Source organism: Flavobacterium sp. GL_143 (genome assembly GCF_057834355.1).
In genome coordinates this window covers 2537550-2652892 of record NZ_CM174401.1, presented here as the reverse complement: position 1 = coordinate 2652892, position 115343 = coordinate 2537550, and the positions used below count along the sequence as shown (strand labels likewise).

Genomic DNA, 115343 nt, shown 5'->3' with positions numbered 1-115343 from the left:
ATACCCCAAATCTTTTATCTGGCTGGAACCTGTAACGGCGATAAGTGCAGTTGCTCCTCCTGGTGGATGTAATGTTTTGGTTACTTGCATACAAACAATAGAAAGTGATACTGCCAATGGTGCTGTAATCCAGATAATATCTGGCGCTAGTTGTTGTACTGTTACTCCTATAATTGCCGAAATAACATGTCCTCCTACAAGGTTACGAGGTTGTGAAAACGGACTTCTGACTTCTCCATAAACCAAAACACTCGAAGCTCCAAACGAACCAATTAAGTACACTAAATCTGATCCTGTAAAATGTTGGGTTTGGGTATAAGCAATCAATCCGATACCTACAAATGAGCCTAAGAATGACCAGAATATCTCTTTAGAATTAACTAAAGTTTCTTTGTAAAGTATATATCTTGTTTTTCGGTAGCTTCTTTTTATTTTGGTAACACCCCCCATAAATTATTTTATTTTGATATGCTTGGTAAAAATGTATAAACTGTATGCGGATAAATCATTTTTGCTGTGTACTTAGAAATCAAGCAAACAACTAAGATTGGCAAAAATAAAGTGTAATCATTCGTTAGTCCGCAAACTAAGAATATTGCTGTAAATGGCGCATGAATACTAGCGCTTAAAACAGCTGCCATACCAATTACCATAAAGTTTAACGGAATTACTTGTGCATTAAAAAACGTATTTAAAACTGATGCCAAAAGCAATCCCAAAAATGCCCCGATAAAAAGACTTGGTGCAAAAACACCTCCGTCGCCACCAGAAGCCAATGTTATAGAAGTTACAATAGGTTTTAAAAGTAAAATTCCGATAAAGGTAAAAGTTAATGTAAGCGTTAACGGAATTGCCGAATTTGTAAAAATCCCATTTATTGCATGATATCCTTCTCCATAAAGTTGTGGAAATATAAATAAGGAAACACTAAGAACAATTGAACCTAAAATGATTTTATAATAATGTGTTTCTATCTTAGAGAACTGACCTTTAAAAAACAAAACACAACGAGTTAAATAAACCGAATTTATTCCTGCTAGAATACCTAAAAGGATAAAATACGGAATCGCCTTTAAGTGCCAAGTTGTAATATTTACAGCAAATAATGGTCCTTCGTTTAAAATTGTAATTAACCCGAAAGCTATAGAAACTGCAATTAAATTAGAGATTATAAAAGCTCGTGTTACTTTTCTTGAAATTACTTCGATTGCAAATAAAATCCCCGCAATCGGGCTGCTAAATAATGCTGTAACTCCTGCCGCAACTCCCGCACAAATTAATTCGGTTTTATATTGGCGAAAGATATTTTCTTTTTGTTGTGCTACCGAGCCAATCGTTGCTGTTGCTACAACGGTAGAAACTTCGATTCCTGTAGAACCTCCAAAAATAACCGTCAATAATCCATTAATAAAATGTGATGGAATTTTATAATTAGGTAAATTTTTAGACTTTGATTGGGTACTTTCAAAAACTTCTTTGATCCCTTTATTTTCTTTTTTCTTGAATAAATACTGACGCAAGAAATAAATTACCGAAAGTCCGAAAACAGGGAAAATCACATAAAAAATCGGATTTACCGTAGCTTGATGAAAAAATATTTCTTCGTAATACTCCGTTATTTTCTTGAGAGAAATTCCTAAAAATGCCGAGAGAAAACCAATTAAAACAGAAACAATAACTAATTTTCGAAATTTAATAAATTGATGATTCTTTTTGATTTGCGCCGTTTTGTTCATCAGAAGTTTGAAGTTTAAACTCACTTTTTATAAGTGGTTTGCAAATTTAGAGAAACAGAACCATATTCGATTTAAAACATACGAATATTGCATTTTTTTAACAGTAAAGTAAGAAAATTACCTTTCATAAAATTCTAACGGTAAATCATCTGGATCGGCGATAAAAGTAAATCTTTTTTGGGTAGTTTCGTCAATTCGTATTGCTTCATAAGCGACATTCTTTGATGCTAAAAACGCAATTGTTTCGTCTAGATCAGACACCTCAAAGGCCAAATGACGTAAGCCTGCTCCTTCTGGTCGGGAAGTCCTTGCTGGCGGATTTGGGAACGAAAATAACTCGACAATATACTCTCCATTTAATGCCAAATCAAGTTTATACGACTGGCGTTCTTCGCGGTAAATTTCTCTGATTATAGTTAAACCCATAATCTCGGTATAAAACAATTTGGACTTATTATAATCGCTACAAATAATAGCGATATGGTGTACTTTATTTAATGAAAGCATTATTTATTATTTTCTGATTCTTGATTTAATTTTCGGATAACTTTTGCCGGATTCCCTACTGCAAGCGAATTATCAGGAATATCTTTTGTTACAACCGATCCCGCTCCTATTACGCAACCTTTCCCGATGGTTACTCCCGGACATATTACTGAGTTTCCTCCAATCCAACAATCATCTCCTATAGAAATTGGCAACGCATTTTCGAGTGTTTTTCTTAATTCTGCGTCAAGCGGATGTGTAGCTGTATAAATTTGAACATTGGGTGCAAAAAATACATTCGACCCAATATTAACTGGGGCGCAATCCAAAACAACACAATTTACATTAAAGTAAACATTATCGCCACAAGTAATATTGTATCCATAATCGCAATGAAACGGTGGTTCTATATAAAAACTCTTGCCTGTATTTGGGATTAATTCTTCTAAAATTAGTTTGGCTTTTTTAGTCAAACGGTATTCTGTTACATTTAAACGATGCAGCAAATTTTTAGCTCTTCTACGATCTTTTACTAAAATTGAATCACCAGCTAAGTAGTAATCTCCTGCAATCATTTTTTCTTTTTCAGTTTTCATAAATAGTATTACATTTTTTTCTTGGCGATTTTTTCATGAATTTTTAATGTTTCCTGCAAAGCTGCAGTTGCGTACCAAGGTATTAATTCGGCTTCAAGCAAATTTGCATTTATTGCGGGATCTGTTGCTACAAGTGCTTTTGCCTCTTCAATAGTTGCTACATTAAAAATATAAATCCCTCTATAATTTTTATCGTTCTTCATAAAAGGTCCAGCTACAACTAATTTTCCTTCTTTGGCTAATTTGCCAATATTAGCCATATGTCCTTCAAATAATTTCTTGGTTTCTTCTTTTGAAGCTGTTGTATTTGTTCCAGATTTTAAAAGACAGAAAACGTATTTCTTCATTCCGTAATCGTCCGCATTTAGAGATTTTGCTAAATTCTCATCAAACTTAACTTCTGTTTCCTGCGAAAATACGATAACATTCATAAATAAAAACACGAGTAATACTATTGCTTTTTTCATAAAGTGGATTATAACGTTTTGAGCATTTTTTTAAGAATAACAATTTGACCTAAATGATAAACATCATGCTGAATGATTCCATGAATATGCTCATAATAGGTATGATTATTATTGACATATATTTTATCTAAATCGGCATCATCAAAATCATCTAAAAATGAATTCCATAATTCTTGTGATTTTGCCAGACTTTGAAGTGATTGCTCCCAAGCTGCTTCAGATGAATCTAAAACAGGTACAAAATAATTATGATCAGGAGTAGTAACAGTTTCTCCCTGAACACGTCTTAAAATGTTTCTTCTCCATTGTATAAGATGATTGACAATTTCCCAAATCGTATTTAAATTAGGATTTATTTTCCTGTATGCCTGATCTGCACTTACATCTTTTAATGTATTTGCTAAATTAACTTCTAGCCAAGGATTTCCATTATAAATAGACTGATATAGATTTGAAATTCTTTTATTTTCTGACATAATAAATCGTTTTTTGAAATACAGAAGCTAAGATACAAATAAGTATTTTACAACTCATCCTCAAAATTCTACAATTGGGTTACTTAATATTTTAATGTTAAAATTAACAAAATATATTTGTCTCATCAAAATCAAAAAACATGAAAACCAAGTGTCTAGAATTAAATAAAAACGGAATAGGATTAAAAATCAAATCCCTTTTTACAATCTTATTTTTAGTAATAAGTTCAGTTATTTTTGCCCAAAATACACTTTCGGGAAAAGTAGTTGACGGAAAAGGAAAGCCAATCGCTGGGGCAAACATATATATAGATGGTACTTACGATGGTGCTACAAGTGCCGAAAACGGAGAGTTTTCATTTACAACCGAAACTTCAGGAAATCAAATATTAATAGTAAGTTTTTTAATTTATGAAACGTCAACTACATCAATAGATCCTGCCAATTTTAAAAATCAAATTATAAAGCTAAAGGAAAACGTAAATTCATTAGATGCCGTTGTTATTACTGCCGGAACTATGGAGTCTGGCGATAAAGCCAGGGTTTCGGTTTTAAAACCTCTGGACATTGTTACCACTGCTGGTTCTGCAGGAAATATTATTGCTGCACTGCAAACCTTACCAGGAACTCAAAGTGTGGGCGAAGACGGACGTTTATTCGTTCGTGGTGGAGAAGCCAACGAAACACAAACATTTGTTGATGGTATTAGAGTTTCTCAGCCTTATGGCGCAACGGTTCAGAACTTACCTACTCGTGGTCGTTTTTCTCCTTTCTTATTTAGCGGAATTGCTTTTTCTACAGGAGGTTATTCGGCAGAATATGGCGAAGCTTTATCTAGTGTATTATTATTAAATACTCAGGATGAACCTGATCAAAATAAAACAGACATCGCTATGATGACTGTAGGATTGGGTGTTGGACACACAAAAAAATGGGATAAAAGCTCTTTAAGCGTAAATGTGAGCTATATTAACCTGGCTCCTTATCAGGCGGTTATAAAACAAGATGTTGATTGGAACCAACCCTATCAATCTATATCTGGAGAAAGTGTATATCGTTATCATTTTGCCAACGGAACCCTGAAATTATATGCCGCTTTTGATACTGAAAAAATCGACCTTAACCAGAAAAACATCAATTTTGAAGATAAAATAAGAGTCAATTTAGTAAACAACAACTTTTACTTAAACACGGTATATAATGGAACATTTGGTAGTAATTGGCAAATTACTTCGGGATTGAGTTATGGATATAGTAACAATAAAAAAGATATTGATATTGATCATTTAAACGATGATGAAAATGCTGCTCATCTTAAATTAAAATTAAAAAAGAGCCTTTCCAACAGAGTGAAACTATCATTTGGTGCCGATTATTTTATTACTAAATACAGTGAAGATTTTCAGGATAATGTAACGCCTACAATTACTAATGGTTACGACTCTAACATTGCTGCTATTTATGCCGAAACTGAAATTTCGTTCTCTAGTAAACTAGCTGCAAAAGTTGGACTTAGAGCTTCTAACAATAGTTTACTTGATGAAACTGCATTAGCTCCAAGAATTTCATTAGGATACAAAGTGGCAAAAAATAGTCAGTTTTCACTTGCTTATGGAGACTTTACACAAACTCCAGTTGTTGATTATATCAAATATTCAAAATACCATCAGTTTGAAAGCGAAAAAGCAGCACATTATATTTTAAACTTTCAATACAATAAAACGGGACGCACTTTTAGAGCCGAAGCCTATTACAAAGATTACAGCAATTTGGTAAAATACGACACGCAAAACATTCAATACAATTCGGTTTTTAATAACAATGGTTCTGGTTATGCTAAAGGAATCGATATATTCTGGAGAGATAGTAAATTATACAAAAATCTGGAATACTGGATTTCCTACTCCTACATTGACACCAAAAGAGATTATAAAAATTTCCCAACAAGTGTAACTCCCGATTTTGTTGCCGACCAAAACTTATCGGTTGTAACTAAATATTTTATTACCGATTGGAAATCGCAAGTTGGCTTAACAAACAGTTTTAGCACAGGAAGACCTTACAACAATCCAAATGAAACAAAATTCATGAACGGAAAAACAAAATCATATAATAGTTTAAGTCTTAGCTGGGCGTATTTATTAACGACTCAAAAGATTTTATACTTCTCGGTTTCGAATGTTCTAGGAACTCAAAATGTATTTGGATACGATTATGCAAAAAACCCCGATGCAACCGGAGTTTATAACCGACAAGCCGTTACGCCTACAGCAGACCGTTTTTTCTTTATTGGTTTCTTCTGGACTATTAGTGATAATAAAAATGAGAATCAGTTGAAGAATCTTTAGAGGAAAGGTTCAAAGGTTCTGAGTGACTAAGGTTCAAAGGTTTTACCAATATCGTGTAGAAGAGGTTCTGAGAAACTAAGTGACTAAGTTTCTCAGAAGCTAAAAAACTTAGTCCCTCAGAACCTTAGCCACTTAGAACCTTAAAGAAAACCTTTGTCCCTTTGAACCTCTTTTAAAAAACCTTTGAACCTTCCTCAAACAACTCATCCCTAAAAATCAACAACTCAGTAACATAAAATTTAAAGAGAATAAAATCTATAATACTTTTGAAGTATAAATTAACAAACGTTTCAATCATCAGAAAAGAAGGTGCTGAGGCTCTGAGAGGCTAAGCGCCTAAGTTCAGAATCTATAAAAGAAATAAAAAAACTTAGTACCTCAGAACCTTAGCATCTTAGAACCTTTAAAAAACCAACTCAGTAACATAAAATTTAAAGAGAATAAAATCTATAATACTTTTGAAGTATAAATTAACAAACGTTTCAATCATCAAAAAATAACTAAACCTTAAAACAAGAAATCATGACAAAATTTATTACCGCGATTACATTATTTATTTGCAGTTTTTTATCTGCTCAAACTCAATTTGAACAAGGAATGGGAAAAGCTTTTGGGCTTTGGAAAGAAGGAAAAAATACGGAAGCATCAGATTTGTTTGAAAGAATCGCTGCTGCCGAAAAAACAAGCTGGTTGCCTAATTATTATGTTGCATTAGTAAATACAACATCGGCTTTTAAAACTCAAGATAAAACACAAATAGATTTGTTACTTACAAAAGCGCAAAATGCATTGAATATCGAAATGATAAAAGATCAAAACAATGCGGAACTTTACGTTTTACAAGCTTTAATTTACACCGCTTGGGTTGTAGCTGATCCTATGACTAACGGAATGAAATATTCGGCTAAAACGATGGAAACATATAACAAAGCTGAAGCATTGGCTCCAGATAATCCTAGAGTTGTTTTTGGCAAAGCCGATTTTCAATTGGGTGGTGCAAAATGGACAGGAGTTGACACGAAACCTTTGTGTGCTCAGGTTGAAAAAGCTATCGGACTTTTTGCTACTTTTAAACCTGAAACTCCTTTTTCTCCAAAATGGGGTTTAGACAGAGCTCTTGAAGTTCAAAAAACTTGTAAATAAAATTTTAGCATAAAATATTGGGAAGGAAGTTAATCTGTTAGTTATTCTTCCTTCCAAATTTATTAAAAAAACAAAATGAATAAAATATATAAAGACTTCCCCAGAGTACTGTACTTATCAATTGCAATTTTTGTAGTTGTTCAATTTATAGGTTTCCTATCTGGTCAAACTATTCATTTTGATTTACAATTGTTCATTTACTTTCTGTTTACATTTCTTTATACGCTCTCATTATATATTGCAAACACAACCTTATTCAGTTATTTAGATGTAGTATTTGAAAAAAACAGATTCTCAGCAAAAAGGATAATAATTGGTTTTATTGGCTCTTTTCTAGTCACTTTATTTGTAATTTTTTTACTTCGAATTCTAGAAGAGGTTATTATCAATAAAAAGTCTTTTGAAGTTTTCTTAACAAATGAAAACCTCTCCAATTATATCGGTTCTATTATTATTACTTTTTTTATAACCTTATCATTATACGCCTTTTATTTTTACAAATTATATAATGAAAATAGAGTTAAGGAACAGAAAATTATTGCGGGAACAGCTTCTGCAAAATTCGAAAGCTTAAAGAATCAAATCGATCCACATTTTCTTTTTAATAGTTTAAATGTACTAAGTTCTCTAATAGAAGAAAACCCAGATAATGCACAACGTTTTACGACCTCATTGTCTAAAATTTATCGTTACGTTTTAGAACAAAAAGACAAAGAACTGGTATCGGTAGAAGATGAATTGGCTTTTGCCAAAACGTATATGAATTTGTTAAAAATGCGTTTTGAGAACAGTTTGTTTTATGAACTACCAACTAAAGATATTAATCCAGAAGCAAAAGTAGTTCCGCTATCCTTACAACTTTTACTAGAAAACACAGTAAAACATAATGTGGTAAGTGAACAGAGACCGTTACATATTCGGATATTCATTGAGAAAGATTATTTAGTCGTTCAAAATGATTTTCAAAAGAAAGAAGTATTACAAGACCGCCAAGGTGTAGGATTGCAAAATATTGTAAACCGTTACGGCATTATTACCAATCGAAAAGTATTGATTGAGCAAAATGCAGCAACATTTACCGTTAGAATACCAATTTTAACAAAACAAATTACTGTTATGGAAACAACATCCGATTATAGCGAAAATAGTGCTTATTACAGAGCCAAAAAAAGAGTGGAACAACTTAAAGGTTTTTATGGAAACTTGATTTCCTATTGTTGTGTAATTCCGTTTCTAATTTTTGTAAACTTACAATTTTCACCAGGATTTCAATGGTTTTGGTTCTCTGCTTTAGGCTGGGGATTTGGATTACTTATGCATGCTTTTAAAGTATTTGGATATAGTACTAATTGGGAAGAAAGAAAAATTCAGGAGATTCTAAGAAAACAAGAGAACAAACAAAACTGGAAATAATGGAAGATAATAATCAACATGACGACCGTTATCTAAAAGCTAAAAAAAGAGTTGAAGACATTAAAGGATTCTATAGTAATCTGGCTTCATTTATAATAGTCAACCTTATTTTACTTTTTATTAATTTAAACTACAGCCCTAATCATTTATGGTTTTATTGGCCATTACTATGGTGGGGATTAGGAGTATTATTTCACGGATTAAAAGTTTTTAATTGTTTTCCTGTTTTTGGTAAAGAATGGGAAAAACAAAAAATAAAAGAATTAATGGATAAAGAAAAATCCAAAAATGAAAAATGGCAATAACATTAAATTAGATCAAGATGGGACGATTTAGAAAACGCATGTTTGAAGATTACGATGATTATGACGGAAACATAACAAATGACGAACGTTATAATTTAGCATACAAAAGAATGAAAAGGATAAAGGGTTTTTACTCTCACTTAATGATATATGTTCTGGTAAATATATTCATTCTTATCGCTAGTGCAAATCGAGGTATTATAGGTAATGAAGAGTTCTGGAGATGGGAAACATTCTCTACAGCAATATTTTGGGGTATCGGTCTGGTAATTCATGCTTTTACAGTATTTGGAAGAAACATATTCTTTAGCATAGACTGGGAAGAACGAAAAATAAAAGAATTTATGAAAAAAGAAGCCAACCAAAAATGGGAATAATTCTCATTTAAATAAAAAGATAAAAATATTTTCTGATTAAATTTTAACTACTACTTTTAACCAACCAAAACTTTTGCCAAACCAAAAAATGAGAACAATAATTATAGAAGACGAAAAGCCAGCCGCGCGGTTATTACAACGTAAGCTTGATAAAATAAATGTTCCCGTAGCTGTAATGCTTCACTCAGTTGTAGAAGCAATTGATTGGTTTTCTCAAAACGAACATCCAGATTTAATATTTCTTGATATTCAGTTATCCGATGGATTATCGTTTGAAATTTTTGAAAAGATTGATATCAAAAGTGCCGTGATTTTTACAACTGCTTATGATGAATATGCCTTAAAAGCTTTTAAACTCAATAGTATTGATTATCTCTTGAAACCAATAGACGAAGATGATTTAGAGGTGGCAGTTTCTAAATTTAAATCTCGGTTGCCAAAAGTAGAAAACACTACTCAAAACCTTGAAATAGATTTTGAACAGATTAAAAAAATGCTTTCGAATCCATTCGAGAAAATCTATAAAAAAAGATTCACCGTTAAAATTGGACAGCATTTAAAAGTAATAGGAACTGATGAAGTAGAATGTTTTTTTAGCGAGAACAAAGGCACTTATTTACATACTACAGATAATAGAAATTACTTAATCGATTCTACTCTAGAAATTCTGGAACAAGAACTTGATCCAAAAGATTTTTATCGCGTAAGCCGTAAGTTTATTATTCCGCTTCCGGCAATCAAAGAAATTGTATTGTACAGTAATTCACGTCTTAAAATAATTTTGCCTACTTATAAAGACGATGAGGTAATTGTAAGCCGCGAGAAAGTTTCTGATTTTAAAAACTGGATTGGGTAGTTTTTTCTTGCTACAGATTTAAAAGGTACAGAGGTTCATAGCTACAAAGGTTCAAAGGATAAAACTTTGCTCCCGACGCTTCGGGATTGCGTATCCCTTTGCGCTCTTTGCGGTTAAATATTACTACGTCACTGGATAAAAATATTTTCTTATTCCTATCATTACAAAAATCAGGATAGAATATACGATGAAAAAAGGTGCGATATATTCGATACCATCCATTGCTAGCATAAGTGCGATAAGTAATAACTGAAAACCTAAACCGTATAAAGAAACAAAGGTCATAAACCAGTTCGGAAATGTTTTAACCTTATAAGCATCACTATCAAGTGCATGAATTATTTTATCAAAAAGGCCATATACAATAATATAAACCTGATGCAAAAAAACGACCGATTTTTGACTTTCTCCTGGTAATGCTTTAGGGATTTTATCTTCGAAAATCTTACTAGTTCTATCTCCTCCTACCGATTTATTTCGCAGAATCACATAGTAATAATTATATAAAGTACCTTGTAATTGTATGCATAAAAAAGCAAGGATTGTAATAGGAAGAGTCGTTTTAGAAACGTAACATATACTTATTAAGAACAAAAAATTCAAAATAATATCAAATATACTATCGAGATATCTTCCTGTATAAGATGGTGTGTTTTTTATACGGGCTAATTCTCCGTCGGCAGCATCAATAATAGATTTTAATATTATAAAAAATCCTGCCCAATAAAAGTGTTTTTCCAGAATACAATAAATCGCAACCAACCCCGAAATTCCAAAAAGCAAGGTTACATCTATAGGTGTAAATCGTGTATTTTGTAACTTTTTCGCAAAAAACCTTCCAAAAGGTCTTCCATAATCTGATAAATCATAAAATTTATCTTGTGCAGCAAGTTTAGACATCTATGTTATTATAAACAAAAGAGTTGCGACAATATAGTCAGTGTAATTTACGAAAAAAAATATTATTTATTAATCTATTGATTACAAATTAATAACATTTAAAATCTTTCTAATCTGTGGTAAAAATTTAACCGCAAAGAGCACAAAGGGATACGCAAAGTCCGCAAAGTTTTTATTCTTTGAACCTTTGTAGCTATGAACCTCTGTTCCTGCTTTGAATTAACCGCAAAGGCCGCAAGAGTTTACGCAAAGACCACAAAGCTTTCAGTCTTAGCGACTCAGAAGCTTAGCAACTTAGCACCTTTAAAAAAAACCTTTGTAGCTATGAACCTCTGTAACTTTATTCAGCTGGAGTAATCTCTATTGCTCCAAATTTCCAATCAGGATTTAATTTCTGAGAATCTGCGGGTTTTATAAAAACTATCGATTCTATTTTTTCTATTTTATTATTGACTGTATTTGTATCAATATACCTCAACAATTCATCATAAGTCTGATTCTTACTCTTTGGTTTATCTGATACAACTCCTATTTTTGATAGATATTCAGCTGATGGAATTTCTAATTTCAGTGGAGAATTTTCGATATTGTTTTTATAAAAAGTATCCAGAATAAATTTCTTGGTGGTGATTATAATTACTCCAGAATCTGATCCATATTTCTTTGAATTAGCATCTTTATATACTGTCATTGTCGAAATATCATTTGGATTTATTGGTTCCAAAATATTTTGTACCTCATTCATATAGCCTATTTTTTTTGCATCCAAAATAACTAAAGGCTGAGGTTTCTTTTGACCATATGCAAAACATACAAAAACAAGAGAAAGGAATAGATATACTTTTTTCATGAGATCGAATATTGGGCTATTACTTACTTAATCTGTGTAAAGTATAAGTCATCGCGCTTAAAAGGAAAAATGCCATTATTTGGTGAATCAAACCTAATGCAAGTGGCACATGATATAAAAGTGTAAAAACACCTAAAATGAACTGTAAAAACACAAAGACAACCAAAGTTTTAATTCCATTTGATTGTGTTTTGCTAAGAGCAAATTGTGTGCTTTTAAAGTATAAGAAAAGAATAATAGCAACAACTACATAAGCAAATGTTCTGTGTACAAACTGTACACCACTTTTACCTTCTATTAAATTTTTTACAAGTGTAGATTGCTCAATAAAAACCGAATCATGAATAAATTGTCCGTCGCTCATTAATGGCCAATGATTGTGAATTAACCCAGCGTTTAAACCTGCTACAAATCCTCCATAAATAATTTGTATTAAAAGGAGAACCAAGGCAATCCTGGCAATATTACGAAGGGTAACATTAATGGTGATTTTATTTCTTTCAGGATAAATTAAATCTAATGCAACCCATAATGTATAAGCAAAGGTTACAAAAGCAAAAGTTAAATGCAGCGAAAGTCTAAAATGGCTTACATCTGGATTATCAATTAATCCGCTTCGTACCATAAACCATCCCAAGAAACCCTGAAAAGCTCCCATTGCCAGAAGAACAATACACTTTTTTATTGTCGAACTGTCTAATCTCTTCTTTATTAAAAAATAAACAAAAGGAATAAAGAAAACCAAACCAATGATACGACCGATAAAACGGTGAAACCATTCCCAGAAATAAATCATTTTATAATCTGAAAGTTGGAAATCATTATGAATATTAATTTTTTGATATTCTGGAAACTTCTTGTATTGCTCAAAAGCTTCGTTCCATTTTGCCTCACTCATAGGCGGAAAAGTATCTGTTACCAAATGCCAATCGGTCATTGATAATCCAGAGTTTGTTAGTCGGGTAATCCCTCCTACTACAACCATTAAAAACAATAAAAAACATCCTGACAAAAGCCAAATGATTACTGATTTATTTTCTCTTTTCATTTTTTTTACTTGAGGTGCAAAATTGCAGAACCTCTATTTTTAGTTAATAAATGAACTTAAAAAAGCTCGTTACTATGTTTATTTAAAAAAGGTGCTGAGGCACTGAGAATCTATCCCGTCCCGACGGTTCGGGATCGGGACTAAGTTTCTAAAAACCTATGCATTCCTTAATTTTCTTAACAAAGACGCACTGCGGTGCGTCTCTACGAAAAACCTTTGTGCCTTTGAACCTTAATTACTTTGAAGCTTTTGTTAATCCAAGCTTTTCTCCTCTTTTGAGCATAAAATCATAAGCCGCTTGATATTCATTTGGAATTTCACCTTCTAGAATAGCTTCTTTAATGGCTTCTTTTAAAACTCCTATTTCTCTGGAAGGTTTTAGATTATAAATTTCCATAATCTCTTCTCCCGAAATTGGTGGCTGAAAATTACGAACGTGATCACGCTCTTCTACCTCAACGATTTTCTTCCGTACAACCTCAAAATTCTTATGGTATTTCTTGAATTTACTTGGGTTTTTGGTGGTGATATCGGCTTCACATAAAATCATTAAATTTTCTACATCTTCTCCCGCATCAAAAACCAAACGACGAACGGCGCTATCTGTCACAATATCTTGCGATAAAACAATTGGTCGCGAACTCATGATTACCATCTTTTGCACAAATTTCATTTTGTGATTTAATGGCATATGCAAACGTTCGAATATCTTCTTGGCCATTTTACCGCCTAAAAACTCATGTCCGTGAAACGTCCATCCCTGTTTTTTACTGAAACGTTTTGTGGGTGCTTTCCCAATATCATGCAATAAAGCAGACCAACGCAACCAAACATCATCAGTATTCGGACAAATATTATCGACAACCTCTAAGGTGTGGTAAAAATTATTCTTGTGTGTATGTCCTTCTATTTCTTCTACTTGATTTAATGCCGTTAATTCGGGCAAAATAATATCAAGAAGTCCTGTTTGAAATAACAATAAAAATCCAACTGAAGGTTTATCTGTAGAAAGGATTTTGTTTAACTCATCGACAATTCGCTCACCCGAAATAATATTAATTCGCTCTGCGTTTTTAGTAATTGCCTGCAATGATTTTTCTTCAATTTCAAATCCTAATTGGTTTGCAAAACGAATAGCACGCAACATACGTAATGGATCATCAGAATAAGTAATATCTGGATCTAAAGGAGTTTTGATAATTTTATTTTCTAAATCACTCAATCCATCAAAGGGATCTGACAAATCTCCGAAAGTAGCAGGATTTAAAGATAATGCCAATGCATTTATAGTAAAGTCACGACGATTCTGGTCATCTTCTAGCGTTCCGTTTTCTACAACAGGATTACGGCTATCAAAATGATAGGATTCTTTTCTTGCACCTACGAATTCAATGTCTGTATCTTCAAAACGCAACATTGCGGTTCCGTAAGTTTTAAAAACTTGTACTTTGGGTTGTTTTGGAAGTAATTCTGAAACTTTTAATGCCAATTCGATTCCGCTTCCTACGGCAACGACATCAATATCTTTTTTAAAATCTCGTTTTAAAAGTAAGTCTCTTACGAAACCTCCAATTACGTAACTATCTACATTAAGTTCTTGAGAGGCTTGCGAAATAATTTCGAAGATTTTATTTTGCAAAGCACCTTTATAATTTGTTTTTTTAGCCACGAATTCTCTAATTTTTATAAAATAACAGTAAAATAATATATTGATAATTTTACCGTGCGCAAATTTACAACATACTGTACGCCTTTTACAATCTAGAGCGTATTTTTTTTAGTATTTAGCATTTTCAACTTCATAATTTCGTCAAAAACTATCCGTTATCGATAGCAAACTACTTTTCAGATATAAATTCCCACCAATTAATCTATCCACGAGGCAAAAAAACAGCTATTAATATGATGTCTTTATGATAGTATCAAACAAATCAATCTGTATCTGTTATTCTTTTGATTTCAATTTGTACTTTTGAATCTGTACAAAAAAGTAGAAAATGAAAATTGTTATATCGCCTGCAAAATCTTTAAATTTCGAAAAAGAATTACCAACTTCTCAATATACCGAAGCTAGCTTACTAAAAGAAGCCAGACAAGTTCATAAAGTTTTAAAACACAAAAACCCTGCTGAATTATCTGAATTAATGGATATTTCGGATAAATTAGCTCAGTTAAACTGGCAACGTAATCAGGATTGGAAAACTCCTTTTACGCCAGAAAATGCACGTCCTGCAGTATTTACTTTTGATGGTGATGTATATACTGGTTTAGATGCTTATACAATTCCGGTAGAGAAACTAGATGTCTTACAAGATAAATTACGCATACTATCTGGTTTATATGGAATTTTAAAACCATTGGATTTAATTCAGGCTTACCGATTAGAAATGGGAACTAAATTACCTATTGGTGAAGCAAAAAACCTATATGAATTCTGGAAAGAAACGGTTACTAAAACATTAAACAAGGAACTTAAAAAAGGTGAATTGTTTGTAAATCTTGCCAGTAATGAATATTTCTCGGCTGTAGATGTTAAGGCTTTAAAAGTGCCTGTAATTACTCCTGACTTTAAAGATTATAAAAACGGAAAACTAAAAATAATTAGTTTCTTCGCCAAGAAAGCAAGAGGAATGATGGTGCGTTATATTATAGATACTAATGCCGAAACTATTGACGATTTAAAAGGTTTTAATTACGAAGGATATCAATTTGATGCTAATCTTTCTAAAGGAAATCATTTGGTTTTTACCCGATAAAAAAGAAAACTTATTATAAAAACAAAACCGTCTCATTCTATAAAAGAAAGAGACGGTTTTTTATTTTCTAGATTTAAAATTATTATTTAGCTGACCAAGTATTATTTTTTGGTGTTGCATCTACAAAAATTCCACCATCTATAGTTACAGATTTTACTTCTTTGGTTGTATTAAAATTGACAGAAGTCTTCTTTTGGTTGCTCTTCCATGTTGCAGGAGTTTCATGTAATGTTTCTTTTGTACCATCTGCATACACAACATTTACATCAAAAGGGATTGCAAATCCTCCTTTATTTTTAATATAAACCACTGTGTTTTTAGCTTTTACATCAACTTTATCAATTGAGATATCAATATAATTATTTGTAAAGAACCAATTATCAAAAAACCAATTCAGATTTTTACCCGAAGCTGTATTAAATGAATTAAAATAATCCCACGGAATAGGATGTTTACCATTCCAATTATCCATATAAGCATGTAGTGATTTCTTAAAAAGATCATCTCCTAGCAAATCTTTTAAGGCGATATAAGATAATGATGCTTTACCATAAGAATTGTTTCCATATCCTGCACCCGAAACTTGTGTAGACATGGAAATTATCGGCTGATCTTCTTCTGTAGATGGATCATTTATATAATTATTTACTCTAAATTTTTTATAAAATTCATCGGCTGCTTCTTTACCGTGTTGCGAAATACCTATTAAATATTCGAATGTGGTTGCCCAACCTTCATCCATAAATGCATAACGTGTTTCATTTATTCCCATATAAAAAGGGAAATAAGTATGTGCCACTTCATGATCCTGAACCAATTGTGCAAAAACAGGATCTCCCATTTGAGAATCATTACACATCATTGGGTATTCCATATCGGCAAAACCTTGAAACGCTGTCATTTTAGAAAATGGATATGGAACTCCTGGCCAATTGTTAGAAAACCAATCCAGCGCATATCTGTTATTTTTTACAGAAACTACAAAATCAGTTCCTTTTATATCGTAAGCCGCCTGAACGCTTGCACGACGATTTGTTTTTTTATCTACAACAACGCTACTTGCATCCCATAAATAATGATCACTTAAACCGAAACATACATCTGAAATATTTTTGGCTTCAAATTTCCAGATATTCCAATCATTTTGTTTAGTAACAGAACCACTTTTCATCTCTTGTTCATTTGCTATATGCAAAATCTCATCTGTAGTATATGATTTTTTTAATCGTGCCGAAAATTCTGGTTGCAAAACCTCATCAGGATTTAATAAATCTCCTGTTCCATAAACCACATAGTTTTTGGGTGCTTTTACTGAATATACATAATCATTAAAATCATTATAAAATTCCTGACGATCAGTATGAGGCAATCTATCCCAATTGTTGTAATCATCAAAAACTGTGACACGAGGATAACTATATGCAACAAAAAATGTTGTATTATCTATTTGTCCTTCCCTGCCGCTTTCTTTAGATAAAGGATAATTCCAATCGATATTAATTGTGATTTTAGAATGAGGAAGCATTGGCTTATTCATTTTTACATTCCCTACTGTTCCCCAACTTCTTCCATCTTCTTTATAAGTTTCTCCTTCTATTTTTAAAGATGTAATTGTTAATCCATCACTCAAGAAATCATTACTAACGTCTCCACTTCTTGGCGAAGATGGTTTATGAAGATTATTTACAAACCTAATTGGTAAATTCTGCAATGTATCATTACTATTGTTTTCGTAAATAATAGTTTCTGTACCGCTTACAATTTTAGTATCAGCATTTACTGTTATATCAATTGTATATTTTCCATGATTCTGCCAATAGTTTTTCCCAGGTTTCCCATCCATAGAACGAGTTCCTTTTGCGTAAGCTTCTTTTATATTTCTTGGCATATATAGTTCTTGTGCAAAACTATATTGTGCCATACCTATAAATGCAAATAGCAGTAATTGAGATATTTTTCTTTTCATAGTTGGTTATTTTTTGATGATTATCAATAGTATTCTTGATTAGTTATGAATAGCATAAAGTTGTTACAATTATTCTTCAAATTTATTCTATTATCTTATACTTTAACCAAATAATTATCTTAAATCACTCAAATAAACCAACTTACAGTTCTTTCTTTAACAGAATAAAAAAACCGCCTTATTCCAAATGGATTAAGACGGTTTAAAATACTATCGTTTATTTTGTATCCTGATTGATTCGTTCATAATATATTTCTTCATTATCTAAATCAATTTTAGCTTTACCCGAATCTGTTATTTTTCCAGTATTAATAGCTCGGAGATTTTTTGAATATTCATCTATATAATAACTCCATAATCGCTTATCCGAAGTTAACATTTCTGTTATGTGATTGTTTTTTTCAAAAGAATCATAAAAAATAATCTCTTCTGTTTTAATCAATTTCATTTCATTCGTACTCTTATTCTGCAAATAATACGAAATTTTATCGGCATCAATAATCATCAACTCATTTTCAATCTTATCACTTTTTAAATTCTTATGTGACCAACTCGGAATATTTCCGTTCATTTTCCATGTTCCAGCCAATTTATCGATTAGTTTTTTTCTGATAACTGGTTTTAACGAATCAAATTTATTTTTAGAAATTTTCCCTAATTCAGAATCTGGTTTTATTTTATAAGCAAATAAAAAAAAGTCTGCCGCTGCAGCAAATTCATTTTTATCAAAATAAGAAATAGCCGAATCATATTTATTCTTTTGGAGCCACATTTTTTGATCTGACTGTGACCAAGACTGAAATGAAAATAAAAAGAGAAAAAGGAACATACAATTTTTCATGGTATTTTTGTAATTCTAAATAATAATTTGAAGCAAAAATACTACAATTAAAACTAAGTCTCCTTATATAAAATAAAAAAAACCGCCTTACTCCAAATGGATTAAGACGGCTTTAAACATTAAAAAATAGCTACTACAAGATATAATCGGTATTTATAAAATTCGATTCTTTACTATTTAATAATTCTTGCAAAATGGCATTATTGTAATCATTATCTTTTGATGCTACGAATGTTCTAATAGAAAACGAACGCAATGCATCGTGAATACTTAAGGTTCCTACAGCCGAATCTTTACGACCCGTAAATGGGAAAACGTCTGGTCCTCTCTGGCAAGAACTATTCAGGTTTACCCTGCACACTAAATTTACCAAAGTATCTATAAGTGGTGCAATCGTTTTGATGTCTTTACCAAACAAACTTACTTGTTGTCCGTAATTAGACTCAGCCATATCATTTAACGGTTCTTGAATATCCTTAAAGGTCAAGATAGGTACAACTGGTCCAAATTGTTCTTCGTGATATACACGCATTTTTTTATTTATTGGGAATAAAACCGCTGGAAATATGTAATTATCCGTGCGTAATCCTCCTTTTTCATTAATTACTTTAGCTCCTTTATGAGTAGCGTCATGTATTAATTCTTGAATATAATGTGGTTTTTCTGGCTCTGGAAGTGGCGTAAGCGAAACTGACTTATCCCATGGATTCCCAAAAATCAACGAATCTACTTTTGCTGCAAAGCGTTTATTAAATTCTTCGGCTATAGATTCGTGTACATATAAAATCTTTAGGGCAGTACAACGTTGTCCGTTAAAAGATAATGTTCCAACGATACATTCCTGAATAGCCAAATCTAAATCGGCATCTGGTAAAATTATCGCAGGATTTTTTGCTTCTAATCCTAATACCAAACGCAATCTGTTTTTATTCGGGTGTTGATCTTGCAACGCAATAGCCGATTTACTATTTCCGATTAAAGCCAGAATATCAACTTTTCCAGATTTCATTATTGGCGATGCTACTTCTCTACCTCTACCATATACAATATTAATTGCTCCGCTCGGGAAACTACTTCTAAAAGCTTCTAATAAAGGTGATAATAACAAAACACCGTGTTTAGCCGGTTTAAAAATTACAGGATTCCCCATAATCAATGCCGGAATAAGTAATGAAAATGTTTCGTTTAATGGATAATTGTATGGTCCAAGACATAATACAACTCCTAGAGGTCCTCTTCGTACCATAGCGTTTATACCTTGTACTTTGGTAAAACTTGCTCCACTAGTATTTAACTCTTTATAGCTTTCGATAGTATCGTAAATATACTCTACAGTTCTGTCAAATTCTTTCTCTGAATCTCCTAATGATTTCCCGATTTCCCACATCAATAATTTTACAACTTCGGTACGGGTCGTTTTCATCTGGGAAACAAAATTCTCCATACATTTTATACGATCCACAACTTTCATTGTAGGCCATAAACCTTGTCCTTTATTATAAGCAGCAGTTGCAGACTCTACAACTTCCATAGCTTCGGCCTCTCCCATAAAAGGAATAGATCCTAATAAAGTAGGCGTATATTTTTCGGTAGATGATATGGTAGAAAAAACAGGTGTGGTTTGCCCTGTCCATTTTTTTAACTCTCCGTTTACAAGATAGGTATCCTGTACCAATGGAGTATTTATTTGGTATTCCTCTGGTATAAAACTCATTATTTGGTTGTTTTGTTTTTTGGTTATTTAGTTTTTAGAAAATAAAAAAGAGGCACGCGCCTCTTCTTATTTTTATGGTGTTACTGTTTCTCCATCCCAGTCCAGTATACCTCCTAATAAATTATAGGCGTTATTAAACCCCATCTCATTCATTATTTGGCACGCTTTTGCACTTCTCGCTCCAGAACGACAGTACACATAATAATTTTTATTTTTATCTAACTCCTCTAGCTCATAAATAAAAGCCTGTCCTTTATTGATATCAATATTAAGAGCATTTTCTATATAGCCATCATTGTATTCGTCTTCAGTTCTTACATCAAGTATAACTGCATTTTCGTCAGCTTCAAATTGAGCTACCCAATCTTCTTGTGATAAATTCATGATATCGTATTTTTAGGTAAAATTACAACGTTTTTGGCAAACTATAAACCTCCTATTTATGATTTATATTATAATTCGTAGAAAACGTTTTAGCAAAGATATAATAATCAATGAATTCTGTTTTCTACAAATAATTTTCAAAAATACAGTCTACAAAACCCATAGAAAATAGGATATTATTATTTGAGTAAATTGGCATTTAAACATAAACTCTATATAATTAATACCACAATAATCGGTTATCTTTGTAATTAAGTTACCAAAATTTAAATTTTATTACAAAAATTTTTCTACTCATAATTAGCACATTAAAATGAAATTAATAATAACAATACTTCTATTTTGCGGTTTATCTGTTACAGCACAGAACGAAAAAAATAATCTGAGAACCGAAGAAATTAAAATTGAAAGTGGAGAAATTATTAAAAAATATAATAATGACAAACTCGAAAGTTTTGCGGTACAAATTTATGCCAATAGCTACTATAACTCCTTTTTCTTTACCAAAGAGAATGATACAATTGTGGTTAAAAATTTAAACGAGCAAGATGCTATTATCAAAATATATGTAAAAGATAAAAAGAAGGTTAGCGAATTTATTTATAAGGGCAAACAAATTTTCTACCTCGAAGTAATAGATTTCAACATCAACAACTTACCCAAAAAAAGTAAAATTTCGAATAGAATATATGATAATGAAAAAACCAGCTATCTCTATAAAAACAATATGGCTGATGCCCATGGAGATGATTTCGAAAAAAGCTATAAGTTATTTCTCTTCTTAAAAACATCAGAAAACAATGTAACTGTTGACTCCATTTTTAATCAAATTGCCGATTTTTTCTCTAAAGAAGATGCTATTTACAGAATTTATATGAGTAAATATCGAGACAAAATAAATGCTGAATCAGCAACAAATACAACTGCTTATCTAATTACAGATGAATCAGGAAAAATAAAAAACGGAATTTTATGGACTGAAAAACCATCTAATAACGGAGAATATCATATTTATAAAAACGGAAAAATAATCAAATCCGAAAATATAAAATTAGAATCTTTTCAAAAAATAATCAATACCTATTATATCGAAAGCGCTGATTTTAATGAATAAAACCATTACTAATTAGTACAAAAAACAACATCAATGCAAACTCCTTTAAAAAATATCTTTCCAAACTTTTCCAACGAATTAATTTCAGCTATCGAAAGCAATGCCAGTATGCAGGATTTTGAAACTGGAACTATTTTAATGCGAACTGGACAATACATAAAAAACACTGTTTTAATAACCAAAGGTAAAATCAAGATTTACCGTGAAGGTGAAGATGGCGGCGAATTTTTTATGTATTATTTACAACCAGGTCAAGCATGTGCCATATCGATGATTTGCGCAACCAAGAGCGAGAAAAGTCAGATAATGGCAAAAGTAGTCGAAGATGTTTCGGTAGTCATGATTCCGTTAAACTTAATGGATAAATGGATGATGGAACACCGTACTTGGTACGAATTTGTGATTGAAACCTATAGAAGTCGTTTTGAAGAAGTCTTAGAAGTTGTCGATAGTATTGCTTTCCGTTCTATGGATGAACGATTAGAATTTTACCTAAAACGTCATAAAGACGCTTGTGGTTGCACCGAATTAAAAGTATCACATCAGGAAATTGCTACAGAACTTAATACCTCACGAGAAGTAATATCGCGCTTATTAAAAAAAATGGAACAACGTGGTTTGGTAAAACTAAACCGAAACCAAATTGAGCTTTTAAAATAGAATGTTTGAAACTTTTTTACCATTAAGAGATTAAGAAAAATTAAGGTTTGAATTTAATGGAACTTAATTTCTTAATGGTAATATTTTTTAACGTTGAAACGAATAGCAAATCTTGTGTGATAAATGTATTGCGCTTATTTAAAAAAAACATTTAAAACATTTTTTTTCACCATTAAGAGATTAAGAAAAATTAAGGTTTGAAGTTAATGGAACTTAATTTCTTAATGGTAAATATTTTTTAACGTTGAAACGAAATTTGTATTTAATAAACCCAATGTGATAAATGTTACTGTGCCTTACGTTTTAAGGAACAACCTTTGTATCAAAAAAAACATCAATGGAATATTTAGGTTATTTTGCTTCAATTATTATAGGACTTTCGTTAGGCTTAATTGGCGGAGGAGGCTCAATCCTTACTATTCCTATTTTAGTTTATTTATTTAAGATAAATCCAGAGCAAGCAACAACTTATTCATTGTTTATAGTCGGAATCACTGCTTTATTTGGCAGTTATAGCCATTACAAAATGGGGAATCTTAAACTGAAATCGGCATTGTATTTTGCTATTCCATCAGTAGTTTCTATTTTAATTATACGAGAAGTAATTTTCCCTCAAATCGCATCAACATTATTTTCTGTTGCTTCTTATACCGTTTCCAAAGACTTTTTAATCATGCTTATTTTTTCTGTATTAATGATAGCAGCTGCAATCTCTATGATTAGAAAAAACAAAGCCGAACTAAAACCTACAACAACAAACTACACCCAACTAAGTATAATCGGGTTTATTGTGGGTATTGTAACAGGATTTCTGGGTGCTGGCGGTGGATTTTTAATTATTCCAGCGCTGATATTTTTTGCCAATTTACCTATGAAGCAAGCCGTAGGAACATCATTGCTTATTATATTCATTAATTCATCTATAGGTTTTGGAGGAGATCTATATATTGGAACTCCAGTAAATTATATCTTCTTATTAGAAATTTCTGGAATCGCACTTTTAGGAATGCTCATAGGAACACAGCTCTCTAAAAAAATTGACGGAACTAAACTAAAACCAATGTTTGGTTGGTTTGTACTAATAATGGGATTTTATATTATTACAAAGGAAGTTTTCTTTTAAGATTTTAAGTTTAAGCCAATCTTTGTCAAAGTTTTTTTTTACTTTGACAAAAATTAAAACCCATAATTCACTAAGCAAAAGTAGAATTGAGGATTTTATTTTAGTACGTTTAGAATAATGATATTCATTACGAATCACCCTTATGGCAAAAACAATCAAACACTTCGAAGAAAGTTTATTTACAGAAGATGACGGAAGCAAATTTTCAAAAATAAAAGACAAACTAATAAAAAGTTTCTCCACTACAGACAGAGAAAAAGTTATCGAAATTTTAATCCAATATTCAAAAGATGGCAAAATGCTGCATTGGAGAAATTTCTTGTTGACTGATATTATTGACCTTGTACAAGAAGATGAAACAAATTATAGTGACTTCTTCGAGTGGACAATTACAAAACCAGAACTTACCTATTGGGGAATCGACGGACTTATAAAAACAAAAGGAATAAAAGCATATAAAACTCTCATTGAGTTAGCTCAAAACGAAAGCTTACCGACAGAAGTTCGTGCAAAAGCAATCAAAAGTATTGCAATACACAGCAAGCAACCTTTTGACCGTGATTTACCAAAAGATCCTGGCTATTGGAAAATTGAAAACTTTAGGATTGACGAATTATTAGATTGGCAAAGCAAAGCGTACAAACAAGGCTCAGGCCATAAAAAACCTCAAATTCATCCCACACTAAAAAATCCAAAAACAGAACTAGAGAAAGCAGTTTCTAAACTAAACGATAAACTAGAAATAGAAAGAAACAAACAACAAGATTTATCAAACCCTACTGATTGGCTGGCAATAGCAGACGAAAACAAAATTGCTGTAATAGAGAAAAAGTGGAAACTACCTGAGAATTATTTACTGTTTCTTAAAAACTATTCTCCTATCAATGTTTTTATCGACGATGAAAAATTCTTTCAGGGATTAAATTTATATGGAGCCGATGATTTAATCAAATCTCAAAATGGTTATTCTTTCAACTCAATAACAAACGAAATTCTCGAAGATTGGCCATCAAATTATATTGTAATAGCCGACGCTGGTGCTGACCCTTATTGTATTGATATTGCAAACATCACAAGCAATGATGCACCAATCTATACAAGTATGCACGGAAATGGAAAATGGGAATTCGAAAAATACTCAGATTCATTCGTTGATTTCATAAAAGACATCGTAGAATAATCTTTGTCAAAGTTCTTTTTACTTTGACAAAGATTAAAACCACAGAAACTCATGTTACCAACTTATATTTTGGGCGTTCCCTCCGGTCGGGCTATCTGCTATATCTTTTTATTAGAAAAAAAATAAAAAGGATAACGCTCCTATCCCTAACGCAATCTAACATATTCAGTAAAATTCTAAAGCCATCTTTGTCAAAGTAAAAACTTTGACAAAGATTAAAAGAAACACAACGGGAGATTGCTTAACTATTTAATACCAATAGAAATTATTAGCACCGAAAGGATTTAAATTAAAATTTCTATTTTCAACTTTAACTAAAACTAAAAGTTTTTCTGAAAATATTAAATGCCTTTGAGCACTTGACACAAATACATCGATTAAAGTATGAGCATCTTTTATATTCATACTATTAAAATTATCGAATATGACTACAAGACCATTCTCCTGAATTTCTATTTCATTTAAGCATTCTTGCAATGCATCCCAATTATGCCCATAATAGTTCGGAAAAGCAAATTCATTATGCAACGAACCATGCATTACTTTTTTATCAGCCCATTCTTCACAATCAAACGTAATAATTTTATATCCTTCTGAAACAAGCCATTCCGTATTATCTTTTAAAACTTGATAATCATTATAGGGCTTTAAAAACCCCCTGGATATAATTTCATAATCTAGTCTCTTCCATGTTTCAGGTTCATTTTTAAATTTAATCATAATTGAATAAAATTATTTTTACCATAAATATTCAATGGCTTTGATCAAAACACTCTAATGTTCTCCATATCCAATATCATCCATTTTACCACTAAAAACCCGGTATTGAATAATAAAATATACAATAACAAGAGCCAAGGCGATAAAAAACCAACTCATTCCAGCCTCTAATCCGTATTCATGAGCAGCCGTATTATAAATCGTTAATGAAGGATTTACATTGTTAGTAGATGGTAAAACATTCGGGAAAATTGAAACTGCTGTAGAAGCAAAACCTCCCACAAGAAACAATGTTGAAAACACAAACCCCATTCCGTCTTTTTTATACGTGCGCACCTTGAACAATCCCACAATCCCAATAAAGGTAATTAATGGGAATATCCAAAGTATTGGAGTTTTAATAAAATTATGAAAAGGTTTTGGCTCAATAAAATGCCAGATTTGCAAGGAAATAAATACCAAAATCAGTAATACTATATTGAGTCTAAAAACTACCTTTTTAAGCTTTTCATTTAATGAAGAATTGGTTTTAAAAATAATCCAGTTTGCGCCATGAATCGTAAGTGCTACAACACTTACAATCCCCAAAAACAACGTAAACCAATCGATAATTCCTAATTCATGGGCTTGCGGGCTAAAAGTCGGATTCCATAAAGGCAAAAAGAAAAAATGAGCTTCCTGAGTAGAAACACCATTTACAACCATACCTAGATTCACACCACGAACAATATTCCCTAAAGCAATCCCAAAGAATAAAGCCAATAGTAGACTCGCAATTCCAAATGCTTTATCCCAAATTACTTCCCACATCGGGTGATGAATCTGTCCACGCATTTCTAGTCCGATTGCTCTAAAAATAAGCAACCATAAAATCATAATCAATGGCAAATAAAATCCACTGAATGATGATGCATATAAAATCGGGAAAGCAAAAAATAATACACCTCCCGCGGCAATAATCCATACCTCATTGGCATCCCAAAAAGGACCAATCGCACTGGTTATCGCTTTTTTATCTTTTTCTGTTTTGGCAAAAAATAAATGAATAATTCCTGCACCAAAATCATAACCATCTAACACAATGTAAACAGCTAGAATTCCCATTAAAACTACGTACCAAAAAAACTCCATAATTATATTTTTTCTGTGTGAGGTCCTTTATTGATGATTTTTCCAACCATAAGCAAAAACAACATGCCCAATAAAAGATACAATCCTATAAATCCTAATAATGTAAATAATGTATTCCCTGAGGAAACCGTTGGCGAAGCCCCCTCGGCAGTGCGTAATAAATTATAAACCAACCACGGCTGACGTCCTAATTCGGCAGTGTACCATCCTGTAGTATTGGCGATATAAGGAAACGGAAGCATAAAAAGTAGCGACCATAAAATCCATTTGGTTTCGAATAGTTTTTTTCGGCAAAGTTGTAAAACCGCCATAGCCATCAATCCTATAAAAATTGTCCCTAGTCCTACCATAATATGATAAGCATAATACAATCCAGATATATTAGTAGGATGAACACTTTCGTCAAACTGATCCAATCCTTTTATTTCTTCATGCCAGCTTCCGTAAGTTAAGAAACTCAATATATTAGGAACGGCTATTTTATTATCTAGTTTTTTATCTTTTACATCGGGCTGACCGATAAGAACAATTTCAGAACCTTTTTTCTCAGTATGAAAAATTCCTTCCATAGCTGCAAAAGTTACAGGCTGGTATTTTACCACGTTTTTAGCCAGTAAATCACCTGTAGGAACTGCAACAATTACACACGAAATCAATCCGAAGATAACACCCGTTTTCACGAATAATTTCCCGTAAGTCAAATTCTTTTTACTCAAAATATAAAAAGCACCAATTCCTGCAACAACAAATGAACTTGTTACCATCGAAGCTGCCTGATTGTGTAAATATGAAGGCCACAACCAAGGATTAAGGAACAAGGCTTGAAAATTAGTTAGTACAAATCTTCCGTTTTCAAGGATTTCATATCCCACAGGATTTTGCATCCACGAATGTGTGGCAATGATTAAAAATCCACTAGCCCACGAACCTATACATATCAGTAATCCGGTTACAAAATGCCATTTATGTCCGAGTAGTTTTTCTCCAAATAGGAATATTCCAAGAAATGATGACTCTAAGAAAAAAGAAAACATCCCTTCCATGGCAAGAGTTTGCCCAATAATTCCACCTGTTAATTCCGAAAACTTAGCCCAATTGGTTCCAAACTGAAACTCCATCGGAATTCCCGTAACAACACCCATTGCAAAATTCAACGCGAAGATTCTCATCCAAAAATGAGTGGCATGATTGTATTGTTCGTTTTGAGTTTTTAAATATTTCCATTTAAAATATACAATGATTAAGGAAAGTCCCATTGTAAGTTGCGGAAAGAGGTAGTGAAAAGTTATTGTAAATGCGAATTGCATTCGGTCATAAAAAAGCATTTCTTCCATACTAGCGTATTTTATTTTATTATGAGGTTTCGCAAATTTACCTATTAAATGTAACATTTAATGACATAAAAAAAACTTTATCACCTTGCCTTTATAAAAATTTTTAGTTAGTTCAAAAACAGCTAAAACACTAATTACATAAAAACCACACAACTAAAAACAAGCATTACTTACTTAAACACTATACCATTATCTTTTTAAACCATTTAAGTCATTTAAGCCCATTTAAGTTTCACTCAAATAGCTTAACTTACATTTACTTATATCACTTATATGGTGAATTACTTACTTAACTACCCTACCATTATTTTTTTTTAGATTATAAGTGATCTAAGTTAATTTAACTTTTATATAAATAGGCTGACTATTATTTACTTATATCACTCATACAGTTCAATTTTTCTTTTTTTTAGCTCAAAAAAAATTCTGTAACATTAGTCACTTATTTTCCAAAAAAACAAAGTTACCTTTGTAAAACATTATTTAAGATTACACAACAATGAAAATTGAACAAATTTATACCGGATGTTTAGCACAGGGCGCCTATTACATTACTTCAAATGGCGAAGCTGCGATTATAGATCCGCTTAGAGAAATACAACCCTACTTAGACCGTTTAAATCGTGACCAAGTAAAATTAAAATACATCTTCGAAACTCATTTCCATGCCGATTTCGTTTCAGGACACGTTGATTTAAGTAAAGAAACTGGTGCACCGATTATTTATGGTCCAAATGCCGAATGTGGATTCGATTGTGTTTCTGCAACCGACGGACAAGAGTTTAAATTAGGAAACATCACAATAAAAGCGTTGCATACTCCTGGGCATACCATGGAAAGCACTACTTATTTATTAATTGATGAAAACGGAAAAGATTATGCGATTTTTTCTGGAGATACTTTATTTATTGGAGATGTTGGTCGTCCCGATTTAGCTCAAAAAGCCACTTCGATGACACAAGAACAATTAGCAGCCATATTATTTAATTCGTTACGAACTAAAATAATGACTTTGGCAGATGATGTTATTGTATATCCAGCTCACGGTGCAGGAAGTGCTTGTGGTAAAAACATGAGTAAAGAAACGGTATCGACAATTGGTAACCAAAAAGCAACCAATTATGCCTTGCGTGCTAATATGACCGAAGCTGAATTTATTACCGAAGTAACCGATGGTTTACTACCTCCTCCTGCTTATTTTAGCATGAATGTGGCTATGAACAAAAGTGGTTATGAAAGTTTTGAATCTGTTTTAGATAACGGAATGAAAACTATAAAAGTTGACGAATTTGAAGCAGTAGTAGAAGAAACTGGTGCTTTGATTTTGGATACTAGAAATAATGGCGATTTTAGCAAAGGATTTATTCCGCAATCGGTAAATATCGGAATCAACGGTGATTTTGCTCCTTGGGTAGGAACTTTAATTGCCGATGTAAAACAACCTATAGTATTAGTAACCGAAAAAGGACTGGAAGAAGAAGCTGTAACCCGATTAAGTCGTGTAGGTTTTGATTCGATTATCGGACATCTTGAAGGTGGTTTTGATGCTTGGAAAAATGCTGGTTACGAAACTGATACGGTAAACAGAATTACACCTGACCAATTTGCAAATGAATTTAAGGTTGAAGAAAACAAAGTAATCGACATTCGTAAAGAAACTGAATATAGTGCCGAACATATAGAAGATGCTTACAACAAACCATTAGCTTATATTAATGACTGGGTAAAAGATATCGACCCAAAAGAGCATTTTTATTTGCATTGCGCTGGTGGATACAGAAGTATGATTGCTGCATCGATATTACAAGCACGCGGATTTAGAAACTTCACCGAAGTTGAAGGTGGTTTTAATGCTATTGCAAAAACTACAATTCCAAAATCAGATTTCGTTTGTCAAAGCAAAGTTTTAAAGTAAATAAGTAACAAAGGTACTTAGGTTCAAAGCTACAAAGGTTTTAGTCCTAGAGCGTAAGAAACTTTAGTTTTACATATAACCCCAAGCTTGTCATTTCGACGAAGGAGAAATCTCCGCAAGAAACTAACTCACCGTTTTTTTCTTAAATTGTCGAGCTACTCGTGGAGATTTCTCCTTCGTCGAAATGACAAAAATGCGCAGACTAAGTTTAAACTTGAGTTTTTCTCAAAGTTCCTTATGCTCTTGGGTTTTATCCTCTGAACCTTTGCCTCTCAAAACCTAAAAAAAAGAAAAATGAATTTAATTGAAATTATAAAAGAACCTTGGCCTTGGTACGTTTCAGGTCCGTTAATTGGATTGACTGTACCGATATTATTAATTTTTGGTAACAAAGCATTTGGTATTAGTTCATCATTACGCCATATATGTGCTATGTGCATTCCTGCAAATATTTCATTCTTTAAATATGATTGGAAAAAAGAAAGTTGGAATTTATTCTTTGTCTTCGGAATATTCTTAGGCGGAATAATAGCAACTGTTTTCTTATCGAATCCAAATGCTATCGAAATAAACTCAAAACTTACAACTGAGTTAGCGACTTATGGTATTACCGATAATTCGGGATTAATGCCAGTTCAGCTTTTTTCATGGGAAAGTTTATTAACCCTACGTGGTTTTATAATGATTGTAGTAGGTGGTTTTCTTGTAGGTTTCGGAACGCGTTATGCGGGAGGATGCACAAGTGGACACGCAATCATGGGAATTTCTAATTTGCAATGGCCTTCGCTGGTAGCAACTATTTGCTTTATGATTGGCGGATTTGTTATGGCAAACCTGATTCTTCCTTATATACTTTCACTTTAAAACTTTAAAAATGAAAATTTCAAACTTAAAATATATGCTTGTCGGAATTGTATTCGGCATAGTATTCGTAAAAGCCGAAATCATCAGCTGGTATCGTATTCAGGAAATGTTCCGTTTACAATCTTTCTTTATGTACGGTGTAATCGGAAGCGCAGTTGCAGTAGGAATGCTATCTGTTTTTTTGATAAAAAAATTCAAGGTAAAAACTATTCAGGGAGAAGAAATCAAGATTGAGCCTAAAACATTTAGTAAAGGTCAGATTTATGGCGGATTGTTATTTGGATTTGGTTGGGCAATTACCGGAGCTTGCCCTGGTCCCCTATTTGCACAAATAGGAACTGGAGTTACAGTAATTGCAGTAACATTGGTAAGCGCAATATTAGGAACTTGGGTTTATGGTTATTTTAAAGATAATTTACCTCATTAATATTATTAATCCGTTGAATGCAATTCATTAAAAAACTTAATTAAACACATAGGAACATAGATTTTATGTGTGAAAAAGAATGCAAAGAGAAACACATTTCTTTCACATATCTAGTCCCGAAGCTTCGGGATGTATTTAAAATAAGTGAAACGCCTTTTTTTAGCTAAAAAATTCTATGTTTCTATGTGTTAAAAAATTGCATCTAACAGGTTTTCATTACACTTTAATTATCAAATATCATTGCAAACCAATTTTATAGAAGCATCGCTAAATGACCAAAATATATTCTCAGATTTTACTTTGCTTATTATTGATAAGCTGTTCAGGCAATAAGAAAACGAATAGTCAAGTATCAAATACTACTTATGACGTTAAGTTGGACAACATAGAAATATTTGATAATTCAAGAGATAGAAAAATTCCTGTTGCCATATATCATCCAAATACAGATAAGAAAATAAATAACCAACAGGTAATAATTTTCAGTCATGGATATGGAGAAAACAAAGGTGGAGATAATATGATTTATTCCCATTTAACTGAAAATTTAGCGTCAAAAGGATATTTTGTTGTCAGTATTCAACACGAATTACCAACTGATGACCTTCTTGCAATGGAAGGAGATTTAAAAATTACCAGAAGACCAAATTGGGATCGAGGTGTTGAAAACATTCGATATGTATTGAATGAATTTAAAAAAACAAATCCTGAGTTAGATTTTAAACATCTAACCTTAATTGGACATTCGAATGGCGGAGATATGACAGCTCTATTTGCTCATAAATATCCTGAATTGGTTTATAGAATTATAACAATGGATAACCGAAGAATGCCTCTTCCCAGAGTTTATAAACCTAAAGTATATACGTTGCGTTCTAAAAACTATAGCGCAGACGAAGGGGTATTACCTACGGAACAAGAACAAAAAAAATATGGAATCAAAGTTCTATTCACAACTATTAATCATAATGATATGGACAATGACGCAACAATCGAAGAACAAAAAATAATAAATACCTTTATAGAAGAATCCTTAAGCGAAAAATAACTTATATTATATTTCACTTATTTAAGACAGTAAACCCGACAGATTTTAAAAATCTGTCGGGTTTCTTTTTTGCACTTCAATCAGAGATCTTTGCCAAAATTCAAGTCCTCCGTAAAGACTCACGCCACTTTAAGAAAGAATTAAACTTCAATTAATCAACACCTTAAATTCAAATTATAAATTATATTTTCCTAATTTTAAACTCGATTTCCAACCACGAAAAAATCCCTTCAATAATATTAACGTAAATTTAACAACACATTTGTATATACAACAATAAAAACATACTACATTTGTATATACAAATTATACACTGACGACTATGACAATTGAAGATGTAATAAAAAGTACCGTTAAGATGGATAATCCAAAAAGAGTTATTCTGAATATCATGTATACACAAAATGTACTTCAGGATAAATTTAATGAGGTTTTAAAACCTTATGATTTATCAGGAGAACAATATAATGTGTTGCGTATATTAAGAGGGCAAAAAGGAAATCCAGCTAACATGTGTGTTATACAGGACCGAATGCTGGCAAAAACAAGCAATACAACCCGATTAGTCGATAAATTATTACTTAAGGATTTTGTCACCAGAAATGTATGCCCAAATAATAGAAGAAAAATAGAAGTATCGATTACAGAAAAAGGATTGGGTGTTTTAAAAGAACTAGATCCAAAAGTAATTGAACACGAAACTGTTTTTTCTGAAAACCTGACAACAGAAGAATTAGAATTATTAAATGAATTATTAGAGAAATTTAGAAATCAAAAAAATTAATACAAATAAATAACATGAATACTTTCCTAGAAAATCAAAATTGGAGATACGCAACCAAAAAGTTTGATGCGACCAAAAAAATCTCAACAGAAGATTTAAATATACTTAAAGAAGCGATACGTTTAAGCTCGTCTTCATACGGATTACAACCATATAAAGTAATTTTTGTTGAGTCACCAGAATTAAGAGCAAAATTACAACCAGTAGCTTGGGGACAATCTCAAATTGTTGAAGCATCTCATTTGGTTGTTTTTGCAAATGATACTAATATTGGTGATGCAGAAATTGATGGTTTTATCAAAAATATTAGCGAAACAAGAGGAATCCCAGCTGAATCATTATCTGGATATAGCGATTTTATGAAATCTAAAATCTCTACACTTCCAGCAGATGTAAAAAATACCTGGGCATCTAAACAAACTTATTTAGCTTTAGGTAATTTATTGAATGCTGCTGCAGAATTAAAAATTGACGTTACGCCAATGGAAGGTTTTGACCCAGCTGCATTTAATGAAATCTTAGGCTTAGATGCTTTAAATTTAAACGCTTCTGTTATCGCAACTGTAGGATACAGACACGAAGAAGATGCAACACAGCATCATAAAAAAGTAAGAAAATCTCAAGAAGAATTATTTATCAAACTATAATTATTAATCCAAATTTATTAAAATCAAACAAAATGAAAAATTTAAAATCAATCGCTTTAGCTCTAGTAGTAGCTTTATCATCAGTTTCAATTAACGCACAAACTAAAAAAGTTGACGTTAAAACAAGTACTGTTAAATGGGTAGGAAAAAAAGTAACTGGAGAACACTCTGGGACTGTAAACCTAAAAGATGGTGCTTTAGTATTTAAAGGAAAAAAATTAGCTGGTGGAACTTTCACTGTAGATATGACATCTATTAACGCAACTGACCTTTCTGGTGAATACCAAGGAAAATTAAACGGTCACTTGAAAGCAGATGATTTCTTTGGAACTGAAAAATTCCCAACTGCTAAATTAGTTTTCAAAACTATCGGAGCAAAAGCAACTGATGTTTATACTGTAACTGCAGATTTAACTATCAAAGGAATTACTAAACCAGTAACTTTTGATATTACTGTAAATGGTAACACTGCTACAACTGCATTTAAAGTTGACAGAACTAAATATGATATTAAATACAACTCAGGAAACTTCTTTGAAAACTTAGGAGACAAAACCATCAATGATGATTTTGAATTAACTGTAGCTTTAAAATTCTAATATCACACAAGCTTACTAATTCAGAAAATCCCATTCGTCGCGGCGAGGGCACTGAAAAAGTCCTTTTCACGAATAAATTGTTAATTAAAAGGAGTAGAAGCTAAAAGTTTCTGCTCCTTTTTTTGTATCTTTTGAGTGTAATCATAAGGCTTTTTAGATGTTAATTCAACAGCAACAAATTCAGTTTAGTCCTTATTCCTCATTATATGATTTAATTGTTCCTCAGGATAATCTCCTTAGAAAAATCAACGAACTCATAGACTTCTCATTCATCTACGATGAGTTGCTAAATAAATATTGCACCACTAATGGTCGCACAGCAGAAAGCCCAGTGCGTATGTTTAAGTATTTACTTCTAAAAACAATTTATGATGTCTCGGATGTTGATGTAGTAGAACGTTCACGTTTTGATATGTCTTTTAAGTATTTCTTAGAAATGACACCAGAGGAGAGTGTTATTAATCCAAGTTCTTTAACGAAATTTCGTAAACTTCGCCTGAAGGATACGGACTTATTAAATCTACTCATTGGTAAAACAGTATCTATAGCCGTCGAAAAGGGAATCATCAGATCCAGGTCTATTATAGTTGATGCTACACACACTTTATCAAGATCAAATCCATTTGCAGCAATTGATGTATTAAGAGAGCGCTCTAAACTTCTACGAAGAACAGTATATTTATTTGATGACCAATTCAAAGAGCATATGCCCGAGAAGAACAATACCAATGAATTAGAAAAAGAATTAGCCTATTGTAAAGAACTGGAGCAGCGCATAGAAAAAGAAGAATCTTTGAGTTCTATACCTGCTGTAAAAGAAAAGCTAAATCTGCTTAAAGAAACTATAGAAGATACTCAGGAAAATTTTATCTTATCAAAAGATATAGATGCTAAAACAGGTCATAAATCCGCAGATAGCTCTTTCTTTGGATACAAGACTCATTTAGCGATGACCGAAGAGCGAATCATCACAGCGGCTGTAGTTACCTCAGGAGAGAAAGCAGATGGTCCAGAGTTACCAAAACTCTTAGAGATTAGTCAGCAAAACGGAATTGATGTAAATACCATTATTGGTGATGGAGCTTATTCAGGAACAGAAAATCTCAAGCGAGCAAACGGGAAAAATATTAGAGTTGTAGCTAAGTTAAATGTTTCAGTAGCAAATGGGACAAGAAAAGAGGAAGATAAATTTCAATATAATAAAGATGCCGATAGAATGGTTTGTCCTGCAGGACATATGGCTATACGAAAAGCTAGACAGGGCAAAAAAAATGTTGGAAAAAATCAAACATATACCTACTATTTCGATGTCGAAAAATGCAAATCTTGTTCTTTAAAACAGGGGTGTTATAAAGGGGCAAAAACAAAAACCTACTGTGTAAGGATAAAATCAGACTTACACCAAGAACAAATCGCCTTTCAAGAAACGGATTATTTCAAAGAAAAAGCAAAACATCGATACAAAATAGAGGCTAAAAATAGTGAGTTAAAAAACGTACATGGCTATGATAGAGCAATATCGTACGGAATTTCCAATATGCAAATGCAAGGAGCAATGGCTATTTTTACAGTCAACTTAAAAAGAATACTGAAATTAATGTAAGGAATTTATAAAATAAGTATGCCTACACAAAATGCCCCTCTATAAATCAAAAATCGATTCATATAGCTGCAAATAAAAAACAGATATAAAACGAAAAACGCTTACAACGGATATTTTTAAATCCTGTTATAAGCGTTTTTTCATTGTCTAAAAAATAAACCTGATTAAAATAAGGGATGTTTTTCAGTGCCCTCGTCGCGGCGAATGGGATTTTTTTATGCCTTAATTTTTGATATTTAAATACAACAATCGCTTTACGAACAAATAAAATAACGTTCTTAAAGGTATAATAACACTTTCATAATATCTTACCATTCTTTGATTAACAAACCACTTTTACTTTTGGGACAATTAAAAAAGAGTCTTTGTCTCAACCAAAAGGCTTTTATCCAAAAATCAAATTTTGCTAAAGACATCACTATGAAAAAAAATTTACACCTTGTAATTATTTGTTTAGTAAGTAGTATTATAGTCAATGCACAACAACAAAAAGGGATTGTTGGCGCATCAAACTGGATGAATAAATGGACAAATTTTAAACCTGCATCAATAGAATATAATGAAGCTACAAATATTCTGGCAGGAACTATCGATAAGGATACCAAATTATATAAACGAAATACATATCAATTAGTTGGTGTTGTATATTTAACCAATAATGCCGTTTTAACAATTGAACCCGGAACGGTAATAAGAGGAGATGATAAAACTTGTGGTACACTCGTAATAACAAATGGTTCTAAAATAATGGCCGAAGGACTAGAAACTGACCCAATTATATTTACATCTAATAAAAATGTTGCCGAAAGAAAACCTGGAGATTGGGGCGGAATAATCCTTCTGGGAAAAGCACCAATTAATAAAATGGGTGGAGTTAGTTTCTTAGATTTTAATCTAGATCCTGTTGTAAATCACTATGGCGGACAAGATGCTGACGATAACTCGGGTATTTTAAAATACATACGCATCGAATATTCTGGCAGAAAATTAAATGCTCTAAAAGAAATTAATGGTTTATCATTGGCTGGAGTTGGTCGTAAAACCAAGTTAGAATATATTCAGATCAGTTATTCTAATGATGATTCTTTTGAATCTTATGGCGGAGATGTCGTTATGAATAACTTAGTTTCCTACCGAGCAACCGATGATGATTTTGATTTTACACAAGGAGTACAATGCACTATAAATAATAGTATTGCCATTCGTCACCCCTACTCTTCGGATATTTCAGGTTCAAGATGCTTTGAAATCGATTCGTATGACAAAATAGAAAGTACAGATACAAACAAAAAACTAACCAAGATAACTGCCAATAATATTACCTTGGTAAATCTGGAAGAAAGCAATCAAGGACTTGTTCGCGAAGCTGCACATATAGGAGAAAATAGTTATTTTACCTTAAATAATAGTGTAATCTCAGGTTTTACACCCTTTATGGTTTTTCAAGGAAAAATTGGAGATGGAATAGTTAACCTTGAAAAAATTAAACTAAACGGATTAATAATCAATAACTGTCAAGGTGCTATTTTAAGCGAAAATTCTAACTTTGATTCGGGCATCAAAAACTGGTATCAAAACCCAGCATTTAACTTAGAATATACAACTATAAGAAATGTCGCATTATTTACAGAACCTAATATTAAAGCAAATCCAGATTTTAGAATGAACTTAAATAATACATTAGTCAGTGGAAATTAAGCCATTAAAATGGGATACTTAAATTAAATTTAACAAAAAACTCAAAAAAATAGAGATTTTTTTTAAAACAATGTATACGAATACTCAAATTACATTTATATATTTGTACCAACAAAAAAGTTTATGAAAACAATTACAAATAATACTTGGTGGTGGAACAATTTACGTCAGACGTCGTGAACTAAGCTTCCTATGGTATTATTCAAACTATAAATATGAAAGGCTTGTCATCACGACAAGTCTTTTTTTTTGTTCATAATTTTCCGGAAAATAATATATTAAATCTTAAAAAAATCAACACATTGAAACCTTTTATACTCAACACACACTACAAACAAATCCTTGCAGACACTGTAACGCCTGTGAGCATTTACTTTAAAATTAGAGATAAATTCCCTAATAGTTTATTGCTGGAAAGCAGCGATTATCACGGAAACGATAATAGTTTCTCTTACATATGCTGCAACCCAATTGCAAGTATTAAAATCGAGAACGAAACTATTTCTAAGGCTTATCCTGATGGAACTACAGAAAAAATAGCAATTGATGATTCGACTAATATTCCAGAAATTATTCAGGAATTTTCAGGACAATTTAAATCGGAGAAAAACGATTTCAAATTTATCAACAACGGTTTATTTGGATATATCTCTTACGATGCCGTTCGTTATTTCGAAAAAGTAACTATTGCAAAAAAAGACAATAGCATTTCTATTCCAGATGTATATTATGCAGTTTATCAAAATATAATTGCAATAAATCATTTCAAAAACGAAGCTTATATCTTTTGCCATAGCGTAGATGGAAGAAATAATATTTCGGAAATAGAACAATTATTGCAATCAAGAAATATTGCTTCATACCAATTCTCTAAAGAAGGCGAAGGATTCTCAAATCTAACCGATGAAGAATTTAAGCATAATGTAGCTTTAGCAAAAAAACATTGTTTCCGTGGCGATGTGTTCCAGTTAGTTTTATCACGTCGATTCACACAAGGATTTAAAGGTGATGAATTTAATGTGTACAGAGCATTACGAAGCATCAACCCTTCCCCCTATTTATTCTTTTTTGATTATGGCGATTTCAAAATATTTGGCTCTTCACCAGAAGCACAAATTATTGTAAAAAATCGTAAAGCCGAAATTCATCCTATTGCCGGAACTTTCAAAAGAACAGGAAATGATGAACAAGACGCAATTCTTGCCAAACAACTATCTGAAGATAAAAAAGAAAATAGCGAGCATGTAATGTTGGTCGATTTAGCCAGAAATGATTTAAGCCGAAATGGACATGATGTAAACGTAGAGAAATATCGTGAAGTACAATTCTTCTCTCATGTAATACACTTAGTATCAAAAGTTACAGGACATTTACATGAAAAAGCAACTACAATGCAAGTCGTAGCCGACACCTTTCCGGCAGGAACACTAAGCGGAGCACCAAAACACAGAGCCATGCAACTTATAGAAGAATACGAAAAAACCAATCGTACTTTTTATGGTGGTGCTATCGGTGTTATGGATTTTGAAGGCAACTTTAACCATGCTATCATGATTCGAACTTTTTTGAGCAAAAACCATCAATTGCATTGCCAGGCTGGAGCTGGAATCGTAGCAAACTCAGACGAAGAAAGCGAAATGCAAGAAGTATATAATAAATTAAGAGCATTAAATACCGCTCTTGAAATGGCAGAGAAAATTTAGTATTCGGTCGCAGTTTTTCAGTCTTTAGTTCCAAACGAAAAGCTTAAAAATTACAACTTAACAAACCAAACATTAAATAAAAATTAAACAACTAAAAACTATGAAAAACACTATTGGATTATTATTGGTTATGGTATTTTTAACTTCTTGCAACGAGAAAAACAAGCAAGAAACTACAAGTATTAAAAAAGACATTGAAGGAACCTGGCGACTTATATCGGCAGAGACAACCGAAAAAGATTCAACTTTTTCAACATTCAATCCAAAAACCAAAATGATTAAAATTATAAATGACTCCCACTTTGCATTCTTTAACCATGACTTAAATAACGGGAAAAAAGCAGAAGCACTATTCTTCGGAGGTGGAGGAAAATATACTTTAAAAGATAGTACATACACAGAGAATTTAGAATATTTCAATAATAGAGACTGGGAGAACAACAAATTTGAATTTACAGTAAAAGTTAAAAACGATACCTTAATTCAAAAAGGAGTTGAAAAAATTGAAAAACTTGGAATAGATAGAATAATCATCGAAAAATACGTTCGAGAAAAATAAATAAAAATTAGTTGCCAGTTTCAGTATTCAGTCACAGTTTAAAAACTTAGTAACTCAGTCCCGAAACTTCGGGATAGCAACTTAGAACCTCAAAAAAAATGAAAAAAATACTAGTAATAGATAACTACGATAGCTTCACTTATAATCTTGTACATTATCTGGAAGATTTAAATTGCGAAGTAACCGTGTACAGAAATGATGAATTTGATATTGATGAAATAGCAAGTTTCGACAAAATATTACTTTCACCAGGACCAGGAATTCCAGACGAAGCAGGTTTACTAAAAGCTGTTATTCAAAAATATGCACCAACCAAAAGCATATTAGGCGTTTGTTTAGGACAACAAGCTATAGGAGAAGTTTTTGGCGGAACATTATCAAACCTTGACAAAGTATATCATGGTGTAGCTACCAATGTAAAAACGGTTGTAGATGATGAACTTTTATTTGAAGGTTTAGGAAAAGAATTTGAGGTAGGACGTTATCACTCATGGGTTGTCGATGCTACTTTACCCGATGTTCTCGAAGCTACATCTTACGATGAAAACGGACAAGTAATGTCATTAAGACACAGAACCTATGATGTACGCGGAGTACAATTTCATCCTGAAAGTGTATTGACACCAAACGGAAAAAAAATGTTAGAGAATTGGGTTAAGAGTTAGTCTTTAGTTTGCAGTAATCTGTCACAGTATTCAGTCGCAGTTTACTATTTAAAGAAAAAACTTAGTAACTCAGAACCTTAGAACCTTAGCAACTTAAAAAAAATGAATATCAGAATTTTAGAAACCAAAGAAATTAATATCGAAGATATAATAACATTGTATAAAGCCAATGAATGGAGTTCGGCAGAAAAACCAGATTTATTATATAAAGCACTTTTAAATTCTGAAACTTTAATTACTGCTTGGGATGACACAAAACTTGTTGGACTTGGAAATGCAATTTCCGACGGTTATCTAACTGTTTATTATCCACATTTATTAGTACTCCCAGAATATCAAGGAAAAGGAATAGGTAAAATGATTTGTGATAAAATGCAGGAAAAATATCGTGACTTCCATATGCAAATGTTAACCGCCGATGGAAAATCAATAGAGTTCTATACAAAAAATGGATTTGAACGAGCAGGACAAACAGAACCAATGTGGATTTATCAAGGAAACGAACATTAAATCAGTATTCAGTAAGCAGTACTCAGTCTCAGTAAAAAACTTAGAGCCTTAAAAAAAATGAAAAATATATTAAACAAATTAACCAATCACGAAGTCCTTACTAAAGATGAGGCTAAAAACGTATTGATTAATATATCAAATGGTGATTATAACCCAAGTCAGATATCGGCATTCTTGACCATATTTATGATGCGAAGTATTAACATCGAAGAATTAGCAGGCTTTCGCGAAGCCTTATTAGACTTATGCATTCGCGTAGATTTATCGGCTTACAATACCATCGATTTAGTTGGAACTGGTGGAGACGGAAAAGATACTTTCAACATTTCAACTCTGGCTTCATTTGTTACGGCTGGTGCAGGAATAAAAGTAGCCAAACATGGTAATTACGGAGTTTCTTCTATTTCGGGTTCTAGTAATGTCATGGAAAAAATGGGAATCAAATTCTCTAATGATCCTGATTACATTGAAAAATGCATCGACAAAGCTGGAATTGCCATACTTCACGCCCCATTATTTCACCCCGCAATGAAAAATGTAGGTTCAATAAGAAAAGAATTGGCAGTAAAAACATTCTTTAATATGCTGGGACCAATGGTAAATCCATCGTTTCCAAAAAACCAATTATTAGGTGTATTTAACCTTGAATTGGCTAGAATGTATGCGTATTTATATCAAAATACCGATGTAAATTTCACGATATTACATTCGCTAGATGGTTATGATGAGGTTTCATTAACTGGACCAACAAAGATTATTACAAACACGATGGAAGGCATGTTAAATCCAAGTGATTTTGGCGTTCGTCTTTTAGCGCAAAGCGAAATACACGGAGGAAATTCTATCGAAGAATCAGCTGAAATCTTTGCATCTATCATTTCTGGAAAAGGAACCGAAGCTCAAAATAATGTGGTTTGTGCAAATGCTGCATTGGCAATTGCAACGGTTACAAAAGGCACACCGCTAGACGGTTTTGAATTAGCAAAAGAAAGTTTACTTTCTGGAAACGCACACAAAGCGTTAAAGAAATTGCAAGAATTAAGTAAGTAAAAATAGTTTAAAGTTTAAGGGTTAATGTTTTCTTAGAATCGCTGAGAAACTTTAAACCTTAAACAAAGAAAACTTTAAACAAAAATAAAAAATGAACATCCTAGATAAAATAATAGTTGACAAGAAACGTGAAGTCATTCTCAAGAAATCAATAATTCCAGTTTCGCAACTAGAAGCTTCTGTTTTCTTCGAAAGAAAAACTATTTCTTTAAGTCAAAAACTAAAAGTAAGCTCAACAGGAATCATTGCCGAACACAAACGTCGTTCTCCATCTAAATCTGTCATAAACCAAAGTTTTACGGTAGAAGAAGTGGTAAAAGGATACGAAAATGCAGGCGCTTGCGGAATTTCAGTTTTAACCGATGGGAAATATTTTGGAGGTTCACTCGATGATTTACTTTTGGCAAGAGCATCGGTAAATATTCCGTTATTACGAAAAGAATTTATTGTTGATGAATACCAAATATTAGAAGCCAAAGCTTATGGAGCCGATTTAATTTTGCTTATCGCTGCGGTTTTAACAAGAGAAGAAATCAAGTCATTATCAGAATTCGCAAAAAGCTTAGGCTTAGAAGTTTTACTGGAAGTTCATAATCAGGAAGAATTAGAGAAATCGATTATGCCAACGCTGGATATGATTGGGGTTAATAACAGAAACCTAAAAACGTTTGAAGTAAACTTAGATTTCAGCAAACAATTGGCAGCACAAATTCCTGATGATTTTGTAAAAGTTTCCGAAAGCGGAATCTCCTCTGTCGAAGCCATCAACGAATTAAAACCTTATGGTTACAAAGGTTTCTTAATTGGTGAAAACTTTATGAAAACCGATAATGCCGGAGAAGCAGCAAAAGAATTTATTGGAAAGCTTTAGGCTATGGGCAAAGAGCAATCAGCTCAAAGCTTTGCGAACTTTGCGTTTTTAATGATTTAGAATATAAAAAACTTGCGCCCTTTGCGGTTAAACTTTAAAATATGAAATTAAAAATCTGCGGTATGAAATATCCCGACAATATAACCGAAGTAGGTTCACTCCTACCCGATTATATGGGATTTATATTCTGGGAGAAATCGGCTAGATATTTTGACGGAATCATTCCCGATTTACCAAAATCGATTAAGAAAGTTGGTGTTTTTGTAAATCAAAGTCAGGAAGATATTCTAGATAAAATTTCAAAATACGATTTACAAGCCATTCAATTACACGGTCACGAATCGGTTGAATTTTGTCAGGAATTAAAAAATAAAATTGATCCTAAAATCGAACTCATCAAAGTATTCTCTGCCGATGAAAATTTTGATTTTGAAGTATTAAAACCATACGAATCAGTTTGTGATTATTTCCTTTTTGATACCAAAGGAAAGTTACCCGGCGGAAACGGAACTGCATTCAATTGGAGCATATTAAACAAATACAATTCGAAAAAACCATTCTTCCTTAGTGGCGGAATCGGGATAGAAGAAGTAGCAATAATAAAAGAAATTTCGAAAACCAATTTACCTATTTATGCCATCGATGTAAACAGTAAATTCGAAATCGAACCCGGATTAAAAGATAAAAACATATTATATAGTTTCAAGCAAAACTTGCAACTTTAAACAGTAAAGACGCACCAAATGCATCTCTACACATAACATTATAAAAAAATAAATCATGTCATACAACGTTAACGAAAAAGGCTATTATGGTGAGTTTGGAGGAGCCTACATTCCAGAAATGTTATATCCAAACGTAGAAGAACTACGCCTGAACTATCTGAAAATTACTGCCGACCCAAGCTTTCAAGCGGAGTTCGATGCACTATTAAAAGATTATGTAGGTCGCCCTACTCCACTATATTTTGCCGAAAGACTTTCGAAAAAATACAATACTAAAATCTACTTAAAAAGAGAAGATTTATGTCATACAGGAGCGCATAAAGTAAACAATACTATTGGACAAATTTTACTGGCAAAACGTCTTGGTAAAAACCGAATTATTGCCGAAACTGGTGCAGGTCAACATGGAGTTGCAACGGCTACAGTTTGTGCATTAATGGGATTGCAATGTATTGTATATATGGGCGAAATCGACATTAAGCGTCAAGCGCCAAATGTGGCTCGTATGAAAATGTTGGGAGCAGAAGTTCGTCCGGCGCTTTCAGGTTCTAAAACCTTAAAAGACGCTACAAACGAAGCCATTCGCGATTGGATCAATAATCCTGTAGACACCTATTATATCATCGGTTCTGTGGTTGGTCCACATCCTTATCCCGATATGGTAGCTCGTTTTCAGAGTGTAATTTCAGCTGAGATAAAAACGCAATTATTAGAAAAAGAAGGACGCGAAAATCCAGATCACGTTATCGCTTGTGTTGGTGGAGGAAGTAATGCAGCCGGAGCTTTTTACCATTTCTTAGACGAGAAAGAGGTAAATATTATTGCGGTAGAAGCAGCAGGTTTAGGAGTTGATTCAGGCGAAAGTGCTGCAACATCGGCATTAGGAAAAATCGGAATCATTCACGGAAGTAAAACATTATTAATGCAAACTCCCGACGGACAAATTACCGAGCCCTATTCTATCTCGGCAGGTTTAGATTACCCAGGAGTTGGACCAATGCATGCCCATTTATTTGCATCTGGCAGAGCCGAATTTATCTCGATTACCGATGATGAAGCAATGCAATTTGGCTTACAATTATCCAAAACCGAAGGAATTATTCCAGCTATCGAAAGCGCACATGCCTTTGCCGTTCTGGAAAAAAAGAAATTTGGACCAGACGAAATTGTAGTTATTAATTTATCAGGCCGTGGCGATAAAGATTTAAATACGTATATCGATTATTTCAAGTTATAGTTGGGCGTTACCGTCAGAAAAAGACGGTCGGGCTTCCCGATAACTATCGGGACGCTATATCTTTTTAAGGCTAAAAAAAAGCCTAAAAAAGGATGTCGCTTTTATCCCTAACGCAAATCGAACATCAGTAGAATTAGTTCCAAAAAACAATTAAAAATTAAGAATATGAACGGTATAATTCATTATGAAACTTTTATTTTAACGGGATTACTTTTAAATATAACTCCTGGTAATGATACTATTTTCATATTAAGCAGAAGTATGGCACAAGGAAAAAAAGCTGGATTTATGTCTGTACTAGGAATTGCCACAGGCTCCTTAATACACACAATCCTTGCTGCATTTGGACTTTCTATTATTATTGCCAAATCTATACTCGTTTTTAGTATTATTAAATATGCCGGTGCCGCTTACTTATTATATATTGGCTACCAAATGCTCAAGGACAAAACTCGACTTAATACTGATGTTTCTTTTTCAGAGAAATCAATTAATCTAAAAAAAATATACAGAGACGGAGTAATAACAAATGTATTGAATCCAAAAGTAGCATTGTTTTTCATTTCGTTTCTACCACAATTTATAGATTCTGGTTTAAAAAATACTATTGTCCCTTTTATAACACTTGGAATAACATTTACAATTACAGGAACAATATGGTGCTTATTTTTAGCGAACTTTTCTTCTATAATTTTTGCAAAACTAAAGTATAACAAGAAACTTTCAAATTATATAAACAAAAGTTGTGGAGCTGTTTTAATAGGTTTAGGAATAAAAGTAGCACTAACAAATAATAACTAAATAACACAAATTATTAAAATGATATTAGCAGCAGCTCAGACCAAACCAAAACGAGGAGATATCGATTCAAATTTATTGGATCATTATCGTCTTATAGAATTGGCAATAACAAAAAATGCCGATTTAATCGTATTTCCAGAACTATCGATTACAGGTTATGAAAGAGAAAATGCAAGTGAACTTACTTTCACAGAAAATGATTCACGATTAGAGCATTTAAAAAAATTAGCTGTAGATAATAAGATTGTAATTGTTGCTGGAGCACCTATAAAAATTAAAGACCAATTGTTTATTGGAGAATTTATTATTTCTCCAGACAATTCGGTTTCTATTTATACAAAGCAATTTCTTCATGAAGGCGAAGATGTTTATTATCAATCGTCTTTTGATTATAATCCAACAATCGAATTAGAGAACAAAAAAATCTCTTTTGCCATTTGTGCCGATATTGATAATCCGCTGCACCCAAAAAATGCAAGCGAGAATAAAACTGCAATTTATATTGCCAGTATTTTCTTTACGCCAAACGGAATTCCTGTTGCGTATAAAGCGCTACAAGATTACGCCAGCACCTACAAAATGAATGTGCTTATGTCTAACTTTAGTGGTGAATCATGGGGATATCCTTCGGGCGGAAAAAGTGCATTTTGGAATAATAAAGGTGAATTAATCGCTCAAATGAATGATTCAGATGCTGGATTATTGATTGTAAAAAATCAAAATGATACTTGGATAAGTGAGATTGTAAAAATTTAAAAAAATAATGCCACAGATTAAAAGATTTTCACAGATTAAAGAAAAAGTGAAATATTTTTACAGTAGAAATCAATGATAATTCTTTTAATCTGTGGCAAAAAAATTAATAATGTACCTAACAGTCCTGTCCCGAAGTTTCGGGATCGTGATAAAACTGTTAGACTAAAAAATAAAAAAATGAACAGAATAAATCAAAAACTACAAGAAGATAAAAAGATACTTTCTATCTATTTTTCTGCGGGATATCCTAATCTTAATGATACCGTACAAATCATTCAGGATTTAGAAAAAAACGGAATCGACATGATCGAAATCGGATTGCCATTTAGTGATCCTTTGGCCGATGGACCTACAATTCAGGCAAGTTCTACCCAGGCATTGCATAACGGAATGACAACTCAGGTTTTATTTGACCAGCTGAAAAACATTCGCGAAAGCGTAACAATTCCGTTGGTAATAATGGGCTATTTTAACCCGATTCTACAATATGGAGTCGAAGAGTTTTGCGAAAAATGCGCTGCAATAGGAATCGATGGATTAATTATTCCTGATCTTCCTGTAGATGTTTATGCAGAACAATACAAAGAGATTTTCGAAAAACACGGATTAATAAACGTATTCTTAATCACGCCACAAACGTCTGATGAACGTATAAAATTTATCGACAGCGTTTCTAACGGATTTATATACATGGTAAGTTCTGCAAGTGTTACTGGTTCTCAATCTGGTTTTGGTAGCACGCAAGAATCATATTTTAAACGTATTGCCGATATGAACCTTAAAAACCCTCAGGTTATTGGTTTTGGAATTAATAATGCAGAAACATTTAATCAGGCAACGCAATTTGCAAAAGGAGCCATTATCGGAAGTGCTTTTATCAAACATTTATCTGAAAAAGGAACAGGAAATATCGCCGAGTTTGTAAAGGCTATTAGATAATATCTTTGTGAATCTAGATTGTCTATAATGGAACGCGGATGACACGGATTTACTAAAGTAAAGACGCGGATAAAAGCGGATTTTTTAAAAGGAATAGAAAGAAATCTGTTTTTATCCGCGTTTTCGCCCTGGCGAATCTGCGTCATCCGCGTTCCCTTCGCAAAGAATTAAACACAATTTATTCTGAATAACGTCAATACAAAATGGATTTAGCCTCTCATTACAACAATTTGTTCACAGAATCCTGTGAGAAAATATCGAATGACAATTATGTTATTGATACGCAAATTGATGATTTGAGTGATAACCGTTTAGGAATTACATTATTAATTAGACCTTCAGAAGAGATTAAAAATAGCATTCAACTTTTTTTAAATGAATTAAAAGAAGTTGATGCTTCTCAATATTATTATCCTAATTCGGATATACATATTACAGTACTATCTATTATATCTTGTTATGATGGATTTGATTTAAACAACATTACAATACAAGATTATGTTGCTGTAATTAATAAATGCATTACTGGTTTAAATAAATCAGTAATTAATTTACACGGAATTACTGCCTCCCCTTCGGCAGTTATGATTCAGGGATTCCCAAGCGATACAAGTATAAACGATTTACGAGATAATCTTCGTACAGCGTTTAAAGAAACTACTCTCGAACAAAGTATCGATAAACGATACTCTTTATTTACTACACATTTAACGGTTGTACGGTTCAGAAAACCCATAAAAAACAAGGATTTATTCTTAAAAACACTACACAAATACCGTGATTATAACTTCGGAAAATTTGAAATAAAAAACCTCGAATTGGTACATAATGATTGGTATCAAAGAGCTGAATTTGTCAAAACTTTATCTGATTTTAAAATCTAATAATTCCTTAAACCCTAAATATTCTATATCGTTATAATTAAGCCAATCAATTAACAATCAGTACAATATAACAAAATAAACATTCACTTACAAAGGAATATTTTAGTTAAAATTATGTTAAATAAAAACTAAACGACTGTTTAAATTAAACACTTGTTTAATTTTGTACCCGATTAGAAACTCACTCATGTCACACATCGAATTAAACGAGAAAAAAATTCAAATTCTCAAGGTTGCAGAAAAACTTTTTTCTGATAAAGGATTTGAAGGAACTTCGATACGAAATATTGCCAAAGAAGCAAAAATTAACATTGCCATGGTGTCGTATTATTTTGGTTCCAAAGAACGATTACTCGAATCGTTGATTATATATCGAACATCGGATCTGAAACTACAATTAGAAAATTTACTACAAGAAGATTTAGAACCTATCGATAAAGTAAATAAGTTAATCGAACTTTATATCAACAAGATTAACTGCAATGGAGGGATTTTCAGAATTATGCATTTTGAATTGACATCTAAAAAAAGAGAAAAAACTTTAAATCACTTTACCGAATTAAAGAAAAGCAATCTTAAATCATTGGAAAGCATTATCCATGAAGGTCAGGAAAAAGGTGTTTTCCGAAAAGATGTTATTATCCCATTAATCACTCCTACTATTCTTGGAACTTTTTTTCATTTCCATATGAATAAAGTCTTCTTCGAAAAAATATTGAATTTAAATACCGAAGCTTTATATAACGATTACATAAAAACACACTTAACAAAACACATTCAACAAACTATAAAAGCCTTACTTGTTTATGAAAATTAATCCAATTATGCTCTTTGGGATTTTCCTAGTCGGAATTTCCTCATTAGAAGCTCAAGAAAAAACGAGTCTTACCCTAGATGATGCTGTACGAATAGCATGGGAGAAGAGTGACGAAGTCACGTTGGCTAACACAAAAGTCAACACTAAAAAGTATGAACTTAGATCTATTAAAAACAACCAATATCCAGATTTAAAAGCTTCTGGACAATACCAAAGGTTGGCTGGTGCTGAAGTAGATTTAAAAATGAATCAAGAAAGTGGTTCTGGCTCTGGATCAATGCCAAATCCTGATCAATTGATGTTAGGTCAACTTAGCGCAAGTTTACCAATATTTGCAGGTTTTAAAATTCAGAATAGTATTAAAATATCTGAAAATTTATACCAGGCAGAAATTGCTACTTCATTAAAAACTAAAGAAGACATTGCTTTAAGAGTTGTAAATTACTATGCTGATTTATACAAAGCTCAGAAGACAATTGACCTTTTAAACGAAGATCAAAAACAAGCTAAACAACGTGTAACTGATTTTATTGAATTAGAGAAAAACGGAATCATTCCGAGAAATGATTTATTGAAATCTCAATTGTTAGTTTCTAAAATCCAATTATCTATAGATGAAGCAAATAAAAATTTAAATATTTTGAATTATTATTTGATAACCTTACTTAAATTAGATCCTACAACTAAGCTTTATGTTAGAGAAAGTGATTTTATCAACTATAAAATGGATAATATCCCTACAAATGAGCAACCTGCTTTAGAGAATCGTAAAGATCTGGAAGCATTACGTTACCAAGAAAAAGCAAGCGAGTCTAACATAAAAATGGCAAAAAGTGCTTACTATCCTTCAGTTTCATTATTAGGTGGTTATGCTGCTGTAGATGTTAGAAATATTCTTACGGTACAAAATGCAATGAACTTTGGTGTTGGCGTTTCTTACGACCTTAGCGGTATATTAAAAAAAGGAGCTGATATAAAACAAGCTCAAAGCAAAGCAGATGAAGTAAAAAGCTCTGAAGAAATTTTGACAAATTATATTAAAGTCGAAGTACAACAATCTATCGAAAACTATAATCTAGCTGTAAAACAAAGTGCTGTTTATGACTTAGCATTAGAGCAAGCATCTGAAAATTATAGAATCCTGAAAGATAAATTCGACAATGGCCTTGCTGATACCAACGATTTACTTGAAGCTGATGTAGAACATCTTAGTGCCAAAGTAAATACAGCAACATCTAAAGCCGATATCATCCAGAGATATTACGAGATGCTTTCAAAAACAGGACAATTATCACAATCATTCAATCTTACAAAAATATAATCGACAGCCCACATGGAAAAGAAAAAAACAAATACCAAATTTATAATTATACTAGCACTTTTGGTTCTAGTTGGTGGAACTTACGGGATCTACAAATACATGCACTCTCTTGCTCACGAAGAAACGGATGATGCTCAAATAGAGAAAAAAATGAACCCAATTATCCCAAGAGTATCGGGATATATTAGTAAGGTTTATGTAAAAGATAATGACTTTGTAAAAAAAGGAGATACTTTATTTACAATCGACAAAAGAGATTACCAATTAAAAATTGATGAAGCTAATGCTGCTTTATTAGGTGCTGAAGGTTCATTTGAGGCTGCAAAAGCAGATATCGGAAGTGCTTTGGCAAACATCTCAGTTTCGGATGCAAATGTAAGATCTGCTAGTGGTAATATCGAAAGTGCTAAAATTAGATTGGTACAAATAACTAATGACTACAACCGTTACAATAACTTGTACAAAAGTCATACGATTACAAAACAACAGTACGAAAAAGCATTAACTGCAAAAGAAGAAGCAGAAAGTCAAGTACGTGTTTTACAACAACAAGAAAAAGCAAGTTCTTACCAAAAATCAGTTATTCAGGCAAAATCTAAGGCTACTGATAAACAAACTGAAGTTGCTGCTGCAAATATCAAAAAAGCAAAAACACTATTAGATGTTGCTCATTTAAACTTGTCTTATACTGTGGTTACTGCAGCAATTGACGGTCAGGTTTCTAAAGTAGATATCCAACCAGGACAATTAGTTCAGCCAGGACAATCTTTATTTTATATCATCAATAACTCTGAAGCTTGGGTTGTAGCTAATTTTAAAGAAACTCAACTTAACAAAATGATTGTTGGTCAAAAAGTAACTTTAAAAGTAGATGCTTATCCTAATCATGAATTTAAAGGAACTCTTACTTCATTTTCTCCAGCAACAGGATCACGTTTTTCTTTACTTCCTCCTGATAATGCAACTGGAAACTTTGTAAAAACAATTCAAAGATTACCTGTAAAAATCAACTTGGACGCTGATAATGATATCGAAAAAGTAAAATTATTGAGACCAGGAATGAACGTGGATGTAGATGTACATATAAAATAAAATTGCACTTATCCAGGATTAAACATCCTGGAAAGGATTATACATTCATTTTAGAAAAGTATTCTAATACAACAAAATGGTAAAAGTAGAAGATGATTTAGTAGAATATGGCTACAGACGAGTTTTAATTACGATAACCGCAGTACTTTGTGCTTTGCTGGAAATCGTAGATACAACTATCGTAAACGTAGCTTTAACCGACATGAGAGGAAGTCTCGGTGCTACATTAACAGACGTTGCGTGGGTTATTACAGCTTATGCTATTGCAAATGTTATTGTAATCCCAATGACGAGTTGGTTGTCACAACAATTTGGAAGACGAAATTATTTTGTAACGTCGATTATAATTTTCACCTTATCTTCTTTTTTATGTGGTAATGCCTCCAATATTTGGGAACTTATTGCATTCCGATTTATTCAGGGGCTTGGTGGTGGAGCATTATTAGTTACTGCGCAAACCATTATAACCGAGAGTTATCCTATTGCCAAACGAGGAATGGCTCAGGCAATTTACGGAATGGGAGTTATTGTAGGTCCAACTTTAGGTCCGCCTTTGGGAGGATATTTAGTAGATAATTATTCTTGGCCGTATATTTTTTATATCAATATTCCATTAGGGATTATTGCTACAATTTTGGCAATTTCTTTCGTAAGAAGTCCAAAATATGGCGAAAAACTAAAAGCCAATCAAGTCGATTGGTGGGGAATAATATTCTTGGCGTCCTTTATTGGTTCTTTACAATTTGTTTTAGAACACGGACAACAAGACGATTGGTTCAATGATTCATTGATTGTAACATTAAGTGTAGTAACCGTTTTTGGGCTAGTATTATTTATCTGGCGAGAACTCACCTATAAACATCCAATTGTAAATTTGAGTGTACTTAAAGATGGAAATCTCCGTATTGGTACCATAATGTGTTTCATTCTTGGGTTTGGACTTTATGGATCAACATTGATTATCCCGATTTATACACAATCTGTCTTAGGATGGACAGCGACCGATGCCGGATTATTACTTATTCCGGGGTCGATTACAACCGCTTTTATGATGCCTATTATTGGTAAATTAATTCAGAGAGGAGTTCCGCAAGGATATATGGTAGGAGTTGGATTCTTGATTTTCTTTTTCTTCACCTTTATGATGTATAATAATATGACTCCCGACACAGGAGTTGAACATTTATACTGGCCATTAATTTTAAGAGGTATTGGTTTAGGATTACTTTTTGTACCTATAACAACATTATCACTTTCGACCTTGCAAGGAAAACATATTGGTGAGGGAGCTGCATTTACAGGAATGATGCGACAATTAGGAGGGTCATTTGGTATTGCGATTATCACCACCTTTATTACGAGATTCAGTCAGAAACATCGTGTAGATTTAGTATCTCATTTAGACGCAAGTAAATTTGAAGTACAACAAAGAGTTGCTATACTACAAAAAGGATTTATGTCTAAAGGATTTAGTAGTAATGAAGCTTTAAATAAAGCCTATCAGGTAATCGATTATTCGGTAATGAAACAAAGTACCGTTTTAGCATACATGGATATATTTATGTACTTAGGTATTATGTTTTTATGCTGTATTCCTATTATCCTTTTGATCAAAAAAGGAAAAAATAAAATCAACCCTGCCGATGCAATGCATTAATAAAGCAGACCTGAAATAAACAATCTTAAGTATATATATTTAAAGCCGTTGCGAAAGTTTTTTCGCAACGGCTTTTTATTTTTACATACATTATTTAGGATAAAAAACTATCTTTATTATTAAATACGAACCACATAATATAAAACTTTCTTACGAATAATTATGCGGTATTACCAAACACAATAAAGATTTATTTCATTGCGAAATAATATTTATAGAGTATATTTGCACTTGCTTTTTAGCAGCAATAAAAACAAAAAAATAGTTAAGTTATGGTTTATAAATTTAGAGTAATTCTAGATGCAGAAGAAGATATTTTTAGAGATATAGCAATTCTTGAAGAAGATACTTTAGAAGATTTACACAACGCCATCTTCAATTCTTTTGGTTTTGACGGAATGGAAGTAGCTTCATTTTATACCTGCGATGAAACTTGGAATCAAGAAGATGAAATTCCACTTTTTGATACCGGAGATGTTCCTGGCGAACAAAAAACAATGAGTGATTATACTTTATCAGATATACTAGATAAAGAAAACACTAAGATTATATATGTCTACGATTTTATCCATATGTGGACATTTTTGGTTGAACTAGCTGCAGTAGAAGACCAAGTTGCTGGTAATCTTTATCCAGAAACACTTTTCTCTCATGGTGAAATGCCAGACGATTCAGGAGAAAAAAACTTCGAAGCAGATATGCATGATGATATCTATGGCGAATTTGAAGATGATTTAGACGAAGACGATTTAGATATGTTCGAAGGAGACGATAGTTTCGAAGATTATGGATTTGAAGAGAATTGGAATTAGTTTTTTTTTAAGGTTCAATCCCGAAGTTTCGGGACTAAGTTGCAAAGATTCTAAGTTTTAAAAAATTAAAGATTTTTCTTATATTTATTGAAATTAAATTTTCAAATATGAGTAATTTCAAAAAGCTTTTAATCTGGCAAAAATCGATGTCCTTAATTACCAAAATCTATATTTCAACAAATAATTTTCCAAAAGAAGAAGTCTTCGGATTAACTTCACAAATAAGACGAAGCTCGATTTCAATTCCAAGCAATATTGCTGAAGGATTTGGACGAGAAAGCAACAAAGATTTTTTACGCTTTTTAAACATTTCAATAGGTTCTTTATTTGAAATGCAAACACAATTAGAAATTGCTAAAAACATAGCATATCTAAACGAAGACGAATTTAATAATTTATATGAGGATAGTCGAGAAGTAGAAAGAATGTTAGTTTCTTTTATTAATAAATTAAAAGAAAGAAGCTAAATCTCAGTACCTTTAAAACTTAGCACCTCAGAACCTAAAAAAAATGATAAACCTTTTCAACACCCACATCGACACGCTTGCGATTCACCGCGTAGGAAACAAGAGCAGAAACGAAGCTATTTTTTTATCAGACCAGCCATTTAATTTAAATGACGAAATCGTTCCTCTGATAAAAGAATACTTTTTCAAGCCTTTTAGAGAGAAAGAAGAAAACTATTATCAGTTTGCACACGAAGTCGATTTGGATTATAACGACATGTTTAAATATGCTACTGAGATTTTTGACAATCCAGGAAATTTACAGGAAGTTTCAAAAAGAATTACGACACATTTATACGAGCAATCAAACCACCCGCACATTAAAAACGGTGAGGTTTATGTAACGTATTTAACCAATTTAAGTATCGATAATAATGTTGTTGATGCAATTGGAATTTTTAAAAGCGAATTACAAGCAGACTTTTTACAATTTGAAGAAAAAGACAGCAACCTTGAAATGATTTTGCAACAAGGTATCAACCTTAATAAATTAGACAAAGGGTGTTTGATTTTTAATTATAAAAAAGACGAAGGGTATAAAATCCTAACTGTAGATAGCAACCGTTATGACGCACGTTACTGGTTAGAGCACTTTTTATCTGTAGATGCCTTTGAAGATGAAAACTTCATCACCAAGAAATACTTAAAATTCTGTCAGAGCTTTGCAAAAGATGTAGTATTGCCAGCAGAAGATAAAAAAGAAGAAGTAATGTTTATGAACCGTTCTGTGAATTATTTCGCAAAGAACGATCAGTTTGAAGAGCAAAATTTCCTAAACGAAGTATTAGACAATCCAGATTTAATTCCTGAATTTAAAAACTACAAAGTTGATAAAGGAGAGAAATACAGTATCGAAGATATTACAACCTTCCCTATTGCCAACTCTGCAGTTTCTGATGCAAGAAAATCAATCAAAAACGTTATCAACTTAGACACACATATACAAATCAAGATGGATTTTATTAATCCTGAAAGTGCCGAAAAATTTGTAGAAAAAGGTTGGGATGAAGAAAAACAAATGTATTATTACTTAGTTTATTTCAACAAAGAAGAGAAGAGTTAATATTAATTCTTATTCAATTTCACACTTACTCAAAATCAAAGCCTCAACTACCATAGTTGAGGCTTTTTTTATAAAAATAAAGGCAAAAATAAAGGGCTTAGATTCTGTTTATTAGTAATTTTGTATACTAATAAATAATACTCCTATGAAATATCATTTATTCAACGAAAGCCCTTTTAAGACTCTAATCTCATTTCATAAAATTATTGAAGTTTTAGAGCAAATTGCACAATCAGATATCGATTATCGTTCTAATTATGCCAAGGCGCTTTTGAAAGAAGTAGAGAACTTTCCAGAATTTAGAACAGGAATTGAAGATTTCTCAGTGATTAAAAAGAATGAAACTTTAATCAGTCATTTATTAGCCGATTTATTCCCAACAGCATTAACCAATAATGAAATTAAAGCTGTTACGGTACCATTTCAGAACTTCACATTCAATTATACCGAAAGATTCAAAAAGATACTTAAAGATGCAGGTACAAATTTTGACGTAACCATACGCGACTTCGATGAACAAGAATTTTATATAACTAATTGTTGTTTAATATTAGGCGTTTACTACAAACAAAATATAGATTTCAATAAACCTTTTTTTTATGATATTCCAGATGCTAACGGAATCATAAATCATTATCGCATTTTGTATAATGCAGATTTCATGGAAATCATTCCTTCTGATAATGCTCCAAAATTAACGCAAGAAGACATCGATCTATTGATTGACAATTACGATGATATTGCTTTGTGGAAAGAGAAATTTCCTGTTGGGAGCTGGACACTAAAAGGTTTTGGTATTATTGTTTTATTTGATGCTACTACAGAGAATGCTATTTCTAATTTTAAAAGTAATCTATTAAAATCAGATGCAAAAACTGTTGCAACCGACGAAATCATAACAAGCATCTTCAAATCAATCTTTAAGGTTCCTAATTTAAAAGTAGGTTTCATCATTTACAATCCTGAAGAAGAAAAATTTATTAGACCGATGAAATTTGAAAATAAACTGCAAAGTTTTTTACTTTCAAAAGATCAGGAAATAGATTGTAAAAATGCTTTTTTTGGATGTTCATTTGAAAATCTATTAAGTAAAAAAGAACCTCTTGTAATTTCTAATGTCAAAAAATTTATTGAGGAATCAGAAAATAAAAAACTTGGCGAACATTTACTAAAACAAAACATAAACAGTTGTGTTTTTGCTCCAATTATAAAAGATGGTCATTTATTGGGCGTTGTAGAATTGGTTTCATCTGACCCAAGAGTGCTTAATACAATAAATGCAAACAAACTAAACTTGGTAATCCCCTATTTAGTCGATACTATTGAAAGATATAATATCGATATGCAACACCAGATAGAAGCAGTAATTCAAAGAGAATATACAACTATCCACCCGAGTGTTTATTGGAAATTTAGAAAAGAATCCGAAAAATATTTCCAAAATAGCAATCAGACAAAAGATTATATTTTTAAAGAAATTGTTTTTAAAGAAGTTTTTCCTTTATACGGACAAATTGACATTAAAGGTTCATCGGAACACCGAAATGAAACAGTAAAATGTGATTTAAAAAATCAATTGGAAATGTTACTGGAAATCTTTGAAAATCAAAAAGAAAATTCAAATCTAATTCTTCTGGAGCAACGCAAGTTCGAATTACATTCCCTTCTGGAAGAACTTGATTCGCCATTAAAAGCAGATTCTGAACAACACATTCAGCGATATATTGAAGACGAAATACATCCGATTTTAAAAAACACTAAAAGCAATTCTAAAGCAGAAAAACTTGAACAAAAATACTTTGAAAGTCTAGACGAAAAAACGGGTTTATTTTATCAGGAAAGAAAGAAATTTGATAATGCAATGTCTATTATCAATAAAAAACTTGCTGCCATTCTTGACAAAAAACAAATTGAAGCACAACAAATATATCCGCATTATTACGAACGTTTCAAAACGGATGGCGTAGAGCACAATTTATATATAGGAGCTTCTATTGCACCTACAAAACCATTTGATGTCATGTACCTGCATAATTTAAGATTGTGGCAGTTACAAACATTATGCGAAATGGAATTAGAGCATCATCAGCTTAAAACTTCATTGCCATATGACCTTGATGTTACCTCGCTAATTTTAGTCTTTAGCTCCCCTATTTCTATCCGTTTTAGAATGGACGAAAAACGTTTTGATGTAGACGGAACTTATAATGCACGATACGAAGTTGTAAAGAAACGTATAGACAAAGCACACATCAAGGATAGTAAAGAGCGTATTACCGAAAAAGAAAAAATAACAATTGTATATTCTCATAATAGTGAAGAAGCAGAGTATTTAAAATATATTAAATACCTACAATTCAAGAAAATTCTAGAACCTCAAATAGAACAATTTGAGGTAGAAGATTTACAAGGTGTATCTGGTCTAAGAGCTATTCGTGTAAAAGTGGTAAACAACGTACCAGCTGCTCTAAAAATTACATATCAAGATTTATTAGATGAATTAAAATAAACCACTATTGACTAAAAGTCCAAGATTTGGTTGGCAGACTCAAAGTCTGCAAGGCTACAGTACCTATTTATTAACCACAAATTACACAAATTAGCGCTAATTAATTTGTGAAAATTTGTGTAATTTGTGGCTAAAATATTTTTTTTAGAAGCTAAAGCGAAATGCACTAAAGCACATAGTTTTAAACTATATATGAGACCAATAAACCTAAAGCGTTCTAAAAGCAATAACGAATGCTAAGACTGTAATGATAATACCAATCATAAAAAGATTGTATGCAACTCTTAGCAAGCGGTATTTTCTTTCGAGTACAACTCCTAGATAATATAAATCTTTGATCATTGTACCGTATAGATAATCTTTGTCTTTCATCATTTCGTTCATAGCCCACTCGTACTCGTGCAAAGGCATTTTATAAAAATTCCCGAAGAACAATAAATTGATTTTTTTTGCTTCGATATCTTCACGCGTAAAAACTCCAGTTGTAACTTTCGGTCTTGTCGAAAGTATGGCAAAAATTATAGTAATAACACTCGATATCAACATTATAAAAGTAGGAATTACTAAATGTGCATTCTTAGGACTATCTAATTTGGGAATAATTGTAGAAAGTGCTATCGAAATAATAATAGCATTTACAGACAAAAGAATATTTGCTTTGCTATCGGCAATACCACTTAATCGGGTATGATTACCAAGTGTTACTCTAAAAAGAGTATCAATTCCTCTATCAGGTTTCTCTAATTTATTTTTCTTCTTTTTAGTTACTTCTCCTAACTCTTCGCTAATTTTCGATTCTTGCTTATCCATTTTTTTATGAATCTTTTTTAAATTTTTTTCTTTCAAAGGTTGCCATTTTTCTTTGGCATAATCAGTATAAAAATGATGTTTATTTTCTAAAAAGTCCAAATTTACGATTGCCCATTCTTCATCCGAAAATACTTTATTTTCAGTATTTTGCCACTCCATTCTTAAACATTCACAACTGCTAACATACTCGCTGGTTGTAATATGAACGTAATCAGCATCTTTTATAATTTTTTCTAAATGAGTATTAGGCTCATAACATTTTGTAGTTGCTGCTATTAAATCTGAAACATTTTTGATAAACTCAGGAGATTTATTTTTATCACTTAAAAAATCGGTTACTATTCTTACACTCTCTTTTTCATGATTGTTATTCCCTTTAATATACCCCGTATCATGAAACCAAGCCGCAACCAAAAGCATCTCTTTATCATCTACCCCTACATTTTCATTGGCACACAGCTCTTTAACAGCATTTACAACATTCGTTGTGTGGTTAAAATTATGGTATGAATATAAAATAGAAAGTTTATCTTTGAGTAAGTTATAAACAAAATCTTCGGACTGCTCTAATAGGGTCATAAACATATTTTTATACTACTAAATTATGAAATTGTTTTCGGATAATCATTTTATAAATAAGATTAACGCTTATTTAATTGGAATTTCAGGTTTATTTTTAATTCAATCTTGTGCAACACATCACGCCCAATTAGGTAAAGATGTCAAAAATCCTATTTCACAAAACGCATTAGATACTTCAAAAATTGCCCATACTCTATATTTAGTTGGAGATGCAGGAAATGCTGACGAAGAACAAGCGCAACAAACGCTTGAGCTTTTGCATAAAAGACTTCAAAATTCAAATACAAACTCAACCCTTTTATTTTTGGGCGATAATATTTACCCTAAAGGTTTTCCTAATACTGATAATCCTGAAGCAAAAGCTCTTGCCGAAAAAAAACTAACAAACCAGCTAGAATTAACTAAAGGTTACAAAGGAAAAACAATCTTTATTCCTGGTAATCACGATTGGTATAGTGGAATTAAAGGGATGGAACGTCAATCAAAATTTGTGACTACCTACCTAAACGATAAAAAAGCATTCTTGCCACAAAAAACTTGTGCTATCGAAGAATTAAAAATCAATAAAAAAACTACTTTAATTGTTATAGACAGCCAGTGGTTTCTAGAAGATTGGGATGATAACCCAACTATCAATGACAATTGCGACATTAAAACTCGTGAGGCCTTTTTTGATGAACTGGAAAGTATCTTAAACAAAAATCAAGACAAAACTGTTCTTATTGCAGTTCATCATCCTTTAATGAGTAATGGTACGCATGGAGGTCAATTTTCTTTAGAAAAACAATTATTCCCTTTAGAACAAAAGATTCCACTACCAGTAATTGGTTCAGTAATAAACTTAATCAGAAAAACATCTGGAGTAAGCCCGCAAGACATCCAAAATAAAACTTATACACAGTTTATAAAAAGAGTAAAAACGCTTTTACAAAGTCAAGATAATGTAATTGTAATTTCTGGTCATGACCATAACCTACAATACATTAACAATAGTAGTATTAAGCAAATTATAAGTGGTGCAGGTTCAAAATCTGAAGCTGCAAAAGCTGTATTCCCTAATGATTTTTCATACGGCGGAAATGGTTATGCCACATTGTCTCTTTACAAAAATGGAGATACAAGACTTGCTTTTTTCGGTAACGAGAACAATAAAGAAAAGCTCTTGTTTGATCAGAATATTATAACAGTAAAAGATACTGTTTACCATGAGAATATGCCAAGTAAGTTTAATGCAATTACCAAAGCTTCTATTTACTCGCCTGAAATGACTAAAAAAAGTATATTTCATAAATTCTTATTTGGGAAACATTACAGAAAATATTACAGCATGCCAATTGATGCTAAAACAGTTTCTTTAGATACTCTTTTTGGAGGTATAAAACCAAAACGCGAAGGCGGAGGACATCAATCTAAATCCTTACGAATTGTAGATAAAGACGGTAAAGAGTATGTAATGCGTGCTCTGAAAAAAAGTGCTTCCCGTTTTATTCAGGCAGTAGCATTTAAGGATCAATTTGTCGAAAATCAATTTGATAAAACCTATGCCGAGAACTTTCTATTCGACTTTTATACCACTTCTCACCCATATACTCCATTTGCAGTAGGTAATCTGGCAGATAAAATAGGTGTTTCTCATACAAATCCCGAATTATATTACATCCCTAAGCAAGAAACACTTAAAGGGTATAATTATAATTTTGGAGATGAATTATACATGGTCGAAGAACGCCCATCTAGTAGTCAGATAACTCAAAAAACCTTTGGTAATCCACTGGATATTATTAGTACCGATGATGTAATGAAAAATCTTCATAAGGATGAAAAATATACCATCGACGAAAAAGAATACATAAAAGCAAGATTATTTGATATGCTTATTGGCGATTGGGACAGACATAATGATCAATGGCGTTGGGGAGAATATCATGAAGGTGATAAAGTAGTTTACAAACCAATTCCCAGAGATAGAGATCAGGCTTTTACAAAATATGATGGTGCATTACTTTCTCTTTTAATGCATATGCCTGCATTACGCCATATGCAAACGTTTAAAGATGATATTAAAAATGTAAAATGGTTTAATCGTGAACCTTATCCACAAGACATTGCATTCCTTAAAACGGCTCATGAAAAAGACTGGATTGATCAAGCCAAATACATTCAGGAGAATCTTAGCGATGCCGATATTGATGCAGCTTTTAATAATTTACCGAAAGAAGTACAAGATGGAACTATTACTGACATTAAACGCAAATTAAAACTACGAAAAAAAGAACTTCAAAAATATGCGACTGAATATTATAAGGTTTTAGAAAAAACTGTTTTAATAGTTGGAACCGATAAAAAAGATAAATTTATAATCACGCATAAAGCAAAAAACAAACTCGATGTAGATGTATATCGCATCAAGAAAACAGGAGAAGAATTTCTTTATACCAAAAATTTCACTGCAGGAAAAACTAAAAACCTTTGGATTTACGGATTAGATGATGACGATGTTTTTGAAGTAAAAGGAGATTATAATTCTCGAATAAATATTCGTTTAATCGGCGGACAAAATAATGATACCTATGCTGTAACTAACGGAAAAAGGGTGAAAATTTATGATTTTAAATCAAAAAACAATACATACGATTTAGATTCTAAAACCAAAACAGTGCTTACAGATGATTATGATACAAACCTTTATGACTATCAAAAAGTAAAATACAATGCTTTCTCTGGTTTGCCTTTTGGGGGTTATAATCCAGATGACGGGGTAAAACTGGGTATTATTGCAAACTATACTGTAAACAGATTCAAGCAAAATCCATATACTCAAAAACACATATTAAAGGCTAATTACTTTTTTGCAACCAATGGGTACGAACTTATTTATGATGGGCATTTTCCTAAAGTTTTAGGCAAATGGGATTTTGATATCCAATCGATTTTAACCAGTCCTAACTTTACGATTAACTATTTTGGTTATGGTAATGAAACTGTTAATAATGATGAGGATTTAGGTATGGATTATAACCGTGTTCGTATGCGAGCTCTAAAAGTAACTCCATCTATTAAAAAAGTAGGTAAATATGGTAGTGAAATAAACTTTGCCACAACTTTTGAAAAAATCCGAATCGAAGAAACCTCTGGAAGATTTATAAATGTTCCCGGAGCTGCTAGTCCTGATGTTTTTCAGAGTCAGCAATTTGCTGGTGCAACAGTAAAATATAGTTTTGAGAATTACGACCTAGTGTCATTCCCATCTATGGGATTTGGATTTTCGGTAGCCGGAAGCTGGAAAATGAATCTGGATGATAGCAAACAAAATTTCCCAACGCTAGAAAGTAAAATCAACTTTAATCACAAAATTGATTCTAATGGTAAATTTGTTTTTGCAACTATTATTAAATCAAAAATTCTCTTTAATAATAATTTCGACTTTTATCAAGGAGCAACTTTGGGCGGAGATTACGATTTAAGAGGTTACAGAAACCAACGTTTTTTAGGAAACCAATCTTTTTATCAAAGTAGTGATATCCGTTGGAATTTAGGAAAAATAAGAAAAAGCATTTTACCTATGTCTTACGGAATTCTTGGCGGATTTGACTATGGTCGTGTTTGGGTTACAGGAGAAGATTCTAACAAGTGGCACCAATCCTTTGGGGGCGGTTTATGGCTCAACGGATTGGATGTGATCACTGCTAGACTTACTTATTTTAAAAGCGTAGACGAAAGAGCTAGAATTGCGTTTGGTATAGGGTTTGGGTTTTAATTATTTTTTAAAACTATACTCATATACCTTACCTCCTATTTTTTTTGTTTTTTCATCGGCTATTAATAACGTTTTATTATCCTTAAAGGCAACAGCTTCTTTTTGAGAAAAATGATCTAAATCAATTTCTGTTTGCGTTCCTTTAAGGAAATTATCTCCTTGAAAACCTTGAAAAAGTATTATTTTATCATGACATAAGATAACTACTTTTTTAGCATCTGGACTAATTGCAGCACTAGTAATTGCACAATGATTGTAATTACTACATGTTTTAAACTTGCCCATCAAAGTCGCTTTTTGCTTTCCAGCCGCATTTGGTATTTTATAAATAGAAGCAGTTCCGTCAAAATTCTTGCTTCGGTTTTTAGTAAATAGATAGAAGTTATTGTTAAATTCGAAAAAACCTTCGACATCGTAAAACATTTCGGATTTTTTAGGAGGAAAATCTTTTTGTTCAGGATATGCAAATGAAATTTTATAACTAGAAACAGCATTTTCTTTTCCTAAAGCCGATTTATCGATTTTATAAATACATAAATCTTTACGAATGTTATCGTTGTTTCCAAAATCGCCAATGTATAAATTCCCTGCTTTATCTTTGGTAATATCTTCCCAATCTACATTTGTTGCATTTGTAATAGTTACCGTTTTTGCTATTTCGCCTTGAGCGTTTAATCCATAAATTTCATTAGCATTACCACTATCTTCTAATGTCCAAAGTGTACTATTTTCAGAAGAATAAATTATTCCTGAAACTTCTTTTAATTTTTTAGGCAAAGAATATAATGTTTTTAATACAGTAGAATCTTGCTGACAAGCCAACAAAATAAATGCAACAATAATTGAGATATAATTTTTCATATAATAAGTAATTTAAGATTCTAGATTAAATTAGTGTTTTTAAAATTCCTAGTGATAAAACCAAATGCAGCCGACATAATATGCCCCATTGATTTTGCATTTTTAAAATTCAAATCATTAGTATAACGATACAATTCCATTTTTAGTTGATTCAAATTTGCTTCAGGCGAAATATTATCTTCGCACATAATATGCAATAATTTTTTGATTCTGTTATCTGCCGAGTGAATACGCTTCGCCAAAATAGCCCGCTCTTCATCTTTATACTGAACAATTGAACGCTCTTCCAATTTATCTTTAACTAACAAAATCATTGGGTAATTCTCCTTGAAAAACTGAGGACGATAAACTTTAAAATTTCCTTCGTAACATTGTTGATCAAAATCGATTGGGCGAATTTTATATACAACTTGGTCAAAATCATGAATTGGGACAATTACATAATTATATGCCCGCATATCTCCCAAAAGCCTAATCATACAACGCTCATTAAACTTCACAAACTCTTTGGCAATTTGAGATTTTTCGGTTTCCGTACAATTTTTAAGCAATGTGCTCATAAAAATATCTCCAGGAATACCAATTATATGTTCCTCGATTAAAGTGTCTTTATAAACCAAAAAATTTATTTTATCCGGGGATAATATTTCTTCTAATTCAAGACCATAGATTCGAGAAGCATCTGCCTTTTTTATATAAAAATGCACATAATTATCATTTAAAATATTTCGCACTTTAATCCTGAAAGGCTTCGAATTTCCAAACGTACAGTAATCTATCGCATCTACATTTAAGAACTGAATAATATCAGTATTACCATCGGAATGCAAAAGAGAGTAGATTTTTTTTAGATTTAAATCTATTTCATTTCTTTCAAACTCATTATAATAAACCCGAATCCACAAAGTATCTTTATCATTTTTATCATACACAGTTATAGATCCGGAAAACCGCAATAAGTCATCATAAAAAACCGAAACTTTTGAGATTCGTTCATAACGCTCTAAATAATCCAAAAGCGAATTTGTTAATGGATAAGATGGTTTTTTAAAAAACATTAAAGGCTCACTCATTTTGAATATATTTGATACAAATTTACATTAAATAAAAATTGAACAGTAACAAAAACTAAACTCACACGTCTTACTAAAAACTAAAACCTCAAATAATTTTGGAAACAATACTCACAATACAGAACCTTCATAAAAGATATGGGCGTATTCAGGCCCTTAAAGATATTTCTTTTGAGATTCAAAAAGGCCGCGTTTATGGAATTCTAGGTCCTAACGGAAGCGGAAAATCTACCACTTTAGGAATTGTTTTAAATGTTGTAAACAAAACTTCTGGTCAATACAGTTGGTTTGGTGGACAAGTGCAAACTCATGAAGCATTAAAAAAAGTAGGAGCTATTATCGAAAGACCTAATTTTTATCCATACATGACTGCCGAAGAAAACCTGAAATTGGTTTGTAAAATTAAGAGTATCGATTATTCTAAGATAAACGAAAAATTAGAGTTGGTAGGTTTAAACGAAAGGAAAAACAGCAAGTTCAGTACTTTTTCGTTAGGAATGAAACAACGTTTGGCTATTGCATCGGCTTTATTAAATGACCCAGAGATATTAATTCTGGATGAACCTACTAACGGTTTAGATCCGCAGGGAATTCATCAGATTCGTGATATTATCAAAAAAATAGCTTCACAAGGCACAACAATTTTACTTGCTTCCCACTTATTAGATGAGGTTGAAAAAGTATGTTCTCATGTTGTTGTTTTAAGAAAAGGCGAAATTTTATATTCTGGTCCTGTTGGCGGAATGTCAGCAAATGAAGGTTTCTTTGAGGTTCAATCAGACGATACTGAAAAATTAATTACTGTAATCGAAACTCACCCTGCAGTAGACCGTGTTGCTAAAGAAGAAGGAAAAGTTTTAGTTTACTTAAAAAATGATTTAAGCGCAACTGACTTAAATAAATTTTTATTTTCACAAAACATTACTCTAAGTCATTTAGTAAAACGTAAAAATAGTTTAGAAGAACAATTCCTAGAACTAACCAATAACGCTTCTGCAAAAAATAATTAAACCATGAACAGACTTCTCTCTATAGAACTACAAAAAATTTGGAAAAACAAAGCCAGTCGTATATTAACATTAGCCTATTTTATCCTTCTTTCATTTATCGCATTAATTGCCTCAATAAAATTTGATTTAGGTGTTTTTAAATTTCATTTAGCCGAAATGGGAATTTTTAATTTTCCTTTTATTTGGCATTTCAACACTTACATTGCAGCTTGGTTAAAGTTTTTCTTAGCAATTGTAATCGTATCTATGATGGCCAATGAGTATAGTTACGGGACTTTAAAACAAAATCTTATCGATGGATTAAGCAAGAAAGAATTTATTTTATCAAAATTCCTAACAGTAGTTTTATTTGCATTTTGCTCAACCGTTTTTGTATTTATAATGAGCTTAATTCTTGGATTATGCTTTTCTTCTTATACTGAAATTGGAATCATATTTTCAGGAATGGAATATCTTTTGGCCTTTTTTGTAAAACTAACAGGCTTCTTTTCTTTCTGTTTATTTTTAGGCATATTAGTAAAACGTTCAGCATTCGCTTTAGGATTCCTGTTAGTTTGGAGTATTCTAGAAGGTATTTTAAAAACTGTGTTTGCTTTTATACTCTTTCCTGGAAGCAAAATTGCTGATTATTTAATTAGATTACTTCCTCTAGAAGCCATGTCTAATTTAATTATTGAGCCATTTTCCCGATTATCAGTTATAAAAAGCATTGGAGAACAGATAGGTGTTGAAAACACAAAAAACTATAGTGTAGACTATATTTCGGTTATAATCGTTCTAATCTGGACGTTACTATTTGTTTTCTTCTCTTATAAACTACTAAAGAGTCGAGATTTGTAGTATATTTGCTATATTTTTAGCAAATCATGGAATCAAAAAAATTAATAATAGCGAGTTTATTTATATTTTGCTTTGGAATAAAAGCCAATGCACAATACATAACTGTCGATGATACAAAGACCGCACAAGACTTAGTAGAGAGAGTATTAGTTAATAGTTCTTGTGCGACTACATCGGATCCTAAAGCATCGGGAGATAATTATACTACTGGAAGAAAAAGTTATGCTTACTTTACTGCTGGCACAAGTAACTTCCCTTTTAAAGATGGCGTCCTACTTAGTACTGGAACTAGCCGAAACTCTGTGGGGCCTTTTAACAAAAGTAATGGCGGTAACTCAAGCCCCTTGTGGGCGGGAGATACAGATTTAAATCAGGCATTGGGCATAACTACCTCCATAAATGCTACCGTTTTAGAATTTGATTTCACGCCATTAACAAACTTCATAAGCTTCAACTATATTTTTGCTTCAGATGAGTACCAATCTTACTACCCATGTGAATATTCAGATGGGTTTGCCTTTCTTATAAAAGAAGCAGAAAGTACAGGTCCTTATAAAAACTTGGCAGTGTTACCCAACACCGATTTTCCAGTTTCATCTACTACTGTTCATCCAAAAATAGATCCTGCCGAGGGAAGAAAAGGATGTCCTCCTGAAAATGATAAATACTTTAATGGATACAACTCAACTAATCCTATTTCCAGCCCTGTAAATTATGCTGCACAAACTGTTGTAATGAAATCAGAAAGCGATGTAATTGCTGGAAAGACATATCATATAAAATTAGTAATTGCCGATGATAGAAACATATATTATGATTCTGCTATTTTTCTTGAGGCTGGTAGTTTTACTTCTAAAATCAATTTGGGTATAGATCGAGATTCAAGCACAGACAATCCTGTATGTTATGGCGAAGAAGTAATACTAGACACAAAACTTGGTTCGCCTGCAGGAACAAACTACGCTTACGAATGGTATAAGGATGGTATAAAAGATGCTGCTGCAACAGGCCCTACTTACACCGTTAAAGAGGGTGGAACATATAGAGTAAATGTTCTTATGCATCCAACAACCTGTGAAGCTGATTCCGAAATAAAAATTGAATATGCTCCAGAAATTGTAGTTACTAATAGTACATTGGTTCAATGCGACATAGACACTGATGGATTTACAACCTTTAATTTAACCAAAGCGGATGCACTAATAAAGAACAATGACCCAAAGGTAACTGTTGTATATTATGAATCATTATCTGATGCAGAGGCTAAACTAAATCCAATTCTCAATCCTACAAATTACACTAACACACAACATATTGATGCGCTACCAGCTAATGGAGTAGATCAACAAATTCTTTACGCAAGAGTCGAAAACAAATATGGTTGTACTAAATATGCAGAACTTTCTTTAAAAATTGCTGGTAACATTGTACTCTCTCCTCCTCCTATTGAAGTATGTGATCAAGACACTGATGGGATATATGAATTTAATTTAAACACACAGGTTACACCACAGCTTTTAATTGGATTACCTACTGGATTATTGGTCAATTATTATTTGAGTAGTAACAATGCTATCACTGAAACAAATCCTTTACCGAATAATTTTAAAAACACAATTCCTTTTGATCAAACAATATATGCCCGCATCCTTAATGGCCCTGATTGTTATGCTGTAACTCCAATAGAATTGATAGTACATGTATTTGACCCTGCTAATTTTGGTGATGAAACTGAGTATTTATGCAAAAACGCTACAATCTATTTATCTGTAGCAAATGGATTTGAAACTTATCAATGGAATGGTCCATCAGGACCAATATCTACCTCTGCATCTATTCCGGTAAACACCTCAGGTAATTACTCTGTAACAGTATCAGATGTAAATGGATGTTTGAAAACGAAGAAGTTTAAGGTCATAGCTTCTGATGTAGCAATAATTATAGGAACACAAGTCAAAGATTTTTCTGCAAATGAAAATTCAGTTTTAATAGAATATACAGGAATAGGAAATTATGAATTCTCATTAGACGGAGAAAACTATCAAACTGAACCTTTATTCAAAGGTACTCCTGCGGGGATTTACAATGCCTTTGCAAGAGATAAAAATGGCTGCGGAACAACAATGTCTGCTCCTTTTTACGTTCTTGACTACCCAAGATTCTTCACTCCTAACGGAGATGGATATAATGATACCTGGAGAGTTAAGTATCTGGAGCATTTACCTGACTATACTATTTCTATTTTTGATCGTTATGGCAAATTATTAAAACAAATGAATACCCTTAGCATGGGATGGGATGGAACTTACGGAGGTCGCCAACTACCATCAGATGATTATTGGTTTACATTGAAATTTGTAGATGGAAAAGAAGTTAAGGGACACTTTAGTTTAAAGAGGTAAAAAAAGAAAGGAGATTTCAATCAAAAAAATCCAAATTCCAATACTTGACAATGCAAAGAATTTCAAATATTAAATTCTAAATTCCAAAAACTTTTTAATCAAAAAAAATCCCAAACTCCTTAATTGGAATTTGGGATTTTTATATTGAAATTTAAATCTTTTAGATTTTAAATCTTTTTCTATCAGTTTCAGTCAAATAGATTTTTCTCAAACGAATAGATTTTGGAGTTACCTCTACATATTCATCTTTTTGAATGTACTCTAAAGCTTCCTCTAATGAGAAAATAATTGGAGGGATGATTCTTGCTTTTTCATCATTTCCAGATGAACGAACGTTAGATTGTTTTTTCTCTTTAGTTACGTTCACACACATATCATCAGCACGAGAGTTTTCTCCAATTACCTGACCTTCGTAAATTTCAGCATTTGGTTCAACAAAAAACTTACCACGATCTTGTAATTTATCGATAGAATAAGGAATAGCTTTTCCTTTTTCCATAGAAATCAATGAACCTTTGTTACGTCCAGCAATTTCTCCTTTGTAAGGCTCATATCCAATAAAACGGTGAGACATAATAGCTTCACCAGCAGTAGCTGTAAGTAATTGATTTCTTAAACCAATAATTCCACGAGATGGAATATTGAATTTAATAATCATACGCTCGCCCTTAGTCTCCATACTTAACATTTCACCTTTACGAAGTGTTACGAACTCAACTGCTCTACCTGAAAGATTTTCTGGCAAATCGATTGTTAACTCCTCAATTGGCTCACATTTTTTACCATCAATTTCTTTGATGATAACTTGTGGTTGTCCGATTTGTAATTCGTAACCTTCTCTTCTCATTGTTTCAATAAGAACAGATAAGTGAAGTACTCCACGACCAAAAACCATGAATTTATCAGCAGAATCAGTTTCACCTAACTTCATAGCTAAGTTTTTCTCTAATTCTTTTGTCAATCTTTCTCTAATATGACGAGAAGTTACAAATTTACCCTCTTTACCAAAGAAAGGAGAGTCATTAATTGTAAACAACATACTCATTGTAGGCTCATCAATAGCAATTGTTTGTAAAGCTTCTGGATTTTCAATATCAGCGATAGTATCACCAATCTCAAAACCTTCAACTCCAATAATCGCACAGATATCACCTGCAATAACTTCTTCTACTTTTTTACGACCAAGTCCTTCAAAAGTGTGTAATTCTTTAATTCTTGATTTTATAACTTTACCATCTCTTTTTACCAAAGAAACTGCCATACCTTCTTTTAAAACTCCTCTTTCAAGACGACCAATAGCGATACGACCTGTAAATGCAGAGAAATCTAAAGATGTAATCAACATTTGTGGAGTTCCTTCAGAAACTTTAGGAGCAGGTACATTTTTGATTACCATGTCCAATAAAGGCTCAATGTTTTCAGTTTGGTTTTTCCAATCGTCAGACATCCAGTTGTTTTTAGCAGAACCATAAACAGTTGGGAAATCCAATTGCTCTTCAGTAGCTCCTAATTCAAACATTAAGTCAAAAACTTTTTCATGTACTTCTTCCGGAGTACAGTTTTCTTTATCAACTTTATTGATAACCACACAAGGCTTCAATCCTAAATCAATTGCCTTTTGTAATACAAAACGAGTTTGTGGCATTGGTCCTTCAAAAGCATCTACTAGCAAACATACACCATCGGCCATGTTTAGTACACGTTCTACTTCACCACCAAAATCGGCGTGACCAGGAGTATCAATAATATTGATTTTTGTTCCTTTATATTGAACTGATACGTTTTTAGAAGTAATAGTAATACCTCTCTCACGCTCTAAATCATTATTATCAAGAATTAAATCACCTGTGTTTTCGTTGTCACGAAATAACTGACAGTGATACATAATTTTATCAACCAAAGTGGTTTTACCGTGATCGACGTGGGCAATAATTGCAATATTTCTAATAGATTCCATCTGAGATTTTTAATGGGTGCAAAGGTACACTTTTTTTTAATATAAAAACTATTTAGACAATAGTTTACATATTCTTAACTGATTACACCCAAAAAATAGTTTTAAATCAAGGCTTTTAAATATCTTATAATTGATGTTTAATAATTTGGTAATTATTAATTATATTTGAGTAATGAAAAACAAAACCAATCAAATTACATTAATTTACTTTGTCATTTCTCTATTTCTGGCAATCATTTGCCATAAATACCTGCTTAACAATATTTCAAACACGCAATACTACTACTTCAGCTTCATAAAAGACCTAGTTTTCATCATTTTAACAGGTTTACTTTACAGGTTTATCCTATCAAAAAACGACGCCAGAAACATTACAGTGTTCGAAAAACTAAAGAAATCGAATGATGAAATCAAAGAATCAAATGAGAAATATAATATAGTTGCAAAAGCAACCAGCGACACTATTTGGGACTGGAAAATTCAAGAAGACAACATCACCTGGAACAAAGGAATTGAAAATGTGTTTGGGTACAAACCTGAAGAAGTTGGAGACAATTCCAGATGGTGGTTTGACAAAATTCATCCAGAAGACAGTATCAGAATGTCAGTAAAACTATATTCATTTATAGAACAAAAAACCGAAAAATGGCAAGACCAATATCGTTTTAAATGTGCCGATTCTACTTATAAATATGTCCTTCACCGAAGTTTTCTCTTAAAAGACGAAAACGGAAGAGCCATTAGAATGATTGGAGCTATACAAGATATTACAAAGCAAAAAGAGGAAGAACAACGACTAAAATTACTAGAAACAGTAATTACTCAATCCCGAGATTCTATATTAATTACCGAAGCAGATTCTCATGACGGTAAAATCCCACGAATCGTATATGTAAACCCATCTTTTACCAGAATGTCAGGATACCAATCCGAAGAAGTAGTAGGCAAATCTCCTAATATCTTTAAAGGCCCTAATTCCGACTCAAGCGAGCTTCAAAAATTAATAAAAGCAATAAAAAACAAAGAAGAATGCTTAATAGAAACCATTAGTTATACCAAAAGCAAACAAGAATACTGGGTTCGTTACTCCATGATACCTATTTTTAATGCCGAAAATATAGTTTCGCACTGGATCTCAATACAAAGAGACATAACTGAAGAGAAAAAACTTGAAAAAGAAAAAGAACACCTTATTCGAGAACTAACTCAGAACAACAAAGACTTAAAACAATTCTCATATATAACCTCTCATAACCTTAGATCTCCTTTATCAAATCTAACTGGACTACTAAACCTTATAGAAGACATTCCGATTGAAAATGAAGAATTAAAAGAAATCTTAAACGGATTTAACAAATCGACTCATTTACTAAACGAAACAATCAACGATTTAGTAAAAGTTATCATAATCAAAGACAATCCATCGATACAAAAAGAAGAAGTTTTACTAAATGAAGTTTTCGAAAATGTCTTCAATCAGCTAAACTTTCAAATTGAATTATACAAGCCAATCATAAAACTAAAGTTTGAAAAAGTAACCGTATTAAACATAAACAAAGCGTACATAGAAAGCATACTACTAAACCTATTAACCAATTCTATCAAATACAGATCTGAAGACCGTAAATTAAAAATTACCATTTCAGCTAATCAAATTGATGACAGTATAAGTTTAATATTTAAAGACAACGGAATTGGAATTGACCTTGAAAGAAACAGAGATAAAGTTTTCGGACTTTACCAAAGATTCCACAACTATCCCGACAGTAAAGGACTTGGCTTGTACCTTGTAAAATCTCAAGTCGAAACAATGGGAGGCACAATTAGCATAGATAGCGAAGTCAATAAAGGAACTTCATTTACTCTAATATTCAAAAACAAATAAAATGTTTGATCAAATTTTATGCATAGACGACGACCCCATAGCACTAATGCTATGCAAAAAAGTAATCACCAAAGCTGCATTTTCTAATGAAATAATAACCGCACAAAACGGAGAAGAGGCTTTATTATACTTCAACACCCTTAAGTACAACACCAAACCCAACGATCTTAACAGCAAAAAACCAAGACTTATCTTCTTGGATTTAAATATGCCCGTAATGGGAGGCTGGGAATTTCTAGACCATTTCTCCACAGCTAACTACTCAGATTTCAACACCATCAACATAATCATACTATCCTCTACCATAGATCCAGATGACCTGGAAAAAGCAAAAAAATACCCCATGATACTTGACTTTTTATCAAAACCAATCACCCTACAAATGCTTGAATACATAAAAGACAAAATGGGTATTTAAACAAAAAAAAACTCCTTAATAAATAATTATTAAGGAGTTTTTTTTGAGCATAAAAAAAGTTCTCTAAAAGAGAACTTTTTAATATATTTTAAGCAAATTGCATGATTACAATTTAGCTACATGTTTCGTTAATTTAGATTTTAAATTAGACGCTTTGTTATCATGAATGATATTCTTTTTCGCTAATTTATCAATCATAGAAATTACAGTTGATAATTTTGAAGTAGCATCTTGCTTATCAGTAGCTATTCTTAATGCTTTAATAGCATTACGAGTAGTTTTATGTTGATATCTATTAAGAACTCTTCTTTTTTCGTTACTTCTGATTCTTTTTAACGCTGACTTATGATTTGCCATTTTTTTTTAATTTTAGATGTAATAATTATTATAAATACTAGTTAAAAAAGAAAAGCCTCCCACAATTGTAAAACAATCACTTTAGCTTTAACTAATAAAACAAAAACCGAGACACCAGCTTCTATTTTACAAAACTTATTTACAACTAATTTAGTAGTCCGTAAGGGAATCGAACCCCTGTTACCAGGACGAAATCCTGAAGTCCTAACCCCTAGACGAACGGACCAGTATTCTTCTAAGTTTTTAATAAATTATTCAAAATTGAAATTGTAGCCCGTAGCGGAATCGAACCGCTCTTACATGGATGAAAACCATGCGTCCTAACCGATAGACGAACGGGCCATTGTATTTTCAATATTCAAATAACTTTTAACCTGCAAAAAAGTAGTAGCCCGTAGCGGAATCGAACCGCTCTTACATGGATGAAAACCATGCGTCCTAACCGATAGACGAACGGGCCTGCTTCTGTATTGCGGTTGCAAAGATACAACTGTTTTTTAGATGCACAATAGCTGAAGCAAAAAAAATTAAAAAAATTAATACGCCTTAGCAAAAAGCACTCTTCTTGAAGAAGAATTACCAGTAAACACACAGGTTCCCGCCTCTTCTACTCCATCCAAAGGAATACATCTAATTGTTGCTTTCGTTAAATCTTTAATCTTCTCTTCTGTAGCTGCAGTACCATCCCAATGAGCTGATACAAAGCCACCTTTATTCTCTAAAACATCTTTAAACTCATCAAAATTATTTACCTCTGTAATATGAGTATTTCGATAATCTAATGCTTTATTATACAAATCAACTTGAATTTGACTCAATAAATCGTTCACATAAGTCACAATTCCATCTTTCGAAACTGTTTCTTTAGTTAATGTATCTCTTCTTGCAATTTCAAAAGTTCCATTTTCTAAATCTTTAGGACCAACCGCAATTCGAATCGGCACTCCTTTTAATTCATATTCATTAAACTTGAATCCTGGCTTTTGTGTGGTTCTATCATCATACTTCACAGCTATATTCAGCTTTCTTAACTGAGAAACCAATTCATTTACCACAACAGTAATTTCACCTAGCTGCTCATCTGTTTTATGAATAGGAACAATCACTACTTGTATAGGTGCTAAATTTGGAGGCAAGACCAATCCTTTATCATCTGAGTGCGTCATTACTAAAGCCCCCATTAATCTCGTAGAAACTCCCCAAGAAGTTCCCCACACATATTCCTGCTTCCCTTCGGCATTTGCAAACTTCACATCAAATGCTTTTGCAAAGTTTTGTCCTAAGAAATGAGAAGTTCCTGCTTGCAACGCTTTACCATCTTGCATTAATGCTTCAATACAATAAGTTTCTTCAGCACCTGCAAATCGTTCCGTTTCTGTTTTTATTCCTTTTACAACTGGAATCGCCATAAAATTTTCAGCAAAATCAGCATATACATTCATCATTTTCTCTGACTCTTCAACAGCTTCACTTTTCGTAGCGTGAGCTGTATGACCTTCCTGCCACAAGAATTCGGCTGTTCTTAAAAACAATCGAGTTCTCATTTCCCAACGAACCACATTTGCCCATTGATTAATTAATAAAGGTAAATCACGATATGACTGTACCCATCCTTTATAGGTAGACCATATAATAGCCTCACTTGTAGGACGAACAATTAACTCTTCTTCTAGTTTCGCATTAGGATCAACCATAAGCTTTCCTGGCTTATCGGGATCATTCTTTAATCTATAATGAGTAACAATAGCACATTCTTTTGCAAATCCTTCTGCATTTTTCTCCTCAGCTTCAAACATGCTTTTTGGAACAAATAACGGAAAGTAGGCATTTTGATGTCCTGTTTCTTTAAATTTTCGATCTAACTCAGCCTGCATTTTTTCCCAAATAGCATATCCGTACGGCTTAATAACCATACATCCTCTAACTCCTGAATTCTCGGCTAAATCCGCTTTTACAACCAGCTCGTTATACCATTTTGAATAATCTTCTGATCTTGTAGTAAGGTTCTTACTCATATTGAATAGTTTGGCACAAATTTTGTTTAACTTATTTTAACTAAATAGTTCCACAAAACTAACTATTTTTGTATTGTCCAACAATAAAAAAATCCACAGATATGAAAACTAATATTTTTTTCCAAAAAAACACGGCTCTTTTTTCCATTACAGCCTTATTGTGTTTTCTAGTAACTTCGTGTGGTTCTTATCAAAATAGTTCTTATTATGACAACGATGGCATATATAGAACATCATCTAATAATTACACAGAAAGAGTTACTACTAGCAGCACCAATAATCAATACAAAGATTATTTTAGCTCCCTACAAAGCAATGACGAACCTACAGAAATCTTTACAAATGTTGACAATTATGGTTCTTATAACGAATCTGATGACAGCATAGCAAACTCAAGCATTAGTTATGCAGGTTGGGGAAGCAATGTTCAAGACGTATCTGTAAACATATACCCTAATACTTGGGGATTGTCTTTTGGTTTTGGTTACCCTTATTATGGTGGCTTTGGTTACGGTTACGGATGGGGTTACCCATATTATGGTGGCGGATGGGGCTACCCATCATACTATCCTTATTATGGATACAGACCTTATTATGGTTACCGATACAACGACTACTCTTATAACTATGGCCGCAGAGGTTCTTACTATAATAATAGCGTAGGCCGTAATAATAGTTATTACAACAATAGAAGTTATTCTAGAAACTCTAACTACTCTGTAAACAGAAGAGGAAGTAGCGATTATACTAATTCCCGAACTACAAACTTTACCAACAGAAGAGGAAACAGTAACTATACCGACTACAGAAGAAGTGATTCTCAGAACTCTAACTACAACACTAACAGAAGAGGAAATACCAATTCAAATTATACAGATTACAGAAGAAACGACTCTTATAATACAACAAGAAATACCAACGGTAATTCTAATTACACCAGAAGAGATCAATCTTCGGGTTCACAAAACAGTACATATACTCCAACACGAAGAGATAACAGCAGTAGCACTCCAACCAGAAGCTATAATCCTGGTTCATCTACTCCAACCAGAACCTATACCCCTTCTAGCTCTCCATCCAGATCATACAGCCCTAGCTCATCAGGTGGTGGCGGAGGAAGAATGTCTGGCGGCGGCGGCGGCGGAAGATCTTCTGGCGGCGGAAGAAGATAATTTACATCTTCTTTAAAACGAATTAAAACCTATTTATCTGAACATGAAAAAGTATATATTCCTAATCCTTACTGGACTATCTATTAACGCAATACACTCTCAGGGTATTTCTGACGCAATGCGTTACTCACAAGACAACCTAAACGGAACTGCTCGTTTCCGCGCTATGGGTGGTGCATTTGGAGCGCTTGGTGGTGATTTATCATCTTTAAATATCAACCCTGCCGGTTCTGCTGTATTTGCAAATAACCAGTTTGGTGTAACATTAAGTAATTACAACACAAAGAACAACTCTAATTATTTTGGCGCAAAAACTAACGAAAGCAATAATTCATTTATACTGAATCAAGCTGGAGGAGTTTTAGTTTTTAATAATTATCATTCAAAAAGTAACTGGAAAAAAATATCCGTAGCTGTTAATTACGAAAACACTAACAACTACAACAACGATATATTTTCTGCTGGAGTAAACCCAACAAATTCTATAGACCAATACTTTTTAGACTATGCTAACACAGGTAATGGTGGCGCGCCAGTGCCTCAAGAATTTGTTAGAACAAATAAAGGAGAAAGTATAAGTAGCCTATATCGATATCTAGGCAATAGCTTACCTAGCTACCAATACCCTGGACTAAGCGGATATTCAGCACAGCAAGCCATGTTAGGTTACCAAGGATTCATAATCGACCCAATGGACGCTAATAATCCAAATAGCCAATACCTATCTCTTGTTCCTGCTGGAGGAAATTATTATCAAGAAAATGAAATTCATACCAATGGCTATAATGGCAAGCTATCCTTTAATGCTGCAACATCCTATAAAGACAAACTATACATAGGAATAAACTTAAACTCTCATTTTACTGATTATACAAGAAATACAAGTTTTTACGAACACAATAACAACAACACAAGCGCAAATTACAAGATAGACAGAGCCTTTTTTGACAATCAACTATATACGTACGGAACAGGTTTCTCTTTCCAAGTAGGTGCTATTGCCAAAGTAACTGACCAAGTACGATTAGGTCTTGCTTACGAATCGAATACTTGGTACAAACTCTACGATGAAACGACTCAATCATTAGTAACTGTACAAAGCAATAACACTGGAGAATTAGATCCTACTATAGTTGACCCACAAATAGTGAACATATATGAATCATACAAACTGCAAACTCCAGGAAAATGGACCGCAAGTTTTGCATACGTGTTTGGAAAAACTGGTTTATTAAGTGTTGATTATGCGATTAAAGATTATGGCAACACTAAGTTTAAACCAACAAACGACAGTTTTTTTAGAGGAGTAAATAATACTATGAGCGACCAATTGACCAATAGTAGCGAAGTACGAATTGGTGCGGAATATAAAATAAAACTACTTAGCTTAAGAGCTGGTTACAGATTTGAACAAAGCCCATACAAAAACAGCTCTACAATTGGTGATTTAAATGGATATTCAGGAGGTTTAGGATATAACTTTGGCTCTACTAAGGTAGATCTAGCTTATTCTTATGCTAAGAGAAATTCTCATCAAGCATTCTTTAGTCAAGGATTTACTGATGGCGCTAATATTAACACAAAATTCAATAACGTTTCATTGACTATGTTATTTGAATTATAATTAGCATAAACAAAACATATAAAAATCCGTCTCGATAAGAATCAGACGGATTTTTTTTAGCCCTGATGGAAGCGGCATCCTTTTTCTGGCTTCTTTAGACAGAAAAAGATATAGCGGACAGCAGGTTCCAGCTCCTAGAACTCATAACAACAACTTCAGAAAAAAGAAGGAATCATGGTGTTTCTAGGAATAAAAAATGTAATTTTGCACTCCAATTTATAAAAGTATGAGAACCAAGTCTTTAAAAAAGAATAAAATCAACGTAATCACTCTTGGGTGTTCGAAAAATGTATATGATAGTGAAGTACTTATGGGTCAACTTCGCGCCAGCGGAAAGGAAGTAACACATGAAGCTCCTGCTGCCGAAGAAGGCAATATTATTGTAATAAACACTTGTGGTTTTATTGATAATGCTAAAGCAGAATCAGTAAACATGATTTTAGAGTACGCAGATAAGAAAGAAAAAGGATTAGTAGATAAAGTTTTCGTGACAGGATGTCTGTCTGAACGTTACAGACCTGACTTAGAAAAAGAAATCCCAAATGTTGACCAATATTTTGGTACAACTGAATTACCTCAATTATTAAAAGCACTAGGGGCTGATTATAAACATGAATTATTAGGTGAACGTTTAACTACAACTCCTAAAAATTACGCTTATTTAAAAATTGCTGAAGGTTGCGACAGACCTTGTAGTTTTTGTGCTATTCCGCTTATGCGTGGAAAACATGTATCGCAAACTATTGAAAAATTAGTAAAAGAAGCTGAAGGTTTAGCTAAAAATGGTGTAAAAGAATTAATCTTGATTGCTCAGGATTTAACTTATTACGGTCTTGACATATATAAGAAAAGAAATTTAGGCGAATTACTTGAAGCTTTAGTAAAAGTAGAAGGCATCGAATGGATTCGTTTGCATTACGCCTTCCCAACTGGTTTCCCAATGGATGTACTTGAAATCATGAAACGCGAACCAAAGATTTGTAATTATATTGATATTCCGTTGCAGCACATTTCGGATTCGGTTTTAAAATCAATGCGTCGTGGTACAACTCAGGAAAAAACAACAAAATTATTAAAAGATTTCCGTAATGCTGTTCCAGGAATGGCTATTAGAACTACACTTATTGTAGGTTACCCAGGAGAAACTCAAGAGGATTTTAATATTCTTAAAGATTTTGTTCAGGAAATGAAATTTGACAGAATGGGTTGTTTTGCTTATTCTCATGAAGAAAACACACACGCTTATTTACTTGAAGACGATGTTCCGGATGATGTTAAGCAAGCTCGTGCTAATGAAATCATGGAATTACAATCTCAAATTTCATGGGATTTAAACCAAGAGAAAGTAGGACAAACTTTTAAATGTATTATTGACAGAAAAGAAGGTGGTCATTTTGTTGGAAGAACAGAGTTCGATAGCCCAGATGTTGATAATGAAGTATTGATTGATGCGTCTAAAAACTATCTAAAAACTGGAGAATTTGTTAATATTAAAATAATAGAAGCTACAGAATTTGATTTATACGGTGAACCTGTTTAAATTTACAATACATTTTTTTTGAATATTTGATTTTAAAACATAAGACATGAAAACAATTCAAACAGCAATAGTATTTGCCTTTATGTTATTTTTCGCAAATTCTGTTTCTGCTCAATACGGAAACGGGTATGGTAATGGCTATGGTGGCGGTGGCTACGGTGGTGGTGGTTACGGCGGCGGCAGAATGAATGGTAGTATGAGCCAAGGTATGGGACAGATGGGGAATACCAGCAAACCCAAAGAGACTCCTGTTGAGGAAATTGTTGCCACAATAATGGAAGAACTAAAGCCTGAACTTAACCTTGATGCGTTACAAGAAATTGCAGTATCGAATGTTTTAATTGAAAGCATAAAAGAACAAGGTATACTTTTGAAAAACGAAAGTAGCAGCCAAGATGATAAAATAAAACAAATTCAAGCTCTTTCTGAAGTTACCAATAAGCGAGTATCTGATTTTTTAAACAAAGATCAAAAGGAGAAATACACTGTTTTTATGGAGCAACGCAAAAATCAAACTGGTTCCAAGAAAGCTAAGAAAAAGAAAAAATAATTGTTTTCTCTAAACATAAAAACAATTTCAAGATATGAAAAAGTATTTTTACTGTCTGATTACAGCAATTGCAATTACTTCTTGCTCAACAAATCCTTATAAAAGTAGCGAAAAAGTATACGACCAGCAACTTAAGACTCTTGAAGATAAAATTACTAGCAAAGAGGCTCAGCCTATACCAGCACCAACAGTAGCTGTAAGTATAGACACTTCGTACGCTAAGCAATTACATATTTACAGAGACTCTCTTTCGATAACCGGATCGACTCCATTACAAAATGGTATTAATACGGAATGGATTGGTACCGTAAATTTTAATTTACGCAAACCAAACTTCATTATTATTCACCATACAGCACAGGATTCTTTGCAACAAACTGTAAATACTTTTACTAAAGTAAAAACGCAAGTAAGTGCTCACTATATTATCTCCAGAGATGGTAAAGTGGTACAAATGCTAAACGATTATTTACGTGCTTGGCACGCTGGTAACTCGACTTGGGGAAAAAATACCGATCTTAATTCTTCTTCGTTAGGTATCGAATTAGACAATAACGGAACTGAGCCTTTCTCTGAAACACAAATAAGTAGCTTAATTGCTCTATTAACGAGATTGAAAAAAGAATATAATGTTCCTGCACAAAACATTTTGGGACATGGAGATATTGCTCCAGGAAGAAAACAAGACCCTAGTAAATTGTTTCCTTGGAAAACACTAGCTGGTCTAGGTTTTGGGATTTGGCAAGATGAAATTATGGAAGAAGCTCCGTTTGATTTTAAAATAGAACCTGCTTTACGCATTATAGGATACAATACAAAAAATCTTACATCGGCAATTACCGCTTTTAAACTCCATTATATTCAAACCGAAGTTGATGGCGTATTAGATAGAAAAACAATAAATACTATTTATTCTATCTACAAAAAACAATAAAAAAGAGATTATATAATATACAAAAACACGTTTTAGCCTTTCTAAAACGTGTTTCTTTTTATAGAAACAATTCTAAATAAAAAAAAACTGCCAAAACATAGTTATGTTTTGACAGCTTAAAAAAAAAAATATCAATCTTAATATCTTAAAAAGAATAAGTAGCAGCTACCAATGCGAAAACCATCTTGCCAGTTGGGGCAGAATTACTGTCAAGAAAAATATCTTCGGAAGCGCTATCTAATCTTACCTCTGGAATTATCGTCATATTTCCAACTTTATAATTAAGTGATAACGTATTTGCAAAAACACTAGAACCCGCAAGCGTTCCTAAACTTACGACAGCATCTTTAGCATCAAAATATTCTATTCTGTAAGCTAGCCCAAGATTATCCTTGAACTTATAATATGCATATCCTACTAATGAAAACCACTCTCCATCAAGATCACTATCAAAATCGTTTGTAGTTTTTGCATAAGTAGCATTAAATCCTAAAGAAAATGCATCGTTAATTGCCTTTGTTCCTACAAAATCAATTTGCGTTTTATTTTCCCCAGTTGGCACAACTGTAGTTCCTGGAGTTGGATTTGTACTTCCTGAAGTAAAATTCAAATAAGCACTTCCAGTATCAGCTATATATGCCAATTGTCCAATATACGTTTTCTGACTAGAACCCGCTTCCATTGCCGATTTAAAATCTGTTGGGTTGGTGATACCAAACATAGCACTGAATTCTCCGTTTGTATATTGTGCTTTTACTCCTGTATTAAAGAACGGCCCGTATGAAAACGCATAAGACATACTGTAATTTTTATTATCTACGGCATCTAATAACTCATATCCTATATGAGTACCAAAACTACCTGCTGTTATTGAAAAACTATCCGATAAATCATATTTAAGGAATAACTGTTTAATTAAAAAAGACGGTTCATTATTATTATACTCATTATAAGAGAACTCAGCCGCCCTTGTTCCAAATCCTAAATCGACAAAAGCAGAAGCCTTTCCAAATTTATGCGAGGCTTCAAGTGACGCCATTCCTAGTTCGAATGAGTCCTGAGAATTTGTAAAACTAGTTAAACCGTTTTGTTGTTTAGAAAAATCATATTTGTAATAAACATCTGCTGACCCTCCAAATGTAGTTGCTGGAGCAGTAGTTTCTTTATCTTCTTGGGCAAAAGCAAAAGAACTCGTTAACATCAAAGCTAAAATATGTATTACTTTTTTCATGTTTAAGATGGTTTTAGTTAATAATTTGGTTATAGTTAATAATTGGTTTGGTTATTTTATAAATGCCATTTATATTCTATATGATATCAAAGAACTGCAGTAACTTAAAACATGTTTCTGAGGCGAATTTATTAACTTTTAGATTAGATAATCTTATAAAAGTTATTTTTTTGATGCGTTTTTGAAAGAATTACGGATTACAAAAATTACACTACTTAATTATTGTTATTTTACATTTTACAGGTGCTTTTTTAAAAAATACAATAATCACAAAAAATAAAAAACACTACATTAAACACCTAAAATACAAATAAACCCAAAAATAAATAGGGGTTATTATAAAAAATAAACACTATAAATACTTTACACCCATAAAAAACATAGGTAAAAGAATTTTAAATTAAAAAAACGACAAAATTCATCAATCTAAACATACACAGAAAAACACTTAACCATAATTCCTACAAAAACAAAAGACACAAAATACACAATCACGCCTCTAAAAATGTATTTTAAAAGAGCGAAATCTAACTAAAAAGAAGAAAATCCTACCTATTAAATATTATAGATAATAAAAATCCAAAATGCTCACAGATAAAGCATCACAACTATGCATTAATAAAACAACCTAAGAGATCTATTAATAGACAAAAACACTATCTAAAAAGATTAAAAGAGAATATCTCTCAGAATGGGAATTACAAAAAGAAGAGGATTATTTTTGAGCAAAAAAAAAGTCCCAATCCGAAAATTCGGATTGGGACTTTACTATTTATTTAAAGCTGACTATTTCTTAGCTAAAGCTGCACTCATTTCCATAGAAATTGCTGAACGCTCCATCTTTAATTTTCCTGACATTGTTTCGATAACTACAGTTGTTTCTGCAAGTTCTGAAACTTTACCATGAAGACCACTTTTTGTTATTATCTTATCACCTACTTTTAGGCTACTTTCGAATTCTTTTTCATTTTTTGCACGTTTTTGTTGCGGTCTAATCATAAAGAAATAGATTACCACAAACATTAATAGAAACGGTGCAAATTGAGTTAATTGTTCCATAATTTAAATTCTGTTTTTATTTAATTGATTATTACATTAAACCACGACCAGCTTTAATTAGCTTTTTGCTAGCCTCTAGTTCTTTTACAAGATTATCTAAAATCCCATTGATAAAAATACTACTTTTTGGTGTAGAATACTCTTTTGCAATTTCTAAATATTCGTTAAGAGTTACTTTTACTGGAATTGAAGGGAATTTCAAAAATTCACAAATTGCCATTTTCAAGATAATAGTATCAATTTCGGCAATACGATCACTATCCCAGTTTGGCGTTTTATCTACATATTCTTTAGCAAATTCGGTTTCGTTTAAAACTGTTTTTCTAAACAAGTCTTTTACAAAATCTCTATCCTCATTGTCTTTATACAATTTCGGAACTCTAAAATTATCATCTTCTCCAGCCGTAATCGCTTTTAATTGTTTGATAATATGTGTATTTACAACAGGAATATCATCTACCCAAGTAAGCTTATCATCTTCTAGATACTCATATAATTTTTCATTAGGAACGATTACTTCTGTAAATAAATCAACAATAAACTGTTTGTCTTCTTCAAACGTGTTTACTGTATTACTCATATATTTAGCATACTGCTTACTCGCTTTTATATCGTTAAGAAGTAATAAAATATAATCGTCATTTAATGTCCAATTATCAATTTTACGATTCTCCATCGCTATACTAAGAGAATTATTTTCGGCTAGGATTTGAAAAATTGCATTTTTAACGAATTTTTCATTTGGATTACGCTCTTGAGGAGTTGCAAGATGTTTTTTGCTTGATAAGTGTAAAAATATAGTTTCTTTTTTACAAATTTCGATTAACGAAGAAAGCATCACAAGATATAAATCCTGAATATTGTCAATACTATAAAAAAGAAACTTTTCTTCTTTTTCAAGATTATCAGAACCGTTTTGATGCATCGCATAAATGGACTGCATTACTTTAACGCGTATGTGTCTTCTATTTACCACCTTGTAAGAACATTTAAAAATTAGTTTGCAAAAATAAGAATTTCAAGCTTTATAATGAAATTTATATTTACTTTATTTAAGAATAGTTTTCAGTCGCAGTCGCAGTTTGTACCAATAAAAAAGAGTCGCAGTTTACAGTGCAAAAAAAAGTCTCAGTTTTCAGTCTCAGTTTACACTTAGGCACTGAGACTGAAAACTGAGACTATAAACCAAACTAGTTTTTATTTTTTGCTATTCTCAATTTTTCTTAAATCGATACGATTTTGAGCAATTGTTAACGCAGCTTGATGTGTAGTTATACCATTTTTAATAGCATAATCAAAAATCTCAAGCGTTGTATTGTAAATATTTTCTGTCTTACGCATGATCTCAGCTTTGTCATAATGCTCTAACTCAGCGTAAACATTAATAATTCCACCAGCATTAATCAAGAAATCCGGAGCATAAAGTATTCCTCTTTCTTGTAATATTAAACCGTGAACATTCTCGTTTGCCAATTGGTTATTAGCCGCACCAGCAATAACTTTAGCTTTTATTTTCTTTACAGTATCATCGTTTAATGTTGCTCCCATTGCACATGGTGCATAAACATCAACATCTGCACTATATATATCATCTCCTGCAAAAATAGTCGCACCGTATTTAGCCGCTACTTCATACAATTTTTCTTCGTTGATATCTGTAATAGTAACGATAGCACCTTCTTTAGTTAAATAATCAACCAAAGTTTCTCCTACGTGTCCAATTCCTTGTACCAATACTTTTTTACCAGCTACACTATCCGAACCAAATTGTTGTTTTACTGCAGCTTTCATTCCTAAAAACACACCGTAAGCTGTAACAGGAGAAGGGTTTCCTGAACCACCTCTTTCTTCAGAAATTCCAGTAACATAAGGAGTAACATCTCTTACAATGTCCATATCTCTGGTTTCCATACCAACATCTTCGGCAGTAATATATCTTCCGCTTAAAGAATGTACAAATTCTCCAAACTTACGCATCAATTCTGGTGTTTTCTGAGTTTTAGCATCCCCGATAATTACGGCTTTACCTCCACCAATGTTTAATCCTGTAATAGCTGCTTTGTAAGTCATCCCTCTAGAAAGACGCAAAACATCGTTTAATGCTTCCCATTCGTTAGCATAATTAAACATCCTTGTTCCTCCCAAAGCAGGTCCCATAACTGAATTATGAATACCAATAATTGCTTTTAAACCTGTATCTTTGTCGTTGCAAAATACAATTTGTTCGTGATCATCAAACGATAGTTGACCAAAAACGGGATCCATTTTTTGAAGTTCCTTTCCAGTTGCAAAAGCTGCATTCATAGCAATAATTTTTATTAGTTAAAATTACGAATTTGTCAAAAAGACATTTCAAATTTATACAAAAAATATACATACAGCATTTTTTTAATTAAAAAATAACAATCCAACAATTAAATATTTTCTAACGAAAATCCTGTAAATTGCTTTAAATCGACACTTATTAGCAAAATAATTTTATTTCAACATAGAATATCTTAAAAAAATGAAAGAATTACGTTATTTAAACAAATATTTTATTAAATATAAATACAGTTTTTCCTTAGGAATTTTTATCACAATAATCGCACAAATATTTTCGTTATTTACGCCTAAACTTATAAGTAAATCATTAAGTGCTATTGAGAAGTTTGATAAACTCCCAAAAGCCCAGAAAGCATCTCAAGCTGTATTGTCTTTTTACAGAGAAGAACTCATACACAACGTTTTACTAATTATCGCAACAACTATTGTTGCTGGTTTCCTTACTTTTTTAATGAGACAAACCTTAATTGTTATGTCTCGTCATATCGAATTTGACCTGAAAAATGAGGTATTTCAGCAATACGAAAAACTATCCCAAAATTTCTACAAACAAAACCGAACCGGAGATTTAATGAATCGTATTAGCGAGGATGTTTCTAAAGTACGTATGTATGTAGGCCCGGCGGTAATGTACACGATTAATACCTTTATTCGTTTTGCAATCGTAATTATATATATGTATAATGTTTCGCCTCTTTTAACTTTATACACCATTTTACCATTACCAATATTATCCTATTGTATTTTTAAATTAAGCACCGAAATCAATAAACGTAGTACTGTTTTTCAACAATATTTATCGAAAGTTTCAAGCTTTACCCAAGAAATTTTCTCAGGGATTCGAGTTATTAAAGCCTATTCATTAGAAAATCAACATCAAAACAATATGGTTGATTTAGCAAATGAAAGCAAAAGTAAAAGTTTAAATCTTGCCAAAGTACAATCCTTATTTGGCCCGTTAATGATTGCTTTAATAGGAATCAGTAATCTTGTCGTAATTTATTTTGGTGGGGTAATGTACATTAACGGAAGCATCAAAAGCCTTGGAACAATAGCTGAGTTTATTTTATATGTAAACATGCTTACCTGGCCTGTAGCTTCTCTTGGTTGGGTTTCATCAATGGTACAAGAAGCCGAAGCATCACAAAAAAGATTAAATGAGTTCCTGAAAATAGAACCAGAGATCAAGAACAATAATCCAAACCATTCACCTATCGATGGTACAATTGCTTTTGAGAATGTGACCTATACTTACGAAGACACTAATATAACAGCTCTTAAAGATGTATCGTTTACAGTAAAAAAAGGCGAAACCTTGGCTATTTTAGGTAAAACTGGCTCCGGAAAATCAACGATATTATCTTTAATTTCACGCTTATATGATGTTCCTCAAGGACAAATCACGATAGACGGTAACGAAATAAGCAAATTAAACCTCAACGATTTACGCAACAACATTGGGATTGTACCTCAGGATGCATTCTTGTTTTCGGATAGTATTAAAAACAACATTAAGTTTGGTAACCAAAACGCAACCGACGAACAAGTTATTGAGGCTGCAAAAAACGCTGTTGTTCATGATAATATTATTGGTTTTAACAAACAGTACGACACAATATTAGGAGAAAGAGGAATTACTCTTTCGGGCGGACAAAAACAACGTGTTTCTATCGCCAGAGCTATCATCAAGAACCCAGCTATCTTACTTTTTGACGACTGTTTATCTGCTGTAGATACTGAAACCGAAGAAACGATTTTAAACAACTTATTTGAGATTTGTAAAGACAAAACTACCATAATTGTGAGTCACCGTGTGTCGTCTGCCAAAAACGCAGATAGAATTATCATACTAGAGGAAGGAAAAATCATTCAACAAGGTTCTCATAATCAATTGATAAATCAAGAAGGGTATTATTCGGCACTATATTTAAAACAACTTTCCGAAAAAGAATTACTTTAATTGTTGTATAATAGATATTTTTTTAAGATTTTTGATTGCTATTAAATAAAAAAATTGATAGAACGGATTATGAGAGAAAATGACATGTTAGAAAAAGAAGAGATTTTTTCTAAAGTACTACGAGCAGGAAGAAGGACCTATTTCTTTGATGTAAGAGCTACAAAAGCAGACGATTACTATATCACGATTACCGAAAGCAAAAAATTTACAGAAGAAGACGGTTCTTTCCATTTTAAGAAACATAAAATTTACTTGTATAAAGAAGATTTTAACGCTTTCGCTGAAATTCTAGGAGAAATGACTTCTTATGTTTTAAACCATAAAGGAGAAGAAGTAATCTCAGAAAGACATCAGAAAGATTTCAAAAAAGAATACAGTTCTGAAAAAGAAGAAGTTGTATCTCACAGGTCGAGTTTTACAGATATTGATTTTGATGATATTTAATCAAATCACTGATAAGAAGTAGAAAGTCCAAAATCTAGTCAATTTTTGGACTTTTTTTATATCTTTTAAATTTCAAAAACATCTACAATGGAAGCAAATTTATTAATATTACCAGGTCTTGGTGATTCTGGCGAAAAACATTGGCAAATTTATTGGCTTAAAAAATTTAAAAATGCTACTAAACTCGTTCAGGATAATTGGGATGAACCTGTATTAAAAGATTGGCTCGAAAGATTAAATGAAATAATTTCTAAAATAGATAGTCCAACTATTTTAGTTGCCCATAGCCTTGCTGTTTCTCTTGTTATGCATTGGGCAAAGACTAATAATAATCCACACATTATAGGCGCATTACTTGTTGCTCCTGCCGATGTAGATTCTCCTATACATACACCCGATTCTATTCGTAATTTCTCTCCAATACCAACTACAAAATTACAATTCCCGTCTATTGTCGTAGGAAGCCAAAATGACGAATATGCTACTATAGAAAGAACCGCCTATTTTGCCGAAATGTGGGGAAGTGACTTTATTGACGTTGGCTTAAAAGGACATATCAATTCAGCATCAGACCTGGAATATTGGGAAGAAGGACAAGAAATATTAAAACAATTGATTGCGAAGATTAACTTGAGTTAAATATTCAGTTTTCAGTCGCAATTTCGGATTACAATAACTCAAACTGAGATTACAAACCTAAAATGCAAACTGAAACTGCGACTGAAAACTAATTACCCAATTCTTAATCCGTTTTCAATTTTAAAATCTGGTGCTAATAAAATAACGTCACCGTCCTCACCTACTGCACCAATTACTAGACATTCGCTCATAAATTTCCCTATTTGTTTTCTCGGAAAATTAACCACACCAACTATTTGTCTGTTTAATAAATCTTCTTTTGAATATCGTTTGGTAATTTGTGCCGATGATTTTCGGATTCCGATTTCTGTTCCAAAATCTATTGTAAGCTGATACGCTGGTTTACGAGCTTCGGGAAAATCATCTACTTGTGTAATTGTTCCCACTCTCATTTCTACTCTTTCAAATTCTGACCAAGTTAAATCCATATTTTATTGAATTATTATTTTACAACCTATTAATATTGTAAGCATTACAATTAATTATATAACATATTTTTTTTTATAGCTTTTACTTTTACTAAAATCAAATAACAAGCTCTAATTTAAAAAATATAAAAATGGAAAATATTCAAATTAGCCCTAGCCAATCTCTTAGAGATTCTCAGTTTAACTTAACTCAACCATCTACAGACAAATATATAGAAACCGCATCAAATGTAAAACTATATGTAAAAGATTATGGGCAAGGAAAACCCGTTATTCTTATTCATGGTTGGCCCCTTTCTAATGAAATGTGGGAATACCAAATAGACTTTTTAGTTCAAAACAATTGTCGGGTAATTGCCTATGATCGTAGAGGATTTGGTAAATCTTCGCAGCCTTGGGACGGATATGATTATGATACCCTGACTGATGATTTAAAAGAAATTATCGAACAACTGGAATTGGAAGACGCAACTCTTGTAGGTTTTTCTATGGGTGGTGGCGAAGTAGTCCGTTATTTTAGTCGTCACGGCGGAAAAGGAGTAACTAAAGCTGCTTTAATTTCTTCGGTTATACCTTATCTGCCAAAAACTGATGATAATCCTGAAGGTCGTCCGAAAGAAAAAAGTGAAGCAACGGCAAGCGCAATCAAAGAGGACAGAATAGAATTTCTAGATAATTTTGGAAAAACTTTTTTTGGAATAACAATTATCAACCGTCCATTAAGTAATTCCTTATTAGATTATTACAAGATGTTATGTTCCTTTGCTTCTCCGAGAGCCACCTTAAAATGTGCTGAATCGTTTTCTACAACTGATTTTAGAGATGAACTTGACTCTATAAATGTACCTACTTTAATTATTCATGGTGATGCCGACAAAATAGTTCCTATTGAACTTACGTCAAAAAAAGCAGCCGAATCAATTAATGATACTACTTATATTATTTATGAAGGCGCACCTCACGGATTATTTTATACGGAAAAAGATAAACTAAATGCCGATTTATTAAGTTTTTTAAATTCATAAATTACACATAAATATCCAAAGAGCTAAATACTAACAAATAAAAGCTTCTTTGGATATTTTTTTGATAGTTATGCCCTCTTATGCAGAATTTTAAAGTTAAATTTGAATACTAAATTTTCTACAAAATGGCACGAACTCTTTCAAATATGTTACCATTAGGTACTTTGGCACCTCAATTTAAATTAAAGGACACTAATTCTAATTTTGAATACTCTTATAATGATTTAAAAGGCACAAAGGGAACTCTTGTTATGTTTATATGTAATCATTGCCCATTTGTGCTTCATGTAATCGAGGAGGTTGTTATGATTGCTAATGACTATCGTGTACAAGGAATAGGCGTTATAGCTATTTCTAGCAATGATGTCAATGCATATCCTCAAGATGGTCCTGATTTTATGACTGAGTTTGCTTTTACTCATAAAATAGATTTCCCATATCTATATGATGAAACCCAAGAAGTTGCCAAAGCTTTTGACGCTGCTTGTACTCCTGATTTTTTCTTATTTGATAATCAGGATAAATTGTTCTATCGCGGACAACTAGACGATTCAAGACCTGGTAACGGAATTACTCTTAGCGGAAGCGATTTAAGAAACGCCATAGACTCCCTAATTTATAACCGAAATATCAAAAATCCGCAGAAGCCAAGCATCGGTTGCAATATTAAATGGAAATAAAAACCAATCATTAAAAAAGATTGATTAACTTTGCAAATCACAATAATTCATCTCATGTTGAGCATTATACAATTGACAATCATTTCGTTGTTGTTTTCTTCTACAAGAAAACCACGTGTCGTTGTATTAAATTCGCACACCAAGGCCTTCGTAAATTAGGCCTCCGTCTATTTCAATTTCTTCTTTCAGGCGGAGGATTACATTTTAAAATTTAATTATTTATTTTATTTACAATAGGATTTTCCTTTGTATTAAAATTTACTTTTTCCACGCCTTTTACATTTTTACATTTTTCAGATTTACAATAAACATTAATCCTGTATTTTAAATTAAAACAAATACAAGGCTTTTGAGATTGCCTAAAACAAAAATCTCATTCTAATAAAAATAATATAATAGATATGAAACCAACACCCACTTTCTGTTCAACAGATTATCAACTCTTAAGGGAATTGATACTAAAGAGTAAAAACTCTACAAATTCTAAAGAAGCTGGACAACTTGCTCAAGAATTAGACCGAGCTGTTATTAGCAAAGGCGATACTCTAGACGAATCGATTATAAGAATTAATTCGCATGTTACGATTGAAGATGTTAAGGCAAAAAAACAAATGAAAATTCAGATTGTTCTACCTTCACACGCTGACGTAAAAGAAGGAAAAATTTCTATCCTGGCACCTTTAAGTGTAGCTATAATTGGCTTTAAAGAAAATGACGAAGTTGATTGGGAACTACCTGCTGGAATAAAGACTTTAAAAATAATTGCTGTATCTAACGTACTACCTGTAAGCAATTAATATTTTTTAAACACCTCACTCGTGAAGGTGTTTTTTTATGCCTGATTTAAAACAAAAAAACTATCCAGATATCTCACCGAATAGTTTTACAATATTGATTATATATAAATACTTTTACAACTGAGAAGTGATATAATCTGAAACTGATGCCATTTGTGCATCATCAAGATGTGCTTTCTTTTGCATACGAACTAAAATAGGCTTCCAATCTTCTTTTGTAAAATCTGTTGCTTTGAATAATTTATGGCATTTACCGCAATTGTTATCATAAAGATTTTGTCCTGTAGCTACTGCCGGAGTTAATTCTATCATTTTTACAGGTTCGGCTGTCTCCACAACTTTAGGAGCATCCTTTTTGGCAGCACACGAAAATACTATTACAGCTAGAGCCGCTACGGTTAAAATTCTTGATTTCATTTTTAGTTTTTTTTGTAGTAAATATAAAAAAAATCCCAAAACTCTCGCTTTGGGATTCAGATATTACAAAATATAATTTTGAATACTTTTTATTATTTAACGTCCATTAATTCAACGTCGAAAATTAAGTTTGCGTTTGGTGGAATAACTCCTCCTGCTCCTGCTGGACCGTATCCTAAATGAGATGGAATTACAAAACGTGCTTTGTCTCCAACTTTCAATAAAGCAATACCTTCATCCCAACCTTCGATAACCTGACCTTGACCTAATCTAAATTCGATTGGTTTTTTTCTTGGGTAAGAAGAATCAAATACTTTACCGTTATCTAATGAACCTTCGTAGTGAACTGCAACAGTTTTTCCGCTCTCAGCTTGTTTACCATCACCTCTTTGGATAAATTGGTAACGTAAACCACTTTCAGTTTTTTCGAAACCAGCAGCAAGTTTTTCTATAGCAGCTTCTGCTTCAGCTTTCATAGCAGCATCACGTTTGTTACGTTCTCCTTTAAAAGCAATAAAAGCTTCGATAGCATTCCATTTTTCTGCTTCTTCACCTACTCTTACGATTTCTATATTAGTCAAATCATCTCCTTGAGCAATTGCATCAACTATATCCTGACCTTCTACAACATGACCAAAAACAGTATGTTTTCCGTCTAACCAGCTTGTAGGAACGTGAGTAATGTAAAATTGAGAACCATTTGTTCCTGGTCCAGAATTTGCCATTGCCAAAACTCCTGGACGATCATGTTTTAAACTTGGGTGAAATTCATCATCAAATTTATAACCAGGACCACCTGTTCCAGTTCCTTGTGGGCAACCACCTTGAATCATAAAATCAGGAATTACTCTATGAAATTTTAATCCATCATAAAATTTATTTCCTTGTGGTTTAATTTTATTCTCTAAATTTCCTTCAGCTAATCCTACGAAGTTACCAACTGTTCCAGGTGTCAAATCGTGAGCTAATTTTACTAAAATCGAACCTTTACTAGTGTTGAATTTAGCGTATATTCCGTTTTCCATTGTATATTTTTTTTATTGATGAGCAAATTTACGAATTAATTTGATATTCGTTTATCCTTTCTATTTTTTAGATTTATATGTAAGTCCGTAAACTGTTAATGATAATAATGCCAAAACTGCACATCCTATAGTTACTGCGTGCCAACCTCCTAGTTTCCATAAAAACAATCCGTAAGCTGAACCTGCCGCTGTTCCTAAAAAGCTAAATGACATAAATACTGTATTTAATCTATTTCTTGCTTCTGGTAATAACGAATATACTCTTGTTTGGTTTGAAATGTGTACGCCTTGAATTCCTATATCTATACAAACAATTCCTATAATAATTCCAACAATGCTACTTCCTGAAAAATAGAAAATAATAAAGCTTATTAACATTAATAAACAACCATAACCTACTGCAATTCTTGAGCTTCCTTTATCTCCTAACTTCCCTACCAATGGAGCTGCCAAAGCTCCTGTGGCTCCTACAATACCAAAAAGCCCGATTGTAGAACTACTAAAATTAAAAGGAGAATCTGATAGCAATAATACCATTGTTGTCCAGAAAGCACCAAATTGTGCAAAACAAAATGCATTGATTAATGTTGCTTCTCTTAATAATGGTTGCGTTTTTATAAGTGTAAAAAGTGACTGTAGTAATTGCCTGTATGAACCATGAAATACTGGTTTATTGTATGGGAATTGTTTTTGCATAACAAAAAACATAAGTAAACATATTCCGGCAGCAATCCAAAACATGGATCTCCAACCCCAAATATCGCCTATAATTCCGCTTAAAGTTCTTGATAATAAAATCCCGACAAGCAAACCACTCATAATTGTTCCCACCACTTTACCACGCTGGCTAGGTTCACTTAACGAAGCTGCCAAGGGCAAAATTAACTGAGGAACTATAGAGGTGATTCCAATAAGAAGTGAGGCAATTTCTAATACAAAAAAACTTTGGGCAGTAGCCGCAATTACTAATGCAATTACAGTTGCAAGAGTGGTAATCAAAATCTGTTTTTTACGTTCGATTTTGTCGCCAAGTGGCACCATAAAGAAAAGTCCGATAGCGTAACCTGCTTGAGTAAGATAGGTTATTGTTCCTGCATCGGCTTCAGGAATCTTAAATTCGTTGGCAATTAAAACAATTAAGGGCTGACAATAATAAAGGTTTGCAACTATAAGTCCAGTGCAAACTGCCATAAACATGACACTAGTTTTGGATAAATTCATTTTGCAAAAATACCATTCTCCTTTTTATCAAAACTTAAAAAAAAGTATAATTTTTTCCTAACAAACCTCAACAGCATTGTAAACTTTTGTAAACTAATAGTCTAAACTAGCTTTTTTTCTATAAACTCACAGCTGGTTTTTATAGACTCAATAGCATTCGGTTTATAGTTTGTTTCTTGTTCTACAAAAAAATGTTTCATACCCGAAAGTTTCGCTTCTGCAAAAATAGATTTGAAATCAATAACACCAGAACCTATCTCTGCATTTAAAGTCTTAGTGTTTTTATCCATGTCTTTTACATGCCACATCGTAAAACGTCCCGGATTTTGTTTAAACAATTCTACCGGATTAATTTTTGAATATGCAATCCAATATAAATCCATTTCAAAAAAGACTAAATTTTTATCTGTCTCTTTTAGCAGAATTTCATAACCTGTTATATCTCCTAGTTTCTTAAATTCAAAATCATGATTATGATAGGCTAATTTTAAACCTGCCGCTTTACACATTTCACCTGCTTTATTTAATAATGAAGTAATTTTTCTGTAATCGTCGGCATTCTTCCTCAAACTTTCATCGAGCCAAGGAATAGTAATATATTCACTCTTTAAAACTTTGGCGGCTTTTATCGCAGCTTCGAGTTCGGTTGTATTTCCGTCAGACAAATACGTTCCTAATCCGTAATGTCCACTTACTGCTTTTAATTTATTTGTGTCTAATATTTTCTTTAATTCCTGAGGTTCTAATCCCCAAAATTTATCTTTAATAGAGAATCCATATAATTCAACTTCTGTATATCCTGCTAGTGCTACTTTCTCCAGAATTCCTTTTACATCTTTTGGCAATTCATCCCTTAAAGTATACAACTGCAATCCAATTGTTTTTTTATTAGATGCAAATGCCAATGACGGAACTAAACAAATCGTAGCCGTTGCCATACTCGTATTGATTATAAATTTTCTTCTTGAAACCATATTTAGATAAATACTTTGAATTAAACTATTTTATTTTTTCAAAAAATCTTCACGAATCGGACTAAAAACATCTGTTAAAAGACCACTTTCTAAACAAACAACTCCATGTATTGCATGCGGCGGAATATAAAAACTATCTCCTCCTTTTAATGTTTTTGTTTCGTTATCAATGGTTACTTCAAATTTCCCACTTGCGACATAGGTTACCTGCGAATGATAATGTTCGTGTAAAACTCCAATGCCTCCTTTTTCAAACTGAACATTAACTAACATTATTTTGTCGTCGTATGCCATTATCTTACGTTTAATTCCTTCACCGACAATTTCCCACTCAATTTCATCATTAAAGAGAAATTTTTCACTTGCTCCTAAACTTTGCATAATCTCTATATTTTTAGTTCTACTCTTCTACTTGTTTTTCAAAACTTCTGATGAATGTCAAAAGACTAACTAACGTCTTTTCATCAATAATATTTCCATCTGAATCTAATTTCCCTCGAATTCCCTGTATCAAAAGTTGAGTATCATTATCAAACTTAGCTTCGATAGTTTTCATGATTAAGCTTAATTGCTCCTGTCCCTTTTCTCCAGACGCAGAAGCTGTTATTAAACCCACTTTTTTATTCGAGAAAACCGTTGTCGAGACACACCATTCTAATACATTCTTTAAACTCCCTGGTAAACTAAAAACATATTCTGGCGTACAAATTATTACTCCAGCTGCTGCTGTAATTTTATTTCTAAAAATAGTTATAATCTCTGGAACATTCTCATTATCTAAATCTGGATTAAAATGAGGAATACTCTCTAAGTCTTCGAATATCTCAATTTCAAATTGATCATTAATATGTTCCGAAATAAATTTCAAAATTTTAAAATTACTTGAATTCTTTCTCGTGCTTCCAGATACAGCAAAAATCTTTTTCTTTTTATCCATCATCATTTAATATTTAATCCAATGATAAAGCAAATTTCACTGCTGCAGCCGAATGAATTTTTGTTGTATCAAAAACTGGAACGGAGATATCATCCTGACTTATAATCATTGGGATTTCAGTACAACCAAGAATAATTCCTTCGGCACCATTTTCTATTAATTTATTGATGACCATAATATAAGCTCTTTTGGTCTGCTCATTGATTATTCCTCTTCCCAATTCTTCTTTTAATGTGTGCTGAATATAATCTCGCTCATCCTGAAGAAAAGGAACGATTGTCTCGATGTTATGTTCGGCTAGTTTGTCTTTGTAAAAATCCATTTCCATAGTAAATTTTGTCCCCAACAAACCTACTTTTTTTAATCCTTTCTTATTTATTTCGTTTGCTGTAGCTGTTGCAACATGAATAATAGGTAAAGAGATTTCTTTTTCGACTCTTTCTACAACGGCATGTGCTGTATTGGCGCACAAAACAATTGCTTCTGCTCCACTTTTCTCTAAGCTTTTGCAAGCATTAGTAATCAGTTCGAATGTTAAGTCCCAATTATTGGCTGTGTTGTTTCTTTGAAAATCATCAAAGTTCAAGGAATAAATTATGCATTCTGCAAAATTAAGTCCACCAAGTTTTTCATTTATTCCTTCGTTTATAAAACGATAATAATCTATTGTCGAAACCCAACTAATACCACCAACAAGCCCAATTTTTTTCATGACTACATATTTATTTATCTAATTATAGCTTATCGCCAAAGCAAAACGGTTTCAAACGATTATAAAATAAGTCTAAGACTCAAATCGTTTGAAACCGCTATTGTAAAAGTATTTTTTTTATTCCTTAATTGCTAAATTATCTCTGGTGTTTTTTTGAACTGCAATTGCACCAAAAATCCCTAATAAAAATGCAAAAGCATAAAATCCTTTTTCGCTAGGTAAAATAGTAGCGTTCCAAAGTCCAATCGTTAATAATGCAATTGACAAAATTGTTCCAAACCAACAAATTCCGTAGTAAATATCGGTTACTGGAAATCCTTCTAATCTATCTCGCACACTTTTTTGTAATGAGATTACTGCAAACAATCCGAACATTAAAACTGTAAAGTAATATCCTTTTTCATTTAATAACATTTCGGCTCTGGCAAGTCCTACTAAATAACCAATAATTCCTGCTCCCATAGCAATCCATGAAGCTGCGACAAACGCATTCGACGTTTTTTGTACCATTTTTTGATTTTAATTTATAGTTGAGTTAATTTATTTATTACTGTATTTCGCAAAAATAGCTGAGTCTATTGGTGTCCAAAAGCAGCATTTTTGTCCGCTTACTTTTAATGCGTTGTTTGCCCAAGTATTGCACGTATGAAGCAAACTATAACTTCCGGTTGCTTCATAAAAAGCATCTCTTTTCCCGTAGTTCTGGTCTGTCTTTATATGTATAAATTGCCCTTTTTCATCTTTCTTGAAACTGTTTTTTATATAATCTGCCAAGCGAACGTATTGCTCTTTACTGATTATGATTTTTTTGCAGCTTTCGTTTTCTTTTATATTCGAAAAATAGGTTGCATGTATTGCAGTATTACTCAATCCAGATGCGGCTTTAAGAGCTGTAGACGCTCTAAGGTCTGACCAGTTTGGAGTTTCCAGATAAAACCCTTTGTCTCCCCAACCCATTGCCAGATATTGATAGGTTGTATCTTTAGAAATTGTGTTCTCATACTTTACCTCTTTGCTCCAGTCCATAAATTCATTACGGGTTGGAACTACAATGTCTGTATGAACACCATTTGTCATGATATAAATAGTAACTTCTTCTTTGGTGTTTGGTTCTCTTTCGACTGTAATTTTCGAAATAGAATAAGCAAGGACGATATACAGTAAAATAAATGCTACGAATGCAAGTAGTATTTTACCAATAATTTTAAGGGCTTTTTTCAATGTGGTTTATGCGGTTAGTTAATTTTCTAATTTTTTGCTAAAATAGTAGTATTATATTTAATAAAACAAAAATATTTTTAAATAATAATTCACTCGTTAATCCTGAATATTTAGCAAAAAGATGACCAAAAACTTATCTCTTTTGAAGATTTTTTAATGCCGCTTTTGTTGCATTAAGTCGGATTGCTATAAAATCATCCTGATTAGTCTCTTTACTTGGTTCTATATTTGTTGCAAAAAAGTAAACTCCATTCTTGTTTTCAAGATAACCTACAAACCAACCATTCCTAATTCCGTCATTATTAGATAAACCTGTCTTTCCTCTTAAAACAAAATCATTAGTTTTTTCAACTTCCATGATGTCTTTCATTATCGATTCGGTTCTTTTAGAAATAGGTAATTCAGATAAATACAGTCTTTTTAAGAAATCAATTTGTTGGAATTGAGATATTCTAGATTTTCCTTCTAACCAAAAATTATCAATCGTCAAGGTGTCAAAAACCATTGTATTGTAATCTAGCTTTTTTAGATAGGCTTTCATTCGTTTCACCCCAACTTTTCTTGCGATTTCCTGATAACAAGGAACACACGAAACTCGAAATGCTTGCCTGAGTGTTAAATCCTGCTCCCAAGCTTTCATCCATCGTTTTTCTCCATTCCATTTAAAAACTGTCGAATCGCTTTTTACTACACCAGTTTCCAGTGCAATAATCGAATTAGGAATTTTAAATGTTGATGCTGGAATATGTCCTTTTTTACCCCAAGCAAAATCATTGGAATAATAGGTCTTTTTATTAAGATCATAAATTAATATTGAACCTTTTACTTTTAAGCTATCTAAGATTTTACCAAATTCAGCAACAATGACTTCTTTGTCTTTTCCAGTTTCTTTTCCAGTTTCTTTGTTAGTTTCTTTGTTTTTAGATTGACAACTTACAGTTAGGTTTATCAATAGAAAAAAAGATAGGATTAGTGCGGGAGTTTTCATTTTGGGCAGTTTTTGTGATTTTTTAATTGTTTACTTATTATTATTTTTACGATGCTGGAATAGACACGAGCGGTACGCTCGCGCTAGTAAAAGTGATTTGATTTATTTTTATTGAATCTTTTCAAGATCTTTCTTCATTAATTGAGTAGCATCGTTGAGTTTAACATGCTCAAAATATTTTTCTAATTCGATCAATCTTTTCTTATTGTCATATTTTATACTCGAATTTAATTTTCTTTGACAAGATGAACATAGCCTAATTGTGCTGTTGTCTGTTTCTGGCAAACTAATCGTTCCATTCATTACACAATCCGCTTCAATACAATGATACAATCCGAACATATGCCCTATTTCATGGGAACAGGTTTTAAGTAATCGAGATAAACATAAATCAAAATTAGTTGGCGTTAATACCTCATCTTGTAATCTATAAATTAAACTCACTCCTATTTTATCTCTGTAGGATGCTAATCCAAAAACATAATTCCACTCGGGTTTAGGATATAAATCTACTTCTGTTAATGCCATTAAAGCAATTCTATTTAATGGCTTTTCTTTTTTAAGTACGCTGTCTAAAATATAACCTGCTAAGAACTGTTCATTATCTTCATGTCCAATTCGTCTGGCTGAACTAGGAATTATATCATTAGAAAGTTTCTCTAAAGTTTTAGTTTTTAATTGAAAGAAAATCTCAAGATATTCTCTAACTAATTCAATTTGTTTCTTTTGTAAGACATTAAAATCTCCAATAGGTCTTATATAAATAATATTAGAATTATTTGTTGGAACTACGTGCCTGGAATTTATAAATTGCTCGAAGCTCTGTCCTTTTTCTTTATGCGTAAAGAGCCATTCCCCTTCAACAGGTCTTGATAATTTTACATCATTATCTGCTATATCATCAAAGTATTGATCTTCCTTATTTACATTACAAGAATAGAAAAATAAAAGTATTAAAAGTGATAGGTATTTCATAAAAGTCTAATAAATAATTATGTTTTTTATTGGAATTATAAATTGGAATGGGCACGAGCGGGACGCTCGCGCTAGCGGAGCTTGTACTCGCATATGCTTAATAAATCTTAGCGCGAGCGCGAGCGTCCCGCTCGTGCCCACAGTCAAAATCAATTTATATCTATTTCTAAAACAGTATGGTCATTATTTCCATAATTTCTAGCAGAACTATATTTCCAATCTACAGGATTTGTTACAAAACCTGTTTCTATAGGATTGTTATGAATATAATTAAGTTTTTGCTCAAAAACTTTCAAAGACCAAATCTCAATTTGATTATTGTTTTGTTGCCAAAACTGTCTGTGCTCTACATTACTATTTTTCTTTCCTGCTCTTTCAAACATCCAAAGCATCCACTCTTTTCTACTCTCTTGTGGGTTCTCTTCAATTATTTTTAGCATTTTTTTAGAAGTAAAGCCCTTAAAATCTCTTAACAAACCCGAAGGATCACCATTCTCAGATCTAAATATCAAATGAATATGACTAGACATAATGCAATATCCATAAATCTCCATTCCTTTATTCTTTCTACAATAATCTAAAGACTCTATAATACAACCGAAATACTCTTCTCTAGTAAATACATCTATCCAATAAACAGTTGCAAAACTTATAAAATAAGCTCCCGTTTTTTCTCCAAATTTGTATTTTCTGCTCAATTTTTCTGTTTTTTTTTAGAATTAAATTATAAGTTCTCATTGAAACGGGCACGAGCGGGACGCTCGCGCTAGCACATGAGAGACACTCGCGCTAGTATTTGCTCAAAATCTATATTATTTTCATCGCCTTACTCTCATGGTCTTAACGGGCACGAGCGAGACACTCGCGCTAGTATATGTTTAACAAATCTTATTTGCTCGGGCGTGTGTCCCGCTCGTGTACACAATCAAAAAAAATATTTTATAATTCTTTACCCATTATAACTCATCGACGTTATTACATCGTTCGTTATTTCTATATCCAACAAATGATCTTGATAGAAATCATCTCCTCCCGAAATGGAACAAAAAATGATTCCTGATTCTTCTATTATTATTCTTGTGCTATAAATTACTAAAGTATCGTACCAATCTTCATTTGCTTTGTCTTCATTGTATTCTTTATTATAAAAATCGATTAAATTTGTCTTACAATCGTTTAACCAATTAATATAATGGATGATTTTACCTGAGTAATCTTCAATATGTTCGCTAGGGATCTGAATTGAAATTGCATCTTCTTTAATTATTTTATTAAATATGATAATTCCTTTATTAACGATTCCAAATTGGGTTTTATGATTCTTTGATGCTACAAAATCGCTCAGCTCTAGTTTGGGTTGTATTTTCTTTTCCCGATATTTTCTAATATCTTTTATGATAAAATTATCTTTATGTGATTTGGCCTTTTGTTCCATCACATACATTTTGGTTGCATCTTTTCTATTAGTTAAATCGGCAACTGTCTTAAAAACTTCATAAGCTGACTTATGAAATCCTAACAAACTATAAATATTAGAGAGAACTATATCATTCTGTTTTGTTCTATTTGTATTTTCTAATTCGTAAAGCAAATCATAAAGCTTCTCGACACTTTCTGTTGAGGCATTAGATTTTCTGAATTCATTAGATAACGCTATATAATCTTTTGTGTAATCGCTATTCATTTTTATTTTTAATATAAGTCGCTTCTCTTTTCTTCAATCGAAAATACAATTAAAAACAATATATCCGTTCAAAAATCATGATTCCTGATAGGTCTAGCCCTGATGAAAGCGGCATCCTTTTTCTTGTCATCCTGACGGAGGAAGGATCTCAAGAAAAAGATATAGCGGACAGCAGGAAATAGCTCCTTATTTTAATTGTGAATTATTAATTGTGAATTGTTGATTTAAAAAAGTTTAATTATTGATTTGGTTAATCGTTTAATTGGGAAATGCTGATTAGGTAATTTGTTTAATTCTTTTAAATCTCTTCTCTTGTTTCTCTAAATCTTGATTCTATATTCTTTAATCTTTAAATTTCTCAAATATTTACTTTGTATCTTTGCAGCCTTAAACCTTTTGAAGAGAAAAAATGCGCATAGATATTATTACTGTTTTACCTGAGTTATTGCGAAGCCCGTTTGAAGCTTCGATTATGAAACGTGCTATTGACAAGGGAATTGTTGAGGTTCATTTTCATAATTTACGCGATTATACAACCAATAAACAGAAGAGTGTTGATGATTACCCTTTTGGTGGGGGTGCCGGAATGGTTATGACGGTTCAGCCAATTGACGCTTGCATCACGCATTTAAAAAGCGAGAGAGAGTACGATGAAATTATATATATGTCTCCCGATGGTGAAACACTAAACCAGAAAATGGCAAACACGATGTCGATGCTAAAAAATATTATCATTTTGTGTGGTCATTATAAAGGTGTGGATCAGCGTGTACGTGATCATTTTATTACTAAAGAAATTTCGATTGGTGATTATGTTTTATCTGGTGGCGAATTGGGTGCTTTGGTTTTATCTGATGCTTTGATTCGTTTGATTCCTGGTGTTTTAAGCGACGAAACTTCGGCTCTGACGGATAGTTTTCAGGATAATTTATTGTCGGGACCTATTTATACACGTCCTGCCGATTATAAAGGCTGGAAAGTTCCTGAGGTTTTAACCAGCGGTCATTTTGCCAAAATTGATAAATGGAGGGAAGATATGGCGTATGAACATACTAAAAATAGAAGACCAGATTTATTAGAATAAATTCCAAATTTCTAAAACTCCAAATTCCAATTAATCAAGTAGTTAATAAATTGGAATTTGGAATTTAATTTTATTGGAATTCAATTTTTTTTATCTACATTTGCAGCCAAATTAGACCAACCTCTGGCGAAGTCCGTGTATGTTGCTCTATCACAAAACCATAATTAAAGATATCATGGCAGATTTAATGAAATTCGTTAAAGACGAATTTGTTGCAAAAAAAGATTTCCCAGTTTTCGCAGCTGGAGATACTATCACTGTTTTCTACGAAATTAGAGAGGGTGAAAAAACAAGAACTCAGTTTTTTAAAGGAGTTGTTATTCAAAGAAGAGGTTCTGGTAACACAGAAACTTTTACTATTCGTAAAATGTCTGGTGCTATTGGTGTTGAGCGTATCTTCCCAGTTAACTTACCTGCTTTACAAAAAGTTGAAATCAACAAAAAAGGTGCTGTACGTAGAGCTAGAATTTTCTACTTCAGAGAACTTACTGGTAAAAAAGCTAAGATTAGAGACAAAAGAAGATAATTATTTATCTCTTTACCATAAAGATCCCGATTCATTATTTGTGAATCGGGATTTTTTTTGTTCTAAACAAAATAACAAAACAATAATTCTTTGGCTTGAAAACCACCGATTTGTTAATTATAACTCCTTTAAATAGCAATCTGTTAATTTAAGGAATTCTAAGAAAAACGCAACCGTTTTCGGACTGTTTTTCTTATATTTGCTCCGCTCGTTTTGAGCCAACCATACCTTTTACATCGCCGTTCCTAGCGATACGATTATATTAAAAAAGAAAAAAAATGACACAGAATTCAAAGATTGTTTACACCTTAACTGATGAGGCGCCGTTATTAGCGACTTATTCTTTCTTGCCTATTGTACAAGAATTTACTGCTACAGCGGGTATTGCTATTGAAACTAGAGACATTTCGTTGGTGTCTCGAATTTTATCTAATTTTCCGGAGTACTTGACCGATTCTCAAAAAACAGGGGACGCCTTGGCTGAGTTAGGACAACTTGCTACTAAACCGGAGGCAAACATTATTAAGTTGCCAAACATCTCGGCTTCGGTTCCGCAATTAAAAGCGGCTATTGCTGAGTTACAATCTCATGGGTATAAAATTCCAAATTTTCCTGAGGATCCTCAAAACGATACTGAAAAAGAAATTAAAGCTAAATACGCTAAAGTATTAGGTTCTGCAGTAAACCCAGTTTTGCGTGAAGGTAACTCTGATCGTAGAGCTCCAAGAGCAGTGAAGAATTTTGCTAAAGCAAATCCTCACTCTATGGGTGCTTGGTCTGCTGACTCTAAAACTCATGTAGCATCTATGCCAAATGGTGATTTTTACGGAAGTGAAAAATCGCTTACTGTTCCTAATGCTACTGATGTAAAAATTGAATTTGTTGCTAAAGACGGAACATCTACTGTTTTAAAAGAAAGTACTCCTCTTAAAGCTGGAGAAATTATTGATAGTGCAGTATTAAACGTAAATGCTTTAAAAAGCTTTGTTGCTACAACTATCGAAGAAGCAAGAAAAGAAAACTTATTACTTTCGGTTCACCTGAAAGCTACAATGATGAAAGTTTCTGACCCAATTATTTTTGGTGCTATTGTAGAAGTTTACTTTAAAGATGTATTTGAAAAATACGCTACTTTATTTAGCGAATTAAATATTGATACAAGAAACGGATTGGGTGATGTTTATGCAAAAATTGCAGGAACTCCTCAACAAGCCGAAGTTGAAGCTGCTCTAGATGCTGCTATTGCTAACGGTCCTGCATTGGCAATGGTAAACTCTGATAAAGGGATTACTAACCTACACGTTCCATCGGATGTAATTGTAGATGCTTCTATGCCTGCTATGATTCGTACTTCTGGACAGATGTATAACAAAGAAGGAAAACAACAAGATACTGTTGCTCTTATTCCAGACCGCTCTTATGCTGGTGTTTATACTGCAACAATCGATTTTTGTAAAAAACATGGTGCTTTTGACCCAACTACAATGGGAAGTGTACCAAACGTAGGTTTGATGGCTCAAAAAGCTGAAGAGTACGGATCTCATGACAAAACTTTCCAAATGAAAGCTGATGGTGTTGTACGTGTTGTTGATGCTAACGGAACTGTTTTAATGGAACAAGCTGTTGAAGATAAAGATATCTTCAGAATGTGTCAGGCAAAAGATGCTCCTATTCAGGACTGGGTAAAACTAGCTGTAAACAGAGCTCGTTTATCTAATACTCCTGCTGTTTTCTGGTTAGACGAAAACAGAGCACACGATAGAGAATTAATTCAAAAAGTAAAAAGATACCTTACAGATTACGATACTACTGGTTTAGATATTCGTATTATGAATCCTATCGAAGCTACAAACTTTACTCTTGACAGAATCATTAAAGGATTAGATACTATCTCTGTAACTGGAAACGTATTACGTGATTACCTTACAGATTTGTTCCCAATTCTTGAAGTTGGTACTTCTGCCAAAATGTTATCTATCGTTCCTTTAATGAATGGTGGTGGATTGTTTGAAACTGGTGCTGGAGGTTCTGCTCCTAAACACGTTGAGCAATTTACTCAAGAAGGTTACTTACGTTGGGATTCATTAGGAGAATTTTTGGCTCTTGGTGCTTCATTAGAGCATTTAGGTCAAACATTAAACAACTCTAAAGCTATGGTTCTTGCTGAAACTCTTGATGAGGCAAATGACAAGTTCCTTGCTAATGATAAATCTCCAGCTCGTAAGATTGGACAAATCGATAACCGTGGTTCTCATTTTTACTTAGCATTCTATTGGGCTCAAGCTTTGGCTGCTCAAAATAAAGATGCTGAGTTAAAAGCTATCTTCACTCCTATTGCAGCAGAATTTGCTGAGAATGAAGATAAAATAAATGCTGAATTAATTGCTGCTCAAGGAAAACCTCAAGACATTGGTGGATATTACCAACCAAATCCTGAATTAACTAGTAAAGCAATGCGTCCTAGTCCAACATTTAATGCAATCTTGGCTAAAATAGCTAAAATATAAGTTCTCATTATATTTCTCACATTAAAGACAGCCCGAAAAGGCTGTCTTTTTTTTAACGCACATTTAACATTAGTTTTGTAATATTTCCCACCTTCTACCGTCATACTAGGGAATTCAAAATTTAAACAATGATCACAAAAAAAGTTAGCTCGTTTCTTATTGTATTTCTCATTGCTTTTTCTTCATTCGCGCAAGAAAAATTTACCTTAAGCGGTACCATTTCTGACTCTAAAAATAATGAAACCCTAATCGGAGTCAACATTTACATCCCTTCATTAAAAATTGGCACTACAACAAACGAATATGGTTTTTACTCTATTACTGCTCCAAAAGGAGAGTATCAGGTAGAAATAAGTTACGTTGGTTACCAGTCTTTTGAAAATACCATTTCTTTAACGAAAAATGTTAAAAACAATTTCTCATTAAAAGAAGGTGGCGAAGAACTCCAAGAGGTAGTTATTACCGATAATAGAGGAAGAGCAAATACACGTACTCCCGAGATGAGTGTAAATAAACTTTCTATTTCGGCAATAAAGAAAATGCCTGTTGTTATGGGTGAAGTCGATGTATTAAAATCTATTTTATTACTTCCTGGTGTTACTAATGCCGGCGAAGGTGCATCTGGTTTTAACGTGCGTGGTGGTGGTGCCGATCAGAATTTAATTCTTCTTGATGAAGCTACTATTTTTAACTCTTCTCACGTATTTGGTTTCTTCTCTGTATTTAATCCTGATGCTATTAAAGATTTAAAATTATACAAAGGTGGTATTCCTGCTCGTTACGGCGGTAGAGCATCTTCTGTTTTGGATATTTATCAAAAAGATGGAAATAGTAAAGACTTTCATATGAATGGTGGAATCGGATTAATTTCGAGCCGTCTTCTTGCCGAAGGTCCATTAGTAAAAGATAAAGGATCATTCTTAATTGGTGGTAGAGCTTCTTATGCACATCTATTCTTAAAACTAACGGATGACATGAAAGACAACTCTGCTTATTTTTATGATTTGAATGCTAAATTCAGTTATAAATTAAATGACAATAACAGCTTGTATTTATCTGGTTATTTTGGTCGTGACGTTTTTAAAATAAGTAAAATATTTTCTAATACTTACGGTAACACTACTTTCAACCTGCGTTGGAATCATTTATACTCTGATAAATTATTTTCTAATCTATCTTTAATTTATAGTGATTATTATTACGGGCTTGATCTGGATACTGCAGGATTTAAATGGGATTCTGGTATTAAGAATTACAATATTAAATATGACTTCAAAAATTATATTTCAGATAAATTCAAATTGAATTATGGTTTAAATGGTATTTACTATGAATTTAATCCTGGAACTATTAAACCAACAGATGAAACCTCTGGAGTTAACCCTGATCAATTAGATAAAAAATATGCTTTTGAACCAGCTATTTATATTGAAGCTGAAAATCAAATCGCAAAAAAACTAACGCTTTCATACGGACTTCGTTTTAGTTTATTTTATCGTTTAGGAGCTTCGACTCTTAATCTTTACGAAAACAATAATCCTGTTCTTTTTAACCCTGCTCAACAAATTTATGAGAAAGCAACTCCTATAGGAACGGAGTATTATGGTAAAAACAAATCAATGTTTAGCTATAACAATTTAGAACCTCGTTTCTCTATTGGATATCAAATTGACGAAAATCAAGCTGTAAAAGCTAGTTATAACAGAATGGCTCAGTATTTACAATTAATATCGAATACCTCATCTCCTACTCCTCTTGATGTATGGATGCCAAGTGACGAGTATATTAAACCTCAACTTGCTGATCAGGTTGCCTTGGGTTATTTTAGAAACTTTAGAGATGGAGACTATTCTCTTGAAGTAGAAACCTACTATAAGAAAATTAAAAACAGACTAGACTATATTGACGGAGCCGATTTAATAGCAAATGATGCCATTGAACAAGTTATCTTAAACGGAAGAATGCGTTCTTATGGTGTAGAGTTAATGCTTAAAAAGAATGCAGGAAAACTTACTGGATGGGTTTCTTATACTTTATCAAAATCAGAACAACAAACCCCTGGAAGAACTCCGGAAGAAACTGGTATCAATAACGGACAATGGTACAATTCAGCTTACGACAAACTACATAATCTAGCTGTTACAGCTGCTTATTCGCTAAACGAAAAATGGTCATTTGGTGCTAATTTCGCTTTACAATCAGGACAACCTGTAACGTATCCAACTGGATATTATGAATATCGTGGTGTAAAAGTTCCTAGTTATGGTTTACGAAATGAAAACAGATTACCTGCTTACCATCACTTAGACATTTCGGCAACATTAACCCCTAGATCTAACAAAGACAGAAATTGGAAAGGCGAATGGGTATTTAGTATTTATAACCTATATAATAGACAAAATGCTGCTTCTATTAATTTTAGACAGAACAGCGATACAGGATACAATGAAGCTGTAAAAACTTCAATTTTCGGAATGGTTCCTGCTGTTAGTTATAATTTCAAATTTTAATTCACTTCTCTCAAAGAGAAATAAAAATATACTGATATGAAAAAAATAAGCTTATTAATTGTGTTTTTCTCCGCATTATTTTTTACAAGTTGCGAAGAAGTTGTTGAAGTTGAATTAAAAACACAACCTCCTAAATTAGTCGTTGAAGCTGATATTAGTTGGCTAAAAGGAACTACAGGAAACCAACAAATGATAAAATTAACCACTACAACTGATTATTACAATCCGGTAATTCCTGTTGTTTCCGGAGCTACCATTACTATAAGAAACAGTGCCAATAAAGTATTCACTTTTATAGAAGTTCCTCAAACAGGAAAATACGTTTGTACTAATTTTGAACCTGTAATTAACGAAACCTATGTCTTAACGGTTATTAGTGGTGGTAATACATATGTTGCGACTGAAACTTTAAAATCGGTAGCACCAATCACTCGAATTGTGCAAACTAATGATGGTGGTATTTCTAAAGATGAAATCGAAGTAAAAGCATATTATAATGACCCTGCTGATGAAACAAATTATTATTTATACCATTATACTTACTCCAATCAAGTCTTGTCAAGCTATTCTTCTGTGGATGATAGGTTCTTTAACGGAAATGAGTTTTTTAGTACTTCACACAATGAAGATTTAAAACCAGGAGATCAAGTAGAAATAAGTCACATCGGAACATCTAAAAGTTACTATAATTACATGAATATATTAACTAGTATTTCTGGTGATAATAGTGGTGGTCCTTTTCAATCTCCACCAGCAACTTTAAGAGGAAATGTTATAAACACAACCAATGCAAGTGACTATCCTTTAGGTTATTTCTCTATTGGAGAGGTTGATACTAAGAAATATACGATTGAGTAATATCAAGAAAAACAGCTCAATTTGTTAAATACCTGATACTTAAAGAAAGACAACCCCAAAATGGTTGTCTTTCTTTATTAATTTTCATTTTAAAAATCATATTAGCTAATTCGTAATGTTAGCTATTTTTCGTAGTATTAATAGCGTAATTTCGTATAATTATGTAATTATAAACTTACAATATGATTCCCAAGAAAATTAGCTCGTTTATCATTGTAATTCTCACTACGTTTTCATCATTTGCTCAAGAAAAATTCATCTTAAATGGCAGCATCTCCGATTCTAAAAATAATGAAATTATAATTGGAGCAAACATTTACATCCCTTCATTAGAAATTGGCACTACAACCAATGAGTATGGCTTTTACTCTATTACTGTCCCCAAAGGAGAATATCAGATAGAAATAAACTATACAGGTTATCAATTCTTAGAAAAGACAATTTCTATTACTAAAAACACTAAAAGCAATTTTTCTCTAAAAGAAGGTAGCGAAGAACTGAAAGAAGTGATCATTAAAACTAATAGCGGAAAAGTGAATACGCGCTCTCCAGAAATGAGCGTTAATAAACTTTCTATTTCGACCATAAAAAAAATGCCTGTTGTTATGGGTGAAGTTGATGTTTTAAAATCAATCTTACTACTTCCTGGAGTTACTAATGCTGGCGAAGGCGCATCGGGCTTTAATGTTCGTGGCGGTGGCGCAGATCAAAACTTAATTCTTCTGGACGAAGCCATAATTTTTAATTCCTCTCATGTATTTGGATTCTTCTCTGTATTTAATCCTGATGCAGTCAAGGATTTAAAACTTTATAAAGGGGGAATTCCTGCACGCTATGGAGGCAGAGCATCCTCTGTTCTGGAAATCTATCAAAAAGATGGCGATAGCAAGGATTACAATATAAATGGTGGAATCGGATTAATTTCAAGTCGTCTTTTAGCAGAAGGTCCAATCGTAAAAGACAAAGCTTCATTTTTGGTAGCTGGACGAAGTTCTTATGCCCATCTATTCCTGAAATTTTCAGAAGAAAACAAAAACAAATCGGCTTATTTTTATGACCTGAATGCTAAAATGACTTACAAGTTAAATGACAATAACAATATATATGTCTCTAGCTATTTTGGGCGTGATTCATTCCGCATAAACGAAAGTTTCTCTAATACCTATGGCAACACTACTTTAAACCTACGATGGAACCATCTGTTTTCTGATAACCTATTTTCGAATCTATCCTTGATTTATAGTGATTATTATTATGGACTTGATTTAGATGTAGTCGGCTTTAAGTGGAACTCTGGAATTAAAAATTATAATCTTAAGTATGATTTAAAAACTTACGTTTCGGATCATTTCAAATTAAATTATGGCTTAAATGGAATTTATTATCAATTTAACCCTGGAACACTTGAGCCATTAGATAGTCAATCTGGAATCAATGCTGAACAGCTAGATAAAAAATATGCGTTTGAACCTGCTATTTACTTAGAGGCAGAAAATCAAATCTCTAAAAAACTGACCCTTTCATACGGACTACGTTTTAGCTTATTTTATCGCTTGGGAGCTTCCACTCTTAATCTCTATCAAGATAATAATCCAGTTCTTTTTGATCCACTTTTACAAATTTATAGAAAAGCAACTCCTATTGGAACCGAATACTTTGATAAAAATAAATCAATGTATAGTTATAATAATTTAGAACCACGTTTTTCTATTGGGTATCAAATTAATGAAGACCAAGCTATAAAAGCTAGTTACAATAGAATGGCACAATATCTACAATTAATCTCGAATACCTCATCTCCTGCCCCTCTGGATGTCTGGATGCCAAGTGATCAATATATTAAACCTCAACTTGCTGATCAGGTTGCCTTAGGTTATTTTAAAAATATACAGGATGGAAAATATTCACTTGAGATAGAAACATTCTATAAAGAAATAAAAAATAGACTAGATTATATTGATGGTGCAGACTTAGTAGCCAATAATGCTGTAGAGCAAATTATCTTAAACGGTCATATGCGTTCTTATGGTTTAGAATTCATGCTGAAAAAAAATACTGGAAAACTAACTGGATGGATTTCTTATACCTTATCAAAATCTCAACAACAAACGCCAGGAAGAACACCTCAGGAAACAGGAATCAACTATGGACAATGGTATAGCTCTGTCTATGATAAACTTCATGATCTAGGAATAACTAGTGCCTATAAATTAAATAATAAATGGTCTTTTGGACTCAACTTCGTATTACAATCCGGACAACCAGTTACCTACCCAAAAGCACAATATGAATATCTGGGTATCAAAGTTCCTAATTATGGTTTACGAAATGAAGATCGCCTACCAGCTTATCATCACCTAGATATTTCAGCAACATTAATCCCTACTCAAAGCAACAATAAAATTGGAAAAGGAGAATGGGTATTTAGTGTTTACAATTTATATAACAGACATAATGCAGCCTCGATTAATTTTAAACAAAATACTGATACAGGGAACAATGAAGCTGTGAAAACTTACATATTCGGCATCATCCCGTCTGTTAGTTACAACTTTAAATTTTCCACACAAAAAACAAAATAAACATATATCAATATAGAATCTTGATAATCAATTCTATTAAACAAATATTCATTACTCATGAAAAAAATCACACTCTTAATCCTATTTTTATCAGCACAGTTTCTTATAAGTTGTGAAGAAGTTATAAATGTTGACCTAGATACTCAGAAACCAAAATTAGTTATTGAAGCCGCTATTAATTGGACTAAAGGAACTAAAGGAAATCTACAAATGATTAAATTAACTACAACTACAGATTATTATAATAATGAAATCCCTGTAGTTTCTGATGCGACGATTTACGTAAAAAATAGTATGAACAAAAGATATTATTTTACAGAAATACCTAAAACCGGGCAATACGTCTGTTCCGATTTTGAACCTGTCGTTAACGAAACATATGAGCTAACAATTATAAACAATGGAAAAGTATATAGTGCAACAGAAACTTTAAAGTCAATAGTACCAATAACAAAAATAATACAATACGACAATGGTGGTCTTACCAAAGATAAAATTGAAATAAGAGCCTATTTTAACGACCCTCCTAACGAAGCCAATTATTATTTTTATACGTATGTGTACTCTAATCAGGCTACAATAAGCTACTCTGCCGAGGAAGATCGTTTTTTTCAAGGAAATGAATTTTTTAGTCTTTCAAACAATGAAGATTTAAAACCAGGTGATGAGGTCCAAATATCTCATTTAGGCATATCGCAGAATTATTATAATTATATGATTATAATGGCAAGCCTTGCTGGGGATGGGGGTCGTATCCCTTTTCAATCTCCTCCGGCTGCCATAAGAGGCAATATTATAAATATAAATGACAAAGTTAACTTTCCATTAGGCTATTTTTCACTTAGCGAAGTTGTAGTCGAAAAATATACCATTAAGTAATATCTTTGATGCACCTTTAAATAGATTGAAGATTTTATATGAAACCAAGAATAGAAAATTTAACCGAAAAGAAAATCGTTGGAAGACGAATAACAACATCTTTCACTGCCAATAGAACAAAAGAGCTATGGCAAGAATTTATGCCAAACCGAAAAGAGATAAAAAACAATATCGGTTCAGAATTATATTCTATTGAAATTTATCCCGAAACACATTTTCTTAATTTCAATCCGAGTAATGAATTCGAAAAATGGGCAGGCATCGAAGTAACAGATTTTCTTTCTGTTCCTCAGGATATGGAAACTCTCATAATACCAAACGGGCTTTATGCTGTTTTCATACATAAAGGACCTGCGAGTAATGGCAACGAAACCTATCAATACATTTTTACCGATTGGTTACCTAAGTCCGAATATGTATTAGAGAACAGACCGCACTTTGCCGTAATGGGCGAAAAATACAAACACGAAGACCCAACATCCGAAGAGGAAATTTGGATTCCGATTAAACATAAAAACTAAAACCAATAAAAATTGCTCTCCATTACGAGAGCATTTTTTTATACATTACTCTGAAAAAAAATATCACCTCTCAACATATGTAAATGTTTAGGAATTAGAATTGAGCAACCTTTGCCAATAATTAATTCAAATTTCAAGACATGAAACAAATACTTCTTACCTTATTTTCACTTTGTGCAATTAATGCAAAAGCACAAACTTTTAAAAATCCTGAATCATTATTCAATCCCGCACCATACGGGTTTAGTCATGCATCATCGGTTTCTACCCCAGGCGAACTCGTTTTTATATCAGGACAAAGCGGCGGATTAGGCAAAGAACATCTTCTGAGTAACAGTTTTAGAGAACAAACTCAAGCAGCATTAAAGAATATTATAACAGTTCTGGATAGTTACAATCTAAAACCAGAGAATATCATGAAGATTACCATTCTGATTGTAGACCATTCAGAAGAAAAACTAAAAATCTGGAATGAAGAAATCAGTAAAGTATGGAAAAACAAACCATTTCCAGCAAGCACATTAATTCCCGTTCCCAAATTAGCCCTCGACGGAATGCAAATAGAAGTCGATGCTGTAGCTTACAGGGCAAAAAAATAAAACTTTTTTCTACCATTAAGAAATTAAGCTTAATTTAAGAATACTTTCAAGATTGAATGACTTGCACGCAGATCAAACAGATTTCAAATCTCTATAATCTTTGAAAAAAAAGCTAACCATATAAGTTATGTAAGTTCATTTAAGGAAAACTGCACAAACTTATATTTCCTTAAATAACTTATATGGTAAAAAAAATCACTGCAACTTTTAGACAACATAAATAATTCTTTTAATCTTTATAATCTGTGGCTAAAGAAACTTAATCTCATAATGGTAAAAAACAAAATCGCTGCAAATTTTAGACAACATAAATAATCCTTTTAATCTTTATATCTGTGGCTAAAGAAACTTAATCTCTTAATGGTAAAAAACAAAATCGCTACAACTTTTAGACAACATAAATAATCCTTTTAATCTTTATATCTGTGGCTAAAGAAACTTAATCTCTTAATGGTAAAAAACAAAATCGCTACAACTTTTAGACAACATAAATAATCCTTTTAATCTTTATAATCTGTGGCTGAAAAAAACTTAATCCCTTAATGGTAAAAAAACTCCCTTAATCTCTTAATTGTAGAAAAACATTTACTTTTTACTTTCGTACATTTGCAGCACATTATAAATCCATCCTATAAATGTCCTCACACCATATCGTACGCGACGACCAAGAACCTGCATTAATCATTGCCAATGGCGCTGCCTGTAATCCCGAGTTATTAGGACAATTATTAGAATGGTCACCTTTGGTAATCGTATTAGATT

General features: G+C 32.4%; 108 protein-coding genes and 3 tRNA genes (2 of these 111 cut by a window edge). 67 read left to right on the top strand and 44 right to left on the bottom strand.

Going from position 1 to position 115343, the window contains the following annotated elements; all coding sequences use genetic code 11:
- The 6 genes from AC3IPI_RS11745 to AC3IPI_RS11720 all read right to left on the bottom strand — a co-directional run.
- Nucleotides 1–450, bottom strand: partial view of an HPP family protein gene (locus tag AC3IPI_RS11745; RefSeq protein ID WP_039115999.1) — the 5' portion only. Its footprint begins 168 nt before the window's first position; only the first 450 of its 618 coding nucleotides appear in the window; it begins with the start codon at nucleotides 448–450; its stop codon lies off the left edge, out of view.
- Between the two features lie 8 nt (nucleotides 451–458).
- Nucleotides 459–1736 (bottom strand): chloride channel protein, encoded by a 1278-nt coding sequence (locus tag AC3IPI_RS11740; RefSeq protein WP_052259557.1) that lies wholly within the window; start codon nucleotides 1734–1736, stop codon nucleotides 459–461.
- A gap of 117 nt (nucleotides 1737–1853) precedes the next feature.
- Nucleotides 1854–2243: an SMU1112c/YaeR family gloxylase I-like metalloprotein gene (gene gloA2, locus AC3IPI_RS11735; protein ID WP_039116000.1), complete on the bottom strand. Its 390-nt coding sequence runs from the start codon at nucleotides 2241–2243 to the stop codon at nucleotides 1854–1856.
- Nucleotides 2243–2818, bottom strand: a complete 576-nt coding sequence (locus AC3IPI_RS11730; RefSeq protein WP_489159116.1) for a sugar O-acetyltransferase — start codon at nucleotides 2816–2818, stop codon at nucleotides 2243–2245. The genes gloA2 and AC3IPI_RS11730 overlap by 1 nt, the downstream gene beginning before the upstream one ends.
- Before the next feature lie 8 nt (nucleotides 2819–2826).
- Nucleotides 2827–3285, bottom strand: coding sequence for a YciI family protein (locus tag AC3IPI_RS11725; protein ID WP_039116002.1), 459 nt, complete (start codon nucleotides 3283–3285; stop codon nucleotides 2827–2829).
- Between the two features lie 8 nt (nucleotides 3286–3293).
- Nucleotides 3294–3761 carry a DinB family protein gene (locus AC3IPI_RS11720; protein WP_409415905.1) on the bottom strand — a complete coding sequence of 156 codons (468 nt, stop codon included), beginning with the start codon at nucleotides 3759–3761 and terminating at the stop codon, nucleotides 3294–3296.
- Between the two features lie 140 nt (nucleotides 3762–3901).
- Here AC3IPI_RS11720 and AC3IPI_RS11715 point away from each other — a divergent pair, with 140 nt between their 5' ends.
- The 6 genes from AC3IPI_RS11715 (at nucleotide 3902) to AC3IPI_RS11690 (ending at nucleotide 10203) form a co-directional block, all read left to right on the top strand.
- Complete coding sequence (locus AC3IPI_RS11715) at nucleotides 3902–6109, top strand: TonB-dependent receptor (protein ID WP_086893736.1); 2208 nt, start codon at nucleotides 3902–3904, stop codon at nucleotides 6107–6109.
- Between the two features lie 522 nt (nucleotides 6110–6631).
- Entirely contained in the window at nucleotides 6632–7252 is a 621-nt protein-coding gene (locus AC3IPI_RS11710; RefSeq protein ID WP_039117807.1) for a hypothetical protein, read from the top strand.
- 75 nt (nucleotides 7253–7327) lie between these two features.
- Nucleotides 7328–8665, top strand: a complete 1338-nt coding sequence (locus AC3IPI_RS11705; RefSeq protein ID WP_039117808.1) for a 2TM domain-containing protein — start codon at nucleotides 7328–7330, stop codon at nucleotides 8663–8665.
- Nucleotides 8665–8970 carry a 2TM domain-containing protein gene (locus tag AC3IPI_RS11700; protein WP_039116006.1) on the top strand — a complete coding sequence of 102 codons (306 nt, stop codon included), beginning with the start codon at nucleotides 8665–8667 and terminating at the stop codon, nucleotides 8968–8970. Before AC3IPI_RS11705 ends, AC3IPI_RS11700 begins: the two co-directional genes overlap by 1 nt.
- A gap of 17 nt (nucleotides 8971–8987) precedes the next feature.
- Nucleotides 8988–9347 carry a 2TM domain-containing protein gene (locus tag AC3IPI_RS11695; RefSeq protein WP_039116007.1) on the top strand — a complete coding sequence of 120 codons (360 nt, stop codon included), beginning with the start codon at nucleotides 8988–8990 and terminating at the stop codon, nucleotides 9345–9347.
- Nucleotides 9348–9435: 88 nt separating this feature from the next.
- On the top strand, nucleotides 9436–10203 hold the full coding sequence (locus AC3IPI_RS11690) for a LytR/AlgR family response regulator transcription factor (RefSeq protein ID WP_039117809.1): 768 nt from the start codon (nucleotides 9436–9438) through the stop codon (nucleotides 10201–10203).
- Between the two features lie 123 nt (nucleotides 10204–10326).
- On the opposite strand, the gene AC3IPI_RS11685 is transcribed toward AC3IPI_RS11690, so the two are convergent.
- From AC3IPI_RS11685 to AC3IPI_RS11670, 4 genes are all read right to left on the bottom strand, one after another.
- Nucleotides 10327–11103: a CDP-alcohol phosphatidyltransferase family protein gene (locus AC3IPI_RS11685; protein WP_489159115.1), complete on the bottom strand. Its 777-nt coding sequence runs from the start codon at nucleotides 11101–11103 to the stop codon at nucleotides 10327–10329.
- A 340-nt stretch (nucleotides 11104–11443) separates the two neighbouring features.
- A complete protein-coding gene (locus AC3IPI_RS11680) occupies nucleotides 11444–11953 on the bottom strand; it encodes a TonB-dependent receptor (RefSeq protein ID WP_489159114.1) in 510 nt (169 codons plus the stop codon).
- Nucleotides 11954–11972: 19 nt separating this feature from the next.
- Nucleotides 11973–13001, bottom strand: coding sequence for a COX15/CtaA family protein (locus tag AC3IPI_RS11675; protein WP_039116011.1), 1029 nt, complete (start codon nucleotides 12999–13001; stop codon nucleotides 11973–11975).
- A gap of 235 nt (nucleotides 13002–13236) precedes the next feature.
- Nucleotides 13237–14670, bottom strand: coding sequence for a CCA tRNA nucleotidyltransferase (locus AC3IPI_RS11670; protein ID WP_409415899.1), 1434 nt, complete (start codon nucleotides 14668–14670; stop codon nucleotides 13237–13239).
- Between the two features lie 328 nt (nucleotides 14671–14998).
- Here AC3IPI_RS11670 and yaaA point away from each other — a divergent pair, with 328 nt between their 5' ends.
- Nucleotides 14999–15757, top strand: a complete 759-nt coding sequence (gene yaaA / locus AC3IPI_RS11665; RefSeq protein WP_039116013.1) for a peroxide stress protein YaaA — start codon at nucleotides 14999–15001, stop codon at nucleotides 15755–15757.
- 82 nt (nucleotides 15758–15839) lie between these two features.
- Here yaaA and AC3IPI_RS11660 read toward each other — a convergent pair whose 3' ends face one another.
- The 4 genes from AC3IPI_RS11660 to AC3IPI_RS11645 all read right to left on the bottom strand — a co-directional run bounded on the left by AC3IPI_RS11660 (nucleotide 15840) and on the right by AC3IPI_RS11645 (nucleotide 20662).
- Nucleotides 15840–17723: a M1 family metallopeptidase gene (locus AC3IPI_RS11660; protein WP_489159113.1), complete on the bottom strand. Its 1884-nt coding sequence runs from the start codon at nucleotides 17721–17723 to the stop codon at nucleotides 15840–15842.
- Between the two features lie 217 nt (nucleotides 17724–17940).
- Nucleotides 17941–18495, bottom strand: coding sequence for a hypothetical protein (locus tag AC3IPI_RS11655; RefSeq protein WP_489159112.1), 555 nt, complete (start codon nucleotides 18493–18495; stop codon nucleotides 17941–17943).
- Between the two features lie 202 nt (nucleotides 18496–18697).
- Nucleotides 18698–20278, bottom strand: a complete 1581-nt coding sequence (locus AC3IPI_RS11650) for an NADP-dependent glyceraldehyde-3-phosphate dehydrogenase (protein WP_489159111.1) — start codon at nucleotides 20276–20278, stop codon at nucleotides 18698–18700.
- A 72-nt stretch (nucleotides 20279–20350) separates the two neighbouring features.
- A complete protein-coding gene (locus tag AC3IPI_RS11645) occupies nucleotides 20351–20662 on the bottom strand; it encodes a rhodanese-like domain-containing protein (protein ID WP_039117816.1) in 312 nt (103 codons plus the stop codon).
- A 313-nt stretch (nucleotides 20663–20975) separates the two neighbouring features.
- Here AC3IPI_RS11645 and AC3IPI_RS11640 point away from each other — a divergent pair, with 313 nt between their 5' ends.
- The 4 genes from AC3IPI_RS11640 to AC3IPI_RS11625 all read left to right on the top strand — a co-directional run bounded on the left by AC3IPI_RS11640 (nucleotide 20976) and on the right by AC3IPI_RS11625 (nucleotide 24739).
- A complete protein-coding gene (locus tag AC3IPI_RS11640) occupies nucleotides 20976–21776 on the top strand; it encodes a hypothetical protein (protein WP_052249992.1) in 801 nt (266 codons plus the stop codon).
- A 33-nt stretch (nucleotides 21777–21809) separates the two neighbouring features.
- Nucleotides 21810–22436, top strand: coding sequence for a Crp/Fnr family transcriptional regulator (locus tag AC3IPI_RS11635; RefSeq protein WP_323491052.1), 627 nt, complete (start codon nucleotides 21810–21812; stop codon nucleotides 22434–22436).
- A gap of 337 nt (nucleotides 22437–22773) precedes the next feature.
- Nucleotides 22774–23559, top strand: coding sequence for a sulfite exporter TauE/SafE family protein (locus AC3IPI_RS11630; RefSeq protein WP_489159110.1), 786 nt, complete (start codon nucleotides 22774–22776; stop codon nucleotides 23557–23559).
- A gap of 142 nt (nucleotides 23560–23701) precedes the next feature.
- Entirely contained in the window at nucleotides 23702–24739 is a 1038-nt protein-coding gene (locus AC3IPI_RS11625) for an SMI1/KNR4 family protein (protein WP_489159109.1), read from the top strand.
- 249 nt (nucleotides 24740–24988) lie between these two features.
- Here the strand turns inward: AC3IPI_RS11625 and AC3IPI_RS11620 are convergent, their stop codons facing one another.
- The 3 genes from AC3IPI_RS11620 to AC3IPI_RS11610 are packed head-to-tail and all read right to left on the bottom strand — an operon-like array spanning nucleotide 24989 to nucleotide 27924.
- The gene (locus AC3IPI_RS11620; RefSeq protein ID WP_489159108.1) at nucleotides 24989–25459 is read right to left on the bottom strand and encodes a barstar family protein; all 471 of its coding nucleotides are present in this window, start codon (nucleotides 25457–25459) and stop codon (nucleotides 24989–24991) included.
- A 54-nt stretch (nucleotides 25460–25513) separates the two neighbouring features.
- Nucleotides 25514–26590 (bottom strand): cytochrome d ubiquinol oxidase subunit II, encoded by a 1077-nt coding sequence (cydB, locus tag AC3IPI_RS11615; protein WP_489159107.1) that lies wholly within the window; start codon nucleotides 26588–26590, stop codon nucleotides 25514–25516.
- A 2-nt stretch (nucleotides 26591–26592) separates the two neighbouring features.
- Entirely contained in the window at nucleotides 26593–27924 is a 1332-nt protein-coding gene (locus tag AC3IPI_RS11610; RefSeq protein ID WP_039117822.1) for a cytochrome ubiquinol oxidase subunit I, read from the bottom strand.
- Between the two features lie 499 nt (nucleotides 27925–28423).
- Here AC3IPI_RS11610 and AC3IPI_RS11605 point away from each other — a divergent pair, with 499 nt between their 5' ends.
- From AC3IPI_RS11605 to AC3IPI_RS11465, 29 genes are all read left to right on the top strand, one after another.
- Nucleotides 28424–29839: an MBL fold metallo-hydrolase gene (locus AC3IPI_RS11605; RefSeq protein ID WP_489159106.1), complete on the top strand. Its 1416-nt coding sequence runs from the start codon at nucleotides 28424–28426 to the stop codon at nucleotides 29837–29839.
- Between the two features lie 294 nt (nucleotides 29840–30133).
- A complete protein-coding gene (locus tag AC3IPI_RS11600) occupies nucleotides 30134–30703 on the top strand; it encodes a YeeE/YedE family protein (protein WP_039116026.1) in 570 nt (189 codons plus the stop codon).
- 10 nt (nucleotides 30704–30713) lie between these two features.
- Entirely contained in the window at nucleotides 30714–31130 is a 417-nt protein-coding gene (locus tag AC3IPI_RS11595) for a DUF6691 family protein (protein ID WP_081912428.1), read from the top strand.
- A 271-nt stretch (nucleotides 31131–31401) separates the two neighbouring features.
- Nucleotides 31402–32178 (top strand): alpha/beta hydrolase family protein, encoded by a 777-nt coding sequence (locus AC3IPI_RS11590; RefSeq protein ID WP_489159105.1) that lies wholly within the window; start codon nucleotides 31402–31404, stop codon nucleotides 32176–32178.
- A 322-nt stretch (nucleotides 32179–32500) separates the two neighbouring features.
- Entirely contained in the window at nucleotides 32501–32962 is a 462-nt protein-coding gene (locus AC3IPI_RS11585) for a MarR family winged helix-turn-helix transcriptional regulator (protein WP_039116029.1), read from the top strand.
- Nucleotides 32963–32976: 14 nt separating this feature from the next.
- Nucleotides 32977–33609, top strand: coding sequence for an NAD(P)H-dependent oxidoreductase (locus tag AC3IPI_RS11580; protein WP_489159104.1), 633 nt, complete (start codon nucleotides 32977–32979; stop codon nucleotides 33607–33609).
- Between the two features lie 32 nt (nucleotides 33610–33641).
- The gene (locus tag AC3IPI_RS11575; protein ID WP_039116031.1) at nucleotides 33642–34208 is read left to right on the top strand and encodes a YceI family protein; all 567 of its coding nucleotides are present in this window, start codon (nucleotides 33642–33644) and stop codon (nucleotides 34206–34208) included.
- A 157-nt stretch (nucleotides 34209–34365) separates the two neighbouring features.
- The gene (locus AC3IPI_RS11570) at nucleotides 34366–35811 is read left to right on the top strand and encodes an IS1182 family transposase (protein WP_489159103.1); all 1446 of its coding nucleotides are present in this window, start codon (nucleotides 34366–34368) and stop codon (nucleotides 35809–35811) included.
- 420 nt (nucleotides 35812–36231) lie between these two features.
- On the top strand, nucleotides 36232–37509 hold the full coding sequence (locus tag AC3IPI_RS11565; RefSeq protein ID WP_489159102.1) for a hypothetical protein: 1278 nt from the start codon (nucleotides 36232–36234) through the stop codon (nucleotides 37507–37509).
- Nucleotides 37510–37811: 302 nt separating this feature from the next.
- Nucleotides 37812–39212: an anthranilate synthase component I family protein gene (locus tag AC3IPI_RS11560; protein WP_039116114.1), complete on the top strand. Its 1401-nt coding sequence runs from the start codon at nucleotides 37812–37814 to the stop codon at nucleotides 39210–39212.
- A gap of 100 nt (nucleotides 39213–39312) precedes the next feature.
- Nucleotides 39313–39771 carry a hypothetical protein gene (locus AC3IPI_RS11555; RefSeq protein WP_489159101.1) on the top strand — a complete coding sequence of 153 codons (459 nt, stop codon included), beginning with the start codon at nucleotides 39313–39315 and terminating at the stop codon, nucleotides 39769–39771.
- A gap of 98 nt (nucleotides 39772–39869) precedes the next feature.
- Nucleotides 39870–40436 (top strand): anthranilate synthase component II, encoded by a 567-nt coding sequence (locus AC3IPI_RS11550; protein WP_039117830.1) that lies wholly within the window; start codon nucleotides 39870–39872, stop codon nucleotides 40434–40436.
- A 102-nt stretch (nucleotides 40437–40538) separates the two neighbouring features.
- Complete coding sequence (locus AC3IPI_RS11545) at nucleotides 40539–40946, top strand: GNAT family N-acetyltransferase (RefSeq protein ID WP_039117831.1); 408 nt, start codon at nucleotides 40539–40541, stop codon at nucleotides 40944–40946.
- Nucleotides 40947–41003: 57 nt separating this feature from the next.
- Nucleotides 41004–41996, top strand: coding sequence for an anthranilate phosphoribosyltransferase (gene trpD / locus AC3IPI_RS11540; protein ID WP_489159100.1), 993 nt, complete (start codon nucleotides 41004–41006; stop codon nucleotides 41994–41996).
- A gap of 91 nt (nucleotides 41997–42087) precedes the next feature.
- The gene (gene trpC / locus AC3IPI_RS11535) at nucleotides 42088–42867 is read left to right on the top strand and encodes an indole-3-glycerol phosphate synthase TrpC (protein ID WP_489159099.1); all 780 of its coding nucleotides are present in this window, start codon (nucleotides 42088–42090) and stop codon (nucleotides 42865–42867) included.
- 101 nt (nucleotides 42868–42968) lie between these two features.
- On the top strand, nucleotides 42969–43592 hold the full coding sequence (locus AC3IPI_RS11530) for a phosphoribosylanthranilate isomerase (RefSeq protein WP_489159098.1): 624 nt from the start codon (nucleotides 42969–42971) through the stop codon (nucleotides 43590–43592).
- Between the two features lie 55 nt (nucleotides 43593–43647).
- Entirely contained in the window at nucleotides 43648–44829 is a 1182-nt protein-coding gene (trpB, locus tag AC3IPI_RS11525) for a tryptophan synthase subunit beta (RefSeq protein ID WP_489159097.1), read from the top strand.
- A gap of 165 nt (nucleotides 44830–44994) precedes the next feature.
- A complete protein-coding gene (locus tag AC3IPI_RS11520; RefSeq protein ID WP_489159096.1) occupies nucleotides 44995–45630 on the top strand; it encodes a LysE family translocator in 636 nt (211 codons plus the stop codon).
- A gap of 18 nt (nucleotides 45631–45648) precedes the next feature.
- Entirely contained in the window at nucleotides 45649–46386 is a 738-nt protein-coding gene (locus tag AC3IPI_RS11515) for a carbon-nitrogen hydrolase family protein (protein WP_489159095.1), read from the top strand.
- A 177-nt stretch (nucleotides 46387–46563) separates the two neighbouring features.
- Nucleotides 46564–47325 (top strand): tryptophan synthase subunit alpha, encoded by a 762-nt coding sequence (gene trpA / locus AC3IPI_RS11510; protein ID WP_489159094.1) that lies wholly within the window; start codon nucleotides 46564–46566, stop codon nucleotides 47323–47325.
- A 203-nt stretch (nucleotides 47326–47528) separates the two neighbouring features.
- Nucleotides 47529–48209 carry a 2'-5' RNA ligase family protein gene (locus AC3IPI_RS11505; RefSeq protein WP_489159093.1) on the top strand — a complete coding sequence of 227 codons (681 nt, stop codon included), beginning with the start codon at nucleotides 47529–47531 and terminating at the stop codon, nucleotides 48207–48209.
- 187 nt (nucleotides 48210–48396) lie between these two features.
- Complete coding sequence (locus AC3IPI_RS11500; protein ID WP_489159092.1) at nucleotides 48397–49026, top strand: TetR/AcrR family transcriptional regulator; 630 nt, start codon at nucleotides 48397–48399, stop codon at nucleotides 49024–49026.
- Nucleotides 49016–50347, top strand: coding sequence for a TolC family protein (locus AC3IPI_RS11495; RefSeq protein WP_039116054.1), 1332 nt, complete (start codon nucleotides 49016–49018; stop codon nucleotides 50345–50347). Before AC3IPI_RS11500 ends, AC3IPI_RS11495 begins: the two co-directional genes overlap by 11 nt.
- Before the next feature lie 12 nt (nucleotides 50348–50359).
- Nucleotides 50360–51439 carry an HlyD family secretion protein gene (locus tag AC3IPI_RS11490; protein WP_039116055.1) on the top strand — a complete coding sequence of 360 codons (1080 nt, stop codon included), beginning with the start codon at nucleotides 50360–50362 and terminating at the stop codon, nucleotides 51437–51439.
- 76 nt (nucleotides 51440–51515) lie between these two features.
- Nucleotides 51516–53096 (top strand): MDR family MFS transporter, encoded by a 1581-nt coding sequence (locus AC3IPI_RS11485; protein WP_039116057.1) that lies wholly within the window; start codon nucleotides 51516–51518, stop codon nucleotides 53094–53096.
- Between the two features lie 272 nt (nucleotides 53097–53368).
- Nucleotides 53369–53908: an IS1096 element passenger TnpR family protein gene (locus tag AC3IPI_RS11480; RefSeq protein ID WP_039116059.1), complete on the top strand. Its 540-nt coding sequence runs from the start codon at nucleotides 53369–53371 to the stop codon at nucleotides 53906–53908.
- A 107-nt stretch (nucleotides 53909–54015) separates the two neighbouring features.
- Nucleotides 54016–54375 carry a four helix bundle protein gene (locus tag AC3IPI_RS11475; RefSeq protein ID WP_039116060.1) on the top strand — a complete coding sequence of 120 codons (360 nt, stop codon included), beginning with the start codon at nucleotides 54016–54018 and terminating at the stop codon, nucleotides 54373–54375.
- Nucleotides 54376–54418: 43 nt separating this feature from the next.
- Nucleotides 54419–55477, top strand: coding sequence for a nucleoid-associated protein (locus AC3IPI_RS11470; RefSeq protein WP_039116062.1), 1059 nt, complete (start codon nucleotides 54419–54421; stop codon nucleotides 55475–55477).
- Between the two features lie 145 nt (nucleotides 55478–55622).
- Complete coding sequence (locus tag AC3IPI_RS11465) at nucleotides 55623–57986, top strand: GAF domain-containing protein (RefSeq protein WP_039116064.1); 2364 nt, start codon at nucleotides 55623–55625, stop codon at nucleotides 57984–57986.
- Between the two features lie 207 nt (nucleotides 57987–58193).
- Here the strand turns inward: AC3IPI_RS11465 and AC3IPI_RS11460 are convergent, their stop codons facing one another.
- Complete coding sequence (locus tag AC3IPI_RS11460) at nucleotides 58194–59375, bottom strand: Pycsar system effector family protein (protein ID WP_489159091.1); 1182 nt, start codon at nucleotides 59373–59375, stop codon at nucleotides 58194–58196.
- A gap of 25 nt (nucleotides 59376–59400) precedes the next feature.
- Between AC3IPI_RS11460 and AC3IPI_RS11455 the strand changes: the two genes are divergently transcribed.
- Entirely contained in the window at nucleotides 59401–63135 is a 3735-nt protein-coding gene (locus AC3IPI_RS11455) for a metallophosphoesterase (RefSeq protein ID WP_489159090.1), read from the top strand.
- On the opposite strand, the gene AC3IPI_RS11450 is transcribed toward AC3IPI_RS11455, so the two are convergent.
- Both AC3IPI_RS11450 and AC3IPI_RS11445 read right to left on the bottom strand, forming a co-directional pair.
- Nucleotides 63136–63996, bottom strand: coding sequence for a hypothetical protein (locus AC3IPI_RS11450; RefSeq protein WP_489159089.1), 861 nt, complete (start codon nucleotides 63994–63996; stop codon nucleotides 63136–63138). It abuts the gene before it with no gap.
- 20 nt (nucleotides 63997–64016) lie between these two features.
- Nucleotides 64017–65069 (bottom strand): hypothetical protein, encoded by a 1053-nt coding sequence (locus AC3IPI_RS11445; RefSeq protein ID WP_039116070.1) that lies wholly within the window; start codon nucleotides 65067–65069, stop codon nucleotides 64017–64019.
- Nucleotides 65070–65167: 98 nt separating this feature from the next.
- On the opposite strand from AC3IPI_RS11445, the gene AC3IPI_RS11440 reads away from it, so the two are divergent.
- Genes AC3IPI_RS11440 through AC3IPI_RS11430 form a run of 3 tightly spaced genes read left to right on the top strand, consistent with a single transcriptional unit; the run spans nucleotide 65168 to nucleotide 69321 of the window.
- Complete coding sequence (locus tag AC3IPI_RS11440) at nucleotides 65168–66079, top strand: ABC transporter ATP-binding protein (protein WP_039116072.1); 912 nt, start codon at nucleotides 65168–65170, stop codon at nucleotides 66077–66079.
- A 3-nt stretch (nucleotides 66080–66082) separates the two neighbouring features.
- A complete protein-coding gene (locus AC3IPI_RS11435) occupies nucleotides 66083–66919 on the top strand; it encodes an ABC transporter permease (protein ID WP_039116074.1) in 837 nt (278 codons plus the stop codon).
- A 26-nt stretch (nucleotides 66920–66945) separates the two neighbouring features.
- On the top strand, nucleotides 66946–69321 hold the full coding sequence (locus tag AC3IPI_RS11430; RefSeq protein WP_489159088.1) for a T9SS type B sorting domain-containing protein: 2376 nt from the start codon (nucleotides 66946–66948) through the stop codon (nucleotides 69319–69321).
- Nucleotides 69322–69481: 160 nt separating this feature from the next.
- Here AC3IPI_RS11430 and typA read toward each other — a convergent pair whose 3' ends face one another.
- On the bottom strand, nucleotides 69482–71278 hold the full coding sequence (gene typA / locus AC3IPI_RS11425; RefSeq protein WP_039116078.1) for a translational GTPase TypA: 1797 nt from the start codon (nucleotides 71276–71278) through the stop codon (nucleotides 69482–69484).
- A gap of 172 nt (nucleotides 71279–71450) precedes the next feature.
- Between typA and AC3IPI_RS11420 the strand changes: the two genes are divergently transcribed.
- Nucleotides 71451–73163, top strand: a complete 1713-nt coding sequence (locus AC3IPI_RS11420; RefSeq protein ID WP_489159087.1) for a PAS domain-containing sensor histidine kinase — start codon at nucleotides 71451–71453, stop codon at nucleotides 73161–73163.
- A gap of 1 nt (nucleotide 73164) precedes the next feature.
- Nucleotides 73165–73581, top strand: a complete 417-nt coding sequence (locus AC3IPI_RS11415; RefSeq protein WP_039116081.1) for a response regulator — start codon at nucleotides 73165–73167, stop codon at nucleotides 73579–73581.
- A 105-nt stretch (nucleotides 73582–73686) separates the two neighbouring features.
- Here the strand turns inward: AC3IPI_RS11415 and rpsT are convergent, their stop codons facing one another.
- The 5 genes from rpsT to proS form a co-directional block, all read right to left on the bottom strand.
- Nucleotides 73687–73938, bottom strand: a complete 252-nt coding sequence (gene rpsT / locus AC3IPI_RS11410) for a 30S ribosomal protein S20 (RefSeq protein WP_035622425.1) — start codon at nucleotides 73936–73938, stop codon at nucleotides 73687–73689.
- Nucleotides 73939–74092: 154 nt separating this feature from the next.
- Nucleotides 74093–74164: transfer RNA gene (locus AC3IPI_RS11405), tRNA-Glu, on the bottom strand.
- 44 nt (nucleotides 74165–74208) lie between these two features.
- Nucleotides 74209–74280, bottom strand: a tRNA-Glu gene (locus tag AC3IPI_RS11400).
- Nucleotides 74281–74326: 46 nt separating this feature from the next.
- Nucleotides 74327–74398, bottom strand: a tRNA-Glu gene (locus AC3IPI_RS11395).
- Nucleotides 74399–74474: 76 nt separating this feature from the next.
- Nucleotides 74475–75953 (bottom strand): proline--tRNA ligase, encoded by a 1479-nt coding sequence (proS, locus tag AC3IPI_RS11390; protein ID WP_039116082.1) that lies wholly within the window; start codon nucleotides 75951–75953, stop codon nucleotides 74475–74477.
- 101 nt (nucleotides 75954–76054) lie between these two features.
- Here proS and AC3IPI_RS11385 point away from each other — a divergent pair, with 101 nt between their 5' ends.
- From AC3IPI_RS11385 to AC3IPI_RS11365, 5 genes are all read left to right on the top strand, one after another.
- The gene (locus AC3IPI_RS11385) at nucleotides 76055–77125 is read left to right on the top strand and encodes a hypothetical protein (RefSeq protein WP_489159086.1); all 1071 of its coding nucleotides are present in this window, start codon (nucleotides 76055–76057) and stop codon (nucleotides 77123–77125) included.
- A gap of 43 nt (nucleotides 77126–77168) precedes the next feature.
- Entirely contained in the window at nucleotides 77169–78749 is a 1581-nt protein-coding gene (locus AC3IPI_RS11380) for an OmpP1/FadL family transporter (protein ID WP_323491023.1), read from the top strand.
- Nucleotides 78750–78975: 226 nt separating this feature from the next.
- Nucleotides 78976–80289: a 30S ribosomal protein S12 methylthiotransferase RimO gene (gene rimO, locus AC3IPI_RS11375; RefSeq protein ID WP_039117583.1), complete on the top strand. Its 1314-nt coding sequence runs from the start codon at nucleotides 78976–78978 to the stop codon at nucleotides 80287–80289.
- Between the two features lie 46 nt (nucleotides 80290–80335).
- Nucleotides 80336–80839 carry a hypothetical protein gene (locus AC3IPI_RS11370; protein WP_039116094.1) on the top strand — a complete coding sequence of 168 codons (504 nt, stop codon included), beginning with the start codon at nucleotides 80336–80338 and terminating at the stop codon, nucleotides 80837–80839.
- A 34-nt stretch (nucleotides 80840–80873) separates the two neighbouring features.
- Complete coding sequence (locus AC3IPI_RS11365; protein WP_489159085.1) at nucleotides 80874–81773, top strand: N-acetylmuramoyl-L-alanine amidase; 900 nt, start codon at nucleotides 80874–80876, stop codon at nucleotides 81771–81773.
- 145 nt (nucleotides 81774–81918) lie between these two features.
- On the opposite strand, the gene AC3IPI_RS11360 is transcribed toward AC3IPI_RS11365, so the two are convergent.
- From AC3IPI_RS11360 to AC3IPI_RS11345, 4 genes are all read right to left on the bottom strand, one after another.
- The gene (locus AC3IPI_RS11360; RefSeq protein ID WP_489159084.1) at nucleotides 81919–83004 is read right to left on the bottom strand and encodes an outer membrane beta-barrel protein; all 1086 of its coding nucleotides are present in this window, start codon (nucleotides 83002–83004) and stop codon (nucleotides 81919–81921) included.
- 786 nt (nucleotides 83005–83790) lie between these two features.
- Nucleotides 83791–84063, bottom strand: a complete 273-nt coding sequence (yajC, locus tag AC3IPI_RS11355; RefSeq protein WP_039115484.1) for a preprotein translocase subunit YajC — start codon at nucleotides 84061–84063, stop codon at nucleotides 83791–83793.
- 31 nt (nucleotides 84064–84094) lie between these two features.
- Nucleotides 84095–85006 carry a transcription antitermination factor NusB gene (nusB, locus tag AC3IPI_RS11350; RefSeq protein ID WP_039115565.1) on the bottom strand — a complete coding sequence of 304 codons (912 nt, stop codon included), beginning with the start codon at nucleotides 85004–85006 and terminating at the stop codon, nucleotides 84095–84097.
- A 254-nt stretch (nucleotides 85007–85260) separates the two neighbouring features.
- The gene (locus AC3IPI_RS11345) at nucleotides 85261–86367 is read right to left on the bottom strand and encodes a Glu/Leu/Phe/Val family dehydrogenase (protein ID WP_039115485.1); all 1107 of its coding nucleotides are present in this window, start codon (nucleotides 86365–86367) and stop codon (nucleotides 85261–85263) included.
- Nucleotides 86368–86569: 202 nt separating this feature from the next.
- Here AC3IPI_RS11345 and AC3IPI_RS11340 point away from each other — a divergent pair, with 202 nt between their 5' ends.
- From AC3IPI_RS11340 to AC3IPI_RS11330, 3 genes are all read left to right on the top strand, one after another.
- Nucleotides 86570–88348, top strand: coding sequence for an ABC transporter ATP-binding protein (locus tag AC3IPI_RS11340; protein WP_489159083.1), 1779 nt, complete (start codon nucleotides 86570–86572; stop codon nucleotides 88346–88348).
- A gap of 69 nt (nucleotides 88349–88417) precedes the next feature.
- Nucleotides 88418–88792, top strand: a complete 375-nt coding sequence (locus tag AC3IPI_RS11335; protein ID WP_039115487.1) for a PUR family DNA/RNA-binding protein — start codon at nucleotides 88418–88420, stop codon at nucleotides 88790–88792.
- A gap of 87 nt (nucleotides 88793–88879) precedes the next feature.
- Nucleotides 88880–89431, top strand: coding sequence for an RBBP9/YdeN family alpha/beta hydrolase (locus tag AC3IPI_RS11330; RefSeq protein WP_039117587.1), 552 nt, complete (start codon nucleotides 88880–88882; stop codon nucleotides 89429–89431).
- A 92-nt stretch (nucleotides 89432–89523) separates the two neighbouring features.
- Here the strand turns inward: AC3IPI_RS11330 and AC3IPI_RS11325 are convergent, their stop codons facing one another.
- Nucleotides 89524–89859, bottom strand: a complete 336-nt coding sequence (locus AC3IPI_RS11325; protein WP_039115491.1) for a tRNA-binding protein — start codon at nucleotides 89857–89859, stop codon at nucleotides 89524–89526.
- Between the two features lie 131 nt (nucleotides 89860–89990).
- Here AC3IPI_RS11325 and AC3IPI_RS11320 point away from each other — a divergent pair, with 131 nt between their 5' ends.
- From AC3IPI_RS11320 to AC3IPI_RS11310, 3 genes are all read left to right on the top strand, one after another.
- Complete coding sequence (locus AC3IPI_RS11320; RefSeq protein WP_039117588.1) at nucleotides 89991–90884, top strand: alpha/beta fold hydrolase; 894 nt, start codon at nucleotides 89991–89993, stop codon at nucleotides 90882–90884.
- Between the two features lie 125 nt (nucleotides 90885–91009).
- On the top strand, nucleotides 91010–91564 hold the full coding sequence (locus tag AC3IPI_RS11315) for a thioredoxin family protein (RefSeq protein WP_489159082.1): 555 nt from the start codon (nucleotides 91010–91012) through the stop codon (nucleotides 91562–91564).
- A gap of 401 nt (nucleotides 91565–91965) precedes the next feature.
- Complete coding sequence (locus tag AC3IPI_RS11310) at nucleotides 91966–92361, top strand: GreA/GreB family elongation factor (protein WP_086895543.1); 396 nt, start codon at nucleotides 91966–91968, stop codon at nucleotides 92359–92361.
- Between the two features lie 114 nt (nucleotides 92362–92475).
- Here AC3IPI_RS11310 and AC3IPI_RS11305 read toward each other — a convergent pair whose 3' ends face one another.
- The 13 genes from AC3IPI_RS11305 to AC3IPI_RS11245 all read right to left on the bottom strand — a co-directional run bounded on the left by AC3IPI_RS11305 (nucleotide 92476) and on the right by AC3IPI_RS11245 (nucleotide 102515).
- A complete protein-coding gene (locus AC3IPI_RS11305) occupies nucleotides 92476–92778 on the bottom strand; it encodes a c-type cytochrome (protein WP_039115495.1) in 303 nt (100 codons plus the stop codon).
- A gap of 92 nt (nucleotides 92779–92870) precedes the next feature.
- The gene (locus AC3IPI_RS11300; RefSeq protein ID WP_039115497.1) at nucleotides 92871–93803 is read right to left on the bottom strand and encodes a peptidylprolyl isomerase; all 933 of its coding nucleotides are present in this window, start codon (nucleotides 93801–93803) and stop codon (nucleotides 92871–92873) included.
- A gap of 60 nt (nucleotides 93804–93863) precedes the next feature.
- The gene (locus tag AC3IPI_RS11295; RefSeq protein WP_489159081.1) at nucleotides 93864–94994 is read right to left on the bottom strand and encodes an MFS transporter; all 1131 of its coding nucleotides are present in this window, start codon (nucleotides 94992–94994) and stop codon (nucleotides 93864–93866) included.
- A 131-nt stretch (nucleotides 94995–95125) separates the two neighbouring features.
- Complete coding sequence (locus AC3IPI_RS11290; RefSeq protein ID WP_489159080.1) at nucleotides 95126–95998, bottom strand: sugar phosphate isomerase/epimerase family protein; 873 nt, start codon at nucleotides 95996–95998, stop codon at nucleotides 95126–95128.
- A gap of 30 nt (nucleotides 95999–96028) precedes the next feature.
- Nucleotides 96029–96379 carry a cupin domain-containing protein gene (locus AC3IPI_RS11285; RefSeq protein ID WP_489159079.1) on the bottom strand — a complete coding sequence of 117 codons (351 nt, stop codon included), beginning with the start codon at nucleotides 96377–96379 and terminating at the stop codon, nucleotides 96029–96031.
- A gap of 19 nt (nucleotides 96380–96398) precedes the next feature.
- Nucleotides 96399–96935: an NADPH-dependent FMN reductase gene (locus AC3IPI_RS11280; protein WP_489159078.1), complete on the bottom strand. Its 537-nt coding sequence runs from the start codon at nucleotides 96933–96935 to the stop codon at nucleotides 96399–96401.
- A 13-nt stretch (nucleotides 96936–96948) separates the two neighbouring features.
- On the bottom strand, nucleotides 96949–97647 hold the full coding sequence (locus AC3IPI_RS11275; protein WP_039115501.1) for an aspartate/glutamate racemase family protein: 699 nt from the start codon (nucleotides 97645–97647) through the stop codon (nucleotides 96949–96951).
- A gap of 117 nt (nucleotides 97648–97764) precedes the next feature.
- The gene (yiaA, locus tag AC3IPI_RS11270) at nucleotides 97765–98157 is read right to left on the bottom strand and encodes an inner membrane protein YiaA (RefSeq protein ID WP_035622373.1); all 393 of its coding nucleotides are present in this window, start codon (nucleotides 98155–98157) and stop codon (nucleotides 97765–97767) included.
- Nucleotides 98158–98187: 30 nt separating this feature from the next.
- The gene (locus AC3IPI_RS11265) at nucleotides 98188–98868 is read right to left on the bottom strand and encodes a TIGR02117 family protein (RefSeq protein WP_039115503.1); all 681 of its coding nucleotides are present in this window, start codon (nucleotides 98866–98868) and stop codon (nucleotides 98188–98190) included.
- Nucleotides 98869–99001: 133 nt separating this feature from the next.
- Nucleotides 99002–99856: a class D beta-lactamase gene (blaOXA, locus tag AC3IPI_RS11260; RefSeq protein ID WP_489159077.1), complete on the bottom strand. Its 855-nt coding sequence runs from the start codon at nucleotides 99854–99856 to the stop codon at nucleotides 99002–99004.
- Nucleotides 99857–99964: 108 nt separating this feature from the next.
- Nucleotides 99965–100831 carry an archaemetzincin gene (locus AC3IPI_RS11255; protein ID WP_489159076.1) on the bottom strand — a complete coding sequence of 289 codons (867 nt, stop codon included), beginning with the start codon at nucleotides 100829–100831 and terminating at the stop codon, nucleotides 99965–99967.
- A 149-nt stretch (nucleotides 100832–100980) separates the two neighbouring features.
- Nucleotides 100981–101529 (bottom strand): REP-associated tyrosine transposase, encoded by a 549-nt coding sequence (locus AC3IPI_RS11250; RefSeq protein ID WP_489159075.1) that lies wholly within the window; start codon nucleotides 101527–101529, stop codon nucleotides 100981–100983.
- Between the two features lie 251 nt (nucleotides 101530–101780).
- Nucleotides 101781–102515 (bottom strand): hypothetical protein, encoded by a 735-nt coding sequence (locus tag AC3IPI_RS11245; protein ID WP_489159074.1) that lies wholly within the window; start codon nucleotides 102513–102515, stop codon nucleotides 101781–101783.
- A gap of 409 nt (nucleotides 102516–102924) precedes the next feature.
- Here AC3IPI_RS11245 and trmD point away from each other — a divergent pair, with 409 nt between their 5' ends.
- The 10 genes from trmD to AC3IPI_RS11195 all read left to right on the top strand — a co-directional run.
- On the top strand, nucleotides 102925–103599 hold the full coding sequence (gene trmD / locus AC3IPI_RS11240; protein ID WP_039115508.1) for a tRNA (guanosine(37)-N1)-methyltransferase TrmD: 675 nt from the start codon (nucleotides 102925–102927) through the stop codon (nucleotides 103597–103599).
- A 175-nt stretch (nucleotides 103600–103774) separates the two neighbouring features.
- Nucleotides 103775–104125, top strand: a complete 351-nt coding sequence (gene rplS, locus AC3IPI_RS11235; RefSeq protein WP_039115571.1) for a 50S ribosomal protein L19 — start codon at nucleotides 103775–103777, stop codon at nucleotides 104123–104125.
- Nucleotides 104126–104403: 278 nt separating this feature from the next.
- Nucleotides 104404–106632: an NADP-dependent isocitrate dehydrogenase gene (locus tag AC3IPI_RS11230; protein WP_489159071.1), complete on the top strand. Its 2229-nt coding sequence runs from the start codon at nucleotides 104404–104406 to the stop codon at nucleotides 106630–106632.
- 128 nt (nucleotides 106633–106760) lie between these two features.
- Nucleotides 106761–109142, top strand: a complete 2382-nt coding sequence (locus tag AC3IPI_RS11225; protein WP_086895548.1) for a TonB-dependent receptor — start codon at nucleotides 106761–106763, stop codon at nucleotides 109140–109142.
- Between the two features lie 36 nt (nucleotides 109143–109178).
- The gene (locus AC3IPI_RS11220) at nucleotides 109179–110000 is read left to right on the top strand and encodes a DUF4249 domain-containing protein (RefSeq protein WP_489159069.1); all 822 of its coding nucleotides are present in this window, start codon (nucleotides 109179–109181) and stop codon (nucleotides 109998–110000) included.
- A gap of 182 nt (nucleotides 110001–110182) precedes the next feature.
- Nucleotides 110183–112582 carry a TonB-dependent receptor gene (locus AC3IPI_RS11215; protein ID WP_489159067.1) on the top strand — a complete coding sequence of 800 codons (2400 nt, stop codon included), beginning with the start codon at nucleotides 110183–110185 and terminating at the stop codon, nucleotides 112580–112582.
- A 57-nt stretch (nucleotides 112583–112639) separates the two neighbouring features.
- The gene (locus AC3IPI_RS11210) at nucleotides 112640–113461 is read left to right on the top strand and encodes a DUF4249 domain-containing protein (RefSeq protein WP_489159065.1); all 822 of its coding nucleotides are present in this window, start codon (nucleotides 112640–112642) and stop codon (nucleotides 113459–113461) included.
- A gap of 38 nt (nucleotides 113462–113499) precedes the next feature.
- A complete protein-coding gene (locus AC3IPI_RS11205) occupies nucleotides 113500–113982 on the top strand; it encodes a GyrI-like domain-containing protein (RefSeq protein WP_489159063.1) in 483 nt (160 codons plus the stop codon).
- A gap of 140 nt (nucleotides 113983–114122) precedes the next feature.
- Entirely contained in the window at nucleotides 114123–114581 is a 459-nt protein-coding gene (locus AC3IPI_RS11200) for a RidA family protein (protein WP_489159061.1), read from the top strand.
- Between the two features lie 635 nt (nucleotides 114582–115216).
- Nucleotides 115217–115343: the 5' portion of a thiamine diphosphokinase gene (locus AC3IPI_RS11195; RefSeq protein ID WP_323491003.1), read on the top strand. It continues 536 nt past the right edge of the window; 127 of the gene's 663 nt are visible here — the first part of the coding sequence; its start codon is at nucleotides 115217–115219; its stop codon lies off the right edge, out of view.

Excerpts from the sequence above, each read along its gene's own strand:
- AC3IPI_RS11740 (WP_052259557.1), bottom strand. The coding sequence starts at position 1,736 with ATGAACAAAACGGCGCAAATCAAAAAGAATCATCAATTTATTAAATTT.
- gloA2 (WP_039116000.1), bottom strand. The coding sequence starts at position 2,243 with ATGCTTTCATTAAATAAAGTACACCATATCGCTATTATTTGTAGCGAT.
- AC3IPI_RS11730 (WP_489159116.1), bottom strand. The coding sequence starts at position 2,818 with ATGAAAACTGAAAAAGAAAAAATGATTGCAGGAGATTACTACTTAGCT.
- AC3IPI_RS11725 (WP_039116002.1), bottom strand. The coding sequence starts at position 3,285 with ATGAAAAAAGCAATAGTATTACTCGTGTTTTTATTTATGAATGTTATC.
- AC3IPI_RS11720 (WP_409415905.1), bottom strand. The coding sequence starts at position 3,761 with ATGTCAGAAAATAAAAGAATTTCAAATCTATATCAGTCTATTTATAAT.
- AC3IPI_RS11715 (WP_086893736.1), top strand. The coding sequence starts at position 3,902 with ATGAAAACCAAGTGTCTAGAATTAAATAAAAACGGAATAGGATTAAAA.
- AC3IPI_RS11710 (WP_039117807.1), top strand. The coding sequence starts at position 6,632 with ATGACAAAATTTATTACCGCGATTACATTATTTATTTGCAGTTTTTTA.
- AC3IPI_RS11705 (WP_039117808.1), top strand. The coding sequence starts at position 7,328 with ATGAATAAAATATATAAAGACTTCCCCAGAGTACTGTACTTATCAATT.
- AC3IPI_RS11700 (WP_039116006.1), top strand. The coding sequence starts at position 8,665 with ATGGAAGATAATAATCAACATGACGACCGTTATCTAAAAGCTAAAAAA.
- AC3IPI_RS11695 (WP_039116007.1), top strand. The coding sequence starts at position 8,988 with ATGGGACGATTTAGAAAACGCATGTTTGAAGATTACGATGATTATGAC.
- AC3IPI_RS11690 (WP_039117809.1), top strand. The coding sequence starts at position 9,436 with ATGAGAACAATAATTATAGAAGACGAAAAGCCAGCCGCGCGGTTATTA.
- AC3IPI_RS11685 (WP_489159115.1), bottom strand. The coding sequence starts at position 11,103 with ATGTCTAAACTTGCTGCACAAGATAAATTTTATGATTTATCAGATTAT.
- AC3IPI_RS11680 (WP_489159114.1), bottom strand. The coding sequence starts at position 11,953 with ATGAAAAAAGTATATCTATTCCTTTCTCTTGTTTTTGTATGTTTTGCA.
- AC3IPI_RS11675 (WP_039116011.1), bottom strand. The coding sequence starts at position 13,001 with ATGAAAAGAGAAAATAAATCAGTAATCATTTGGCTTTTGTCAGGATGT.
- yaaA (WP_039116013.1), top strand. The coding sequence starts at position 14,999 with ATGAAAATTGTTATATCGCCTGCAAAATCTTTAAATTTCGAAAAAGAA.
- AC3IPI_RS11660 (WP_489159113.1), bottom strand. The coding sequence starts at position 17,723 with ATGAAAAGAAAAATATCTCAATTACTGCTATTTGCATTTATAGGTATG.
- AC3IPI_RS11655 (WP_489159112.1), bottom strand. The coding sequence starts at position 18,495 with ATGTGGCTCCAAAAGAATAAATATGATTCGGCTATTTCTTATTTTGAT.
- AC3IPI_RS11650 (WP_489159111.1), bottom strand. The coding sequence starts at position 20,278 with ATGAGTTTTATACCAGAGGAATACCAAATAAATACTCCATTGGTACAG.
- AC3IPI_RS11645 (WP_039117816.1), bottom strand. The coding sequence starts at position 20,662 with ATGAATTTATCACAAGAAGATTGGGTAGCTCAATTTGAAGCTGACGAA.
- AC3IPI_RS11640 (WP_052249992.1), top strand. The coding sequence starts at position 20,976 with ATGAAATTAATAATAACAATACTTCTATTTTGCGGTTTATCTGTTACA.
- AC3IPI_RS11635 (WP_323491052.1), top strand. The coding sequence starts at position 21,810 with ATGCAAACTCCTTTAAAAAATATCTTTCCAAACTTTTCCAACGAATTA.
- AC3IPI_RS11630 (WP_489159110.1), top strand. The coding sequence starts at position 22,774 with ATGGAATATTTAGGTTATTTTGCTTCAATTATTATAGGACTTTCGTTA.
- AC3IPI_RS11625 (WP_489159109.1), top strand. The coding sequence starts at position 23,702 with ATGGCAAAAACAATCAAACACTTCGAAGAAAGTTTATTTACAGAAGAT.
- AC3IPI_RS11620 (WP_489159108.1), bottom strand. The coding sequence starts at position 25,459 with ATGATTAAATTTAAAAATGAACCTGAAACATGGAAGAGACTAGATTAT.
- cydB (WP_489159107.1), bottom strand. The coding sequence starts at position 26,590 with ATGGAGTTTTTTTGGTACGTAGTTTTAATGGGAATTCTAGCTGTTTAC.
- AC3IPI_RS11610 (WP_039117822.1), bottom strand. The coding sequence starts at position 27,924 with ATGGAAGAAATGCTTTTTTATGACCGAATGCAATTCGCATTTACAATA.
- AC3IPI_RS11605 (WP_489159106.1), top strand. The coding sequence starts at position 28,424 with ATGAAAATTGAACAAATTTATACCGGATGTTTAGCACAGGGCGCCTAT.
- AC3IPI_RS11600 (WP_039116026.1), top strand. The coding sequence starts at position 30,134 with ATGAATTTAATTGAAATTATAAAAGAACCTTGGCCTTGGTACGTTTCA.
- AC3IPI_RS11595 (WP_081912428.1), top strand. The coding sequence starts at position 30,714 with ATGAAAATTTCAAACTTAAAATATATGCTTGTCGGAATTGTATTCGGC.
- AC3IPI_RS11590 (WP_489159105.1), top strand. The coding sequence starts at position 31,402 with ATGACCAAAATATATTCTCAGATTTTACTTTGCTTATTATTGATAAGC.
- AC3IPI_RS11585 (WP_039116029.1), top strand. The coding sequence starts at position 32,501 with ATGACAATTGAAGATGTAATAAAAAGTACCGTTAAGATGGATAATCCA.
- AC3IPI_RS11580 (WP_489159104.1), top strand. The coding sequence starts at position 32,977 with ATGAATACTTTCCTAGAAAATCAAAATTGGAGATACGCAACCAAAAAG.
- AC3IPI_RS11575 (WP_039116031.1), top strand. The coding sequence starts at position 33,642 with ATGAAAAATTTAAAATCAATCGCTTTAGCTCTAGTAGTAGCTTTATCA.
- AC3IPI_RS11570 (WP_489159103.1), top strand. The coding sequence starts at position 34,366 with ATGTTAATTCAACAGCAACAAATTCAGTTTAGTCCTTATTCCTCATTA.
- AC3IPI_RS11565 (WP_489159102.1), top strand. The coding sequence starts at position 36,232 with ATGAAAAAAAATTTACACCTTGTAATTATTTGTTTAGTAAGTAGTATT.
- AC3IPI_RS11555 (WP_489159101.1), top strand. The coding sequence starts at position 39,313 with ATGAAAAACACTATTGGATTATTATTGGTTATGGTATTTTTAACTTCT.
- AC3IPI_RS11550 (WP_039117830.1), top strand. The coding sequence starts at position 39,870 with ATGAAAAAAATACTAGTAATAGATAACTACGATAGCTTCACTTATAAT.
- AC3IPI_RS11545 (WP_039117831.1), top strand. The coding sequence starts at position 40,539 with ATGAATATCAGAATTTTAGAAACCAAAGAAATTAATATCGAAGATATA.
- trpD (WP_489159100.1), top strand. The coding sequence starts at position 41,004 with ATGAAAAATATATTAAACAAATTAACCAATCACGAAGTCCTTACTAAA.
- trpC (WP_489159099.1), top strand. The coding sequence starts at position 42,088 with ATGAACATCCTAGATAAAATAATAGTTGACAAGAAACGTGAAGTCATT.
- AC3IPI_RS11530 (WP_489159098.1), top strand. The coding sequence starts at position 42,969 with ATGAAATTAAAAATCTGCGGTATGAAATATCCCGACAATATAACCGAA.
- trpB (WP_489159097.1), top strand. The coding sequence starts at position 43,648 with ATGTCATACAACGTTAACGAAAAAGGCTATTATGGTGAGTTTGGAGGA.
- AC3IPI_RS11520 (WP_489159096.1), top strand. The coding sequence starts at position 44,995 with ATGAACGGTATAATTCATTATGAAACTTTTATTTTAACGGGATTACTT.
- AC3IPI_RS11515 (WP_489159095.1), top strand. The coding sequence starts at position 45,649 with ATGATATTAGCAGCAGCTCAGACCAAACCAAAACGAGGAGATATCGAT.
- trpA (WP_489159094.1), top strand. The coding sequence starts at position 46,564 with ATGAACAGAATAAATCAAAAACTACAAGAAGATAAAAAGATACTTTCT.
- AC3IPI_RS11505 (WP_489159093.1), top strand. The coding sequence starts at position 47,529 with ATGGATTTAGCCTCTCATTACAACAATTTGTTCACAGAATCCTGTGAG.
- AC3IPI_RS11500 (WP_489159092.1), top strand. The coding sequence starts at position 48,397 with ATGTCACACATCGAATTAAACGAGAAAAAAATTCAAATTCTCAAGGTT.
- AC3IPI_RS11495 (WP_039116054.1), top strand. The coding sequence starts at position 49,016 with ATGAAAATTAATCCAATTATGCTCTTTGGGATTTTCCTAGTCGGAATT.
- AC3IPI_RS11490 (WP_039116055.1), top strand. The coding sequence starts at position 50,360 with ATGGAAAAGAAAAAAACAAATACCAAATTTATAATTATACTAGCACTT.
- AC3IPI_RS11485 (WP_039116057.1), top strand. The coding sequence starts at position 51,516 with ATGGTAAAAGTAGAAGATGATTTAGTAGAATATGGCTACAGACGAGTT.
- AC3IPI_RS11480 (WP_039116059.1), top strand. The coding sequence starts at position 53,369 with ATGGTTTATAAATTTAGAGTAATTCTAGATGCAGAAGAAGATATTTTT.
- AC3IPI_RS11475 (WP_039116060.1), top strand. The coding sequence starts at position 54,016 with ATGAGTAATTTCAAAAAGCTTTTAATCTGGCAAAAATCGATGTCCTTA.
- AC3IPI_RS11470 (WP_039116062.1), top strand. The coding sequence starts at position 54,419 with ATGATAAACCTTTTCAACACCCACATCGACACGCTTGCGATTCACCGC.
- AC3IPI_RS11465 (WP_039116064.1), top strand. The coding sequence starts at position 55,623 with ATGAAATATCATTTATTCAACGAAAGCCCTTTTAAGACTCTAATCTCA.
- AC3IPI_RS11460 (WP_489159091.1), bottom strand. The coding sequence starts at position 59,375 with ATGACCCTATTAGAGCAGTCCGAAGATTTTGTTTATAACTTACTCAAA.
- AC3IPI_RS11455 (WP_489159090.1), top strand. The coding sequence starts at position 59,401 with ATGAAATTGTTTTCGGATAATCATTTTATAAATAAGATTAACGCTTAT.
- AC3IPI_RS11450 (WP_489159089.1), bottom strand. The coding sequence starts at position 63,996 with ATGAAAAATTATATCTCAATTATTGTTGCATTTATTTTGTTGGCTTGT.
- AC3IPI_RS11445 (WP_039116070.1), bottom strand. The coding sequence starts at position 65,069 with ATGAGTGAGCCTTTAATGTTTTTTAAAAAACCATCTTATCCATTAACA.
- AC3IPI_RS11435 (WP_039116074.1), top strand. The coding sequence starts at position 66,083 with ATGAACAGACTTCTCTCTATAGAACTACAAAAAATTTGGAAAAACAAA.
- AC3IPI_RS11430 (WP_489159088.1), top strand. The coding sequence starts at position 66,946 with ATGGAATCAAAAAAATTAATAATAGCGAGTTTATTTATATTTTGCTTT.
- typA (WP_039116078.1), bottom strand. The coding sequence starts at position 71,278 with ATGGAATCTATTAGAAATATTGCAATTATTGCCCACGTCGATCACGGT.
- AC3IPI_RS11420 (WP_489159087.1), top strand. The coding sequence starts at position 71,451 with ATGAAAAACAAAACCAATCAAATTACATTAATTTACTTTGTCATTTCT.
- AC3IPI_RS11415 (WP_039116081.1), top strand. The coding sequence starts at position 73,165 with ATGTTTGATCAAATTTTATGCATAGACGACGACCCCATAGCACTAATG.
- rpsT (WP_035622425.1), bottom strand. The coding sequence starts at position 73,938 with ATGGCAAATCATAAGTCAGCGTTAAAAAGAATCAGAAGTAACGAAAAA.
- proS (WP_039116082.1), bottom strand. The coding sequence starts at position 75,953 with ATGAGTAAGAACCTTACTACAAGATCAGAAGATTATTCAAAATGGTAT.
- AC3IPI_RS11385 (WP_489159086.1), top strand. The coding sequence starts at position 76,055 with ATGAAAACTAATATTTTTTTCCAAAAAAACACGGCTCTTTTTTCCATT.
- AC3IPI_RS11380 (WP_323491023.1), top strand. The coding sequence starts at position 77,169 with ATGAAAAAGTATATATTCCTAATCCTTACTGGACTATCTATTAACGCA.
- rimO (WP_039117583.1), top strand. The coding sequence starts at position 78,976 with ATGAGAACCAAGTCTTTAAAAAAGAATAAAATCAACGTAATCACTCTT.
- AC3IPI_RS11370 (WP_039116094.1), top strand. The coding sequence starts at position 80,336 with ATGAAAACAATTCAAACAGCAATAGTATTTGCCTTTATGTTATTTTTC.
- AC3IPI_RS11365 (WP_489159085.1), top strand. The coding sequence starts at position 80,874 with ATGAAAAAGTATTTTTACTGTCTGATTACAGCAATTGCAATTACTTCT.
- AC3IPI_RS11360 (WP_489159084.1), bottom strand. The coding sequence starts at position 83,004 with ATGAAAAAAGTAATACATATTTTAGCTTTGATGTTAACGAGTTCTTTT.
- yajC (WP_039115484.1), bottom strand. The coding sequence starts at position 84,063 with ATGGAACAATTAACTCAATTTGCACCGTTTCTATTAATGTTTGTGGTA.
- nusB (WP_039115565.1), bottom strand. The coding sequence starts at position 85,006 with ATGCAGTCCATTTATGCGATGCATCAAAACGGTTCTGATAATCTTGAA.
- AC3IPI_RS11345 (WP_039115485.1), bottom strand. The coding sequence starts at position 86,367 with ATGAATGCAGCTTTTGCAACTGGAAAGGAACTTCAAAAAATGGATCCC.
- AC3IPI_RS11340 (WP_489159083.1), top strand. The coding sequence starts at position 86,570 with ATGAAAGAATTACGTTATTTAAACAAATATTTTATTAAATATAAATAC.
- AC3IPI_RS11335 (WP_039115487.1), top strand. The coding sequence starts at position 88,418 with ATGAGAGAAAATGACATGTTAGAAAAAGAAGAGATTTTTTCTAAAGTA.
- AC3IPI_RS11330 (WP_039117587.1), top strand. The coding sequence starts at position 88,880 with ATGGAAGCAAATTTATTAATATTACCAGGTCTTGGTGATTCTGGCGAA.
- AC3IPI_RS11325 (WP_039115491.1), bottom strand. The coding sequence starts at position 89,859 with ATGGATTTAACTTGGTCAGAATTTGAAAGAGTAGAAATGAGAGTGGGA.
- AC3IPI_RS11320 (WP_039117588.1), top strand. The coding sequence starts at position 89,991 with ATGGAAAATATTCAAATTAGCCCTAGCCAATCTCTTAGAGATTCTCAG.
- AC3IPI_RS11315 (WP_489159082.1), top strand. The coding sequence starts at position 91,010 with ATGGCACGAACTCTTTCAAATATGTTACCATTAGGTACTTTGGCACCT.
- AC3IPI_RS11310 (WP_086895543.1), top strand. The coding sequence starts at position 91,966 with ATGAAACCAACACCCACTTTCTGTTCAACAGATTATCAACTCTTAAGG.
- AC3IPI_RS11305 (WP_039115495.1), bottom strand. The coding sequence starts at position 92,778 with ATGAAATCAAGAATTTTAACCGTAGCGGCTCTAGCTGTAATAGTATTT.
- AC3IPI_RS11300 (WP_039115497.1), bottom strand. The coding sequence starts at position 93,803 with ATGGAAAACGGAATATACGCTAAATTCAACACTAGTAAAGGTTCGATT.
- AC3IPI_RS11295 (WP_489159081.1), bottom strand. The coding sequence starts at position 94,994 with ATGGCAGTTTGCACTGGACTTATAGTTGCAAACCTTTATTATTGTCAG.
- AC3IPI_RS11290 (WP_489159080.1), bottom strand. The coding sequence starts at position 95,998 with ATGGTTTCAAGAAGAAAATTTATAATCAATACGAGTATGGCAACGGCT.
- AC3IPI_RS11285 (WP_489159079.1), bottom strand. The coding sequence starts at position 96,379 with ATGCAAAGTTTAGGAGCAAGTGAAAAATTTCTCTTTAATGATGAAATT.
- AC3IPI_RS11280 (WP_489159078.1), bottom strand. The coding sequence starts at position 96,935 with ATGGATAAAAAGAAAAAGATTTTTGCTGTATCTGGAAGCACGAGAAAG.
- AC3IPI_RS11275 (WP_039115501.1), bottom strand. The coding sequence starts at position 97,647 with ATGAAAAAAATTGGGCTTGTTGGTGGTATTAGTTGGGTTTCGACAATA.
- yiaA (WP_035622373.1), bottom strand. The coding sequence starts at position 98,157 with ATGGTACAAAAAACGTCGAATGCGTTTGTCGCAGCTTCATGGATTGCT.
- blaOXA (WP_489159077.1), bottom strand. The coding sequence starts at position 99,856 with ATGAAAACTCCCGCACTAATCCTATCTTTTTTTCTATTGATAAACCTA.
- AC3IPI_RS11255 (WP_489159076.1), bottom strand. The coding sequence starts at position 100,831 with ATGAAATACCTATCACTTTTAATACTTTTATTTTTCTATTCTTGTAAT.
- AC3IPI_RS11245 (WP_489159074.1), bottom strand. The coding sequence starts at position 102,515 with ATGAATAGCGATTACACAAAAGATTATATAGCGTTATCTAATGAATTC.
- trmD (WP_039115508.1), top strand. The coding sequence starts at position 102,925 with ATGCGCATAGATATTATTACTGTTTTACCTGAGTTATTGCGAAGCCCG.
- rplS (WP_039115571.1), top strand. The coding sequence starts at position 103,775 with ATGGCAGATTTAATGAAATTCGTTAAAGACGAATTTGTTGCAAAAAAA.
- AC3IPI_RS11230 (WP_489159071.1), top strand. The coding sequence starts at position 104,404 with ATGACACAGAATTCAAAGATTGTTTACACCTTAACTGATGAGGCGCCG.
- AC3IPI_RS11225 (WP_086895548.1), top strand. The coding sequence starts at position 106,761 with ATGATCACAAAAAAAGTTAGCTCGTTTCTTATTGTATTTCTCATTGCT.
- AC3IPI_RS11220 (WP_489159069.1), top strand. The coding sequence starts at position 109,179 with ATGAAAAAAATAAGCTTATTAATTGTGTTTTTCTCCGCATTATTTTTT.
- AC3IPI_RS11215 (WP_489159067.1), top strand. The coding sequence starts at position 110,183 with ATGATTCCCAAGAAAATTAGCTCGTTTATCATTGTAATTCTCACTACG.
- AC3IPI_RS11210 (WP_489159065.1), top strand. The coding sequence starts at position 112,640 with ATGAAAAAAATCACACTCTTAATCCTATTTTTATCAGCACAGTTTCTT.
- AC3IPI_RS11205 (WP_489159063.1), top strand. The coding sequence starts at position 113,500 with ATGAAACCAAGAATAGAAAATTTAACCGAAAAGAAAATCGTTGGAAGA.
- AC3IPI_RS11200 (WP_489159061.1), top strand. The coding sequence starts at position 114,123 with ATGAAACAAATACTTCTTACCTTATTTTCACTTTGTGCAATTAATGCA.